Source organism: Alcaligenes sp. PF14, assembly GCF_037150615.1.
GTDB classification, from domain to species: domain Bacteria; phylum Pseudomonadota; class Gammaproteobacteria; order Burkholderiales; family Burkholderiaceae_B; genus Alcaligenes; species Alcaligenes phenolicus.
In genome coordinates this window covers 57672-170900 of the sequence record NZ_JBAGRS010000008.1, presented here as the reverse complement: position 1 = coordinate 170900, position 113229 = coordinate 57672, and the positions used below count along the sequence as shown (strand labels likewise).

Annotated in this window: 107 protein-coding genes and 3 riboswitches (2 of these 110 running past the window's edge); of the genes, 57 read left to right on the top strand and 50 right to left on the bottom strand. The window is 55.7% G+C overall.

Features of this window, described 5'->3' with window-relative positions:
* The 3 genes in view from WFM49_RS17045 to imuA are tightly spaced (each overlapping or abutting the next) and all read right to left on the bottom strand, a layout consistent with a single transcriptional unit that may run on beyond the window.
* A protein-coding gene (locus tag WFM49_RS17045) for an error-prone DNA polymerase (protein ID WP_336974473.1) crosses the window boundary here: on the bottom strand, nt 1–624 show its beginning. The gene continues 2574 nt to the left of window position 1, outside the view; only the first 624 of its 3198 coding nucleotides appear in the window; the start codon lies at nt 622–624; its stop codon lies beyond the left edge, outside the window.
* Nucleotides 621–1904, bottom strand: coding sequence for a Y-family DNA polymerase (locus WFM49_RS17040; protein ID WP_060185025.1), 1284 nt, complete (start codon nt 1902–1904; stop codon nt 621–623). Before WFM49_RS17040 ends, WFM49_RS17045 begins: the two co-directional genes overlap by 4 nt.
* Complete coding sequence (gene imuA, locus WFM49_RS17035; RefSeq protein WP_021446612.1) at nt 1861–2598, bottom strand: translesion DNA synthesis-associated protein ImuA; 738 nt, start codon at nt 2596–2598, stop codon at nt 1861–1863. The genes WFM49_RS17040 and imuA overlap by 44 nt, the downstream gene beginning before the upstream one ends.
* Before the next feature lie 114 nt (nt 2599–2712).
* Between imuA and WFM49_RS17030 the strand changes: the two genes are divergently transcribed.
* Complete coding sequence (locus tag WFM49_RS17030; protein WP_254499277.1) at nt 2713–3327, top strand: tRNA-uridine aminocarboxypropyltransferase; 615 nt, start codon at nt 2713–2715, stop codon at nt 3325–3327.
* Here WFM49_RS17030 and WFM49_RS17025 read toward each other — a convergent pair.
* The 6 genes from WFM49_RS17025 to pbpG form a co-directional block, all read right to left on the bottom strand.
* Nucleotides 3314–3733 (bottom strand): carboxypeptidase-like regulatory domain-containing protein, encoded by a 420-nt coding sequence (locus tag WFM49_RS17025; RefSeq protein ID WP_009454198.1) that lies wholly within the window; start codon nt 3731–3733, stop codon nt 3314–3316. The genes WFM49_RS17030 and WFM49_RS17025 overlap by 14 nt on opposite strands.
* Entirely contained in the window at nt 3730–4623 is an 894-nt protein-coding gene (locus WFM49_RS17020; protein ID WP_336974467.1) for an NRDE family protein, read from the bottom strand. Before WFM49_RS17020 ends, WFM49_RS17025 begins: the two co-directional genes overlap by 4 nt.
* Nucleotides 4624–4742: 119 nt before the next feature.
* Entirely contained in the window at nt 4743–5702 is a 960-nt protein-coding gene (locus WFM49_RS17015; protein WP_336974466.1) for a succinylglutamate desuccinylase/aspartoacylase domain-containing protein, read from the bottom strand.
* A gap of 44 nt (nt 5703–5746) precedes the next feature.
* Nucleotides 5747–6736, bottom strand: coding sequence for a Bug family tripartite tricarboxylate transporter substrate binding protein (locus WFM49_RS17010; protein ID WP_336974464.1), 990 nt, complete (start codon nt 6734–6736; stop codon nt 5747–5749).
* A gap of 158 nt (nt 6737–6894) precedes the next feature.
* A complete protein-coding gene (locus WFM49_RS17005; protein ID WP_137430440.1) occupies nt 6895–7809 on the bottom strand; it encodes a LysR family transcriptional regulator in 915 nt (304 codons plus the stop codon).
* A 10-nt stretch (nt 7810–7819) separates the two neighbouring features.
* Nucleotides 7820–8824, bottom strand: coding sequence for a D-alanyl-D-alanine endopeptidase (gene pbpG, locus WFM49_RS17000; protein ID WP_336974462.1), 1005 nt, complete (start codon nt 8822–8824; stop codon nt 7820–7822).
* Nucleotides 8825–9071: 247 nt separating this feature from the next.
* On the opposite strand from pbpG, the gene WFM49_RS16995 reads away from it, so the two are divergent.
* From WFM49_RS16995 to WFM49_RS16985, 3 genes are all read left to right on the top strand, one after another.
* Nucleotides 9072–9452 carry a flagellar protein FlhE gene (locus WFM49_RS16995; RefSeq protein WP_336974460.1) on the top strand — a complete coding sequence of 127 codons (381 nt, stop codon included), beginning with the start codon at nt 9072–9074 and terminating at the stop codon, nt 9450–9452.
* Nucleotides 9453–9590: 138 nt separating this feature from the next.
* Nucleotides 9591–10406: a motility protein A gene (locus WFM49_RS16990; RefSeq protein WP_009454185.1), complete on the top strand. Its 816-nt coding sequence runs from the start codon at nt 9591–9593 to the stop codon at nt 10404–10406.
* 4 nt (nt 10407–10410) lie between these two features.
* Nucleotides 10411–11256, top strand: a complete 846-nt coding sequence (locus WFM49_RS16985; protein ID WP_240688304.1) for an OmpA/MotB family protein — start codon at nt 10411–10413, stop codon at nt 11254–11256.
* A gap of 75 nt (nt 11257–11331) precedes the next feature.
* On the opposite strand, the gene WFM49_RS16980 is transcribed toward WFM49_RS16985, so the two are convergent.
* Nucleotides 11332–12771: a sodium:solute symporter family protein gene (locus tag WFM49_RS16980; RefSeq protein ID WP_336974456.1), complete on the bottom strand. Its 1440-nt coding sequence runs from the start codon at nt 12769–12771 to the stop codon at nt 11332–11334.
* A 141-nt stretch (nt 12772–12912) separates the two neighbouring features.
* Nucleotides 12913–13020, bottom strand: a riboswitch (TPP riboswitch).
* Nucleotides 13021–13087: 67 nt separating this feature from the next.
* A riboswitch (TPP riboswitch) is annotated at nt 13088–13185 on the top strand.
* 50 nt (nt 13186–13235) lie between these two features.
* On the opposite strand from WFM49_RS16980, the gene WFM49_RS16975 reads away from it, so the two are divergent.
* From WFM49_RS16975 to WFM49_RS16955, 5 genes are all read left to right on the top strand, one after another.
* Nucleotides 13236–14018, top strand: a complete 783-nt coding sequence (locus WFM49_RS16975) for a 3-oxoacyl-ACP reductase (protein ID WP_336974455.1) — start codon at nt 13236–13238, stop codon at nt 14016–14018.
* On the top strand, nt 14015–15307 hold the full coding sequence (locus WFM49_RS16970) for an LLM class flavin-dependent oxidoreductase (protein ID WP_336974453.1): 1293 nt from the start codon (nt 14015–14017) through the stop codon (nt 15305–15307). Before WFM49_RS16975 ends, WFM49_RS16970 begins: the two co-directional genes overlap by 4 nt.
* Before the next feature lie 152 nt (nt 15308–15459).
* Nucleotides 15460–16209 carry an SDR family NAD(P)-dependent oxidoreductase gene (locus WFM49_RS16965; RefSeq protein WP_009458283.1) on the top strand — a complete coding sequence of 250 codons (750 nt, stop codon included), beginning with the start codon at nt 15460–15462 and terminating at the stop codon, nt 16207–16209.
* Between the two features lie 57 nt (nt 16210–16266).
* A riboswitch (FMN riboswitch) is annotated at nt 16267–16411 on the top strand.
* Nucleotides 16396–16563: a hypothetical protein gene (locus tag WFM49_RS16960; protein WP_161808929.1), complete on the top strand. Its 168-nt coding sequence runs from the start codon at nt 16396–16398 to the stop codon at nt 16561–16563. (Overlaps the previous riboswitch by 16 nt.)
* A complete protein-coding gene (locus WFM49_RS16955; RefSeq protein ID WP_021446609.1) occupies nt 16563–17198 on the top strand; it encodes a riboflavin synthase in 636 nt (211 codons plus the stop codon). Before WFM49_RS16960 ends, WFM49_RS16955 begins: the two co-directional genes overlap by 1 nt.
* A 205-nt stretch (nt 17199–17403) precedes the next feature.
* On the opposite strand, the gene WFM49_RS16950 is transcribed toward WFM49_RS16955, so the two are convergent.
* The 7 genes from WFM49_RS16950 to fmdA all read right to left on the bottom strand — a co-directional run bounded on the left by WFM49_RS16950 (nt 17404) and on the right by fmdA (nt 27734).
* Nucleotides 17404–17937: an AAA family ATPase gene (locus tag WFM49_RS16950; protein WP_336974449.1), complete on the bottom strand. Its 534-nt coding sequence runs from the start codon at nt 17935–17937 to the stop codon at nt 17404–17406.
* A gap of 601 nt (nt 17938–18538) precedes the next feature.
* On the bottom strand, nt 18539–21664 hold the full coding sequence (locus WFM49_RS16945) for a tetrathionate reductase subunit A (RefSeq protein WP_336974447.1): 3126 nt from the start codon (nt 21662–21664) through the stop codon (nt 18539–18541).
* 37 nt (nt 21665–21701) lie between these two features.
* Nucleotides 21702–22733 carry an NrfD/PsrC family molybdoenzyme membrane anchor subunit gene (gene nrfD / locus WFM49_RS16940; RefSeq protein ID WP_336974445.1) on the bottom strand — a complete coding sequence of 344 codons (1032 nt, stop codon included), beginning with the start codon at nt 22731–22733 and terminating at the stop codon, nt 21702–21704.
* A gap of 9 nt (nt 22734–22742) precedes the next feature.
* Nucleotides 22743–23501, bottom strand: coding sequence for a sulfate reduction electron transfer complex DsrMKJOP subunit DsrO (dsrO, locus tag WFM49_RS16935; protein ID WP_009453878.1), 759 nt, complete (start codon nt 23499–23501; stop codon nt 22743–22745).
* A 209-nt stretch (nt 23502–23710) separates the two neighbouring features.
* A complete protein-coding gene (locus WFM49_RS16930) occupies nt 23711–25948 on the bottom strand; it encodes a TonB-dependent siderophore receptor (protein WP_302329846.1) in 2238 nt (745 codons plus the stop codon).
* 241 nt (nt 25949–26189) lie between these two features.
* Nucleotides 26190–26477: an FmdB family zinc ribbon protein gene (locus WFM49_RS16925; RefSeq protein WP_009453884.1), complete on the bottom strand. Its 288-nt coding sequence runs from the start codon at nt 26475–26477 to the stop codon at nt 26190–26192.
* 57 nt (nt 26478–26534) lie between these two features.
* Nucleotides 26535–27734, bottom strand: coding sequence for a formamidase (gene fmdA / locus WFM49_RS16920; protein ID WP_021446607.1), 1200 nt, complete (start codon nt 27732–27734; stop codon nt 26535–26537).
* 453 nt (nt 27735–28187) lie between these two features.
* On the opposite strand from fmdA, the gene WFM49_RS16915 reads away from it, so the two are divergent.
* The 3 genes from WFM49_RS16915 (at nt 28188) to WFM49_RS16905 (ending at nt 31793) form a co-directional block, all read left to right on the top strand.
* Nucleotides 28188–29564: an 8-oxoguanine deaminase gene (locus tag WFM49_RS16915; RefSeq protein ID WP_009453885.1), complete on the top strand. Its 1377-nt coding sequence runs from the start codon at nt 28188–28190 to the stop codon at nt 29562–29564.
* Between the two features lie 55 nt (nt 29565–29619).
* On the top strand, nt 29620–31152 hold the full coding sequence (locus WFM49_RS16910) for a nucleobase:cation symporter-2 family protein (protein ID WP_021446606.1): 1533 nt from the start codon (nt 29620–29622) through the stop codon (nt 31150–31152).
* A gap of 191 nt (nt 31153–31343) precedes the next feature.
* Nucleotides 31344–31793 (top strand): Hsp20/alpha crystallin family protein, encoded by a 450-nt coding sequence (locus tag WFM49_RS16905; RefSeq protein WP_009453888.1) that lies wholly within the window; start codon nt 31344–31346, stop codon nt 31791–31793.
* Nucleotides 31794–31867: 74 nt separating this feature from the next.
* Here the strand turns inward: WFM49_RS16905 and WFM49_RS16900 are convergent, their stop codons facing one another.
* The gene (locus WFM49_RS16900) at nt 31868–33184 is read right to left on the bottom strand and encodes a M20 metallopeptidase family protein (RefSeq protein ID WP_060185048.1); all 1317 of its coding nucleotides are present in this window, start codon (nt 33182–33184) and stop codon (nt 31868–31870) included.
* A gap of 121 nt (nt 33185–33305) precedes the next feature.
* Entirely contained in the window at nt 33306–34079 is a 774-nt protein-coding gene (locus WFM49_RS16895) for an AraC family transcriptional regulator (RefSeq protein ID WP_060185049.1), read from the bottom strand.
* Between the two features lie 98 nt (nt 34080–34177).
* Between WFM49_RS16895 and WFM49_RS16890 the strand changes: the two genes are divergently transcribed.
* From WFM49_RS16890 to WFM49_RS16865, 6 genes are all read left to right on the top strand, one after another.
* Nucleotides 34178–35302 carry an MFS transporter gene (locus WFM49_RS16890; RefSeq protein ID WP_137430429.1) on the top strand — a complete coding sequence of 375 codons (1125 nt, stop codon included), beginning with the start codon at nt 34178–34180 and terminating at the stop codon, nt 35300–35302.
* 170 nt (nt 35303–35472) lie between these two features.
* Nucleotides 35473–36711 carry an MFS transporter gene (locus tag WFM49_RS16885; RefSeq protein ID WP_250755660.1) on the top strand — a complete coding sequence of 413 codons (1239 nt, stop codon included), beginning with the start codon at nt 35473–35475 and terminating at the stop codon, nt 36709–36711.
* Nucleotides 36712–36714: 3 nt separating this feature from the next.
* Nucleotides 36715–37578: an alpha/beta hydrolase gene (locus WFM49_RS16880; RefSeq protein ID WP_336974437.1), complete on the top strand. Its 864-nt coding sequence runs from the start codon at nt 36715–36717 to the stop codon at nt 37576–37578.
* On the top strand, nt 37575–38567 hold the full coding sequence (locus WFM49_RS16875) for a VOC family protein (RefSeq protein ID WP_336974435.1): 993 nt from the start codon (nt 37575–37577) through the stop codon (nt 38565–38567). Before WFM49_RS16880 ends, WFM49_RS16875 begins: the two co-directional genes overlap by 4 nt.
* Nucleotides 38568–38577: 10 nt before the next feature.
* Nucleotides 38578–39735, top strand: a complete 1158-nt coding sequence (locus tag WFM49_RS16870; RefSeq protein WP_009453900.1) for an FAD-dependent oxidoreductase — start codon at nt 38578–38580, stop codon at nt 39733–39735.
* Nucleotides 39736–39806: 71 nt separating this feature from the next.
* On the top strand, nt 39807–40262 hold the full coding sequence (locus WFM49_RS16865; RefSeq protein WP_009453901.1) for a MarR family winged helix-turn-helix transcriptional regulator: 456 nt from the start codon (nt 39807–39809) through the stop codon (nt 40260–40262).
* An 8-nt stretch (nt 40263–40270) separates the two neighbouring features.
* Here WFM49_RS16865 and nudC read toward each other — a convergent pair whose 3' ends face one another.
* Entirely contained in the window at nt 40271–41032 is a 762-nt protein-coding gene (gene nudC, locus WFM49_RS16860) for an NAD(+) diphosphatase (RefSeq protein WP_254499266.1), read from the bottom strand.
* Nucleotides 41033–41640: 608 nt separating this feature from the next.
* Complete coding sequence (locus WFM49_RS16855) at nt 41641–42573, bottom strand: YicC/YloC family endoribonuclease (RefSeq protein ID WP_060185055.1); 933 nt, start codon at nt 42571–42573, stop codon at nt 41641–41643.
* A gap of 147 nt (nt 42574–42720) precedes the next feature.
* Here WFM49_RS16855 and WFM49_RS16850 point away from each other — a divergent pair, with 147 nt between their 5' ends.
* The 7 genes from WFM49_RS16850 (at nt 42721) to WFM49_RS16820 (ending at nt 51423) form a co-directional block, all read left to right on the top strand.
* On the top strand, nt 42721–43839 hold the full coding sequence (locus WFM49_RS16850; RefSeq protein WP_083053531.1) for a metallophosphoesterase family protein: 1119 nt from the start codon (nt 42721–42723) through the stop codon (nt 43837–43839).
* Nucleotides 43829–46450, top strand: a complete 2622-nt coding sequence (locus tag WFM49_RS16845) for an AAA family ATPase (RefSeq protein WP_336974429.1) — start codon at nt 43829–43831, stop codon at nt 46448–46450. Before WFM49_RS16850 ends, WFM49_RS16845 begins: the two co-directional genes overlap by 11 nt.
* Nucleotides 46451–46479: 29 nt before the next feature.
* On the top strand, nt 46480–47217 hold the full coding sequence (rph, locus tag WFM49_RS16840) for a ribonuclease PH (RefSeq protein WP_026482596.1): 738 nt from the start codon (nt 46480–46482) through the stop codon (nt 47215–47217).
* 153 nt (nt 47218–47370) lie between these two features.
* Nucleotides 47371–47982 (top strand): RdgB/HAM1 family non-canonical purine NTP pyrophosphatase, encoded by a 612-nt coding sequence (gene rdgB / locus WFM49_RS16835; protein WP_009453909.1) that lies wholly within the window; start codon nt 47371–47373, stop codon nt 47980–47982.
* Between the two features lie 4 nt (nt 47983–47986).
* A complete protein-coding gene (hemW, locus tag WFM49_RS16830) occupies nt 47987–49201 on the top strand; it encodes a radical SAM family heme chaperone HemW (RefSeq protein ID WP_336974426.1) in 1215 nt (404 codons plus the stop codon).
* 227 nt (nt 49202–49428) lie between these two features.
* On the top strand, nt 49429–50841 hold the full coding sequence (gene glnA / locus WFM49_RS16825; RefSeq protein ID WP_021446603.1) for a type I glutamate--ammonia ligase: 1413 nt from the start codon (nt 49429–49431) through the stop codon (nt 50839–50841).
* Nucleotides 50842–50964: 123 nt separating this feature from the next.
* Nucleotides 50965–51423 (top strand): GNAT family N-acetyltransferase, encoded by a 459-nt coding sequence (locus WFM49_RS16820; RefSeq protein ID WP_021446602.1) that lies wholly within the window; start codon nt 50965–50967, stop codon nt 51421–51423.
* Nucleotides 51424–51479: 56 nt separating this feature from the next.
* Here the strand turns inward: WFM49_RS16820 and WFM49_RS16815 are convergent, their stop codons facing one another.
* Nucleotides 51480–52409 carry a LysR family transcriptional regulator gene (locus WFM49_RS16815; RefSeq protein ID WP_021446601.1) on the bottom strand — a complete coding sequence of 310 codons (930 nt, stop codon included), beginning with the start codon at nt 52407–52409 and terminating at the stop codon, nt 51480–51482.
* A gap of 102 nt (nt 52410–52511) precedes the next feature.
* On the opposite strand from WFM49_RS16815, the gene WFM49_RS16810 reads away from it, so the two are divergent.
* On the top strand, nt 52512–53705 hold the full coding sequence (locus tag WFM49_RS16810; RefSeq protein WP_336974421.1) for an MFS transporter: 1194 nt from the start codon (nt 52512–52514) through the stop codon (nt 53703–53705).
* A 126-nt stretch (nt 53706–53831) separates the two neighbouring features.
* Nucleotides 53832–54593 (top strand): MauE/DoxX family redox-associated membrane protein, encoded by a 762-nt coding sequence (locus tag WFM49_RS16805; RefSeq protein WP_336974418.1) that lies wholly within the window; start codon nt 53832–53834, stop codon nt 54591–54593.
* Between the two features lie 92 nt (nt 54594–54685).
* Here WFM49_RS16805 and WFM49_RS16800 read toward each other — a convergent pair whose 3' ends face one another.
* The 3 genes from WFM49_RS16800 to WFM49_RS16790 form a co-directional block, all read right to left on the bottom strand.
* A complete protein-coding gene (locus WFM49_RS16800) occupies nt 54686–55468 on the bottom strand; it encodes an ABC transporter ATP-binding protein (RefSeq protein ID WP_035271544.1) in 783 nt (260 codons plus the stop codon).
* Nucleotides 55465–57129, bottom strand: coding sequence for an ABC transporter permease (locus tag WFM49_RS16795; protein WP_250755678.1), 1665 nt, complete (start codon nt 57127–57129; stop codon nt 55465–55467). Before WFM49_RS16795 ends, WFM49_RS16800 begins: the two co-directional genes overlap by 4 nt.
* A 94-nt stretch (nt 57130–57223) precedes the next feature.
* On the bottom strand, nt 57224–58267 hold the full coding sequence (locus WFM49_RS16790; protein WP_009453937.1) for a Fe(3+) ABC transporter substrate-binding protein: 1044 nt from the start codon (nt 58265–58267) through the stop codon (nt 57224–57226).
* 308 nt (nt 58268–58575) lie between these two features.
* Between WFM49_RS16790 and WFM49_RS16785 the strand changes: the two genes are divergently transcribed.
* The 6 genes from WFM49_RS16785 to WFM49_RS16760 all read left to right on the top strand — a co-directional run bounded on the left by WFM49_RS16785 (nt 58576) and on the right by WFM49_RS16760 (nt 65050).
* Nucleotides 58576–59352, top strand: coding sequence for a ferredoxin--NADP reductase (locus WFM49_RS16785; protein ID WP_009453939.1), 777 nt, complete (start codon nt 58576–58578; stop codon nt 59350–59352).
* 73 nt (nt 59353–59425) lie between these two features.
* Nucleotides 59426–59812, top strand: a complete 387-nt coding sequence (locus WFM49_RS16780; RefSeq protein WP_009453941.1) for a Rid family detoxifying hydrolase — start codon at nt 59426–59428, stop codon at nt 59810–59812.
* A 12-nt stretch (nt 59813–59824) separates the two neighbouring features.
* Complete coding sequence (gene recG / locus WFM49_RS16775) at nt 59825–61906, top strand: ATP-dependent DNA helicase RecG (protein ID WP_336974415.1); 2082 nt, start codon at nt 59825–59827, stop codon at nt 61904–61906.
* Between the two features lie 37 nt (nt 61907–61943).
* A complete protein-coding gene (locus tag WFM49_RS16770; RefSeq protein ID WP_009453943.1) occupies nt 61944–62909 on the top strand; it encodes a LysR substrate-binding domain-containing protein in 966 nt (321 codons plus the stop codon).
* 392 nt (nt 62910–63301) lie between these two features.
* On the top strand, nt 63302–63769 hold the full coding sequence (locus WFM49_RS16765; protein ID WP_026482584.1) for a Dps family protein: 468 nt from the start codon (nt 63302–63304) through the stop codon (nt 63767–63769).
* 156 nt (nt 63770–63925) lie between these two features.
* The gene (locus WFM49_RS16760; RefSeq protein ID WP_026482583.1) at nt 63926–65050 is read left to right on the top strand and encodes a branched-chain amino acid ABC transporter substrate-binding protein; all 1125 of its coding nucleotides are present in this window, start codon (nt 63926–63928) and stop codon (nt 65048–65050) included.
* 88 nt (nt 65051–65138) lie between these two features.
* On the opposite strand, the gene WFM49_RS16755 is transcribed toward WFM49_RS16760, so the two are convergent.
* The 4 genes from WFM49_RS16755 to ugpB form a co-directional block, all read right to left on the bottom strand.
* Nucleotides 65139–66224 carry a sn-glycerol-3-phosphate import ATP-binding protein UgpC gene (locus WFM49_RS16755; RefSeq protein WP_336974411.1) on the bottom strand — a complete coding sequence of 362 codons (1086 nt, stop codon included), beginning with the start codon at nt 66222–66224 and terminating at the stop codon, nt 65139–65141.
* A 20-nt stretch (nt 66225–66244) separates the two neighbouring features.
* On the bottom strand, nt 66245–67087 hold the full coding sequence (gene ugpE, locus WFM49_RS16750) for a sn-glycerol-3-phosphate ABC transporter permease UgpE (RefSeq protein WP_021446597.1): 843 nt from the start codon (nt 67085–67087) through the stop codon (nt 66245–66247).
* 21 nt (nt 67088–67108) lie between these two features.
* Nucleotides 67109–67993, bottom strand: a complete 885-nt coding sequence (gene ugpA / locus WFM49_RS16745) for a sn-glycerol-3-phosphate ABC transporter permease UgpA (protein ID WP_009453951.1) — start codon at nt 67991–67993, stop codon at nt 67109–67111.
* A 180-nt stretch (nt 67994–68173) separates the two neighbouring features.
* Nucleotides 68174–69481, bottom strand: coding sequence for a sn-glycerol-3-phosphate ABC transporter substrate-binding protein UgpB (gene ugpB, locus WFM49_RS16740; protein ID WP_009453953.1), 1308 nt, complete (start codon nt 69479–69481; stop codon nt 68174–68176).
* Between the two features lie 178 nt (nt 69482–69659).
* Between ugpB and proC the strand changes: the two genes are divergently transcribed.
* The 6 genes from proC to WFM49_RS16710 all read left to right on the top strand — a co-directional run bounded on the left by proC (nt 69660) and on the right by WFM49_RS16710 (nt 75675).
* Nucleotides 69660–70499, top strand: coding sequence for a pyrroline-5-carboxylate reductase (proC, locus tag WFM49_RS16735; protein WP_254499256.1), 840 nt, complete (start codon nt 69660–69662; stop codon nt 70497–70499).
* Nucleotides 70500–70833: 334 nt separating this feature from the next.
* Nucleotides 70834–71955: a high-affinity branched-chain amino acid ABC transporter substrate-binding protein gene (locus WFM49_RS16730; RefSeq protein ID WP_035271556.1), complete on the top strand. Its 1122-nt coding sequence runs from the start codon at nt 70834–70836 to the stop codon at nt 71953–71955.
* 104 nt (nt 71956–72059) lie between these two features.
* The gene (gene livH / locus WFM49_RS16725; protein ID WP_009453959.1) at nt 72060–72989 is read left to right on the top strand and encodes a high-affinity branched-chain amino acid ABC transporter permease LivH; all 930 of its coding nucleotides are present in this window, start codon (nt 72060–72062) and stop codon (nt 72987–72989) included.
* Nucleotides 72989–74212 (top strand): high-affinity branched-chain amino acid ABC transporter permease LivM, encoded by a 1224-nt coding sequence (gene livM / locus WFM49_RS16720; protein WP_115633651.1) that lies wholly within the window; start codon nt 72989–72991, stop codon nt 74210–74212. The genes livH and livM overlap by 1 nt, the downstream gene beginning before the upstream one ends.
* Entirely contained in the window at nt 74209–74973 is a 765-nt protein-coding gene (gene livG, locus WFM49_RS16715; protein WP_009453965.1) for a high-affinity branched-chain amino acid ABC transporter ATP-binding protein LivG, read from the top strand. Before livM ends, livG begins: the two co-directional genes overlap by 4 nt.
* A complete protein-coding gene (locus WFM49_RS16710) occupies nt 74974–75675 on the top strand; it encodes an ABC transporter ATP-binding protein (RefSeq protein ID WP_009453966.1) in 702 nt (233 codons plus the stop codon).
* 245 nt (nt 75676–75920) lie between these two features.
* On the opposite strand, the gene WFM49_RS16705 is transcribed toward WFM49_RS16710, so the two are convergent.
* Entirely contained in the window at nt 75921–76535 is a 615-nt protein-coding gene (locus WFM49_RS16705) for a glutathione S-transferase family protein (protein WP_060185070.1), read from the bottom strand.
* Nucleotides 76536–76595: 60 nt separating this feature from the next.
* Nucleotides 76596–78506 carry a S9 family peptidase gene (locus WFM49_RS16700; protein ID WP_009453968.1) on the bottom strand — a complete coding sequence of 637 codons (1911 nt, stop codon included), beginning with the start codon at nt 78504–78506 and terminating at the stop codon, nt 76596–76598.
* A 154-nt stretch (nt 78507–78660) separates the two neighbouring features.
* Between WFM49_RS16700 and WFM49_RS16695 the strand changes: the two genes are divergently transcribed.
* The 5 genes from WFM49_RS16695 to WFM49_RS16675 all read left to right on the top strand — a co-directional run bounded on the left by WFM49_RS16695 (nt 78661) and on the right by WFM49_RS16675 (nt 84239).
* Nucleotides 78661–79632: a D-2-hydroxyacid dehydrogenase gene (locus WFM49_RS16695; protein WP_336974404.1), complete on the top strand. Its 972-nt coding sequence runs from the start codon at nt 78661–78663 to the stop codon at nt 79630–79632.
* Between the two features lie 3 nt (nt 79633–79635).
* The gene (locus WFM49_RS16690; protein WP_336974403.1) at nt 79636–80424 is read left to right on the top strand and encodes an SDR family oxidoreductase; all 789 of its coding nucleotides are present in this window, start codon (nt 79636–79638) and stop codon (nt 80422–80424) included.
* A gap of 13 nt (nt 80425–80437) precedes the next feature.
* Nucleotides 80438–81481: a type I glyceraldehyde-3-phosphate dehydrogenase gene (locus WFM49_RS16685; RefSeq protein WP_009453973.1), complete on the top strand. Its 1044-nt coding sequence runs from the start codon at nt 80438–80440 to the stop codon at nt 81479–81481.
* 50 nt (nt 81482–81531) lie between these two features.
* Complete coding sequence (gene fumC, locus WFM49_RS16680) at nt 81532–82929, top strand: class II fumarate hydratase (protein ID WP_009453975.1); 1398 nt, start codon at nt 81532–81534, stop codon at nt 82927–82929.
* Nucleotides 82930–83057: 128 nt separating this feature from the next.
* Nucleotides 83058–84239, top strand: a complete 1182-nt coding sequence (locus tag WFM49_RS16675) for a PQQ-dependent sugar dehydrogenase (protein ID WP_425541732.1) — start codon at nt 83058–83060, stop codon at nt 84237–84239.
* Nucleotides 84240–84295: 56 nt separating this feature from the next.
* On the opposite strand, the gene WFM49_RS16670 is transcribed toward WFM49_RS16675, so the two are convergent.
* Nucleotides 84296–84721, bottom strand: coding sequence for a universal stress protein (locus tag WFM49_RS16670; RefSeq protein WP_009453980.1), 426 nt, complete (start codon nt 84719–84721; stop codon nt 84296–84298).
* A 250-nt stretch (nt 84722–84971) separates the two neighbouring features.
* Here WFM49_RS16670 and WFM49_RS16665 point away from each other — a divergent pair, with 250 nt between their 5' ends.
* Nucleotides 84972–85310, top strand: coding sequence for a c-type cytochrome (locus WFM49_RS16665; protein ID WP_336974398.1), 339 nt, complete (start codon nt 84972–84974; stop codon nt 85308–85310).
* Between the two features lie 212 nt (nt 85311–85522).
* Here the strand turns inward: WFM49_RS16665 and WFM49_RS16660 are convergent, their stop codons facing one another.
* The 3 genes from WFM49_RS16660 to WFM49_RS16650 form a co-directional block, all read right to left on the bottom strand.
* Complete coding sequence (locus WFM49_RS16660; RefSeq protein WP_336974396.1) at nt 85523–86740, bottom strand: cyanate transporter; 1218 nt, start codon at nt 86738–86740, stop codon at nt 85523–85525.
* A gap of 54 nt (nt 86741–86794) precedes the next feature.
* Nucleotides 86795–87469, bottom strand: coding sequence for an ankyrin repeat domain-containing protein (locus WFM49_RS16655; RefSeq protein WP_009453986.1), 675 nt, complete (start codon nt 87467–87469; stop codon nt 86795–86797).
* Between the two features lie 106 nt (nt 87470–87575).
* The gene (locus WFM49_RS16650; RefSeq protein WP_026482563.1) at nt 87576–88529 is read right to left on the bottom strand and encodes a LysR family transcriptional regulator; all 954 of its coding nucleotides are present in this window, start codon (nt 88527–88529) and stop codon (nt 87576–87578) included.
* 139 nt (nt 88530–88668) lie between these two features.
* Between WFM49_RS16650 and WFM49_RS16645 the strand changes: the two genes are divergently transcribed.
* A complete protein-coding gene (locus WFM49_RS16645; RefSeq protein ID WP_026482562.1) occupies nt 88669–88986 on the top strand; it encodes a DUF4148 domain-containing protein in 318 nt (105 codons plus the stop codon).
* Between the two features lie 15 nt (nt 88987–89001).
* Here the strand turns inward: WFM49_RS16645 and WFM49_RS16640 are convergent, their stop codons facing one another.
* Complete coding sequence (locus tag WFM49_RS16640; protein WP_021446589.1) at nt 89002–89181, bottom strand: hypothetical protein; 180 nt, start codon at nt 89179–89181, stop codon at nt 89002–89004.
* Here WFM49_RS16640 and WFM49_RS16635 point away from each other — a divergent pair.
* The gene (locus WFM49_RS16635; protein WP_425541733.1) at nt 89180–91588 is read left to right on the top strand and encodes a heavy metal translocating P-type ATPase; all 2409 of its coding nucleotides are present in this window, start codon (nt 89180–89182) and stop codon (nt 91586–91588) included. The genes WFM49_RS16640 and WFM49_RS16635 overlap by 2 nt on opposite strands.
* Nucleotides 91589–91732: 144 nt before the next feature.
* On the opposite strand, the gene WFM49_RS16630 is transcribed toward WFM49_RS16635, so the two are convergent.
* From WFM49_RS16630 to WFM49_RS16610, 5 genes are all read right to left on the bottom strand, one after another.
* Nucleotides 91733–92173 (bottom strand): YtoQ family protein, encoded by a 441-nt coding sequence (locus tag WFM49_RS16630; RefSeq protein WP_009453991.1) that lies wholly within the window; start codon nt 92171–92173, stop codon nt 91733–91735.
* Between the two features lie 174 nt (nt 92174–92347).
* Nucleotides 92348–93316 carry a cyclase family protein gene (locus WFM49_RS16625; protein ID WP_371477525.1) on the bottom strand — a complete coding sequence of 323 codons (969 nt, stop codon included), beginning with the start codon at nt 93314–93316 and terminating at the stop codon, nt 92348–92350.
* A gap of 103 nt (nt 93317–93419) precedes the next feature.
* Nucleotides 93420–94091 (bottom strand): DsbA family oxidoreductase, encoded by a 672-nt coding sequence (locus WFM49_RS16620; protein WP_336974390.1) that lies wholly within the window; start codon nt 94089–94091, stop codon nt 93420–93422.
* Between the two features lie 103 nt (nt 94092–94194).
* Nucleotides 94195–95127 (bottom strand): LysR family transcriptional regulator, encoded by a 933-nt coding sequence (locus WFM49_RS16615; protein WP_250755697.1) that lies wholly within the window; start codon nt 95125–95127, stop codon nt 94195–94197.
* Between the two features lie 147 nt (nt 95128–95274).
* Complete coding sequence (locus WFM49_RS16610; RefSeq protein WP_336974388.1) at nt 95275–96474, bottom strand: tyrosine-type recombinase/integrase; 1200 nt, start codon at nt 96472–96474, stop codon at nt 95275–95277.
* Nucleotides 96475–96663: 189 nt separating this feature from the next.
* On the opposite strand from WFM49_RS16610, the gene WFM49_RS16605 reads away from it, so the two are divergent.
* The 4 genes from WFM49_RS16605 (at nt 96664) to WFM49_RS16590 (ending at nt 101732) form a co-directional block, all read left to right on the top strand.
* Nucleotides 96664–97728 (top strand): DNA-binding protein, encoded by a 1065-nt coding sequence (locus tag WFM49_RS16605; protein ID WP_336974386.1) that lies wholly within the window; start codon nt 96664–96666, stop codon nt 97726–97728.
* A gap of 584 nt (nt 97729–98312) precedes the next feature.
* Complete coding sequence (locus WFM49_RS16600) at nt 98313–99902, top strand: multicopper oxidase family protein (RefSeq protein WP_336974384.1); 1590 nt, start codon at nt 98313–98315, stop codon at nt 99900–99902.
* Nucleotides 99903–100052: 150 nt separating this feature from the next.
* Nucleotides 100053–101255, top strand: a complete 1203-nt coding sequence (purT, locus tag WFM49_RS16595) for a formate-dependent phosphoribosylglycinamide formyltransferase (RefSeq protein ID WP_009454002.1) — start codon at nt 100053–100055, stop codon at nt 101253–101255.
* Between the two features lie 18 nt (nt 101256–101273).
* Complete coding sequence (locus WFM49_RS16590; RefSeq protein WP_035271590.1) at nt 101274–101732, top strand: hypothetical protein; 459 nt, start codon at nt 101274–101276, stop codon at nt 101730–101732.
* Nucleotides 101733–101806: 74 nt separating this feature from the next.
* Here the strand turns inward: WFM49_RS16590 and pap are convergent, their stop codons facing one another.
* The 7 genes from pap to WFM49_RS16555 form a co-directional block, all read right to left on the bottom strand.
* Nucleotides 101807–103336: a polyphosphate:AMP phosphotransferase gene (gene pap / locus WFM49_RS16585; RefSeq protein ID WP_250755704.1), complete on the bottom strand. Its 1530-nt coding sequence runs from the start codon at nt 103334–103336 to the stop codon at nt 101807–101809.
* 239 nt (nt 103337–103575) lie between these two features.
* Nucleotides 103576–104337 carry an SDR family oxidoreductase gene (locus tag WFM49_RS16580; RefSeq protein WP_336974382.1) on the bottom strand — a complete coding sequence of 254 codons (762 nt, stop codon included), beginning with the start codon at nt 104335–104337 and terminating at the stop codon, nt 103576–103578.
* A 112-nt stretch (nt 104338–104449) separates the two neighbouring features.
* The gene (locus tag WFM49_RS16575) at nt 104450–104707 is read right to left on the bottom strand and encodes a hypothetical protein (protein WP_336974379.1); all 258 of its coding nucleotides are present in this window, start codon (nt 104705–104707) and stop codon (nt 104450–104452) included.
* A gap of 71 nt (nt 104708–104778) precedes the next feature.
* Nucleotides 104779–105240: a GNAT family N-acetyltransferase gene (locus WFM49_RS16570; protein WP_336974377.1), complete on the bottom strand. Its 462-nt coding sequence runs from the start codon at nt 105238–105240 to the stop codon at nt 104779–104781.
* 73 nt (nt 105241–105313) lie between these two features.
* Nucleotides 105314–106438: a site-specific integrase gene (locus WFM49_RS16565; RefSeq protein WP_336974376.1), complete on the bottom strand. Its 1125-nt coding sequence runs from the start codon at nt 106436–106438 to the stop codon at nt 105314–105316.
* A 73-nt stretch (nt 106439–106511) separates the two neighbouring features.
* Nucleotides 106512–107024 (bottom strand): ClbS/DfsB family four-helix bundle protein, encoded by a 513-nt coding sequence (locus WFM49_RS16560; protein WP_009454089.1) that lies wholly within the window; start codon nt 107022–107024, stop codon nt 106512–106514.
* Between the two features lie 74 nt (nt 107025–107098).
* Nucleotides 107099–107683, bottom strand: a complete 585-nt coding sequence (locus WFM49_RS16555) for a hypothetical protein (RefSeq protein WP_035271683.1) — start codon at nt 107681–107683, stop codon at nt 107099–107101.
* Between the two features lie 215 nt (nt 107684–107898).
* Between WFM49_RS16555 and WFM49_RS16550 the strand changes: the two genes are divergently transcribed.
* From WFM49_RS16550 to WFM49_RS16540, 3 genes are read left to right on the top strand one after another with little or no spacing between them, the layout of a single operon-like run.
* Complete coding sequence (locus tag WFM49_RS16550; protein WP_336974373.1) at nt 107899–108468, top strand: cytochrome b; 570 nt, start codon at nt 107899–107901, stop codon at nt 108466–108468.
* On the top strand, nt 108465–109028 hold the full coding sequence (locus WFM49_RS16545; protein ID WP_336974371.1) for a YceI family protein: 564 nt from the start codon (nt 108465–108467) through the stop codon (nt 109026–109028). The genes WFM49_RS16550 and WFM49_RS16545 overlap by 4 nt, the downstream gene beginning before the upstream one ends.
* Nucleotides 109029–109081: 53 nt before the next feature.
* Entirely contained in the window at nt 109082–109654 is a 573-nt protein-coding gene (locus WFM49_RS16540; RefSeq protein WP_250755711.1) for a YceI family protein, read from the top strand.
* 31 nt (nt 109655–109685) lie between these two features.
* Here WFM49_RS16540 and arsC read toward each other — a convergent pair whose 3' ends face one another.
* On the bottom strand, nt 109686–110030 hold the full coding sequence (arsC, locus tag WFM49_RS16535; protein ID WP_035271689.1) for an arsenate reductase (glutaredoxin): 345 nt from the start codon (nt 110028–110030) through the stop codon (nt 109686–109688).
* A 122-nt stretch (nt 110031–110152) separates the two neighbouring features.
* On the opposite strand from arsC, the gene WFM49_RS16530 reads away from it, so the two are divergent.
* The 3 genes from WFM49_RS16530 to WFM49_RS16520 all read left to right on the top strand — a co-directional run bounded on the left by WFM49_RS16530 (nt 110153) and on the right by WFM49_RS16520 (nt 112662).
* Nucleotides 110153–110851 (top strand): glutathione S-transferase N-terminal domain-containing protein, encoded by a 699-nt coding sequence (locus WFM49_RS16530; protein ID WP_266107759.1) that lies wholly within the window; start codon nt 110153–110155, stop codon nt 110849–110851.
* Between the two features lie 12 nt (nt 110852–110863).
* Entirely contained in the window at nt 110864–111655 is a 792-nt protein-coding gene (locus tag WFM49_RS16525) for an RsiV family protein (protein WP_035271694.1), read from the top strand.
* 167 nt (nt 111656–111822) lie between these two features.
* A complete protein-coding gene (locus WFM49_RS16520; RefSeq protein WP_336974367.1) occupies nt 111823–112662 on the top strand; it encodes a DUF2789 family protein in 840 nt (279 codons plus the stop codon).
* Between the two features lie 163 nt (nt 112663–112825).
* Here the strand turns inward: WFM49_RS16520 and WFM49_RS16515 are convergent, their stop codons facing one another.
* A protein-coding gene (locus tag WFM49_RS16515) for an ankyrin repeat domain-containing protein (RefSeq protein ID WP_336974365.1) crosses the window boundary here: on the bottom strand, nt 112826–113229 show its end. The gene runs 493 nt beyond the window's last position; only the last 404 of its 897 coding nucleotides appear in the window; its start codon lies off the right edge, out of view; its stop codon occupies nt 112826–112828.

Below are 113229 nucleotides of genomic sequence, written 5' to 3'. Positions count from 1 at the left end.
CGCTGCCAGCCTGACGGCGCGCAAATGCTGCATGTCCTGATCGCGCCTATGCAGACTGATGCCTAAAAACAGTCGGCCTGCAAACAGGTCCAGCAAATGCTGTGTTTGAAGACGGATGTGCTCGCTATCCAAGCCATAGGCCGGCTTGTAGATGACAAGACAGTCTGGCAGAACCTGTTGTTGGGAACCTTGGCGGGCTTGTTGCAAAAAAGACCAGTCAATCGAGGCTTCCTGCTTCAAGTCCAGTGATTGGTGCAGGTGCGAGATGAATTGACAGAGATTGCCGTAGCCTTCCTTGTTGCGCGGCAGAATCAGCAGCTCATGGGTCTGAGTGCCGTTGCAGGTTCTTGTCTCAGCCTTGGCGACTTGTGGACGCTGATTGTCCCAAACCCCCGTAAAGCGGAACCGACTTCCAACCAACAGACGAATTTCCGGATGCAACTTGGCCTGCGCATAAGCGCGCACCACACCGGCCATGGAGGCGTAATCGCATAAGGCCAGCGCCTTGTAGCCCAATTCGGCAGCGCGGCTGATCAGCTCCTCGGGGTGGGACGCGCCATTCAAGAAGCTGTAATTGGACAGGCAGTCCAGTTCGGAATACAGCAGGTCTATATGGGGTTTCATCCAAAGACTCCGTGCAGATACCAGGCATGCTCCTGGCTCAAGTCCCGATAAACCCAATACAAGCGTCCCTGCGGACACAGGGCAATAAAGTAGTCTCGCTGCTGATGCCCGGTGCCGCTCCACCAGCCTGTCTGTACCCGTTCTGGACCCTGGACCAAGCGCAAGCGCTGCTGATCCAGAAGCGGGGATTGCTGATCGTGTTGTAAAGGCTGAGCCGGGTCCAGCATCCAGCATGGACGTTGCAAAGCCGGACGGTCCGCATCGGGGGGCTGGCTGCGGGACAAGGGGAGCCATTGATTCGCCTGTTCAGGCAAATAGCTGGCTTGGGCGGCAGGTGTCAAAATCTGTTCAGCCCCCAGCCTGGCCTGCAAGCGCTCCAACAGTTGTTGATCCTGCTCTTGCCAATGACGCGCATCGGGAAACAGGCTGCTGGCATGAGTTTGGCGCGGGTGTAGTTGCTGTGCCTGCAGCACCATGCTCTGTACGGCCGCCTGTAATTGCAGTTGCTGGAACTGTTCTTGCCATACGGGCAAAAAGTCCTGGCTACGCCAGCAGGACCGGGCCATTTGCAACTCCAGGCGGGTGGTCGTGGGGTAGTCCTTGTATCTTTCCGTGCGTAGTACTAGTTCCAGACGTCCACAAGCCAACTGGTACTGATTCAACCAGGCCTCCAGCTTGATCAATAGGCGATTTACGGCCCGCAAGACGGTGGGTTTGTTATTGGATGGCGTATCCATCTCCAGCTTGTCTGTAAATTGCGGGGCGGCATGCACCCATTCCAGCGCCCAGCTTTGTGTGCCGTAGGCTTGGTCCAACTGCAACAGCAGGGCACGCAGCCCGCGCTGGGATAGACCATCGCGGGGGAGTTGGTGCAACTGGCCCAGGGTATGGCAGCCCAGACTATGCAACCATTGCAGCTGGTCGGCAGGCGGAGCCAATAAGTGGATGGGAAGCGGGTTCAGACAGGCCTGCAAACGTCGTGCACAACGACGCTGCTTGCGTCCGGACAAAGCCAGCAAGCAGGCCGCACGGGCAGTGGGTGCCAGGGCCAGGCAGGGCTCGGGAATAAGGGCTTGCAAGTCAGCCCGGACCTGTTGGTACAGACGACGCAAACCACCAAACAGCCGGATGCTGGCACTGATATTCAGTACCCATAAATCGGCTTGAACCTGTGCCAGCTGGGGGCTGTAGCGCAGCAGAACGGCTTGAATACCGTTCTGCTGTTTTGGGCTGGCCTCAGGCGTAAGCAGGCTCTGGGGCAGTCGCAGGCACAGGTACATGAGACGGAATGGCCGCTGGCGGCATCAGGGTGTGGTGAGGGGCCAACGCAATGCTGTCCTTGCACGGAGGCCCCCGTCGTTTGCGGATATGAACATCCAGCCAGGGCTGCCCCTGCTGGTCTTGGCGAGTCTGAAGTTCAAGACGCAAAAGGGCGGGGCTGTTGGTCTGACTGTGCGCCGGACGTAAACAAAAAAACAGGCTGTCGCTATGGCTGGCTAATAGCTGTAGTTGACGCAAGGCCGCTAAAGGCACATGGGCAGGCAGCCAGCTCAGCACAGCCGCACAGTGGCCGTGACGCAAGGCCTGGGCACTGGCCCACAAAGTATCGTTCAGGTGCTGGCTGCGTATCCAGAGCATGCGGGCGGGCAAGGCGTTTTCTGATGAGCTGTTTTGCTTGTTCGTAACAGGAGTACCACGCCACAGTTGTTGCATGGGTTGATAGGGCGGGGCGACTAAAACACGCAAGCGCTCTGCCTGCAGCGTGTTCAAGGCTGGCAACAACAAGGACAAGGCACTGCTGTCTTGCTGTGCATGCAGTTCGATCAGACTGCCCACAGGCCAGCCGCCTCCTGGCAGTTCGTCATCCAGGGCGGCAAACCCGCTGGGCAGGCAAGTGCCTGCGGCATGTGCATAATGCTTGCCTGTCCAAAGGGAAGGGTGAAGATCTAAAAGGGAACGAAGTGCGCTTGCCATAGGTATGCTCCTGATTGCTGTATAAATATACAGTAAATCTGTTTGCCAGCAAACCAGGCATCTGTTTCAAAGCAGAACTTTTATATACTGTGGCCTTCTGTTTGGCGCTCTCGCATGAATTCTTCCCCTTCTACCCGACCAGGCCGCTGTGCACAGTGTCAGCGGCCCTTGGCTCGTTGCTTGTGTCCCTTGATCCCTTCGATAGAAGCAGCGTGTCCTGTGCTGATTTTGCAGCACCATTCCGAAGCCCGGCATGCGCTTAATACTGCGCGCTTGGCGTATTTGGGTTTGAAGGGGGCAGAGCTATGGGTGGGAGAGCAGTTTGCTGAGCTGGAGGCCCGGCTGGCACAGGCGCATCGTCCTGTTTTGCTGTTTCCGGGACCAGAAGCCAAGGTGGCGGGCTCAACAGGCCCAGGGGAGAAGCCGGATCTGATCGTGGTGCCAGATGGCACCTGGCGCAAGGCACGCCTGATCTTGCACAGCAATCCGGTTTTGCAAGCCCTGCCGTATTGGGTATTGCCTGAAGGACAGGCGTCGCGCTACAGACTGCGTAAAGCGCCCGACCCGCAGGCTGTGTCGACCCTGGAAGCAATTGTCCGGCTGATGCAGATTATGGAGCCGGAGCGGGATTTCAGCCCTTTGCTCCGGCCCTTCGAGCAGTTGATTGAAGAACAAATCCAGGCTATGGGCCTGGATACGTATCAGCGTAACTATCCTACTTCCAGGTGAAGTTCAGTTCGCGGGGCTGGCCTTCAACAATAGTGGCCTGGCGCTCCTGGGTTTGGCCCTGGTAAGTGGCAAATACCTTGTAATTGCCGGGGCCAAGACGGATCAGGCAGTAGGGGCCGTCGATCAGGCTGTTCAGCACGGTTTGGTCGTTGCTGTTACGGATAACCAGCTGCACATCGGAAATATAGCCGACGCGCTCACCCTGGTTGGCTGAAAAGTTCACGGACAAGGGAAAGGTGTTGCGCACCATGCGAAACAGTTGGGCTTCATCACTACCTATGCCGCCGCTGATGTATTCGGTTGAACCGTAATACTGGCTGGGGGGCAGTTCCTGGGCGTGCACGATGGGGCTGCTCAATAAGGCCAGCGACATGGCAATGCCGATCAATGAAAGACGAGGACTCATGAGGTTTCCTTGCTTGAAGTAAGGTGGCTAAGCGGGCCCTCAGGGGCCCTGTTGCTGTTATGAGAGGGGTGGGGCTGGCTGTCAGGATGAAAGCTGGGCCACAACAACGGCCAGTCATGCTGACGGGTCGGTTCTGCCTGCGGATTGAAACTGCGTTCACGCAGCATTCCATGTCCGCGCTGATTAATAGTGATGACGGTGGTGCAGCGGGTGCCGTAATTGGGGCTGACAATAAACGGGCTGCTTAACAAGCGTTCGTGCTCAAGACTCAAGCCGGTTTGGGGCAAGTCGGCATCGGCTGCGACTTCCTGATTGCGTAAACCCTGAAACAAGCCTTCTACCGCTGGTGGCGAGCCATCAAAATGTTGTGCCTGCAGGGTTTCTTTCAGGAACAGGCTTTTGGGCCAAGGTGTATTAAGCCAGGCATTGCTCAGAACATGTACGCCTGGTCCCAGCATGTGCGGGCTGCCACTGGGATGACGGTTGCTGTAATAGCCCATGCGTAAAGGCTGTTGCTTGTCCGGCCATTCCAGCACAAAAAGATTGAAGCCTGCGTAATCGGCTCCTTCCTGGGCGAGTTGTTCCAGATAGTCGGCGGGACTGCGCTTGTCTCTTAGAAACTGTGGGATCAGCTCGCCGCGTGAGCGTTGCTTGCTGTGTTTGTTACTGGGGGCTTCGCGGTAATTGGTCAGCAAGGCTAGCCGTCCACGGCTTTGTGTCAGGCCCAGCCAGGTACCTCCGGCTTGCAGATCCCGACCCGCCAGAATATCGGGCTCGTCCCGCCAAGGTTGGGCCGCTTGGCTGGGGCGAGCATGATATTCGTCGCGATTGGCGGCAATAATCAGCGGCCAATCTGCATTAACTCCGACGGCGATATAAGCGATGCACATGTGCCGATTGTAGGATGGCTATGCAGGCTTTGGTAGCCAAAGTACCGCCAAGTTCCGCTTTTTTTCTCGGTATTGAGAATGCCTCTTTAGGCTTGGCATTCAGGGCTTGAACGTCAGATTTAAGCGATCTCTGAAAGGGCGTCGTAGTTTTGTGCCAGACGCACGACGGTGACACCCGGACGTAGCTGGCGCAGCGAAGGCATGACCAAGGTGCAGTTATCGTAGGGCGTCAGCCAGGCTTGGCCATCAGCTTGTCCAATCGCTGTGCCGGCATCGGCCAAGGTTTCCAGGCCTTGCCAGTTCTGATCGAAACTGACTTGCATGGAAGGGGCGACAATCGCATGGGTGACTTGCAGAACGCGTTGCGTATCGGGAGACGCTCGACGCCAGTCCGAGGGCAAATCCTCTTTTTCCACAATCTCGGAGGCGAGCAGAAAACGGGCAATCAGGTCCAGTGCGATTGCCGGTGTATCAGGATCGCCATGAAAGCCGCATTCCAATAATAAGGAGCGCGCTTCATGTGCTTCAGGGTCCGAGAATCGACCGTAATCGCGCATGCGTACGCCGTCTTGATGGCCGCTATCCACAATCACATGCTCGGGAGCGCCCAGAGTACGAGCCAGCTCGATATTGCGTGCCAAGGTGCCAGTCAATAACAAGGGGGCGCTGGGTTCATGCATGGAGTGCAGATCCAGCAACCAGTCGGCTTGTTCCAGCCAAGGCAAAATGGCTCGTGCGCGACGCTGTTCTTGTGTCTGTGTTTGAGCCAGCTTCTGATCGCTCCAGACGCGGTTCATGTCTTCGTCCACGTAGCGGCTGGCATCGTGCTGCTCAGGATCAAAGCGATCAAAGGCGTCCAGATTGCAAAAGGCCAGAATCAGCTTGCCACGACGGGGCTTCAGGCCACTGGCCAACACGGCTTTCAAGGCCCAGGCCCCACAAAGTTCGTTACCATGAATCAGGGCGCTGATCATTACGGTACGGCCCGCTTCGCCCGAGTCCAGGCACCAGAGTCCAGGGACACCGGTATTGCCCTGACGCTCTTCTTGAATGTCAGGCAAGGAAAGAGAAAATTGCATGGAAAGACTCCAGCGCCCCAGCAGCTAGCCGGGGCGCATGTGTTTTATTCGGCTTGCAGCTTGGCCAGTTCGACCAGACGAGCATATTTGTCGACCTCTTTGGCCTGGAACTCTGCCGCGTTCATGCCGGGTGCGTAAAGCGTGGCTCCATTGGATTGCATTTTCTCTTGCAAGTTGGCCGATTGCAGGCTGCTGTCCAGAGCCTGACGCAAGGTGCTGGTGACGGATTCAGGCAAATCCTTGGGGCCATACAAACCAAACCAGACGTTGATGTCGACCTTTTCAAAGCCGGGTGTATCGGCCAGCGGCGGGATCTCCGGGGCAGCAGGAGAGGCATGGGTTTCGGTAATGCCCAAAGGCACGATGGCGCCTGCGCGAGCTTGCGACAGGCCCGAGGACAGCACAAGGTAAGCCGTATCCAGTTGACCACTCATCAAATCCGAAACCAGGGGTGGGACGCCACGGTAGGGCACGTGCATGGCGGTGGTACCGGTCGAGGCGTTCACCATTTCACCGGCTAGGTGCAAGGTAGTACCTACGCCGGAGGAACCAAAGCTGAAGGCTTCCGGTTTGGCCGCCCGCAGCTTTTGCGCATAGTCTGCCGCGGAGCGAATACCGGACCCTTTGGAGGCTGCCAGCAACAAGGGCTGGGAGGCAATCATGCCAATAGGCGTGAAGTCTTTTTGCCCGTCGTAGCGCACGGCTTTGTTGATCATGCCGGCGATGATCATCTCGTTGGTAGAACCCAGCAGCAGGGTATAGCCGTCGGCGGCTGCACGTTGTACGCGTTGAGCACCAATGGTGCCACCGGCACCGCCTGCGTTTTCCACGACGACGCTTTGGCCCAAACGGCTGCTCAGCTCTTCAGCTAACAGGCGGGCAGTCAGATCCACGCTGCCTCCGGCGGGATAACCCACGACCAGAGTCAGGCTGCGTGAGGGGTAGGTGTCGGCGTGGCTGATTGAGGCTTGCAAGAGGCTACAGGCGCCCAGAATGCCAAGGACCAAGCTGCGCTTGGGAAAAGAAAAAGACATGATGTGCTCCCCGTTCAATGGATAGGTTTCCAAGCAGCGGCCGGTGTGCGCGCTGCGGGCCTGTTTATCCTTAGTTATGAAAGGGTATTGTGTCTGTTGCGGCTACTTGCGATGTGCTGTTGCGGCACATGGACGTGCTTTTTCGGTTGCTTGTGCGTTTATCGCCCCTGCTGGGTGAAGGCCCAGACGGACTCTGCCAGATCCGAGAGCGGGGCTCGGGAGCGATACAGACGAACTTCAAAGGCAATCTCGTCGCCTTTGCCGCCCAATTGCACCAGCGTGCCGCGACGACATTCATTGGCAATCATGGACAGGGGTAACCAGGCTACGCCCATGCCTTTCAATACCGAGCCCATTGCCGTATCCAGAGAATCGCAACGCACCGTGCTGACCAGGGGATAGGGAAAGTGGTGCAGCTTGTCACCCAGAATGCGGGCCATGGCCAAGCCGCCTGAATATGAAATCAAAGGAATGCTGCGTCCGCTATCGGCATTGAGTTCATATAAAGGTGTGCCGTTCTTGCGGCGCTGACAGGTAGGCACCAATTTGTCAGTGGCGATGGTCATATACGTCACCTGCTCGGCCAGCAGTTCAATTGACAAGGCCGGGTGTTCATAACAGCACAGAAAGTCGGTTTTGCCTTGGGCCAACAGCTTGGCCATATCGGCCATCATGCCGGTGCTGATGTCGATAGGTATATGGGCCGACAAAGGGGCGTGGCTGCCTTTTTGCAGACGGCTGACCCAGTCCGTGACCAAGGTGCGTGCCAGGCTACGGCCGGTAGCAATGCGCAAGCTGCCTTGTCCGGCTTGATCCGAGGCCTGCAATTGCCGGCGAACGCGGTTCAGTTGTTCCAGCACTTGATTGGCCGTGTTGTAAAACACCTGTCCTTCCGGCGTTAGCGTGATGGGCAGGCTGCTGCGCTCCACCAAGGGTGTGCCTACCCATGTTTCCAAGGCCCGAATGCGGCGTCCAAATGCTGGGTGTGTGACGTGACGTTGCTCTGCTGCCCGAACAAAACTGCCCGCACGAGCCAGGGTTACGAAGTCTTCAAGCAGTTTGAGCTGGGGCACGAAGGGCGTCTTACAGCATGGCCAGGCCGTTGGATTTTTCAACCAGATCGCGGATACGTACGGCGTCACCGATACGCGAGTAACGTCCCGAGGAGTTCAGCAGCACAATAGCCACTTCACGATCTTCGATCTTGGTCAGCATTACCAGGCATTCGCCCGCTTCGTTGATGAATCCGGTTTTGGAGACCTGAATATCCCAATTGGCGCTTTTCACCAAACGATTGGTATTGTTGAACACCAGTTGGCGACCACGTATAGGCTGCACGGAGTATTGATCATTCGTGGTGTATTGCTGGATACGGGCATGCTGGCTGGTGGCCGTCAGCAACTTGACTAGATCACGCGGGCTGGATACGTTGTCGCTGGACAAGCCGGTAGGCTCTACAAAACGCGTATTGCGCATACCCAAGGCACGTGCCTTGTCATTCATGGCGCGCACAAAAGCAGACAAGCCACCGGGATAGCTGCGCCCCAACGCGTGGGCAGCCCGGTTTTCCGACGACATCAGCGCCAGGTGCATCATGTCGGCACGGCTCAGTTTGGAGCCAACGCTAAGACGCGAGCTGGAGTATTTGACGCGGTCCACATCTTCGTCGATGATCTCCAGCATTTCATCCATGGGCAGGCCGGATTCAGCCACGACCAGGGCTGTCATCAGCTTGGAGATGGAGGCAATGGGGCGAACGGCGTCGCTGTTTTTCTGGTACAGCACAGTAGACGATTCCAGATCCTGCACAAAGGCAATTTCTGACCGCAGGGCTGCGTGCTGAATCAGGGCGTCGTGTTTAAGGGCATTAAGCGCGCGGCGGCTATCGTTCTCGCTATAGCTGATAGGCTGCAGGTTTTTCTCGAAAACCAGATGCGGCACGTTGTAGCTGATGGCGGCTGTGGCTTCATCCAGTGTGGATGGCTCGGCCAGCGCCAGTGTCTGCGCAAAGGACGAAATCGAAAAAGGCGCTAAAAATAAAACACATAGCGCACGTCGAATGAATTTATTTGTTCTGGTCTGAGGCATTTTTCAGTTCCCGGTAGGCGAGAAACAGAAGGGCGGAGAGAATTTATGCGCTTATGCTACCAGAAAAAATCCTCTTTATATTAGTATCTTACGGCTCAAAGTTAAAAAAAAATTAAGATGTCTGCGCGGTATCATTAAGAAACTTATTTTTATCTGTATAAAAACACAGCTTATGCTTTTTCTGAAAGTCCAAAATAATAAAAAAACTGTTTATAAAAACAGCTTTTTAAATCGATTCCTGCTTTCTATGGTTCTGGTTTCATTACCGCTGGCCAGTCATGCTGCCTCCTTGGCCTGGGACGGGGAACAGCTTAGCAATGCCATCACCACCAGCTCGCCCAGCACCCAGCAAAGCTTCCTGCCTGCAGAGGCGGTGCGAGCACAGGTTTCAAGCATAGGCAAGGTGGAAGTCAGTTATCACCACAATGGGCGCGCCATTCTGAAAAGCCGTTTGTGCTTGCAAGGCGGCTCCTGTGTGGACATGAATGGTTCGGTATTAAGTACCAGGGCCTTTGCCGGTCAGGATGCGCGTCTTGGCTTTGTGCTGGTGCATGAGGTGTGGAGCTGGGCGGGCAGCACAGAGCCTGTGCGTGTGCAGGCCTCGATACGGGTGAATTACCAGCGCTAGCCTGAAATAAGGCGGTTTCCTAATAAACGATTTAATTGCTCTTGTACTTGATCCACCTCAAAGTCCAGACCTAAAGAAACCTGCCGTACTGCCGATATGTAGTCCTGATGCCCATCGGGCCATAACCAGGACTTGTGCATGAACCCCTCTACTCTGATCGGCATCGTAGCCAGCGTGCTGCTGTTTGCCGTGATCTTGTTTTTTACGGCAGAAAACCCCGCCTTGTTTGTGGACCTGCCCAGTCTGGCCGTGGTGCTGGTAGGTACCTTGGCCGCGACGTTCATCAGTTATCCCTTAAGCGAAGTTGTCCGTATTTTTGGTCTGATCGGCACCGTGCTGCGCAATGAACGCCTGTATACCCAGCAGGATATGGACGAGCTGATCAATATCTCCCGCCTGTGGATGATGGGGGATATTCGCGCGGTGGAAGAGGCGCTGGAAAAAGTGGCCAACCCTTTTCTGAAAACCGGCGTTCAGCTGGTGATTGATCGGGCACCCCAGGAAGATATTGAAGACCTTTTGCAATGGCGTATCAGCCGTTTGCGTGCTCGTGAACATGCAGAAGCGCAATTGTTCCGTTTGATGGCCAGCTTTGCACCGGCCTTCGGTATGGTCGGCACGCTGATTGGCTTGGTCAACCTGATGTTTTTGCTGGGCGATGGTGACATTACGTCTATTGGTCAGCAAATGGCTCTGGCCTTGATGACGACGTTCTACGGCGTGCTGCTGTCCAATCTGGTCTTCAAGCCCGTGGCGGTGAAGCTGGAGCGTCGTACCGAACAGCGTGTGGTTCTGATGAACATGATCATGCAAGGTGTGTCCATGATGAGCCAGCGCCGTGGCCCGGCCTTGATGCGTGAGACGCTGAACTCCTTCATGGCTCAGTATCAGGACGAGATCAATGACCGGGGCGGCCGCGATGATGATGCGGACCCGGCTCCGGAACGGGGCTGATCCCATGGGAAACATGGAGCAGGACCTGACTTTGGGTGAACTTGCTGACCGCCAGAAAGCCTTGCAAAAGGAACTGGAGCAAGCTCGCGGCGCCAAAATCGAACAACAACTGGCCAGCAATCTGGGCAGTCGTCGTCGTAGCCGCCCCTGGAATGATCCAGGGCTGGCGGTGCCCGAGGAAGAAGAAGCCTGGTTGACCACGTATCTGGACATGATGACCTTGTTGCTGGTCTTGATGATTGTGATGCTGTCCTTTGCGGGTAAGCGGGCGCAAACGGCGGCGCAGGGACAAGGGCAGGGAGGGGCTACAGTCGTGGCCCAAGCAGGCAAGGACGGAGCCGGTTTGTTGCCTGCTGGGGCGGGCCTTTTCCCGGACGCTGGTCAGGGTGAGGGACAAGGCAAAGGCAATCACGGTCTGGATCTGGACGGCTTGGGCGACAATATCGATGTGGTCATGAACGACCAATCCGTGAGCTTTCGTATCAATAGCGAAATTCTGTTTAACTCGGGCGGTGCGGATCTGGGGCTGGAAGGTTTGACGGTATTACGCCAACTGGCTGCCGTACTGCAGAAATCCACCCATCCTATTGTGATTGAAGGTCATACGGACTCGGTGCCGATTCGTAGTTATCGCTACCCATCCAACTGGGAACTATCAGGTGCGCGTGCCGGTAGCGTAGTGCGTTATATGGAAGCCAACGGTATTGGCAGCCAGCGACTGAGCGCTGTCGGTTATGCCGATACCCGGCCTTTGGGGGATAACGGCACCTCGCAAGGCCGTGCGACGAATCGACGGGTTGAAATTATTGTGCAGACTCCCCAAGCACAGCCTGAAAGCCCCGTCCCATAAGCCTTTGAAAAAAAACCCGGTTTGCAACATACAAACCGGGGTTTTTGTTTTGAGCCGAAATTCAACGCGTCTGACTTAGTCCAGTACGCGCGTGGAGGAAGCCAGAGAGCCTAGATCGAACTTGGGCAGGTGACGACGCAAGGGCATGACCAGAACACTGATCACTACCGGCACAATCGCGGCCAGCAGGAAGGACTCCAGCAAGTAATCCATAGGACCATTGGGGCGCGGGAATACGGCCAGACCGGCGACCAGACCACCGATGGTGCTGATGGTGGCCGTAAAGCCATCGTAGCGGCGGCTGTACAGGCCAAAGAAAACCGGGAAGGCCGCTGCCGAGCACAGCAAGTCTGCCAACAGGAACAAGTACAGTACGCTAAAGCCTTGTGAGGAGGCGTAGAGCACAGGGATGGAGCAAATCCAGATCAGGGAACGCGCCAGACTCATCATTTGGGCGGTGTTGCGATGCGGCATGATGCGGCTCAAGTCCACGGCAATCAGGCTGGAGACAGCGCTGATTGCGGTATCGGCACTGCTCATGACCAGGGACAGGCCTAACGGAATCAGCAGCACCAGGAACCAGACAGGTACGTGCGGCAAAATTACATTGAACAGGGCCACGGAGCTGTCACCGGGCGAGCCCAGACCAACAAAGGCCAGGCCAAACAAGCCCATCAGGAAAATGAAGGGCGCTACAAACAAACCACCCAACAAAAAGCCGCGACGCATGGACTTGGTGTCTTTGGCGGCATAGATACGTTGCCAGTTACCTTGGTGAAACAGGCCGGTCAGCAAGATGGCGACAAAGAACGTCAGGCCAGCCTTCACGCCTACGGGATCGCTAAGCTCGATCAGTCGAGGAGCTTCCAGTTTCACGTTGTCAAACAACTGTACCGGGCCGCCCACCGCTTGCCAGCCGAACATCACGATCAGGAACAGCATGGGCAGAATCACAAACATCTGCACCTTGTCGGTGAAGATGGAAGCACGCAAACCGCCGTAAGAGGTGTAGATCAGCGTGGCCAGCAACACAATGCTGGCAGTGACCCATAAAGGAATCGGGGCAATCAGGGTGATCATCTTGGACATGGCAGTGATTTCTGCCGTCATGGAGATGAACATGTAAAACAGCATGATGATCAGGGTCAGCGCATACATGGGACGACCGTAGCGGGCGATGACAAACTCGCTCAGGCTATGGCCGCGAGGCAGCAATTCGCGCATGCGCTTGCCGAGTGGAATCATGGCCAGACGGGGCGACATGGAGCCAATGGCATAACCGATGACAGCGCTTAAACCGCCCCAACTGGCTGCCTGTGCGGGCGAGAACAGAATCCAGGCACCCAGCGAGGAGGCCAATAAAGTCAGAATGGTAGCGACCGAGCTTTGGCTGTTGCGAGCCACCACAAAGTCTTCCAGGGAGCTGTTGTAGTGGCGGGCGTACAGCACCCCGGCCAAGGCAAAAGCAGCGGAAAAAACGATGAGCCACAGGAGGGTGGCACTTTGGTCCAGCATGAGATCTCCCCAAAAGCCTGCTTGAACAGGCACAAACCGGCCAGGCTGGCAGGATGCCAGAACAGGGCGCAGAAAAATGGAGGGATTGAAATGGGGCGTGTGAGCTTGTGAATGCGCCGCATAGACAAGAGCGGGCAGGCTGCCAGGCCGCGTTTCCTTTCCCTTCGCCGGCATGATCCGGATCAGGTTCTAAGGGTTACCGCTTGAATGCGGAGTCTCAGCCCGTTAAGGACTCCCCCAGGAACAGGCTAGAAGAGTAGGAGAGCTTCTTTCAAATGTCAATAATCCGGTTGAGCTTGATTTATGCTATGGTCTGCCCTGCGGCACGGGGTGTCCTTCTTGGAAAGGGCTGAGATAAAACCCGTCGAACCTGATCCAGCTCATACTGGCGAAGGGATGTCCGAATCCATGGCCCTGCGTCTCAAGCAGGTCGACATCCTCGCCGAATTTTTGCAAGGAATGTCATGTCTGTGGAACACGTCTCGGAACTCTCTCAACAACTTGTCCTGGTCACCGGCGGCGCACGCGGCCTGGGGGCTTGCCTGGTACGCGCCTTTGCAGGCCAGGGCGCAAAAGTTGTGATCAATTACCTGAAAAGTGAGGCAGCCGCTCAGGCGCTGGCGGACGAATTTCCGCAGCAATGTCTGGCCGTGCAAGCGGACGTGACGGATGCGGCTTCGGTACAAGCCTTGTTTGCCAAGGCGCAGGCGCACTTTGGCCAGCCCGTCACTACCGTCGTCAATAATGCCTTGCCCGAGTTCTCCTTCAATGGCGATGCTCGCCCTCACGCCGATACCTTGACGTGGGCTCAGATGAACCAGCAACTGGAAGGCATTGTGGGCGGGGCCTTGAACACCACACAGGCCGCCTTGCCCGGCATGAAACAAGCCGGTTTTGGTCGCATTATCAATATCGGCACGAACCTGTTTCAGAACCCCGTGGTGCCTTACCACGATTACACCGCGGCCAAGGCGGCCTTGTTGTCCATGACACGCACCTTGTCGCACGATCTGGGGCCCGATCAGATTACCGTGAACATGATTTCCGGTGGTTTGCTGCGCACAACCGACGCGTCCGCGGCCACGCCCGAAGCGGTGTTTGACTTGATTGCGGCCAGCACACCCTTGCGCCGCGTGACCACGCCCGAGGAGTTTGCCGATGCGGCCTTGTTCTTCGCCGGTCCGTGGGCGCGTGCCGTAACAGGACAGAATCTGGTTGTGGACGGTGGATTGGTGAAAAACGGATGAGACAGCTGCATTTCAATTTGTTCATTATGGGCTGCGGGCACCACAAAGCAGCCTGGCGCCATCCTGATTCGCAGGTCGAACGTTTGGGCGATGTCCGGTTTTACGAAGAGCTGACCCAAATTGCCGAGCGCGGCAAGCTGGACGCTATTTTCTTTGCCGATGGTCAGTCCAGCGATAAAGTGTCCGATGGTCCGCGCTGGTTTCTGGAACCCTTGACCATGATGGCTGCGCTGGCGCGAGCCACCGAACGTATCGGTTTGATCAGTACCGTTTCCAGTACCTTCTACACGCCGTTTGTGGCGGCACGCATGTTGTGCTCTTTGGATCATGTATCCAATGGGCGGATGGGCTGGAACGTGGTGACATCCATGTTTGATTCGGAAGCGCGTAACCACGGCTACGAAGCCATGCCCGATCATGCCTGGCGCTATGCGCGTGCTGAAGAGTTTGTCGATACCGCATTGCAACTGTTCGACTCCTGGAGCGACAGTGCTTTGGTCATGGACAGAAAGGGCGATTACGCCAAAGTGGATCAGGTTCGCCAGATCCTGCATAAGGGCGATCACTTCCTGGTGGATGGGCCCTTGACCTTGCCACGTTCGCCGCAAGGCCAGCCGGTGCTGTTTCAGGCAGGTGCTTCTGAGCAAGGCCGTGATTTGGCCGCGCGCAAAGCGGAGGCTATTTACGCTGTGGCTTATGATTTGCCCTCGGCCCAATCCTATTACCGCGATATCAAACGACGCGTGCGTGAAGCGGGCCGCGGCGTGGATGTGCCCGTGATGCCGGGTTTGGTGACCTATGTGGGCTCCACCATGGAAGAGGCGCGCCGCAAGCAGCAAGAGCTGGACGAATTGCTACCCGCCGAGACATCCTTGCGTCAGCTGGGCATGTTTGTCGGCCAGGACTGCATGAATTGGGAGCTGGATGCGCCAGTGCCACCGCTGCCGCCATTGGAAAGCTTCAAAGGCCCCAAAGGGCGCTATGCCACCATGCTGCGTATTGTGGAAATGGAAAAACCGACAGTGCGCCAGTTGCTGGGCCGAATCGCTGCTGGCGGCGGTCACTGCACCATGGTCGGTACGCCGGAGTCCATTGCGGATCAGATTGAGCAATGGTGGCGCAACGAAGGCGCGGATGGTTTTAACCTGATGCCGCCTTCCTTGCCCAATGGCATTCGTGACTTTGTTGAGCAGGTGATTCCGGTTCTGCAAAAACGCGGGCTGTTCCGTCAGGAATACGAGCATGCGACCCTGCGCGGCCACCTGGGCTTGGAGCGGCCTGCCGCCTGATGCCAGGGCAAGAAAAAAGCGGGCATTTCCATAGACGGATTTGTCCGCTTTTTCCCTAGGGTGAAGAGGCTACGACGTGCCTGAAGTTTGCTATCCTTAATGCTTTAATTGTCGCCTGCTTAACGAGCAGCGAGCTGTATAGGGATCGCACTATGAAAACCGCCGTTGTCACCGGGGCCTCCTCAGGGTTTGGGGCTGCGCTTGCCCGTAAATTGGTATCTGAAGGACACACCGTGCTGGGTCTGGCGCGTCGCCAGGACAAGCTCGATGCCCTGGCCGCCGAGCTGGGCGAGCGTTTTGTACCGGTCAGCGTGGATTTGACCGATCGTGCGCGAGCAGAAGCGGTGCTGGCTGATCTGACAGCTCGTTTTCCCAATATTGATGTGCTGATCAATAATGCCGGTCTGGCACTGGGCGTGGACAAGGCGCAAGACGCCAAGATGGATCAGTGGGACACCATGGTGGCCACCAATATCAGCGCGCTGCTGCACATTACGCACGCTTTGCTGCCGGGTATGGTCAAGCGCAATCAGGGCCACATCATCAACCTGGGGTCGACTGCGGGCGAATACGCTTATGCAGGCGGCAATGTGTACGGTGCTACCAAGGCTTTTGTGCATCAACTGGGCCTGAACCTGCGCGCCGACCTGTCGGGTACCGCAGTTCGTGTTTCTACCGTGGCTCCTGGCCTGTGTTCCGGTACGGACTTCTCGACTGTGCGTCTGGGCGATAAAGACAAAGCCGCAGCGCTGTACCAGAACGTGGATGCGCTCACGCCTGACGATATCGCCAATACCATTGCCTGGATCATGAACGCGCCTGCCCATATGAACGTCAACTACATCGAGTTGATGCCAGTGGCGCAAAGCTTTGCCGGCTTGAGCGTGCATCGCAAGGCTTAAGCGTGGCGACCGGCGCGGGTCTGGCTTGATTAGACTTGGGCTCCGGTCTTACACTGCAAACGTCTTCAGGGCGGGGTGAAATTCCCCACCGGCGGTAAGGGAGCCATTCCCCAGCCCGCGAGCGCTTTCCGCCAGGGAAAGGTCAGCAGATCAGGTGAGAAACCTGGGCCGACGGTCAGAGTCCGGATGAAAGAAGATGAAGCATCGCTGCCTTGTGATCAAGGCAGCGGCGTGTTTTATTGCTGCCCGGAGGACGCATTGTTTAATCAAGGATGCGTTCAAATGAAAAATCTGAAAATCTCCCCTGCATTAGCCGTTGGTCTTTTGCAAGAATTCTGCGAAGGAGCGTGCTGATGTATACCGGAATTGTTAAAGCGGTTCGTCCTCTTACAGCGGTCAAGGCCGAGCTGGGCCGTACCGAGTTTGAAATCGACTTCACCGACGAGCTGCTGGTGGATCTGCAACTGGGTGCCAGTGTCAGCGTGGAAGGCACGTGCCTGAGCGTGACCAGCATCTCTGGCCCTAAAGTCACCTTTGATGCGATTCCCGTCACGCTGGAGCGCACAAATCTGGGCACACTCAAAACGGGTGATCTGGTCAATATCGAACGATCGGCCAAGTTGAACGAGGAAATTGGCGGCCATGTGATGGCTGGCCATATCGCAACGACGGCTGAAGTGCTGGAACTGAGCATTACCGAGGCCGGTAACCGCCTACGTTTTCAGATGCCGGAAGATTGGGCGAAATACGTGTTTCCACGTGGTTTTCTGGGCGTGAATGGCTGCAGCTTGACTGTGGCTGATGTGGAAGACGGTGTTGTGACCATCAACCTGATTCCCGAAACCTTGCGCCAGACGACGTTCTCACGCTACAAGGTGGGCGATAAGCTCAATATCGAAGTGGATCAGCAGACGGTTGTGCTGGTCGATGTGCTGGAGCGTACGGTTGCAGGCACGTTGACACGTGTGATGCCTGGTTTGAAAGGCTGATTGACGCCCAAATGAAGTAAAAAGAGCTGTCAGTTTCAAGACTGGCGGCTCTTTTTTATGAGGGGCTTTTACTGTCTATGTTGCGGTACTGATGCTTTGGGGCTTGTGGGCAAAGTCTGGAGTGAACCGCAGCCCGAAAGCAGAGTGTGGAGCCGTGTGAGCCTGCCCCTTCTAGCGATCGGCACCTTCCATAATAAAGCTGCACTCACACTTGAGTTAGCGCCTTCAAGACAAAATCAGCACGCTTTTCTACGCTTGTTTTGGGCAGCAGGCTCACTTGGTATCCCAAGAGGGGATAAACACGCTCCAGGCGCTCATACTCACGCAAAGCAGCGTTCATATCGTGACGACGTTCTGGATCAGCCTCGTATATTTCAGGCCAGGGCGGCGTTAAAAATACCTGTGAATGATAAGGGCAGGTCTTGTTGAGTTCATCCAGCAGTGGCGTTCCCTTTAATTCCTGCAAAGCCGCGGCCGCATCAACCAAGCCTCGATCAAAAAACACCCAGCCACCATCTTTCGGAGCGCTGCAATAGTCATCTTGCGCGGTCTTTATCGCTTCATTCAGGAAGGCCTCCATATCCAGCCAGGGAAGGGCAGAGCCACCGCTGGCCAGTTGTTCCTGCACGATACGTCGCCCAGGTTCCTGGATAACCGTATAGCCACGATTCTGCAGCTCGGATAACAAAGTAGATTTGCCGCCACCAGAGCAGCCGGAGAGAAGGACAAAAGGGTTCATAAGCGTAGGTCAGTAGAAGGTGAAGACTTGTACAGGCGTGTTCAAGCCCCGAAACTGAAGCCGGATGTAGGGATGTAGGGATGTAGGGATGTAGGGATGTAGGGATGTAGGGATGTAGGGATGTAGGGATGTAGGGATGTAGGGATGTAGGGATGTAGGGATGTAGGGATGTAGGGATGTAGGGTGGGGAAGCCTGGAGCAGATACCCGCGAAGATTGTGCAAGTTTAGCGTATTTCTGCATTTCCCATACTCCATACCCAGCCAGCTAGTGACCAGATCGACTTGAAAATAATAAAATGCAATTAACGGAAAAGAGTTTTTATCATTGAAAAGAAGGTCTTCAACAAGAAGAGAGCGAATTTACTTACCATCGGCTCGCTTATTGATGCGACATCAGAGGGAAGTACTGCGATAGGGAGCATTTCTGTTCTCATACTCTTGTACCCACGCATTCACACCAAGGGCTTGCTTCAAAACCAAATCGGAGCTTTGAACAAACAAGCCTCCATACATCCATAAGCAAGCAAAGAAAAACGCCGATCATCCAAAGGACAATCGGCGTTCTTATCTTTCAAAAACCTCTTGAAAGAGGGGGCGCTTTTAAGCCGACAACTTTTCTACCTTGGCTGGCAGGCCTTGGCGCACGGCCGCGCCAGAAACCCAGTCAATCCAGACGTTGTCCTGACCATCGCCACGGGTTGGATCAGCAAAACCCAATTCGTTCAGGTTCACACCTGCAGCCAGATCGTTCAGGTGAGGCATGGCCTCACCATCAATCTGGTGCGAACGTGCACCCAGTTCGGTATGCCCAAAACCGTGTTCGATTGCAATGGCTCCGCGCATAATACCGCCACGAACCAAAGCAACACCTTCAACCGCACCACCTGGTGTGCTGACACGAATACGATCGCCATTCCGAATACCCAGGTTCTTCGCATCATCCAGATTCAAGGAAATCGGATTGTGCGGGTGGACCTGGCGCAGGCGGGACATCCCGATGGACATGGAACTCATCAGATTGGATTTGTAGGAGCTCATCAGCAATGGCCATTCCTGCTCAGAGAAATGCTCGCGCATTGGGCTGCCGTCAGCCAAACGAGTGGGGTACCAAGTAGGGCAACCGCTAAGACGTTCACCCGTCATGGTGTGACGCATCTTGGCCAGGTCTTCATTCCAGATCTGCAAAGCATTGCTGTAGCGATTTTTCAGCTGATTTCCTTTCCAGGCGTTTTCGATTCGGTCGAATCGGCCACCGCGTGTCAACAACATCGCTACTTTGCGCTGCTCTTCAGGATGCAAACGCGCTTGAAGATCAGGGAAGAGACGATCCACACCGGTGATGCGCATATCGTCGTCGGATGCGTCGCCAACCGGGCGGCCAGCACCAAAGGCAATATTGGCCATGCCCCGCAGATAGAAGTCCTCGGCGCGCAGCAAGTCGTGGGCATTGCCTGCCTTGTCTTTCAGAACGCCTTTACCAAAACCTGGCAATCCCAAACGCAAAGCTACTGCAAAGAGGAAACTTTCCAGGTTGATAGGTTGACCGTCAGCCGTGCGATCCACTCGTGGCTCGACCACAGGCCAGCGCAGGGTCGAGGACTTTGCGATCACGTCAGCCCAAGGTGCCGAAACACCCCAGCTTTCGTAAGTCACCGTATCTGGCACGATGTAGTCTGCGTAAGCATTGGTTTCGTTGATAAAGGGATTAACCGAAATCGACAAGGGCAGAACTGCAGGGTCTTTCAGTTTGTGCAGCAAGGCATTTTTAAAGCCAGCAATCGCATAGACCGGGTTGCTCATGTGGTTGATCCACACTTTGCTGGTGTATGGATAGCCATTCAGGCCCGATGCAATCATTTCACTGCTCAAGGCACCTACAGCGGGGTACCAAGGAGCAGGAGCGGGGTACAACGCTTCACCATTTGCTTGGCGGCGCTTGAATTCGCTGGATTTTTCGTAAGCGAAGCGATGGCGCGACAAAGACACGCCTTTGGCCGTCACTTTTCCGGGGAATTGAGCAAAGTTGTAGCGTGGGCCGGGGCCAAAAGGACCAAATGGGCCCGCATCCAGCACCAAACCGCCTTTCAGGTTCAGGTTACCCACCAAGGTATTCAACATGGCAATCGCGTAAGCCGTGTAGAAACCGGAACCGTTCATGGTGCCGCCGTGTGCGTCAGCCACGGCTTGGCGACCGTAGCTGGTAAATTCACGGGCCAGTTCGATCAGGGTTTCTTCGTCCATGCCGCAGCCTTTGGCGTATTCGGCAATGGATTTTTCCTGACTGCGCTCGCGCAGCATGTTCAGCGCAGTACAGACGCGTACATCCTTGCCTTCCAGCTCAATGGTACGGTCAACAAACAGCGTCGCACGATCCAGATCGGTATGGGCGCGCAACTCACCTTGTTCGTCCTGAACGATAAAGGGCGATTCTGTACCTTCGGGCACTTCCCAACCCAGGTCTGTACCGCGCAAATAGCGGCCGAAACCAGGATGCTCGGGATCCGCAATCAGCAAATGGCTAGCGTTAGTCCAGGAAGCGGTATTTTCGTCCTGCTCGGCAGGCGCGTGAGGCAGGGACAAGTGTTCTGCATCAAAACGCTCTTGTTCCAGAATCCAGCGCAACATGCCCATGACCAGGGACAAGTCAGTGCCGGGCAGAACAGGCTGCCAGCGGTTGCCACTGCCCGAAGCCAGGCTGGAGGACGTGGGCAAGATCGGGGAAACAACCACGTACTTGAAGGTGTTTTCAGGACGCGAACGGGCTTCTGCCAGCTCACGGCCTTGACGCTGGAAGGGATTACCGGATTGAGCCGGTGCTGCACCAATAAACAGGCCAAAACGGGCGTTTTTCCAGTCAGGTTTGCCATGAGGCATACCTTTGATGTCGCCCATGGCAGCGCCTGTACCGACACGGAAGCTTTGACCACAGTACGAGCCGTGGTTGCTGACGTTGATCGTGCCAAAAGCCTGCTCGGCAAAGCGTTTGACCAGCGGTGTACGACCTTCGTTCGCGGCATCCGTGAACAACAATTGGTTGGCCAGTGGACCAAACTCGGGGTTTTGCGGGTCAATCAGGGTTTCATGATCCCAAATTGCACGCAAACCGTCGACATGGCCTTCTTTGAACAGATCGCCGCCCTCACAGACCTCTTCAATCAACTGCTCAAAGCTGATGCGCTCCCATTGGCCTGAACCACGCGGACCGACGCGCTTCAAAGGCGACAGAACCCGGTAAGGGCTGCTGTGCTGCTCCAGCATGGAAGCGCCGCGGGCACAGGCGCTGGCACGGCCTTCCAAGCCATTCTCACCACCCAGCATGGCGTAAACCTCACGTACGGGCTGCTCCATGGGAGCAGACTGCGTGGTTGCCAAAGGATGGTAAGGATTACCGGCGATACGCAGAATCTTGTTGTTCTCCGTATCAATACGTACGCGCACACCACACTGCGTCCAGCAGCCCAGGCAACTGGAAGGGCTCACAATCTGACCGGGCTGCGTATCCAGCAGACCCGTGATCGGATCAATACGGAATTCAGCCTGCAAGGAGTTGCCACGGGTTGCGTGTGCGGTGGGTACACCGGCTGTACCTTGGCCCAGACCTTGGACCGCCTTGACTACCGTGTCGCTATAACCAGCCGCAAAGGCAGCCAGACCACCCACAGCAGCACCGCCGCGGGTCAATACCTGTCGACGCGACAGGTTAGGGGTTTCTTTTTTCTTGCTCATGACGATAAGTACCTGAAAGCTAGTGAGTCTGTAGGGCCTAGGCCGTCAAAGACGAACGGCGGGCCGGGAACAGAGAGAGCAGGGTGGTGCTGGCGGCGAGCAAGGCAATACACAAGCCCAGCACACCCAGCATCCCCAGCAGACCATCGCTGCCTAAGGGCATGGTGTAGAGGTACAAACCGGCACCGTATTTAGGCACTCCTTGTACCGCCATGAAAATAATCCAGCGAAACATCCAGGCAGAGCCGAGCATGAAAGCAGCACAGAACAAGCTATAAAGATTGCCTTGCAAGGTATGGACAGGACGGCTGAGCATGTACAGAAGCAGCAGACCGAACGCCGAGGAACCCAGGAAGCCCAAACGCCATACGGGATAGGTCTGAAACAGTTCCCAGGCCGAACCAAAGGAGTGGCTGTAACCCATCAGACCGGAGCCGACCCAGAACAGGGCCACGACGATCAAGGTCAACACCACGCCCAAAGACCAACGGCGTACGTACTCCAGCGGCAGATTGGCCACGCCACCGGGCAAGAAGCGAGCAACCAGCAAAATAGCGCCCAGACTGGCCAAAGCAGCTGTCAACGCGAAGTTGATGGGCAAGAACGCGGTATTCCACAAGGGGCGTGAACGCAGCACCATGACTTCAAAACCGCTGTAAACCAGAATCGACAAGGCCGAAACCAGCAGAGCCAGGCTCAACCAGCGCCACAGAGCACGTTTGTTCAACCACCAGGCCAGCACGTTGGCCATGGATAGGCCCACGAACAGGGGCAGCAGTACAGCACCCAGCGACATCCAGGACCAAGGAGTGAAGTGGGCATAAAAATGCCAGAAACGGCCAGGTTGGTGCAAGTCAGCCAGCAAGGACACAGGAGCGGCAATGCTGCTGCACAGAAGCACAATCATCAGCGCAGGCTCCAGACGACGCAAAGCGCTGTCGCTGGACCAGGCGCAACGCCATACCCAGACGGTGCTGGTGGCAGCCATACCGACCAGGAAAAAGTATTGAACCGCCCAAGGTAACCAGGCAACTTCGTAGGCGGGGGTCAGAATTTCGATAATAGACATAACGGCCCCTTAGAACTGATTGGTCAGACGCACACTGGCCTGCCCATCCACACCATCAACGAACTCATCGGGCAAACCGATGTAGAACACATGCGGGTTGGTATTCATGCCGGGCTTGAGTACACGGATTTCCTCTTTGTGCTCTTTAAGCAGCTGGGAAATCGTGCTGGTTTCATCGTTCATATCGCCAATGACGCGTGCGCCACCCACGCAGCTTTCCACGCAGGCGGGCAGCAGACCCACTTCCAGGCGGTGCTCGCAGAAGGTGCATTTATCGGCGGTCTGGGTTTCATGGTTAATGAAACGGGCATCGTAAGGACAGGCTTGAACACAGTAGGCACAGCCGACACAGCGCTCGTTGTCGACCAGTACCACACCATCTTCGCGCTGGAACGTCGCCTGTACAGGACAGACCGGCACACAGGGCGGGTTGTCGCAGTGGTTACAGAGGCGTGGCAGGCTCAGCATGGCCGCCTGCTGCTGTTCATCGAGCACCTCATATTGCAGAACCGTGGTGCGGAACTGCCCGATAGGGGGTGCATTTTCGATAGAACAGCTGACCGTACAGGCCTGGCAACCGATACATTTTCTTAGATCAACCACCATGCCGTAGCGGGCCCCATCTTTCCCACCGCTACGTCGTGGAGGCTGGCTGTTCATGGCAGCATGAACAGGCTGAATAGGAATAATCGTGGCCCCGGCACTAAGGCCCAGCAATTCCTTAAGAAAACGTCGCTTGCCCTTTTTGGGCTCGGCGCTTGGAATCATGTGTTTTCCTTTCCTATGCTTGGGTTGAACCCATTGACATTATTTGTAGTTATAAGCATATGAAGAATACAAAGTTCCGGTCTTGATGAAGGTCAAACAGAACATTTAAAGGTTGAAATGTTGACGCTCGGCTGTATTTTTCAGGCACAAAAAAAAGCCCCTCCAGGAAAGGGAGGGGCGCTATATACCTGAGTTGTGGATAAAACCGCTTAGAACGTTCCGCTTAAGCCCAGGAAGAAAGTGCGGCCGGGTTGGTTGAATGTGTAGGCCCCAGCACCGTAGATGTAATTGGGGGTACCCAGGTTCACGCCGATGGCATTGCCGCGACGGAACAGACGCTTATCAAAGAGGTTATCAACCCCTGCATTGATGCGGAAGTGCTTGTTGATCTTGTACTGCGTGCTCAGACCAAACAAGGCGTAAGGGGACACCTTGTCGGTTGCAGAACCCGTCAAAGGCTGACCGTAGTAGTCGTACTTCGGTGGCTTTTGCTCGCCGTAAAAGGTTGCCTTGGCGCGCAAGGACCAATCGGCATTTACATCCCAGTCCAGAGTCGTATTGATCGTGTATTTAGGGATAGTGGACAGCGCTTCACCCGTAGTCTTGTTCTTGGATTCGATCATGTAGGTGAAGTTGGTGGACCACAGCCAGTTTTCGGCCAAAGGCAGCGTCAAGTTACCTTCCAAACCCGAAACTACGGCTTTGGGAATGTTTTCCCATTGCAGAATCAATTGTTGATTGTTCAAGGCCGTGAAGCTATCGATTGCAAAACGGCCCGCTTCTACTTTGTTGCGGTAATCATTATGGAAGTAGGTCAGGCTGGCACCCAGGCCGTTGTCACCCACGTACTCGACACCCAATTCTTTATTGATGCTGGTTTCGGCCTTCAAGTCCGAATTACCTTGCAGGAAGCAACCCGTGCTACTGCCCGTGGTATTGCCCCAGCAGCCGTTACCCAGGCTGTACAAGGTATAGCCGTCATTGCTTTGATACAGGTTAGGCGCCTTGTAAGCACGGGCGATACCGGCTTTCAAGAGCCAGTTATCCGTCACGGCATGAGTCAGGTTAAGCGATGGGCTCCAGTTGCTGCCATGCTTGTCGTGATAGTCAAAACGCAAACCTGGGGTAACCGTGGTCTTGTCGGTGGCATAAATATTGTTTTCAGCGAAAACCGAGTAAATATTCGCCCGCGACTTGGGTTTGTATTTGTTTGGGACACCAGGAATACGGGTCGGGTTACGTTGTGCCAAGTCCGAGGACTTGTCGTTCAGCTCCTGCCCAACCCACTCCATACCGATAGTGGCGTATTGCTCGACGCTACCGGTCTTGAATTGATGGCTGGCCTCAGCGTGGGCCGTCATGGTGGTCAGGTCCGCTGTGCCAAAACCTCCATCCTTGACTCGGGATGGATCATTAAAAGCACCCTCAGTCCCTCCGGCCAAGCCTTCCAGCAAACGATAGTTACGCGTCTTTTCGTACTGGAAGTAGGCCAGGGAGTTCGTCTTATCGTTCCAGTCCCCACGATGCGTCAGCGAATAGCTTTGGCGATACATCTTGTTGGTCTCGTCGCCCAGCTGACGTTTCACCTCGTCATTGGTATTCGTGTTCTGGGTATCACCCGTATAAATATTGCCTTGGCGGCTATAGGAGGCCTCCAGATCCACCGTTTGACGGCTATCAGGACGCCAGGACAGCAAACCATTGATGTCCTTGTTACGTACGCCTTCACGTCCAGCAGGCAAGCTGTTCGCATTGGCACCACCACGCTCGGTCTGGTGTCCTTTATTGATCTCCGGATCGTCCGAATCCGTCTTGTTCAGGTTCCCATACAAACGGAAGGACAAAGATTCGCTGATCGGGCCACTCAAGCCAAAGCTCATGCGTCGCGTGGCGCCTTCATCGCTATGTTCGGGCAAGTTACCATACAAGGAGTAGGTGCCCTGGAATTTGTCTGTTGTGGGTTTGGTGATGATGTTGACCACACCACCCGCAGCCCCGTTGCCGTAACGTGCTGCTGCCGGGCCGCGCAGCACTTCCACGCGTTCGATCTGCTCGGCAGGTACCCAGTTGGTATCCCCACGCGAATCGCGCTCGCCACGCCAGCCGAAACGCACAGCAGAACGCGAACTGACGGGTTTGCCGTCAATCAGAATCATGGTGTTTTCCGGGCCCATGCCGCGAATGTCGATCTGGCGATTATTACCGCGCTGGCCGCTAGCCGAGTTACCTGTCAGGTTCACGCCCGGCATGGTGCGCAGAACTTCGGAGATATCGTTGGCGGGAGGGGACTTCTGGATGTCTTCGGCGGTAATGATGGACGAGCCCAAGGTCTGCTTGAGCTCCTGCTCGGCCTTGACCACGATGCGGTCCAGCTCCTCGACCTCTTGCGCTTGCGTCTGATAGGGAAAGGCCAACAATAAAGCCACTGCCAGACTGCTTAAAGGCATAAAAGATACGCCGCTAGGCACCTGGCGCTTAGCGGCGAGAGACGAGGACACCGACATAATGAACACCCAGTAATAATGAGATTGATTCTTGATTATAAACAGAATGTTTCATGTTACCGAGCGTGAATCTCGTAAAACCAACACATCCGTCTGGGCAAATTCAGCCAGAACTACGTCCGCCGACGTTAAAGCTGCGGCCTGTCAAGGCTGACAGCTTGCGCTGCAAAGGGGCTGATTGTATTTAGGCGCAAACGCTGCAGCCAGGGCCCATACAGGTATGGATGACAGAATTCCGGGTGCTGGAACGAGTGCCGGGCCCGGTCACATTATTGCCGGCCAAAGCTTGTTGAGGCGTCAGACCGCGCGTGGGGCTGGCTTTGCTGAACAGGCGTCGTGGCGCGCTCAGTTGCAGCAAGAGGCTGCCTTTTTCACAAGCAGGGCAGGTCTGGGGATCGTTGCGGGTGGCAATGCTGCGCAAATGGCTGCTGCGTTGCAGGCAATGATTACAAAGATAGTCGTACAAAGGCATGGCAAATCCGAGTAAAGCAAGCCCTGACTCCAAGACGAAGCCAGGGCCGGAGACCGATCAGGTCAAGTTACAGCGTGTGCCTGGACGGCCAAAACGGGCCGCGTCATTCAAGGCACCTTTAGGCAAGATATCGGTATCAAAAATACCGGTAGGCAAGGCCAGAGAAGCGGAGCTGTTAGGCAGATCCACCACGCCGCCGTAACGGCCCTCAACGGGAGCAGCAGTCAGCAACATATAGGCTTGCGCACGCGACAGGTCTGTCGTGCGGCTGATGTAATCGATCGCAGCCAAACAGGCCTGACGGTATGCAACCGTAGAATCCAGGTAGTAGTTGACGCCTTCTTCCACGCTGATGCCCGTGAAGTGCATCCACTGATCGTACTTGGGATCATGACGGCCTGGAACATAGATAGGCGCGGTCAGATTGTATTTGGCCATGCCACCTTTGATCAGATCAAAGCCAAGGTGGGCTGCGCCGTCCATTTCAATGGCACCACAGAAGGAGATTTCGCCATCGCCCTGGGAGAAGTGCAAGTCGCCCATGGACAGGCCAGCACCCTTCACATAGACGGGGAAGTAAATCCGCGAGCCAATGGTCAGGTTCTTGATATCCAGATTGCCGCCGTGCTCACGTGGAGGCACGGTACGAGCAGCTTCAGCCGCCATGCGGTCAAACTCGGCCCCTTTAACGCCGCGCAATACAGCGGTTTTGGCATCAGGCGGATTGGCGTGGCCCTTGGGCACCAGCAGGGCTTCACGGCGGTTCCACTCGCGCAGCAGTTCGTGCGAGGGCAGGGTGCCGATCAAGCCAGGGTGCATCATGGCCGCAATGCGTACGCCAGGGATGTGACGCGAGGTGGCGTAAACACCATGCAGGTCCCAGATGGCCTTGTCGGCTTCGGGGAAATGCTCGGCCAAAAAGCCACCGCCATTTTCCTTGGCAAAAATGCCCGAGAAACCGACAGGCGTAATGGCGCGAATATCCAGCAGATCCACCACCAGAATATCGCCTGGCTCAGCGCCCTCTACGTGGATGGGGCCCGTCAATGGGTGGGCGCGGGTCAGGTCAACGTCGCGTACGTCGTTGGCGCTGTCCGTGTTTTTGATCTGGGCGTCCAGAAAGTCCATGCATTCCAGAATCATTTCCTCGCCAGGCTTCACGCTGGTCAGGTCTGGAATATCAGGGTGCCATCGGTTGTGCCCGATTTCAGCTTGTTCGGCCAGGGGTGCGCCGGGTTTGATTTTTATATGCTGCATGTGTTCTCCGAATAATGTGTGCGAGGTCAGCACAACGGCGCTTTTAGTGCGCTTGGCGACACAATTAACACGACTGGACTGGCACGGTCAAAATGTGTGGATAAGCGGTTTTATATGTTTTTTTATGCCAATAAATAAATTCTTAAGCGAGTCAATGATTTAGGCTTTAAGTGATTAAAGGACAATAGTCCCAGGTTTTTGTCCAGAGGATAAATCCTGATTTTGAGCAAATTTTTTATGTCCCGGAATACCGTAAAAAAACGGGCTGCTCTCTATACGACAAACCTTATAGAAGGCATAAGAGTTCCTGAATGGCCTAGCAGGACTCAAGGCTTGGAGCGAAAAAGGGCACGGCTAAGGCCTGGCTCTAAATAACCCTTATCACAGCAGGTATATAAGTCGGCTAGTCGAACTGACAACAATAAAAAGCAATAAAACGCAGGAGACACAATAATGACTAGCCGTTCCCCGATCCTGTGGATTCGCAATCCACTGGCCTGTTCAGATGCACAAGCTGCCGGTGGCGTACTGGTGCAAGATAGCCGCATTATCGAAAAAGTGGCCGCCGGTCAGCAGCCCAAGCAGGCTTACGACCAAAGCTGGGATGCCTCCCGGCACGTTTTGCTGCCCGGTTTGGTGAATACGCATCATCACTTTTACCAAACCCTGACACGGGCCTATACCCCAGCGCTGAACAAACCCTTGTTCCCCTGGCTGACCACCTTGTATGACGTGTGGGCCGGGTTGGACGACGAGCAAATGCAGGTGGCCAGCGAGCTGGCCATGGTGGAACTGTTGCAGTCGGGCTGTACGACGGTGGCTGACCACCACTATGTGTTTTCGGGCGCCTTGCAACATGCCATTGATTGCCAGGCTGAAACCGCTCAACGCCTGGGTGTACGCGCCGCATTGACCCGTGGTTCCATGAGTGTGGGCCGGGATCAGGGAGGCTTGCCCCCGCAAAACGTCGTACAGGACGAACAAACCATTCTGGACGACAGCCTGCGCCTGATTCGCCAATATCACCAACGCGAGGATGGGGCGATGATCACGCTGGCCCTGGCTCCGTGTTCGCCTTTCTCTGTCAGCCGCGAGTTGATGAGCGAAAGCGCCAAGCTGGCCGAACGCGAGGACGTACGCCTGCATACGCATCTGGCTGAAACAGACGACGAAACTGCCTACTGCGAGCGCCTCTTTGGTATGCGTCCACTGGACTATCTGGATCAGCAGGGCTGGTTAAGCAATCGCACCTGGCTGGCACACGGCATTCACTTCAACGACGAAGAAATCCAGCGTCTGGGCCGGGCAGGCACAGGTATTGCCCATTGTCCCTCGTCCAATATGGTCTTGGGCAGCGGCCTGTGCCGCACCATCGAGCTGGAAGCCGCTGGTGCACCCGTGGGGCTGGCCGTAGATGGCTCGGCCTCCAATGATCACTCCAATCTGGCTCAAGAGATGCGACAGGCACTCTTGCTGGGCCGGCTGCGCTACGAGCCGGGCCAGGTTACCCATCAAGCCGTTATCCGTTGGGCGACTCAAGGCTCGGCCCGTTGTTTGGGTCGCGAGGACATTGGTGGCCTGAACGTCGGGCAGCAGGCCGATCTGGCCTTGTTCACCCTGGATGAATTGCGCTTTTCCGGCGCTGAGAACCCCTTGGCGGCCTTGCTGCTCTGCGGCGCAGACCGGGCCGACCGCGTGATGGTCGCCGGCCAGTGGCGCGTGATTGACGGCCAAGCCTGCGGCATTGATTTGCAAGACCTGATGCAACGCCATCAAGCCGCTGCGCGTCGTTTGCGCGACAAGGTACTGGATACCGTAGCGACAGCTTGAGTTCGGTAGTGACAGGGCCCCTAGAGCCCTGCCTATCTATTTTCGGAGACAAACAATGACAACACCTACAAGGGCGACGGGTGCAGCGACTGCGCAGCGCCCCGAAGACGAGAATCTGGGCCTGGGCGCGAATCTTGCCTACGGTTTTCAACACGTATTGACCATGTATGGCGGCATTATTGCCGTACCCCTGATCATTGGCGAGGCCGCTGGCCTGCCTGCCAATGAAACCGGCTTGCTGATTACCGCCTGCTTGTTCATGGGCGGCCTGGCGACCTTGCTGCAAACGCTGGGCGTGCCGTTTTTCGGCTGCCGTCTGCCGCTGGTTCAAGGGGTATCGTTTTCTGGCGTAGCCACCATGATCGCCATTTTGGGTACGGGCGGCGGTTTGCCAGCCGTATTTGGCGCAGTCATTGTCGCGTCCCTGCTAGGGCTGCTGATTACGCCGGTCTTTTCACGGGTGATCCGGTTCTTCCCGCCTTTAGTCACGGGCTGCGTGATTACGACTATTGGTCTGACCTTGATGCCAGTGGCCGCATTCTGGGCCATGGGCGGTAATCCTTCCGCACCGGATTTTGGTAGCGTAGGTAATATTTCCCTGGCCGCCATGACCTTGCTGATCGTGCTCTTGCTCAGCAAGCTGGGCAGCGCCACGATCTCCCGCCTGTCTATCTTGCTGGCCATTATTATCGGCACCATCATTGCCGTCGCCATGGGCCATGCAGATTTCTCTGCCGTCAGCGAAGGCGAGGTCTTTGCCTTGCCCAGCCTGTTCCACTTTGGCATGCCCACTTTCCAGACTGCCGCGATTATCTCCATGTTCATTGTGATCATCGTGACGCTGGTGGAAACTTCGGCCGACATTCTGGCCGTGGGCGACATTATTGAAACCAAAGTGGATGCTCGTCGTCTGGGTGATGGCCTGCGTGCCGATATGCTCTCCAGCCTGATCGCCCCTGTATTTGGCTCTTTCACACAAAGTGCCTTTGCCCAGAACGTCGGTCTGGTGGCGGTCACCGGCGTGAAAAGCCGTTACGTCGTAGCCTTTGGTGGCCTGATTCTGATCGCACTGGGCTTGCTGCCCATCATGGGCCGTCTGGTTGCCGCTGTCCCACCCGCGGTACTGGGTGGCGCGGGTATGGTCCTGTTTGGCACCGTCGCGGCCAGCGGTATCCGTACGCTGGCCAAGGTGAACTACGAAAACAATATGAACCTGATCATCGTCGCCACCGCTATCGGCGCCGGCATGATTCCTATCGTGGCTCCCAAGTTCTACGAGCACTTCCCAACCTGGTTTGCGACGATTTTCCACTCCGGCATCAGCTCGGCTGCCCTGGTGGCGATTGTGCTGAACCTGTTGTTCAACCACTTCACCTTGGGCAATCCGGATCAGCCCTCTGTGTTTGCTGCGGGTGGAGGCCGCTATCTGCGGGTCTCGGACGTGGCCAATCTGAACGAAGGGGACTATGTTGAAAACGGCAAGGTCATGGACAAGGACGGCAAGGAGATCCCGATTATTGCTGATGAGCACTCCGCACCGGAACAGGCCCCTGTGCTGCACACGAAACCGAGTTTAAGCAGTACCTGAACAAGTAGAAACATTGCTAAAAGAACATAAGATCGTACCTTTGGCCGCCTTGTCTCTTTAGGGAGCAAGGCGGTTTTTTTTAGCTAAGCACTTGAAATATCGGGAACTAGCCTCATCTCTTTTTATGTAGGCGATCGAGCCCACGCCTTCCATTGCAGCAGGGCTCAGCAAAGGAAAAATGGAGATCAAGCATGGCAAATAATTTGACACGTTTTAATCCGTTTGGTGATCTGGCGGGCCTGGACACGTGGCGAGATATTGAAGACATCTTCCGACGCGTTCCTGTTGTCGGCTCCCTGGCCGGAAATACACCGCCCGCCATTCGTCTGGATGTCAGCGAGAGCGAAGAGGCCTATCAAGTCAGCGCGGAAGTGCCAGGTATCAACAAGGAAGACGTGCATGTCAGCGTCGAAGGCAATGTGGTTTCTATCCGCGTGGAAAGCCGTCGGACTCAGGAAGAAAAGGACGGCGATACGGTCTTGCGTAGTGAGCGCTATTACGGGGTGCAGACACGTCGCTTCAGCCTGGCGCAGGATATTGACGAGTCCCGGGCCAGCGCCAAATGCGAAAACGGCGTACTGGAGCTGATTCTGCCCAAGAAAAAGAGTGGAACAGGGGCCAAGAAGCTGGAAATCCGCTAAATAAGCTTGTTAAATTGAAAACCGCGCCATTTACGGCGCGGTTTTTTTGTTCTCCATCTGAAACCATCAAGAGGCTACGGTTTTTTGTGATCCATCATATAAGTCAAAGAGCTGGCCACTAAAGCACGAGTACCGATGCGCAAAGCCTTTTCATCAATCATGAATTCAGGCGAATGGTTAGGTGCTCCCATCTTGTCGGAATATGTCGAGGCATTCAGACGCCAGAAAACCACGGGCACGTTCTTGCCAAAGGCGCCGAAGTCCTCGGAGCCCATACCAGGGGCAACTTCCTTGGCCCCAATCCCGTCCGTTGCCAGCTCCAGAGCAGGAATCACAGTTTGGGTAGCCTTAGGATCGCTGACCAAAACTTCGTAGCCAGTATCGATACGCACAGTGGCCTTCAAATCGTGGTTCGCAGCAATGTTTTGCGCGTAGCGCTGAATCAGCTCATGTGCGGTTGCCTGGTTTTGCTTGGACAGGGAGCGCACCGTACCACTGATATCGGCACTTTCCGGCAGAACATTGGGGCGATTACCGCTTTGCAACGAACCTACCGTCACGACAGTAGTGCCGTCCTGGGGATTGGTACGCTGGGCGATAATGTTGTTCAAGGCCACAACGGTTTCAGCTGCAGCGACAACCGGAGAGGCAGCACTCCAGGGAGAGGAGCCATGGCCACCTTTACCTGCCAAAGAGATGGAGAACACATCGCCACTGGCCATCAAGCTGCCTTGACGGTAGCCAATACTGCCGGCAGGGTAGGAAGGACCAATGTGCTGGCCCATCACTACATCCACTTTAGGTTGATCCAGCACGCCTTCAGCCATCATCGCGTTAGCACCACTTAACGGTTTGCCAGGGCCTTGCTCTTCAGCTGGTTGGAACAGCAACACAATCGTACCAGGCAGTTCGTCGCGCATATCCGAAAAGACCTTGGCCGCACCTAACAACATGGCAACGTGGGTGTCGTGGCCGCAAGCATGCGATACCGACACTTCCTTGCCTTGCCAAGTGCCTTTGGCGACAGACTTGAAGGGCAAATCATTACGTTCCTGCACGGGCAGGGCATCCATATCGGCTCGCAAGGCCACAACTGGCCCAGGCTTGCCACCTTTCAATACTGCCTTGACGCCGGTTTGAGCAATGCCGGTCTGGATCTGATAACCGGGCATGGTTTCCAGAGCGGCTTTGATATACGCCGCCGTATCGTGCTCTTGATAAGACAGCTCAGGATTCTGGTGAATATGACGACGCCACTCAATAACCTGCTGCTCCAAGGCGTCGGCCTTGCTTAATGCAGTATCCATGATGGGATTGCTGGCTTGCGCCAACGCGGTACCGGCCATTAAACATGTCGCTGCCAACAAACTCAGGCGCAATGAATGCTTCATACAGTCTCCTCTCTTTTTAGTAGTAATAGCGACTGATCATAGCACCGGTATATACAGTGAACGGAGTAATTATTGACACTTCCACTAACTAGAACCCCCGGGTGCACTCGCCCATTACTGTCTAATCAAAATAGCGCTTCTGGCGACCATATTGGCCGGGAGTCAGGCCCGTCTGTTCCTTGAAAAAGGCAATAAAAGCGCTGTCGCTGGCAAAGCCCAAGTCTGAAGCTAACCGGGTGACACGGCCCCCGATAGAAAGCTGCTCGATCGCCTTAAGCAAACGCCACTGTTGTCTCCACTGCTGGTAATTCAGACCAGTATCTCGCTTGAAAAGGCGGCTGATGGTTTTTTCACTGGCGCCCAGATAGCTGGCTAATTCATTCAGAGCGGGAGGCAGGCTGTCCAAGGGAATTTGTCTTAAGCGGCTATCAAGCGGCAAGGGCAGAAACAAAGCCTGATCGGGCGCCCGTTGCAGCTCATCAAGCAAGACCAGCATCACATGATGGCCCGGCGGCTGATCCCAGTCCTCGTCCAAATCAGCTTGGGCAATACGGTCCAGCGCGGCAGTCAGCAAATCGTTCGCCGCCAGTAGTTGAACCTGAGAGGGCAAGTCAGGGTAATGAGTCGGGTCCAGATACACCGATCGGTAATCCACCTGCTCGCTCATCTGTGCCTGATGGAGCAGCAAGGGAGGGATCCAGATCAAGCGTCCCGGTGGCAACAAGCACAATTGCTGATCCAGGGTGACAGTAATGCAACCGCTGTGCGTGTACAGGATCTGGCCCCAGGGGTGCTGATGCAGGCCGGAATCATGTTGCGCCAAACGGGCAGCAATACCCAATACATGGTGATCTGTCAGGTCGGGAAAGGGGTCACTAGCATCTAACCAAGGCATGATTGTCCGATTTCATTGGTTTTTTATCAGAATACTTGTAATAGAAAAATCCAGCCAGACTTACGCTGATTCTTTTTTCCCAATTCAGTGTGGTTTGCATGTCTCGTTTCCTATTCTTGATGATCGCCTTGATCATGTTTCCACAGGTGGTGGAAACCGCCTATAGCCCGGCTTTACCCCTGATCGCCGACAGTTACTCCGTGTCGGCCAGCCGCGCCGGGCAGACCTTATCGGTCTACTTCATAGCCTTTGCCGCAGGCGTGCTGTTCTGGGGCTGGCTATGCGACAAGGCCGGGCGTCGGCCCGCTGTTCTGGCCGGTTTGACGGTTTATGGCCTGGGCTGCCTGCTGGCTGTGTTCAGCCCCAGCTTCGGTGTTTTGCTGGCTGCCCGCATGATCAGTGCATTTGGAGCGGCGGTCGGCTCGATCGGTGTACAAACCATGTTGCGCGATCGCTACCAGGCAGAAGATCTGGCCAGGATCTTTGGCACCATAGGTGCCGCTCTGGCATTAAGCCCCTTGTTAGGTCTGGCAATGGGCGTCGCTCTGACAACAAGCGCAAATCTCATGCCCGTCTTTCTGGGACTGTTCGTGTTGGCCTTGATCTTGTTTGCCGCTTGCCTGTTTCAGCTTCCTGAAACCCGCCCGCTTCAACACAGCCAGGCCAGCATGGTGAATGTGCTGTTCCGCTTGCTGCGTGACCCGGCAATTTGGCAGTCCGCCATGCTGGTGGCTCTGTTCAACGTCACGATTTTTTCCTTTTACCAATGGGCACCTTTCCTGCTGGAAGGCCTGGGCTCCGATAACCGTCCCATGATGGTGGCCGGCCTTTTACTGGCTGCCGGAACCTTTATGGGCGCTTTTCTGAATCGCCGCTGGCTGGCGGCAGGACACCGTGCCCGGCATTTGGTGTGGCGGGGGATTTTGATTTTGGCCGTGGCGGCTACCGGCCTGGAGTTGGCGGGAACACATCTGATTTTCCTGCTGCCGGCCATGTTGCTGGCATTGGCCTACGCCATCGCCATCCCCAATCTTTTGTCGGCTGCCTTGCAGGACTATCGCTCGGTGGCAGGGAAGGCAGGTGCTGTCTTTGGCCTGATGTACAGCCTGTTGCTAGGCATCGGTTTGGCCTTGTCGGCCTGGTGGGGGAGTCTGGCTGACGTGAGTGTTGTTTGTGCTGTGCTGGCCGCTATTTGCCTGGCCTTGCCCCTGAAAAAGGCTTGAGAAAAACCCTGATACGCCATTCGTAAGCCGCCTCATCATAGGGTATATACTAATACATATGTATTGACATAGATTAAGCCAAATCACCATAATCCTTCATGTTTAAAGCAATTGAAGAGTGTGCCTGACAAACACTCAGCTTGAACATTTATCCAAAAGGAGAGGATGACATGGTGGAACAGGGGGTTATGGGCAATCCGCTCGACAAGGTCAAGCCACGCGGCACAGTGGCCTTGCTCATGCTGTTGATGGCCGTGATGGGCGAAATGTGCCTGGCGGCCGACTTTTACGGCTTTGCAGCTGTTATCAAAATTGTCTCGGCAGACCTGTCACTGAGCCCCGCGCAAGCCGGGCTGGTGCAGGGTGCTTTCGGTGTCTCGTTTGCACTGGGCATGTTGTTCTGGGCACCACGTGGTCGCTCCATGAGCTCGGCCCGTTTGTACCTGATTGGCTTGGGTGGCAGCGGCTTGCTGATGCTGCTGCAGACTCAGGCACAGGATTTCACGCAGCTATTTTTACTGCGTCTGGTTGTGGGCTTTTTTGACTCTGCAGTCTGGGTCGGGTCCATGAAAATCGTCATGCAGTGGTTTGCGCCACGCCGCCAGGGTCTGGTGCTGGGCATTATTCTGGCCGCCTATTCGCTGGCCATTACCCTGGACTTTGCCTTGGGTTTGCCTTACGCCATGGCCCATGGCTGGCGTGCTTTCTTCCTGGTCCTGGGCGGGCTGACCTTAAGTGCCTGTTTGATCACGCAGCTGGTGGTACGCGCCGGTCCTTATCAAGATCCACACGACAAGATCAAAACCGATGCCGGTGTGTTGCGCTCCATCGCCGCACGCCCCTGGATCTGGGTAGGCATTCTGGCCATTTTTGGGGCTTTGTTCTCGGTTGCGGCAACCGCGACCTGGCTGATTCCAGCGCTGATTGATGTGCAGAAAATGGCCCCCGAACAGGCTCCCTTGTTCGGCACCATCATGGGCTTGTCCCAAGTCTTCTTCCTGATTCTGGGCGGTTATGTCAGCGATCGCTTCACCCGTGTTGGGGTAATGCGTGTGGGCATGTGGTTGACCATTCTGGCGGCCAGCGCCTGTGTTCTGGTTGCCTGGCAGGCATTGCCCTACAACGGCCTGCTGATCGTGGCCATTCTTTGTGGCGTAGGGGTCTTTCATGGTGGCGCCATTTTCAGCTACGTGGGGGAGCGCTATGGCGTGAACCTGGGCCCTAGCGCTGCTGGCTATGCCGAAATGGGCGGTGTGTTCGCCACCTTTGTCGCGCCGTCCCTGCTGGGCCTCTTGCTGAGCCTGACTGGTTCCTACATCTGGGCCTTTGGCAGCTTCCTGGCGTTGGAAGTGCTGGTTTTCATCGGTTTCCTCCTCTTGAATCGCTTGCCTTCGGCGCAGGCGGAATAAGCAATGAACAAACTTGTTTTCGATCCAGCAGACCTGGAGCAATACCGGCTCCAGGCCTCGGTGGCTGATTTTGACGCTGAGATGGCCGCCTACAAGCAGGCCAGTGAACGGGCCCGTGCAGCTCTGGAAGCCTGTTTCAGCACCCACGCCTATGGCGATGACCCGACAGAAAAACTGGATATCTATGCGGCCAGCCAAGCTGGCGCCCCGGTTTACCTGTTCATTCATGGGGGCTACTGGCGCATGTTGTCCAAGGATGACTCGGCCATGATGGCGCAAAGCCTGCATGCCGCCGGTGCCACGGTGATTTGCCTGGACTATGGCTTGGCTCCGGCTTACCGCCTGCCGCAGATCGTGGCGCAATGCGAACGCGCCTTGCAATGGGTCCACGCGCACGCGACGCAATTTAATGGCGACCCGCAGCGTATTCATATTAGTGGCAGCTCGGCAGGGGGCCATTTAAGCGGCATGTTGCTGGCGGCCGATACCCGACGTGAACAACGTCTGATCCACAGCGCCAGCATTATCAGCGGCGTCATGGATTTGCATCCCCTCTTGCAGACCGCCGTGAATGACTGGCTGCAGCTTAACGAAGAACAAGCCCAACGCTATAGCCCGGCCTTGCACCCACCAGCAAGGGGAACGTCCGTGCTGGTGGCCTGGGGGGCACTGGAGCCTGCCGTCATGCAAGAACAAAGCCGTCACTACGCCCGGCAATGCGAGCTGGCGGGCTGCCTGGTGCAAAGCATGGCCGTGCCAAACCGTAATCATTTCAACGTCTTGATGGATCTGGAGCAGAGCGACAGCGCATTGACGCTAGCCGTGTTGCAGGCCATGAATCGTCATACCCAGGAGAAGAGACTATGACACAAGCAACTTCCCACTCCATCCAAACCGCGTGCTTTGAGCCCCGCCGTCTGGGCCACGTCAACCTGTGGGTTGACGAACTGCAACGCGGTGAAGATTTTTACAGCCAGGTCTGCGGCCTGAAAGTGGAATTTACCGAACCGGATCTGGTGGCGACCTTTTTGGGCACCGGCCACACGCCCCATGATCTGGGCATGATGGAAACGACCAAAGGCGTGAACCGGTATGGCCGTGACGGTCTGCTGCAACTGCCCGGCACAATTGGGCTGAAGCCCGGTCTGAATCACCTGGCCTGGGAGCTGGAAAACGAAGCTGAACTGGTTGCCGGCTGGAAGCGCGCAAAAGAGCAAGGGCGCGACATTGACATGACAGTGGACCATCAGGTTGCCCATAGCGTCTATATGTTTGACCCCGATGGCAACTACAACGAGTTCTACTGCGACACCATTAAAGACTGGCGCAGCGTGCTGGGCGGCCCCATGGAATTGCTGACCAGTCGCTGGGATCCTGAAGGCCAGGAGCCTTTTACCGAAGGCCGCTACGACTCCAACCCCATTCTGGAAACAGTCGCCGACGCCCCGGTACAACCACGTCGAGTCACCCATGCCGTGCTGCGTACCGCTCAGTTGAATGCCATGCGCCGCTTCTATACCGAGGTCGGTGGTCTGGAAGTGGTTTATGAAAACGAGCAGGTTGTCTACTTGCGTGCCGGTCTGGCCAATTATGATTACAGCCTGATCCTGGTACGTGATGAAGAAGCCTCCTTCTCGCATGGCAGTTTCGAGCTGGCCGGCGTCCAGGATCTGGAACAAACACTGGAGCGCCTGAAAGCCCGGAACATCACTCCCGTTCACGATGTGAACCTGCCCTGGAAGCGCGCTTTCTTCTTGCGTGACCCGGATGGTCTGCTCAGCGAGTGGTACGTGACTCTGGCTGGCGAACGTGTTCTGGATAGCAATCACTCTTTGCCTTTGTGGGCGCAAGTTTAAGGAAACCAGCATGTCCGATAAAAAACTAAGTGCCTTGATCGCAGGCGGTGGCCTGGGTGGTTTGGCAACCGCCGCCGCTTTGGCTCAACGCGGCTGGGATGTCACTGTGCTGGAGCGCCAGTCTGAATTGCGCGCCAATGGCTCCGGTATTTATATCTGGGAAAACGGCCTGCGCGTTCTCAAAGCCCTGGGAGCGTACGAGCAAGCGATTGAAGGCGCTTTCTACGGTAGTCACTTTGAGCAGCGCGATCTGAATAACGAGGTCATTGATTGCGGCCCCACACCGCCCGATCGCCGTCTGATTACCGTGATGCGCTCGCAACTGCTGAAATCCCTGGAGCAAGCGGGCAAACGCGCTGGCGTAAAGGTACGCACGAATGTGGAAGTCATCGCCGCCAGCGCACGCGGGGAAGTTCAATTGGCCTCGGGCGAGCGTCTGCGTGCTGATCTGGTCGTAGGTGCCGATGGTATCTGGTCGCGCATCCGCCAATCTCTGGGTCTGGAACTGGTGCACGAGCAAACCCGTGAAGGGGCCTTGCGTACCATGATCACCCGCAAGCCAGACGACACTCCGGAGCAAGACGCTCAAAAATACATCGAGAACTGGAACGGTCTGCATCGCTTGCTGATTACGCCCGTCAGCGAAACCCAAACCTATCTGGCCTTAACGTGCCCGTACGACGATGTGCGTGCCAGCAATGTCCAGATCGACAAGGAATACTGGTCTGCCTTGTTCCCACACTGGGCACACTTGATTGAACGCGCAGATGGCCCGGTCAGTTGGGGTCGTTACAGTGTGACGCGCTGCAAAACCTGGTCCAGTGGCCGTACCGCGATTTTGGGCGACGCCGCCCACGCTCAACCGCCGAACCTGGGGCAGGGTGGGGGCATGGCCATGCAAAATGGCCTGGCTTTGGCCACGTTCCTGGAAAAGGTGCAGGATGCCCGCGATATCCCCGAAGCCCTGGAAGCCTGGGAAAACAACGAGCGCGAGATTGTAGAGCACTGCCAGAAGTGGTCCTGTCTATATGGTGAGATCAGCGCCTTGCCCGATGCCGTGCGTACTCAGGTCGTGCGTTCTGCCATGGCCAATCCCTGGAGCTACGCGCAGATTTTCCGCGCTGCCAGTCACACGCCTACGGGAACCGTCCAGGCAGAGCTCTGCTAGTATACTGACGGTCCGCTTGTCGCTCCGATTTCATGGAGCGACAAGCGCAGGATTGACTCTCCCAAGGCATTATGAGCAAAACTCCCGTCTCCATCCCTGACAGCAGCGTAGAAACCAATCTGGCCTTCCAGATGGCCAACATTATCTACAAGTTGGACCAAACGCTAAGATCGACCACCCTGCGTGAACACAATATGACCTATGTGCACTTTCGGGTCTTGCAGTACCTGTGGGATAAGGACGGGCGCAGCATCGGGGAAATTGCCAAGGCCATCGTGGTGCATCAGCCGGTCTTGAGCCGGGTGATTGACCAAATGGAAGAACGCGAATTGGTGCAGCGCCGCACGGACGAAAACGACAGCCGCTATATGCGTGTGTATCTGAGCGAAACGGGCCGTGAGCGCTATGCGCAAGTCTGGCCCGCCGCCAAAGAAATGATTGATGATGCTCTGTCAGTGCTCAATCCGAATGAGCGCGAGGATTTGGGCCGTATGCTGCGCAATGTCGCCGCCCATCTAGCGACCTGAGTCACGCTTTAAGTCTTGGCCAGGCCCGGTAAATTGGCCCGAATCAAACGGCCCGCAATGGAGTCTGTATGGGGCAGATCGGGCAGGGCGTCACCCGGGCCAAACCAGCGCGCGTCATTGATTTCGTCAGCTTGAATGCGCAGATCACCCCCGGCGTACTCGGCGGTATAAGCCACCATTAAAGAATGTGGGAAAGGCCAGGACTGACTGCCGAAGTACTGAATATTGTCCACGCGCAGCCCCACTTCCTCCATAACCTCACGGTGAATGGCTTCTTCCAGGTTTTCACCGGCTTCCACAAACCCGGCCAGAGCCGTGTAGCGCGCCGTCGCGTAAGTGGAATGACTGGCCAACAAGATACGGTCCTTGTCGCGGATCAGTACCATCATGGCCGGGGAGATGCGGGGATAGGCCGAGAAACCACAAGAGGTGCAGCGAAAGCACAGTTCATGCTTCACACGCTCCATGGCCGAACCGCACACACCACAGTAACGATGGCTGCGCGCCCATTCCGAGACTTGAAAAGCCCGATTCACCATACTGGCTTGATCTCCCAACTGCGACAGCACGCCGCGCAAGTGACGGAAGGTAAAGCCATCCGGAGCCGGGGCCTCGGCCGCTACGTGGCAGGCAAAATCCTGACAATCGTCACCTGGAAAAAGAGCATGCCATTGCGCTGGCGCTAAATCCAGTGCGGGTTTGGCAGGAATCAAGGCTTGTCCTTCCTGGCTGCTGACCAATATTTCATTTCCACGAAAAATGAAATTCATGTGTTTTCTGTCCTTTAATAAGCCGCCTAAGAGCAGCACAGCGCTGGCTATTGTACGGGAAGGACGGAGGCAGAAAAAAGCGGAGAAAAACCCAAGGGGCCGAGCAGGGCGTTCAGACAGCGGCCAGAAAAATCCGCCGTTTTAAAACCAGAAACACAACTGTCAAAAAGGTGACGTGTTATCTGGCCTTGTCGAGAAAATCCCAGGACAAAACCGGCAAGCTACCTAATTAGCAGACAGATAATTAAGCATGAATTTATTTAAAACCAGTGATTCGTTTTTAAGCTTTTAAAACCGGATTAATTATTTATAAAAACCATTTCTTATTTTTGTTTTATTTTTTTATTTTAAAAATCGCTATTTTATTTTTATATATTAAGGCAGCTTATAAAGCGTCTGTATTTATTCCTGGCTTCACTAGACCACTTTCAGAAAAAATAGCCCTAGGGAGTTTGAGGATGATCAGAAAAGTCCACAAAAAAACCGCCTGGCCTGAGCAAGACGGTTTTCTTGAAAAAACCGCATAAAACCTGAGGTTTCACGCGGTTTAAGCAGACAGCACCTGCTGAAAAAAATACTGGCAGGCAGAAAATAAGGAACTGGCTGGTTTACTCGATGTTTTGGGTCTGTTCGCGCAGTTGCTCAATACATAGCTTCAAGTCGATAGAGGCGCGCGTCATGTCCATGCTGCCTGCCTTGGAACCCAAGGTATTGGCCTCACGGTTCATCTCTTGGAACAGGAAGTCCAAACGCTTGCCAGTGCTGCCTTGGCGCGTGCTTTTCTTGTTGGACGACACGCTGGTATCACCGTTAAGAATCAGTTCCAGCTCGGTCAAATGCGAACGCAAGCGGGCAATTTCCTCGGCCACATCGATACGCAGAGAGAAAACAGCCGCTTCCTGGGCGACGCGGGCAGACAGCTCTTCGCCCGAAATCAGGGCAAAACCGTCCGGGCTGGCTTGCAACAAGGCGTCATGCAAGCGAGTAGCAATCTTGTTCTTCTGCTCCGTCAGGATCGAGGGCAGGTGCTGCTCGACCTCGTCCACAATGACGCTCATGTCCTGGCGAATATCCAGCATGGCTTGTGCCAGCCGCTGGCCTTCGCGCTCTCGGGTCGCCTGAAAATCCTGCAAGGCCGCCTCGAAAGCCTGGCTGATCATGGGCAGCCAGATTTCGGGATCCATGCCCGAATTATTGCCGCTTTGATTGCTCAGCAAGGTATGAAGCTCGGGTGCAGGCAGATCGGGAATGGCCACGCGTGCCACTTGCAGCATCTGTGCTGTGCGTTCCACCGCCTCCATATCCAGGCTGCGTTGCTGATCCGTGCCGCTACGGGCAAAGTTGACCCGCAATTCCAGCTTGCCACGCTGTACGCCTTGGGCGGCCAGCTCGCGCAGCAGATTCTCCGCAAAACGCAGTTCCTCGGGCAAACGCAGATTCAGGTCCAGAAAGCGGTTGTTGACGCTGCGCATCTCGATATTGATGGTGCCTGCTTCGGACTCGGCCTTGGCGCTGCCAAACGCGGTCATGCTACGGATCATGGGTGGGTCACTTTAAGAATGGAATAAAGCCGCCAATTGTACTCTCAGGTCCCGACTTTGGCCGCTCCTCTCGCCGCGACAAAGCTCTATACTTTAGGCATTCAAGGCCTGTAAGAGCCGATTTTTTTACCAAATCTAAGGGCAGTCATGCTACGAATCCTGCATACAGCCGATTGGCAAATAGGTCGCCAGTACTCGCGTTTCGAGCTGGAGGACGCGGCCGCCCTGGCTGAGGCACGTTTCAAGGCCATTGAGAAGCTGGCAACGCTAGCTACCGAACATCGCGCCGATCTGCTTGTGGTAGCGGGCGATGTCTTTGATTCGCAAACCCTGAGCGATCGCAATCTGCGCCGCAGTTTCAATGCCATGGCGGGTTTCACCGGCCCCTGGCTGCTCCTGCCCGGCAACCATGACGCGGCCTTGAGCGAAAGTGTCTGGACACGCGCGCGCCGCTTGAACTGCATTCCAGATTATGTGCATGTGCTTGATACACCGGAGCTTTTTCTGCTGGACGAGCTCAAGCTTGCGGTCCTGCCAGCGCCGTTGACACAACGCCAGACTTATCAGGACTTGAGCGACTGGTTCGATCAGGCCGAAAGTCCGGCGGGTTACTGGCGTCTGGGCTTGGCGCATGGCAGCGTCAGTGGGGTGCTGGAGCATTTGGACAGCCATAACCTGATCGATCAAAACCGCGTACAACGCGCCAAACTGGACTATCTGGCACTGGGGGACTGGCACGGCACCGTCAAAATTAACGAGCGCTGCTACTACAGCGGCACGCCCGAGCCGGACCGCTTTCGGGATAACGACTCTGGCCAGGCTCTGCTGGTGGAAATCAGCGAGCCGGGCGCAACACCTGTGGTTCAAGCCTTGCCGGTTGCCCAACACCCTTGGCGCAGCATTCAGCACCATTTGAATGACGACACGGATCTGGACCTGCTGGAGCGGGAACTGAATGCCTTGGCCGATCAAAGCGTGGTCGAGCTGGAGCTATCAGGTCAGTTAAGCCTGAGCGGTTTTGAGCGTCTGGAAAGTATTTTGGGGCAGTCCCAAGCCCGTTGCCGCGCCTGGGACTGCCAGCGCGAGGCCTTGCGTCTGGCACCTTCTGAAGAGGATCTGGACGCCTTGCAAGCCGATGGCTACTTGCAAGCCGCGTTGAAACAGTTGCAGGAACTGCGTCACGGCAGCCAGCAGCAAGCCGCTGAAGATGCCTTGTTGATTCTGGCCGGTTTGCTGCGCGATAAGGAAGGTGGTCATGCACATTAAGTCCCTGCGCGTCGAGCAGTTCAAGCGCTTTCGTCAGCCCGTCTCACTGGACCAGCTGGAACCGGGCCTGAACATCATCAGCGCCCCGAACGAGGCCGGTAAAAGCACCTTGGCCGAAGCTTTGCGCACGGTGTTTTTCGAACGTTATGGTACAGGTAGTCTGGCAAAAATCCTGCCTTGGGGTGATTCTTCAGCCGCACCGGAAATCGAGCTGGATTTCAGCCTGAACGGCCAGGACATGCGACTGAGCAAACGTTTCCTGAAGCGCAAACGCTGCGATTTATACATTGGCAATCAGCATCTGGACAATGACGAGGCCGAACAATTCCTGGCCCAGCAAATGGGCTTTGAGTACGCCGCCAAAGGCAGCAGCCAGGCCCGTAACTGGGGCGTGCCGGGCCTTTTGTGGATTGAACAAGGGCAGGGCCAGGACTTGCGCAGCTCGGTCGAGCACGCCAGCGGCACCTTGCAGCAGGCTTTGGGTAGCGAAATCGCTGATTTGACCAGTGCAGACGGGGATTATCTGATCGAACAGGCCCAGCAACAGCTGGACCAATATGTGACCCAGGCTCAAGGACAGCCACGCGGCGTCTGGCTGGCAGCGCAGAAAGAAGCCAAGGAGCTGGAAGAGCAGTTACAGAGCCAGCAAGCCGCCTTGCAGCAGTACCAGCAATGGGTGGACGAACTGGCGCAGGCCCGTAGGCAAATTGCCCATGCCGAGGCTAAGCGCCCGTGGGAGCAGCTACGTGAGCAAGCCAAACAAGTGCAGGTTCAGTTACTTCAAGCCCGCCAATTGCAGGAACGGGCTAAGGAACTGCAACAGGCGCTGAAGATGTTGGCCGAGCGAGAAAAGCTCTACCAACAAGCTGGGGAACGCGACCTGGAGTGGGCTCGCCAACGCAGCCAGCGCGCCGAGCAGGTCAAATCCTTGAGTGCCAAGCTGGAGCAAGAGCAGGGCACGCTCAACAGTTTGAACCAGCGTCTGGAGCAGGCGCGCAGCCATAAAGACGCCAGCCTGCAGGAGCAGGAACGCGCCCGTACCTGGCAGCAATGGTTTCAAGATCAAGCCAGCTTTGAAGGCACGCAGCAGCAATTGCAGCAGGTGCAAGGGCAACTGGAAGAACTGGGCAAGTTGGAAACCCAACTGGCGCAATGCGGGGCCGCCTTGGTGCAGCTGAAAATCAGCGACGAGGCCCTGGACCAATTACGCCAGCAGCACCAGCTTATTCAGCGTTTACAACACCAGCTTGAGACGATTTCCACCGAATTGCAGATCGAACTGCAAGACGGCGCCAGCCTGTTGCTGGATGGGGCATCCATTCAGGGCCAGCACCGCGCCCACCTTAGCGCCAGCACCCTGATTGAGCTTCCCGGCATGGGCCAGTTGCGCATCATTCCCGGCGGCCGCGATCTGGGCAAGGTGCAGCAGCAATTGGCGCAAACCCAGCAGGAATACGCACAGGCGCTTGGCCAACTGGGCGGAAAAAGCCTGGAAGAGCTGGAACGCCGCCGCGAGCAATATCGGGAACAAGAGCAGCAGGACCGGCTGTTACGCAGCTCCATGAAAGCGCTGGCCCCGCAAGGCAAAGCACATTTGCAAGGTCTGGTTCAGGCGGCTCAACAACGCATCGCCCCGCAACGCCCGCAAGGCGAGGCCATCGAGACCTCGGAACTGGGCCGTATCGCCCAAGCCGCCTCCATGGCCGAGCAGCAGTACCGCGCACTGGAAAGCGACTGGCATGATGCCCGGGAAGCCCTTGCCCGCACCCAGGCTCGTCTGGAGCAGGCCCAGGCTGAAGCTCACAGCCTGGAACAGCAATGGGCTGACCCGCAACGCCAGCAAGCGCAGCAGGAGCGCGAGCAGCAATGGGGACAACTGCGCTTGCAACGCGAGCAGCAACTGGCCGATCAAAAAGCTCTGGAAGCCGAGCTGGCCGCCTTGCCCGTCTCGGTTCTGGAGCAGGACCTGCAACGTCTGGAGCGCAGCGCTCAACAACAGGAGCAAAGCTATAACGAGGCCCGACTGGCCGCGCAACTGGTTCAAACCAAGCTGGAGACCCACGGTGCTAAAGGCCTGGAAGAGCAAATCGACCAGACCTCGCTACGTCTGCACGACTGCCAGCGCCGTTGCGCCACCTACGAGCGCCGTGTCGCGGCCTTGCGCCTGTTGCTGTCTGTGCTAAGAGAGCAGCGCAACGCCTTGACCCAGCAATTGCACGAGCCTTTGCAAAAGCACATCAACCACTATCTGCGTCTGCTTTTAGGCAAGGCACGGGTGGAGCTGGACGAATACCTGGCCCCACGCTGGCTGCAACGCGATAGCGGACAAGGGCTGGCCGACGACATTGACGGCTTGAGCTTTGGTGCACGCGAGCAAATCGGCCTGATCGCCCGTCTTGCCTATGCAGATTTGCTGCAACAGGCAGGCCGTCCCACCTTGCTGATTCTGGATGACGTGCTGGTCCACAGCGACAACGATCGCCTGGGGGCCATGAAGCGCATTATTCACGACGCCGCCCAACGCCATCAGATCCTGCTTTTCACCTGCCAGGCCGATAAGTGGATGGACATGGGTGTTGCGCTACGGCCCGTCCCGCAAGGCGTACAATAGGCGTTTTGAATTTTGTCCGGAGCCTAGCCTTGTCTGAAAACGCTACGATTGCACGTCCCTCGGGTCGATCTGCTGCACAATGCCGTCCTATCGAACTGGTGACCGGCTTTACCCGTCACGCCGAAGGCTCGGTACTGATCCGTCTGGGTGAAACCCATGTTCTGTGCAATGCCAGCGTGCTCGACAAAGTCCCTCCCTTTCTGAAAGGCAAGGAGCAAGGCTGGGTAACGGCGGAATACGGCATGCTGCCTCGCTCCACGCACACGCGCTCGGACCGTGAAGCGGCCCGTGGCAAACAAAATGGCCGCACCCAGGAAATCCAGCGTCTGATCGGCCGCAGCCTGCGCGCCGTCTTTGATCTGAAAGCCCTGGGCGAGCGCACCATTCACATTGACTGTGATGTTCTGCAAGCCGACGGCGGCACCCGCTGCGCCAGCATCACTGGGGCCTGGGTCGCAGCCAGCCTGGCCGTACGCAGCCTGCAAGAGCAGGGCAAGCTGCAAGCCTCGCCCATTCTGGATCAACTGGCGGCCGTCTCGGTCGGCGTGTTCGAATCCAACCCCGTCCTGGACCTGGACTACCTGGAAGACTCCGCCTGCGGCGTGGACATGAATATCGTCATGACAGGCAGCGGTAATCTGGTGGAAGTGCAGGGCACCGCCGAAGGCCAGACTTTTGCACGCCCCACCTTGAATCGCTTGCTGGATCTGGCCGAGCAGGGCATTGCCGAGCTGATGCAAGCCCAGAAACAAGCCTTGCAGGGCTGATCGCGATGAAACGGGTCTGTCCTGCTCCCTGCGCGACACTGCCAGGTAGCGGGACAAACCGCTATTGGGACGCCGTCCCATGCAGCACACACTGCCTGGCACGGCGCCTTGCCATTTTTACTGAACAGGGCGCTTTGCCGCCTGCTGCGACTTATGAACACTGAATCCAAGCGTGTCGTCCTGGCCTCCAACAATGCCGGCAAGCTCAAGGAGTTTTCCGCCATCCTGGCTCAGGCCGGTATCAGCATGGTTCCTCAAGGCCAATTGAACATTCCCGAGGCCGAGGAACCCTTTGCCACTTTTATCGAGAATGCGCTGGCCAAGGCCCGTCATGCCAGCCAATTAAGCGGCTTGCCCGCCTTGGCCGATGACTCCGGCCTCTGTGTGCGCGCCCTGGACGAAGCCCCCGGCGTATATTCCGCCCGTTTTGCCGCTCGCGAACTGGGCGGTGAAAAGTCCGATGCAGCCAATAACGCCTTGCTGGTCCAGCGTCTGCAAGGACAAAGCGACCGTCGCGCCTGTTATGTGGCTGTTCTGGTGTATGTGCGCCATGCCCAGGACCCACGGCCTATCGTGATTGAAGGCGTCTGGGAAGGGGAGATTCAGGATCAACCCGCTGGCGAGCACGGCTTTGGCTATGATCCTCACTTTTATCTGCCAGAGCTCAAGCAAACTGCGGCGCAGCTCTCTCCTGAAGTGAAGAACAAATACAGCCACCGGGCACAAGCCATGCAAGCCTTGTTGGCCCGTCTGGCCGCCGAGTAACACCATGACTGTTTTCTCTCCCGAGGTACGCATCCGGCCTGGCTCCGGCCCGGCCACCTTGCTGCCCAGCCTGCCGCCCTTGTCCGTCTACGTGCACGTGCCCTGGTGCGTGCGCAAATGTCCATATTGTGACTTCAACTCACACGAAGCACCCGCTGAACTGCCCGAAAACGAGTATCTGGAGGCCTTGCAGGCCGATCTGGAGCAAACCCTGCCGCTGGTCTGGGGCAGGCAGGTAATTTCCGTATTTATCGGTGGTGGCACGCCCAGTCTGATGTCAGCCCAGGCGCTGGACCGCCTGCTGGCCTTGCTGCGCTCCCACCTGAACTTGCTGCCCGACGCAGAAATTACGCTGGAAGCCAATCCCGGTGCCTCGGAAGCCTCGCGCTTCATGGATTTTGCACACAGTGGCGTGAACCGGATTTCTTTGGGCATTCAGAGCTTTAACGATGAGGCCCTGAAAGCGCTAGGCCGCATTCACGACAGCCAGCAAGCGCAACAGGCTATTGAAGCTGCCATGAAAGCCGTGGACCGCGTGAATCTGGATGTCATGTACGCCTTGCCGGGCCAGACCCCAGCGCAATCCGAGCAGGACATTTTACAGGCCATGTCTTATGAGACCGAGCACTTGTCGCTCTACCATTTGACCTTGGAACCCAATACCGTCTTCGCGAAATACCCGCCGGTCTTGCCCAATGACGACGACAGCGCCGCCATGCAGGACCGCCTGATCGAGCTGACCGCCAGCCGCGGCTGGAACCAGTACGAGATCTCGGCCTACAGCAAGCGCGGTGGCCATAGCCGCCACAATCTGAATTACTGGGAATTTGGCGACTATATCGGCATAGGCCCGGGAGCCCACGGCAAGCTGTCCTTTCACGACCGCATTATCCGTACTGCTACCACCCGCAGCCCGGCGCAATGGATGCAGAACGCCATCAAGCGCGACGGCAGCCACTATGCGCACAATGCCCGTGTCACACCCAAAGACTTGCCCTTTGAGTTCATGCTGAACGTGTTGCGCCTGAAAGAGGGCGTACCAGCCCAGTACTTCCAGGAACGCACGGGTGTGCCCCTTGCGCACATCCTGCCCGTGATCAAGCGCAATATCGAGAAAGGTTTGCTGGCTTCCGATCCGGTTCGTATTCGAACCACCGATTTAGGCTGGCGATTCTTAAATGATTTACAGGAAGCATTCCTTCCTGATGAAGGTTCCTGACATTTAATTGTTTATTTAAGACATTTTTTATTGTGCATCTGCACAATTGCTCTACAATTAATTTCTGGTAAGTCCTATGCCATAACTACTTTATCGGTATTGCGCTGTTTGGATCAGATTCAGCGGCAATCCCGATACACGTAATTAAGACCTGCCGTAGTGGGTTACACAATGATCCGCGCCACTCCTCCTCACTTTTTGTTAACGTCATTGACGCTGGAGTAACCATGTCCTCCCCCGAAGATGTTCTGAAGATCATCGCCGAACGCGAAATCACGTTTGTCGATTTCCGCTTTACCGATACCCTGGGCCGTGAGCACCACTTGACCACCCCCGCACACGCGGTGGACGAGGATCGCTTTGAGTCTGGTGTCGCCTTTGACGGCTCTTCCTTGCCTGGCTGGAAAGGAATCGAAGCCTCGGACATGTTGCTCATCCCGGACGCCAAAACCGCCCGTATGGACCCGTTCCGTGAAGAGCCCACCCTGATTCTGACCTGCGATGTGGTCGAGCCTTCCGATCTGAAAGGTTACGACCGCGACCCACGTTCGCTGGCCAAGCGTGCTGAAGCCTACCTGCGCTCCAGCGGTTTGGGCGATACCGCATACTTTGGTCCCGAGCCGGAATTCTTCGTGTTCGACGGTATTACCTGGAACGACGATATGTCGGGCAGCTTCGTGAAGATTCGCTCTGAAGAAGCTCCCTGGTCGCGTGGTCTGGAACTCAATGGCAATAACCTGGGTCACCGTCCTGGCGTCAAAGGCGGCTACGTTCCTGTTTCGCCTACAGACTCTTTTGCCGATCTGCGCGCTGAAATGTGTTTGCTGCTGGAACAGCAGGGCGTTCCTGTTGAAATCCACCACCACGAAGTGGCCGCTCCCGGCCAGCTGGAAATCGGTACGCGCTTCTCGACTCTGGTCGAGCGTGCGGACTGGAACCAGATCATGAAGTACACCATCCATAACGTGGCTCACGTTTATGGCAAAACGGCGACTTTCATGCCCAAGCCCGTGGTCGGCGACAACGGTTCCGGCATGCACGTGCACCAGTCCATCTGGAAAGACGGCCAGAACCTGTTTGCCGGTAACGAGTACGCCGGTCTGTCCGAGTTCGCGCTGTTCTACATTGGCGGTATCATCAAGCACGCCCGTGCCCTGAACGCCATCACCAACCCCACGACCAACTCCTACAAGCGTCTGGTTCCGCACTTTGAAGCCCCAGTGAAGCTGGCGTACTCCGCCCGTAACCGCTCGGCTTCGATCCGCATTCCTTACGTCAGCAACCCCAAGGCACGTCGTGTGGAAGCCCGCTTTCCCGATCCAATGGCCAACCCATACCTGGCCTTCTCGGCCCTGATGATGGCCGGTCTGGACGGTGTGCAGAACAAGATTCACCCCGGCGATGCAGCCGACAAGAACTTGTACGATCTGCCACCCGAAGAAGATGCAAAAATCCCAACCGTTTGCGTGTCGCTGGAACAGGCGATCGAGTCCCTGGACAAAGATCGCGAATTCCTGACCCGTGGCGGTGTGTTCAGCAATGAAATGCTGGACGCCTTCATCGAGCTGAAACAAGCCGAAATCACCCGTCTGCGTATGGTTCCGCACCCGGTCGAATTCGACATGTACTACAGCCTGTAAGATCGAAGGCACTGGTTTTGGCCAGTACGATCAAAAAGAGCGGCTTTCGGGCCGCTCTTTTTATTCTGCCCTTGGACGATTACCATACGCAGTCACCCAAACCTTATCGTCATGGAAGTAAAGATGGACCTGGTTTTTCAATGGAAACGGTTGGACGATCTGTCCACGCGGGAAATGTACTCAATCATCCAGGCTCGCGAGGCGGTGTTTGTGGTGGAGCAGGAGTGTGCCTACCAGGACGTGGACGGCCTGGACCTGGATTCCTGGCATTTGTCCGTGCTCAAGGACGGCGAGCTGGCTGCTTATGCTCGCGTTGTCGAACCGGGCCTGAAATATGACGAGCCTTCCATTGGCCGTGTACTGACCCTGACCAAGTTCCGTAGCCTGAAAATCGGCTACGCGCTAGTGGCTGAAGCGATCCGCTTTACGGAAGCCCACTATCCTGGCGCAGGCATACGCATTGGCGCACAGGCGCATTTGCAGAAGTTCTACGGCTCTTTAGGTTTTGAACCTGTGGGCGAGATCTACGACGAGGACGGCATTCCTCATATTGAGATGGTCAAAGCAGCCGTCATTGCTTGATAGAGCGTCGGTTGCTGCAACGACGACCCAAGCTCAAACCCTACAAGGCCCCCAAGTTAATGGGTGTTTAATCCAGGCAAGGTGCCGATATCTGCTTGGGCCTTCAGATACTCAATCAAGGCACGTGCCGAGTTCGACAAGTGTCGTCGATGCGTATACGCCAGTACCAGACGCAAAGGGGCAGGCGGCAAGGGCAGGGGAACGGCAATCAGACGCCCTTGGGCGATCTCTTTCTCACATCCCTGCCGCACCAGAATCGCAAAACCCAGCCCTTTGACGGCGCCAGCTCCCGCCAGCAAACCGCTATTCACACGAAAGCGGCTGGGGACGTTCAAAATTTGAAAGCGACCATCGGGCAAGACAAACTGCCAGGCCTGGCCATCCAAAGCCGTATCGGTCGTAATGCAGGGCAACTGTTCCAACTCTTCCAGGCTGCTGGGCATACCGCATTGCTCGATCAAGGCAGGTGCCGCCACGACCTGGCAATCAAAAGAATACAATTCCTGCACCACCAGGCTGCTGTCTGGCAAAGCACCCCGACACATCAATAAGGCCAGGTCAAAATCCTGCGCCAGCACACCAGGGCCTTCCAGGTTGGTTTGACAATGCAGTTCCAGATCCGGATGCTGGGCCGCAAAATCCGCCAGGACACCCGCCAATAGAAACGGCCCCACCTCGGATGGAATACAAATCCGCAAGCGTCCCGACAAACGGGTGCGTTGATCCAGCAAATCCTGTTCAGCCTGCTTTAAGGCTCCCCACCAGGGCTGAACGGTATCAAACAAGCCCTGGCCCACACTGGTCAAACGCAGCTGCCGGGAACTGCGCTCCAGCAAGCGCTGACCAATCTGCCGCTCCAGTTGCGCCACATAACGGCTGACATTGGAGGTCGGCAAATCCAGCACCTGAGCTGCAGCCGTAAAACTGCCACTTTCGGCTACCTGGATAAAAACCCGCAAGGCATTCAAATTCAGCTGAGGAGTCATGGAATTATCCCGGTTTTGATAATTTAATATTCGAATTATAGAGACTACATATCAAAACCGCGAAGAATTAGGCTAGAGGACTCTTTCTTTATGCGTATCATCATGTCTGATTCTGAAGTGTTTCGTCCCCGGCTGCGTGCCCGTGCCGTGTCTTTTATCCAGTTTGTTCATGCTCTGGAATTCATGGCCTTGACGCCTTTGTTTGTCTGGATGGCAGTGGACTTTGATGTTCCTGCCACCTACGCCGGCTATGCCGCTTCCGCCTATATGGGCGGTGCCGCTTTATCGGGCGTCCTGGCTGCACGCTGGATGCACTGCGCGGCGCTAAAGCCTTTACTGCTCCTGGCACTGATTCTCTTGGCCGTATTAACCGCTTTGGGGGCCATCAGCTCCGAATTCGGGCTATTTATCCTGCTGCGTCTGGGAGCTGGTTTGCTAGGTGGTTTTTTGATGAGCGCCGCAACGACTTTACTGCTGCATGGCATGAATGCCGAGCAGCGTACCGACGCGATTGCCATTGTGGTCAGCGCCTTTGCCTTGGTCAGTATCGCCGGAATGCCCGTCACCTTGTTCATCGCCGTAGAACTGGGCTGGCGTATCGCCTTGATGACTCTGGCCGTGCTCTGCCTGCTTGCCGTCGCAATTGCTCATCGCTATCTGCCTTCCAACCCTTTCGTTGCAGCACAACCCTCACCACTGGCCCTAGGTAAAGAGGCCTGGCGCTGGCTAAGCCTGCCGGCTATTGCGCAGGCAGGCTCACTATTACTGATCCCGGTCCTGATCCCCGTTGTGGCGCTACGCTACGACACTCAAGCACAGCAAATGCCTGTGATCTTCATGTTGGGCGGTGTCGCCGCCTTGATCGCCTCCCGCCTGTCCGCTACGGGCATCAAAAAATGGGGCGAGACCCGTATCTCTGATCTGGGCACGTTGATTTTGCTCTTCTCCTTGATCATGCTGGCCCTGGGGCGGGGAACAGCTCACATATTCATGATTCTGTTCATGACGGGCAGCTACACTCGTCTAGTCTGCGCCAGCGCCCGCAGTACCAGCTACCCCACTCAAGCTCAGCGGGGCCGCTTCATGGCTTTGCAAACCACAGGCAACCACATCGGCAGCTTTATTGCTCTGGCTATTCCCTCCCTACTGCTCCGCACCCTGGATGTATCCGTGCCAGACCTTCATGTCTTGCTGCTCCTGACAGCGTTTGTCGCCCTTGTTCTGCCCATTTTCATGCGATGTGCTGCCACCCAGCCCCTGAGACCTTACGATCAGGCAAAAACAATCGATCACTAACACTACTAAATCACTACACCTGCTTACTCACACTTCCTGACACCTGGTTTAGGGTGTCAGATAAACGCTTGCATGAGCGTCAGGGGAGGGCTTCCGACAAACAGCATCACGTCAAAGGAGTCGCATATGGCTACACACACCGCCAAACGCGCCGAGCTTTACCGCATGGTGACGGCAGAACATATCTGCCCCTTCGGACTTAAGGCACGCGCACTGCTCAAACGTAAGGGCTACGAGCTGGACGATCACTGGCTCAGGAATCGCGAAGAGATTGACGCTTTCAAGGCCAAGCATCAAGTCAGCACAACCCCCCAGACCTTTATCAATGGAAAACGGATAGGGGGCTATGACGAACTGGTCGAGTATTTCGGTGGGAAGGTCAAGGACAAGGATGCCGTCAGCTACACGCCCGTGATCGCCTTGTTTGTGATGGCTGGCTTGATGGCGCTAGCTGTTTCCTGGGCGGCATTCGGACAGATTGTCCTGCCCCAGGCGCTGGAATGGTTTATTGCCATTGCCATGTGTTTGCTGGCCGTGCAGAAGCTCAAAGATGTGGACGGCTTTGCCACCATGTTCCTGAACTACGACTTGCTGGCCCAACGATGGGTGCGCTACGCCTATCTGTACCCCTTTGGAGAAGCAGTGGCAGGCGTGTTGATGCTGGCCGGTGCCCTGATGTGGCTGTCTGTGCCCATCGCCTTATTTATTGGCAGCATCGGTGCCTGGTCAGTGTTCAAGGCGGTCTATATCGACAAGCGCGAACTGAAATGCGCCTGCGTAGGTGGTGACAGCAAGGTGCCCTTGGGCTTTGTCTCTCTGACTGAAAACCTGATGATGGTAGCGATGGCGGTCTGGATGCTGATCAAGCCATCCATCATCAGCGCTTAGAGGACACTCAGTTCACCGTCCACCCGGAAAGCGAGAGCTATCAGTCCAATATGGCGGCATGGGGCACACTAGAGCTGCCGTACTTGCAACTACTACGCAGGCTCGCCACGCAAAAAGGCCTGGGCCCGTTGCGCCATGATGGCTTCGCGGCGGATGAAGTCCGCTACAAAATCATTCACAGGACGATGGTGCAGGCTGTAAGGCGTATCCCACTGGATGATCTTGCCAGCCTGCATTACACCAATACGATCGGCAATCGCAAAGGCTTCAGCCTGATTGTGGGTGACCAGAATCGCGGTAATGCCTGCGCTTTTCAGAATGTCGCGCACCTCAAACGCCAAGCGCTCGCGGGTATCCACATCCAGATTGGAAAACGGTTCATCCAGCAACAGCAGAGAGGGTTTGGGAGCCAAGGCGCGTGCCAAAGCCACGCGCTGCTGCTGGCCACCCGACAATTCATGCGGATAGCGCTGCGCCAAACGGGCCAGATCGACCAGTTCCAGCATTTCCAGTACTCGAGCCTGACGCTGGGCTTTATCCCATTTGCGCAGACCAAAGGCCACGTTTTTTTCTACTGTCAGGTGAGGAAAGAGGGCGTAATCCTGGAACATCATGCCCACATGGCGGTCTTCCGGCGGCACTTGCTGAGACACAGCCGACAAGACACGGCCATTCAACAGAATATGTCCGGCACGCAAAGGCTCGAAACCGGCAATGGCCCGCAAGACCGTGGTCTTGCCACAGCCCGAGGCCCCCAGCAGACAGCCGATTTCCCCTTGGGGCAAATGCAGGCTGAGCTGGTCAACAACCGGCCGAAAACCTTCAGACGTTTCGTAGGACAGGGTAATCGCCTGCAAATCCAGAAAATCGTTCATGATGCGCGTGGGCCAGAGGCCATCAATTGAGTACGTGCCAATAAAATAACGGGGATCAAACCGGCCAGCACAATGGCCAAGGCGGCAACCGCGCCTTCCTCATAAGTCCCACGAGCCGCTTCCGCATACAGCCAGGTTGCCAAGGTCTCGAAATTCATCGGACGCAGCAACAAGGTCGCAGGCAGCTCCTTCATGGCATCAACAAAAATCAGCAAAGCAGCCGCGCCCATGGCGGGGCGCAGCAAGGGCAAGTGCACACGTTTCAGCGTCCCCGCCGGGGTTTCACCCAATAAACGGGAAGCCTGCTCCAGCGATGCCGGGATTCGAGCCAGCCCGGCTTCAATACCGCCAACCGAAATCGCCAGAAAGCGCAGGGTATAGGCCAAAACCAGAGCCAGCGTTGAACCCATCAACAACAAACCCGTCGCCGAAACACCAAACCAGGACATGACTTGATTGTAAAAAGAGTCAAACATGACGAGGGGCGTCAACAGCCCAATCGCCAGTACGGTTCCCGGAATGGCGTATCCCAGACTGCTGACACCTGCCAGAAAACGGGCCAGACGCGGTTTGCGTCCCGAACGTACTGCCCGAGCAGCCCAGGCGACGACCAAGCCACAAGATAGGGTCGCGATAGTGGCCAGCGCTGCGATATACAAGGTGTTCCAGGCGCTGCTCAGCAATTGCGCCGACACACCGCCCGCCAAGCTCACATGCTTGATGGTCTCATTCAACAAATACAGGGATGGGGCCACAAAGCCCACCAGCACGGGCGCTACACCCAAAGCAATGGCGATACAGGCAGCGGAGCCTTTCAACCGGGTAGGTCGAATGGGTTCGGAACGCTGATTACTGGAATAGGCTTGGCGGCGGCGACCATAACGCTCGATGCTGATCAGCGCCGCCACCAGACAGAGCATGGAAACAGCAATTTGCGCGGCACCCGCCAAATCCGAGCGCGTCACCCAGGTGGTGTAAATAGACACCGTCAGGGTCTGCACGCCCAGAAACTCGGAAGCACCAATATCGTTCAGCGTTTCCAGCAAAGCCAGGCTGACACCCACTGCAATCGCGGGGCGGGCCATGGGCAACACGACCCGAAAAAATACGCTGCGGCCCGATTCACCCATAATGCGGGCAGCCTCCAGCAAGCTGGCCGATTGTGTAGCAAACATGGCGCGCGTGCTTAGGTATACATAGGGGTAGAGCACCGAACCCAGCAGAAAAATTGCGCCACCCAAGGAGCGCAGATCTGGCAAACGGAATTCACGCGGGTTGCTATAGCCCAAGACGTAGCGAATGGCAGACTGAATCGGGCCAATCGGATGCAGCAAATCCAGATACGCAAAGGCCACGATATAGGTCGGCACTGCCAGCGGCAGCAACAAAGCCCATTGCAAGACCCGTCGTCCGGGAAACTCGTAGGCGGTAATCAGCCAGGCTGACCCCACTCCCAGACAGCTCACCACCACGCCGACCCCCAGGAGCAGCAGCAAGGTATTGCTCATGGCTTGAGGCAGAACGAACTGGAACAAATGCGACCAGTGCTCAGTCGAGCCGCCTAAGGCGTGGGTCAGCAGGGTAATCACAGGCGCTGCCACGATCAGGGCAATCACAGCGGCAGCCAGGGACCAAAAGGGCAGACGACGAAAAAAGGGCATTATGAAAGGCTAGGTATTACAGGCGCTTAAATGCGCGACGACCGCCGCTCTGATTTCTCAAAGCTGGCGGTCGTAGAAAAAGAGTAGGGCGATTTTAGTTGTCGAAGCCAACTTTATCTACCAGCTCGCTGGCTTGTTTGCGATGTTTGGCGATTTCAGTCAATGGCAAAGGATCAATCGTCATGGGGCCGAAGCTGGCCACCACGGGGTCCAGCTCAACACCGGCGCGCACGGGGTATTCGTAGTTGGCCTTGGCATACAGGCTCTGGGCTTTCTCGGAAACCAGGTACTCCAGCAGTTTGACAGCGTTGTCCTTATTAGGAGCGTGCTTGGCCACAGCGGCACCGGAAATATTCACGTGTGTGCCACCGCCCTTGGTATCAGCAAAGGTTGGACGCACCACATTGATGGCTTCGCCCCATTTGTAGGCATCGCTACCAGGCTCGGCGTTTTTCATGCGGCCCACGTAGTAGGCGTTGGCAATACCCACATCACAAATGCCGCCCAGAATGTCGCGCGCTACGTCACGGTCACCACCGGCAGCCTTGCGGCCCAGGTTGTCTTTCACGCCACGCAGCCATTGTTCCGTCGCTTCTGCACCATTATGCGCAATCATGGCAGCCACCAAGGCTGTGTTATAGGGGTGCTGGCCGGAGCGAATACACACCTTGCCTTTCCATTTAGGATCGGCGAAATCTTCGTAGTGAATGCTCTTTACATCCACGTCTTTAGCCACATAGGCCACGCGATCGCGCAAGGACAGGGAGTACCACTGTTTGTCGGCACCGCGCAAATTGGCGGGAATGGCGCCGTCCAGAGTGGCGGACTCAACGGGCTGAGTAATTCCGGCTTCCACCAGATCCAGCAGATTACCGATGTCCACCGTCATCAGAATGTCGGCAGGGGACTTGTCGCCTTCGGTTTTCACGCGCTCGATCAGGCCATCTTTCACAAACACGGTATTGACCTTCACGCCTGTGTCTTTGCTGAAGGTTTCCAGCAGGGGAGTAATCAGGCCAGGTTCGCGAGTGGTGTAGAGGTTGACTTCGCCAGAAGCAAAAGCCGCCATCGACATAGTGCCCATAGCGGACAGAAGCAAAGCTTGGGTCAGGGCACGGCTACGAAGAGTAAAGCGCATTATCAACACTCCAAAACAGGCGTAAATAGCGTAAAAATCGGCTGTAAGCCAGAAAATGTGAATGATTATCAAACGTATGCAGGAACTAGGCAAGAGCTATTTGAATGTGGGCCCGTTTCCAGGCTGGAAATCGTCGTACTATCTGTGCCAAAGCAGGAGAATGGCGACTCATGGAACTTAATGGTAAGTCCTGATTGCGATCAAATCGTATTGGTGAATCAGCATGGATTTACCTGGGGAACTCGGTACAATGGACAAATATTTGCTTACTGATCCGGGCAATGTTGCCCCTCTATACGACAACTAACATGGCAGCTTTCAATACCGAACAAGTGCTCAGCGTCCACCACTGGAACGACACCCTGTTCTCATTTACCACCACCCGCGACGCCGCCCTGCGTTTTCATAATGGGCACTTTGTAATGATCGGTCTGGAAGTCGATGGCAAGCCGCTGATGCGCGCTTACAGTATCGCCAGCGCCAACTACGAAGAAAATCTGGAATTTCTCAGCATCAAGGTACAGGACGGTCCATTGACCTCGCGCCTGCAACACCTGAAAGAAGGCGACACCATTCTGGTCAGCCGCAAACCCGTTGGTACGCTGGTAATTGACGACCTGCGCGCAGGCCGCAATCTGTTCCTGTTTGGCACCGGCACCGGTCTGGCTCCTTTCATGAGCATCATCAAGGACCCCGACACCTACGAGCGTTTTGAAAAGGTGGTACTGGTTCACGGCGTGCGTTTTGTCAGCGAACTGGCGTACTCGGATTTCATCCAGAATGAATTGCCGCAGAACGAATACTTTGGTGAAGTGGTACGCGAAAAACTGCTGTATTACCCCACTGTCACCCGCGAAGAGTTCCGCAATACCGGCCGCATTACCGACCTGATCGAGACCGGCAAGCTGTGCGAAGACCTGGGCATTCCTCAACTGGATCCCGCTCAGGATCGCGCCATGTTGTGCGGCAGCCCCGCCATGCTGACCGATATCAGCGCCATGCTCGATAAACGCGGTTTTGAAGTGTCGCCCGGTGTAGGTCAACCCGGTGACTACGTGATTGAACGCGCCTTCGTGGAAAAATAATCACGCCAAGATCTGTTAATTTTAGCTATAGGCGCTTAAACTCTGATAGTACAACACTCATCAGAGGTTTCTTATGACTAAGCAAGTTGTCTTCACCGATGCCGCTCCGGCTGCCGTAGGCCCATACTCTCAGGCCATTATTGCTTCGGGTGGCAAGACAGTATTTCTGTCTGGCCAAATCGGTCTGGAGCCTGCCACAGGCGAACTGGTATCTGAAAATTTTGAAGGTCAGGTACGTCAGGCATTTGCCAACCTGGAAGCTGTGGTCAAAGAAGCTGGCGCTAGCCTGAGCGACATCGTCAAACTGACGTTGTTTTTGACAGATCTGTCCCGATTTGCCAGCGCCAACGCCATCATGGCCGAACTGATTCCCCAGCCTTTCCCCGCACGCTCCACCATCGGTGTGGCCAGCTTGCCCAAAGGCGCTCAGTTCGAGGTCGAGGCTATCCTCAATTTCTAAAGACGTATTGCCATGACCGCAGGTCGGCCTGCGCCTCAGGCCAAACGGGCTGCGCCACGCAAGGCGCTCAGTCTGGACCAGAAGTTTGAAAAGCTCGGCCTACGAGAGCCTGCCGACTTCGTGGTCCATCTTCCTTTGCGCTACGAGGACGAGACTCAGGTCGAGCCCATCGCCCATCTCTACCCTGGCAAGATGGCGCAAATTGAAGGGCGTATTCTTAGTACGGATGTTCAGGCTCGTCCCCGTGCGCAGCTCCATGCTCGTATTGCCGACGAAAGTGGCGAGCTGGCCTTGCGCTGGCTGCACTTTTATCCCAGCCAGCTCAAGCAGCTGCAAGGGGATTTGCCCCTGCGAGTACGCGGCGAAGTGCGCCAGGGCTTTCATGGCCTGGAAATGGTGCACCCCAAAGTCACCAAAGCCGGCCAACCCCTGGCCCGCGCCTTGACCCCTGTTTACCCCACGACTGATGGCTTGAGCCAGGTACAGCTGCGCAAAGCCATTGCCGATGCGCTCAATAATGCGGACCTGCGCGACACCCTGCCTGAAGAAGTTCGTAGCGAATATGGCCTGATGCCCTTTAACGAGGCTATCCGGCTTTTGCATTACCCACCGCCCGAGCTCAGCTACGACGATTTGTTCGAACACGGCCATCCGGCCTGGAGCCGCATCAAGTTTGATGAATTGCTGGCGCAGCAATTATCCCTGGCGCAGGCTCGTGCTGCGCGTCAGGCTCAACGTGCCAAGCCTATGCGTGAAGGCAATAGTGATCTGGCTAAAGCCTTGCTGGCTTCGTTGCCCTTCAAGTTAACGGCCGCTCAGAAACGCTGCATCAAGGAAATCAGCGCGGACATGAAGCGCTCGTATCCCATGCACCGGCTGTTGCAGGGAGATGTAGGCAGCGGCAAAACCATTGTATCGGCCATTGCCGCCGTGCAAGCCATTGCCAGCGGTTTTCAGGTGGCTCTGATGGCACCCACCGAAATTCTGGCCGAGCAGCACTATCTGAAGATGCGCGCCTGGCTGGAGCCGTTGGGCGTCGAGCTGGCCTGGTTAAGCGGCAGTTTGGGCGTCAAGGCCAAACGTTTGGCTTATGAAGCCATCAGCTCCGGACAGGCCAGACTGGCCATCGGCACCCAGGCCCTGATTCAGGACAATGTGCAATTTCAGCAATTAGGATTGGTGATTCTGGATGAGCAACACCGCTTTGGTGTTGGCCAGCGTCTGGAGCTGAACCGTAAAGGGGATGCGCAAGGCAAGAAAGGTCAGGCTTATTTGCCGCATCAGCTCAATATGAGTGCCACACCTATCCCTCGTACCTTGGCCATGGCTTTTTTCGCGGATCTGGATGTCTCCGCGATTGACGAGTTGCCCCCAGGTCGCAGTCCCATCATTACAAAGCTGGCCGCCGATAATCGCCGTGATGAAATCATGGCGCGCGTCCGGGCTGAAGTTGCCCAAGGTAGACAAGCCTATTGGGTCTGCCCCTTGGTCGAGGAAAGTGAAGCCCTGCAATTGCAAACCGCCGTGGATACCCATGCTGCTCTGGAGCAAGCCTTGGCCCCCTTGCGGGTAGGGCTGATTCATGGCCGCTTGTCTTCCTCGGAGAAAGCCGAGGTCATGGAAGCGTTCCGTAGCGGCAATCTGGACGTGCTGGTGGCGACCACTGTCATTGAAGTCGGTGTAGACGTGCCCAACGCTTCTTTAATGATTATTGAACACGCCGAGCGCTTCGGCCTGGCCCAGCTGCACCAGTTGCGCGGCCGGGTAGGGCGGGGGCAGATTCAGTCCGTCTGCGTCTTGCTGTATCAGGCACCGCTGTCGGCCATTGCCCGCCTGCGCTTGCGCGCCATGTATGAAACCACCGATGGCTTTGAAATTGCCCGCCGCGACCTGGAACAACGCGGCCCGGGCGAGTTCATGGGCATGCGCCAATCCGGGCAGGCAGGCTTGCGTTTTGCCAGCCTGGAGTCCGATGAAGATTTGATCGAGCAGGCCCAAACATTGGCCAGCACCTTTCGCCGTGATTATCCAGACCACGCTCACCACCATTTACAGCGCTGGATGAAGGGCCGGGAAGAATTACTCCGTAGTTAACCCAAGGTCTTAATGCTGTTTTGCACAAGGAATTGTCATGACATTGACCGAGCTGAAATACATCGTTGCCGTAGCACGCGAGCGTCATTTTGGACGTGCTGCCGAAGCCTGCTTTGTGAGCCAACCGACGCTGTCGGTGGCCATCAAGAAGTTGGAAGACGAATTAGGCGTGGTCATCTTCGAGCGTGGCGGGCCCGAAGTGGCTATTACTCCCATCGGGCTGCGCATTGTCACCCAGGCACAGAAAGTCCTGGAAGAGGGTGCCAACCTGCGCGAGATTGCCCGCCAGGGCCACGATCCTTTGGCAGGCCCTTTGCGCGTTGGCATTATTTACACCGTGGCACCGTACCTGCTGCCCAAGCTCGTTCCCAAGCAAATCGAGCTGACCCCGCAAATGCCACTTTTATTGCAAGAAAACTTTACCGTGCGTCTGCTGGAATTGCTGCGCCAAGGTGAGATTGATTGCGCCATTGTGGCCCTGCCTTTGCCTGAAACAGGCTTGGTTATCCGCGAGCTGTACGACGAGCCTTTTGTGGTGGCCATGCCCCATGAACACGCCTGGGCCAAGCGCAAGGAAATTGATCCCGAACAGCTGAAAGATCAGACCATGCTGCTGCTGGGTGCCGGCCATTGTTTCCGCGACCAGGTGCTGGATGTTTGCCCGGAGCTATCGCGCTTTTCAGCGTCCAGTGAAGGCATACAGCGCACCTTTGAAGGCTCTTCGCTGGAAACCATCCGTCATATGGTGGCCACTGGCATCGGTCTGACTGTCCTGCCAGCCAGCTCTTTGACAGCCCCCGGCCAGGCCAACGAACTGCTGGCCTATGTCCCCTTCAAAAAACCCATTCCAGATCGTCGCATTGCCTTGGTCTGGCGCAAAAGTTTTCCACGCACGTCGGCCATTGACGCCTTGACCCGTGGGATCATGGAAAGTGGCTTGGCTGGGGTCAACTACTTAAAAGTCGAATACAACAGCAATTTCCCGTATCCTGAACTAGCGTAAATCGCACACCTACTGCGTGTTATTCTGCTTCAGTACCTATTTAGCCCTCTGTTCAACAGGAGTCCACTATGGCAAAAGCCGTGAAAGCAGTCAGTAAAACCGCCAAGGTCAGCAAGGCCGAAGAAGCCCCGAACACTGATACCAAGGTCGCAGTTGCAGCCGATGTAAAGGCTGAACCAAAACCGGCAGCCGCCAAGGCCCCCGCCAAAAAAGTGACCGCTAAAAAGGCCGTCGCCAAAAAGCCTGCCACCGCAGCCAAAGCTCCCGCCAAGGCGGCCGCTAAACCTGCTGCCAAGCCAGCTGCCAAACCAGCCGCTGCTCGCAAGCCTGCCGCAACCAAGCCGGTTGCCGCCGCCAAACCCGCTGCTCCTGCCAGCGCCGCCAGCAGCGCTCTGAAAATTGATATCGGTATTTCGACGGCAGACCGTGCTGCTGTAGTTAAAGAGTTGTCCAAGGTACTGGCCGACTCCTACACCGTGTACCTGATGACGCACAACTTCCACTGGAACGTCACCGGCCCTATGTTCAAGACTCTGCATGAGCTGTTCATGACGCAGTACACCGAACTGTGGCAAGCCCTGGATGACATCGCCGAGCGTATCCGCGCCCTGGGTCACTACGCCCCTGGTACCTATGCCGAATTCCAGAAGCTGTCCTCCATCACCCAGCCCGCTTCCGTGCCGGATGCTACCACCATGATCGAACTGCTGGTCAAAGGTAACGAAGCGCTGGCTCGTACTGCACGCACCGCTTTTGACCGTGCCGACTCGGCCGACGACCAGCCTACCGCTGACTTGTTGACCCAGCGTCTGGACGTGCACGAGAAAAATGCATGGATGCTGCGTAGCCTGCTGCAGTAATTTCCATCTTATCGCCCTCAAATAGCGATAAAAAAAGGCCACCAAACGGTGGCCTTTCCTATTCCCCCTATAGAAAACCCTGAATTCAGGCGTCAGGCAGGCATAAAGCCCTGTTATCGGTGTATGCTTTCCTGCATATTCACGGAGGTGTTTTCTATGAAAATTCGTTTCACTCCTGTTGCAGCGGCCATGAGCCTGGCAACGGGTCTGCTCTTGTCCGGTGCTGCTCACGCTGACAACATCCGTATTGCACTGGCCGGTCCTTTTACAGGCTCGGTTACCCAATACGGTGACATGGTCAAACAAGGCGTCGATACGGCCATCGAACAGATCAATGCTGCCGGTGGCGTTCTGGGCAAACAGCTCGAACTGGTCACTGTTGACGATGCCTGCGAACCCAAGCAAGGTCCCGTCGCAGCCAACCGTATCGTGAATGACAAGATCCACTATGTTGTCGGTCACGTTTGTTCGGGCGCTACCATCGCGGCCACCGATATCTACAACAACGAAGGCGTGTTGATGGTGACTCCATCGGCAACAGCACCTGCTGTTACCGACGGCAAAGGCTACGAAATGATCCTGCGCACCATTGGTCGCGACGATCAGCAAGGTCCAGCCGCTGCCAAGTTCATCCTGGAACAGATCAAGCCCACTAAAGTTGCCGTCCTGCACGACAAACAGTCCTACGGCCAAGGTATTGCCGCTTCGGTTCGTTCCGAACTGCAAAAAGCCGGTACCGAAGTTGCCCTGTTTGAAGGCATTAACGCGGGGGACAGCGATTACTCCGCCGTCATCACCAAGCTGAAATCCACCGGCGTGGACTTCGTGTACTTTGGTGGCTACCACCCTGAAATGGGCCTGCTGCTGCGTCAAGCCGCTGAGCAAGGCGTGAAAGTCCACTTCATGGGACCGGAAGGCGTGGGTAACCCCGACATTAACGCCATTGCCGGCAAAGCCGTTGAAGGCATGCTGCTGACCTTGCCTGCGGACTTCTCGCAAGATCCGGACAACCAGGCCATCGTCCAGGCTTTCAAGGACAAGAAGCGCGATCCTAGCGGTGCGTTCCAGCTGTCCGCTTACGCCGCAACTATTGCGATTGCCGAAGGCATCAAGGGCGCTGGCGAGGACGATCCAGTCAAAGTGGCCGACTACCTGCACGCCAACAGCGTGAAAACGCCTATCGGTCAAATCAGCTGGAACAAGCAGGGCGACCTGAACGACTTCAAATTTGACGTCTTCAGCTGGCACGCTGACGGTTCCAAGACCGTCTACGGCAAGTAATCCCTGATTCTTGCTCGTAAAAAAACCGGCCTTCGGGCCGGTTTTTTATTATGTATCGCCTTGGAGCACCTTGCTTCAGGCAGGCTGCTCAGGCCTCGATACGCAAACCCGTATCGCGGTCGAACCAATGCAAAGGGTGGGGTGGCATGTAGCCAATCTGGATAGCCTCGCCAATTTGAATTGGATATTCGCGAGTCTGCTCAATCGGGCAGCGCACGATGATGCGATAGTCGCCACAACCCAGATGCAGCAACTGCTCGGAACCCAGAATTTCCACCATTTCCACCTGCGTAGTCACACCGGGCACATGCAGCTGGATGTGTTCTGGTCGTATGCCCAGGAACACCTTGCGGCCACGCACCGCAGCGGGCACCATTTCCGGGCCAAACTGCACAGGCTGACCATTGTCTTGCGTGATCTGACCTTGTGCATCCACCTCTACTGGCAACAAGTTCATGGGCGGTGAACCAATGAAAGTGGCCACAAAAACGGAAGCAGGCTTTTCGAATACCTCGGCGGGTGTCCCGATTTGCTCAGGCATGCCCTGATTCATCACAATCATGCGCTCGGCCAAGGTCATGGCTTCAATTTGATCGTGAGTCACATACAGGCTGGTGGTTTTCAGGCGACGATGCAGTTTCTGAATTTCCAGACGCATCTGCACTCGCAGCTTGGCATCCAGATTGGACAGGGGCTCGTCAAACAGAAACACCTTGGGTTCACGCACAATCGCACGGCCCATCGCAACACGCTGACGCTGGCCCCCCGACAGTTGCCCTGGACGACGTTCCAGCAGGGCACCCAATTCCAAGATCGCAGCGGCGGCATTGACCCTTTGCTTGATTTCATCCTTGGAAAACTTACGGATTTTCAAGCCATACGCCATATTGTCAAAGACTGACATATGGGGGTAGAGCGCGTAGTTCTGGAACACCATGGCAATGTCACGTTCAGCCGGTTCCAGATCATTGACGACCTTGCCGTCGATCAGCACCTGACCTGCCGTGACAGATTCCAGCCCCGCCACCATACGCATCAAGGTCGATTTACCGCATCCAGAAGGGCCCACAATCACCACGAACTCGCCATCCTTCACGTCCACATCAATGCCGTGAATAACGACCGTCCCGTTCGGGTAGGTTTTCTTGATGCCTTCAAATCGTAAGCTAGCCATTCAATAAAGCCTGTAGAGAATTACTTTTCAGAGTCGATGAGACCTTTGACGAACCACTTTTGCATCAGCATCACCACCAGGGCAGGCGGGATCATGGCCAAAAGGGCCGTGGCCATCACCACGTTCCACTCGGTCACGCTGTCACCACCGGAAATCATGCGCCGGATACCGACCACGATCGGGTACATATCCTCTTTGGTGGTAATGATCAGCGGCCACAAATACTGGTTCCAGCCGTAGATAAACTGAATCACAAACAAAGCGGCAATGCTGGTCTTGGACAAGGGCAGCAGAACATCTTTAAAAAACCGCATCGGGCCGGCACCATCAATACGGGCGGCCTCGATCAATTCATCGGGCACCGTCAGAAAGAACTGACGAAACAGGAAGGTCGCGGTTGCTGAAGCGATCAAGGGCAGGATCAGGCCCCCATAGCTGTCCAGCAACTGCAGGTCCGCCACGACCTTGTACGTGGGCATAATGCGCACTTCCACCGGCAGCATCAGGGTGACGAAAATCATCCAGAAAAACAGCATGCGGAACGGGAAGCGGAAATACACCACGGCAAAGGCCGAGAGCATGGAAATAATGATCTTGCCAACCGCGATGCCCAGCGCCATCACCATGCTGACCAGCAACATGCGTCCCACTGGTGGGGAGTTGGTGGCCGTCCCCTGCAAAGCGGTGATGTAGTTCTCTACCATGTGCGAGCCCGGCCAGAGCGACATGGGCGCACGGGCCACTTCCGCGCTGGTCTGGGTGGAAGCCACAAACGTGATGTACAGGGGCAGAGCAATCACGATCACACCCAGGATCAGGGTCAGATGCGTGAAAAAATCAAGAATAGGGCGTCGTTCAACCATGACTATGTTCCTTGCTGCGCATCAGCTGTACGTCACTTTGCGATCAATATAGCGGAACTGAATCACCGTCAGCGCCACAACCACCGCCATCAGCACCACAGACTGGGCTGCCGAAGAACCAATATCCAGGCCACGGAACCCCGTGTTGTAGACCCGGTAAACCAGAATCGAGGTGGCTTCACCCGGCCCGCCCTGACTGACCACGTCAATAATGGCGAAGGTGTCAAAGAAGGCATAAATAATGTTCACGACCAGCAGGAAGAAAGTCGTCGGGGCCAGCAAAGGAAACACAATGCCCCAGAAACGGCGCATGGGACCGGCACCATCCATGGCGGCCGCTTCAATCAGGGAGCGCGGGATGGCTTGCAGGCCAGCCAGGAAAAACAGAAAGTTGTAGGAGATCTGCTTCCAGACCGAAGCAATTACCACCAGCAACATGGCGTCATTGCCATTCAAGCGTGGATTCCACTGAATGCCATGCTCCAGCAGGAACACGGCCACAATCCCTACAGAGGGGGAGAACAGGAACAACCACAACACCCCGGCCACCGCCGTTGCCACGGCATAAGGCCAGATCAGCAAGCTGCGATACAGCAGCGCGCCCCGTATCACTCTATTCGCCATCACGGCCAGCACCAAAGCTACGACCAGCCCCAACACCGACACGGCAAGCGAAAATACCGCCGTCGTCTTGAACGAGGCCATATATTCTGCACTATTGAACAGCTCGGCAAAGTTATCCAGGCCTACAAACTGCGAAGACAGGCCAAAGGGGTCTTCCAAATGAAAAGCCTGCCACAGCGCTTGACCGGCAGGCAGAAAAAAGAAGATCAGAGTAATGGCTAGCTGCGGAGCAAGTAGCAAATAGGGCAGTGTCTTATGACGAAAGACGACACGTTTTTCCATAGGTTTGCGCGCAATGGGAAGGGAGCGCCACCATCAGGGTGGACAGACTTCTAATGAAACGAAAAGCGTATGAGCGGCTTGGACAAGATGGTGACAGTTTGCCGGCCTGAGGCCAAGACAAGACGCCGTCCGCACACTCATACGCTCGATTGTAAACCACCCGCGCAAGGCGGGCAGGGCTTACTTCACGCTCTTTTCAAAGCGCTCCAGCAGTTCGTTGCCACGACTTTGCATGGCTTTCAAACCTTCTTCAGGGGTGACTTTGCCAGCAAAAATCTGTTCCATCACACCGTCTTCGATGTCACGAATCTGCGGCAAGGAACCCAGGCGAATACCACGCGAGTTCTCGGTGGTGCTGGCGTCCAGCTGTTTGACGGCAACGTCTGCGCCCACGTTCTTGGCGTAGAAATCGGAGTCCTTGGTCTTTTCAAAGCCTGCTTTGGTCACAGGCACATAGCCGGTGTCCTGGTGCCAGGCGGCGGCTTGCTCAGGGCTGGAGATGAAGTGGAAGAATTCAGTCACGCCCTTGTAGACATCATCGGACTTCTTGGCAAAGACCCACAGGGAAGCACCACCAATAATGGAGTTCTGAGGCGCGCCCTGTACATCGCTGTAATAGGGCAGGCTGCTGGTGCCAAATTCAAATTCGCCGGTTTTGATGATGTTGGCGCGGTTACCGCTGGAGCCGGTAAACATGCCGCACTTGCCGCTGGTAAACAGGGCGTTGGCCGTATCACCACGACCGCCGTAGGAGAAGGAACCATCCTTGGACATATTTGCCAGGAAAGTCATGTGCTTCAGGAACAGTGGGTTATCCAGCTGCAGCCGAGCGCTGGGGCCGCCAAAACCGTTGTTCTCGCTGGCAAAGGGGATGTTGTGCCAGGCGGCAAAGTTCTCCAGCAGAATCCAGGAGGGCCAGGAAGAGGTATAGCCACACTCTTGGCCGGACTCACGCAGTTTCTTGGCGGCTTCGTGCAGCTCCTGCCAGGTCTTGGGTGGCTTCTCGGCATCCAGGCCAGCTTTCTTGAAGGCGTCCTTGTTGTAGTACAGCACCGGGGTGGAGCTGTTAAAAGGCATGGAAATCAGCTTGCCTTCGTTGGAGGAGTAGTAACCGGCAACCGCACCCAGAAAGTCATCCGGGTTGATAGGTTTGCCCGCTTTCTCCGACATTTCCTGAACTGGCTGAATGGCGCCCTTGGCGGCCATCATGGTGGCAGTACCCACCTCGAATACTTGCAAAATATCAGGGGCATTACCGGCACGGAAAGCGGCGACACCGGCGTTCATGGACTCGCCATAGTTGCCTTTATACGAGGCTTTAACCTGGTAGTCCGACTGAGATGCGTTAAAGTCTTTGACTAATGCATTAACCCGTTCGCCCAAGGCTCCTTCCATTGAATGCCAGAACTGAATTTCTGTGGCCGCTTGCGCAGTGCCGATAGAAGCAATCAGACCGGCTAGAGACAGAGCAAATAGTTTTGTTCGCATCAGGCTTTCTCCTGTATAAAAGGTGCCGCTAAGGTGTAGCAGGTTTTAAAACTCAAGCTTATGACTTGTTTATGACGCTCTCGTGAATGTATCCATGACAGCGTTATATAAGCAATGACTAATTACCCTCAAACGCTAAGAAAACGTGTCAGAGGACAGATTTTTAATGGGAGCGATGATGAATCCACACGATACCTCTTTTAAGCTGGCGTTTATCGGCGCGGGCAATATGGCCAGTGCCTTGGCGGCTGGTTTAATTGGGAAACGCTGCGGCGGCTCGGACGTTTTGGCGATTGATATTTACCCGCCCGCCCTGGAGTCGTGGGCCCAGCAAGGTGTACAAACCGCGTATGAACCCGGCCCGGCCTTGTCCAAGCAGCGTATCTGGGTTTTTGCCGTCAAGCCCCAGGTCATGAAAGAAACCGTACTGGCCTGCAAACCCTATCTGCAAGAGGACACCCTGGTGATCAGCGTGGCCGCTGGCATTCCGGCAACCGCTCTGGCCCAATGGCTGGGCGAACCCGGCCAGCCGTACCAGCGTGTAATCCGCTGTATGCCCAATACCCCGGCCTTTATTGGTTGTGGCATTACCGGCCTGATGGCCCTGGAACAGGTAGATGAAAGCGATAAAGCCATTGCGCAGCAATTGTTGAAATCCGTGGGGGAAGTGGTCTGGGTTGAAAATGATGCGGCCATTGATGCCGTCACAGCGGTTTCAGGCAGTGGTCCAGCTTACGTGTTTTTGTTTATCGAAGCTTTGATCAAAGCCGGTATCGAGCAAGGTTTGTCGCCAGAACAGGCCCGCCAGCTGTCCCTGGCAACGCTGCACGGCGCCACCCAGTTGGCCACCTTGTCGCCAGAAGAACCTTCGGTCTTGCGCGAGCGCGTCACCTCCAAAGGGGGGACTACGGCAGCCGCCCTGAATGTCTTTAACGAAGGCGGCTTTACACCCCTGGTCCAAAAAGCAGTCAATGCTGCCAAAGTGCGTGCCGGAGAGCTGGCCCAAGAGTTTTCCTGACCCCCGGATTACTCCCTATAGCATCGTCAAAAATTGATATAGCGCAATAAAAAAGCAGTAAAACAAAAAGCAGGGGAGTTCTCAAGGGAGCTCCTCTTTTCTTTTATAAACAAGGCTTTTAGTATGCGAGCGGGTTTTGGAAATACCCTGTTAACAATGCCTCGTTATTTTCAAAATAAATAAGCAGGGCGCTAGGGCTTATACGAAGTGACAAGTTTTAGGCAGCTACCCCAAAATGGGTTCCCCTGGAGCATAACAATGCCTATCCAGACCCCAGAATAAGCACTTTCTAAAAAGCAATGCCGGGAACCCCCGGCCTCGGGAGACAGCTGCTATGACCCTTACTCGACGCTTTACCCCCGCTCTGACCGCCTTGGCCACCGTACTGGCCATGGGCACCGCCTATGCGGCGGACACCATCAAAATTGGTATCCCTCAACCCATGACTGGTCCCTCCACCCAATATGGTGACCAAATCCAGGCCGGTGCATTGACCGCAATTGACGCGATTAACGCAGCAGGGGGTGTCAAAGGCAAAAAGCTGGAAGCCGTCCTGATTGACGATGCGTGCGAACCCAAACAGGCGGTGCCTGCAGCCAACCGCGTGGTCAACTCCGGCGCGAAATTCGCCGTGGCCCACGCGTGCTCGGGAACCACGGTGCCTGCCGTGAACATTTACGAGCAGGAAGGCATTGTGGCGATTACTCCCGGTGCGACCTCGCCTCTGGTCACCGACACTATCAAGCCCCATTACTTTTTCCGCACCATTGGTCGTGACGACCAGCAAGGCCCCTTTGCGGCCGACTACATTGCTGACGTCCTCAAGCCCAAGAGCATTGCCGTCCTGCACGACAAGCAGACTTACGGCTCCGGTGTTGCCACGCAAGTGCGTGACGCGCTCAAGAAAAAGAACATGAACATTGTCATGTACGAGGGCATTAACGTCGGTGACAGCGATTACTCGGCCGTAATCACCAAGCTCAAGGGCGTGAACCCCGATCTGATTTATTTCGGTGGTTACCATGCCGAGCTGGGCCTGCTGCTGCGTCAGGCGCGTGAACAAGGCATGACCAACACCTTCATGGGTCCGGAAGGCGTTGCCAACCGCGACCTGGTCGCCATTGCCGGTCCGGCAGTGGAAGGTTTGCTGGTGACCTTGCCAACCGACTTCACCAAGATGCCGGCCAACAAGGACGTGATGGAGAACTTCAGCAAATACAAGCGCAATCCTAACGGGGCCTTTACCTTCCCGGCCTACGCGGCGGTACAAATTATTGCTGACACGATCAATGCGGTAGGCGAAGATTCGGCCAAGGGAGCCGACTACATGCACGCTAATGCGTTCAATACCGCCATTGGCAAGGTAGAATACGACGCCAAGGGTGATTTGAAGCATTTCGAATTTGCCGTTTTCAAGTGGGATAAAGAAGGTAACTTTGATCTAGTTGAGAAATAAGACTGGATTATGTGCCCCCGCTCTTTACGAAGAACGGGGGCATTGCTTTTGGATGCCCACAAAGCCTTAGAACAAAACGACGGACTCAACGGAAAAAAACAAGCATGTCTGATTTACTCCCTCAGATCGTGCAGCAGCTGTTCAATGGATTATCCTTGGGCGCTATTTATGCACTGATCGCCATCGGCTACACAATGGTCTATGGCATTATCGGAATGATTAACTTTGCCCACGGCGAGATCTACATGATCGGTGCCTATGTCGGGCTGGTAACCCTGACTGCGATTGGCGTAGGCTCGGGTCTGCCTATCTGGCTGATCATTCTTATCATGTTGCTGGTTGCCATCCTGGTAACCGCGGTTTACGGCTATGCGATTGAAAAAGTTGCCTATGCGCCGCTGCGTGGCAGCCCTCGGCTGGTCCCGCTGATCTCGGCCATTGGTATGTCCATTTTCTTGCAGAACTGGGTTGCCCTGGGCCAGGGCGCACGCGATATGGCAGTGCCCACATTGCTGTCCGGCTCCTTTCAGTTCAGCCTGGGCGCAGACGGCTTTACCGTCACGGCGCCTTACTCACGCGTCATGATCATTGTCGTGACCGTGGTGCTGATGATCATGCTCAGCCTCTACATCAAGTACTCGCGTCTGGGTCGCGCCTCGCGTGCATGTTCACAAGACTTGCGCATGGCCAACCTGCTGGGTATCGACACCAATAAAATCATCTCCTTTACCTTTGTCATCGGCGCCATGCTGGCTGCCGTGGGCGGCGTGCTGATTGCCACCGCCATTGGCAAGCTGAACCCCTTCATCGGCTTTATTGCCGGTATCAAGGCCTTTACGGCAGCCGTGCTGGGCGGTATTGGCAGCATCCCGGGCGCCATGCTGGGCGGTGTCCTGCTGGGTCTGGCAGAAACCTTTGCCGCTGCCTTTATTTCGTCGCAGTACAAGGACATCGTGGCCTTTTTACTGTTGGTCTTTATCCTGCTGTTCCGCCCAACGGGCCTGCTGGGTAAACCCGAGGTGGAGAAAGTCTGATGATGAACCGCTTTAGCAATGCATTTATCGCCGCTGTCTTGGCAGGCATTATTGTGGCTCCCGTCTTTGGCCTGCAAATTGTGCGCGCCGGGATGAACACCCATCTGGAAAGCGATTGGCAGATCATTCTGATCGGTATGGCACTGGTCTTTGTGGTCCAGCTGATCCGTCCTAACGTCAATCGCACCAAGATACGTGAAAGCCGCTGGACGCTGCCCAAACTGAGCATGCAGCACAAGAAGATCCTGCTGTACATCGTGATCGCTTGTGCCGTGGTCTGGCCCTTTTTTGGTGGTCGTGCTCAGGTGGATATTGCCACCTTGGTGCTGATCTACATCATGCTGGGCCTGGGGCTGAATATCGTGGTGGGCTTTGCCGGCCTGCTGGACCTGGGTTTCGTGGGCTTTTATGCCGTGGGTGCCTACACCTACGCCTTGCTCTATCACTATGCGGGCTGGGGCTTCTGGGAAGCACTGCCATTAGCGGGTGGTATGGCAGCCCTGTTCGGCTTCCTGCTAGGTTTCCCCGTGCTGCGCTTACGCGGCGACTATCTGGCTATCGTCACCCTGGGTTTTGGTGAAATCATTCGCCTCTTGCTCATCAATATGTATGACCTGACCGGCGGCCCGGATGGCATCTCCGGTATCCCCAAGCCAACCGTATTCGGTTTCCCCATGGCACGCCGTGCACCGGAAGGGCAGACCACCTTCCACGACCTGATGGGCTGGACCTTCAGCAACCAGGACGTGGTGGTGTATCTGTACTTGATGGCCCTGGCGCTGGCCCTGATCACCTTGCTGGTTTCCAGCCGTGTGGTGCGCATGCCTATTGGCCGTGCCTGGGAAGCCCTGCGCGAAGACGAGATTGCTTGCCGTTCGCTGGGCCTGAACCCCACTTCCATTAAACTGTCCGCCTTTACCATGGGCGCCATGTTTGCCGGTTTTGGTGGTGCTTTCTTTGCCGCCCGTCAGGGTCTGGTCAACCCGGAGTCCTTCACCTTTATTGAATCCGCCTTGATCCTGGCCATCGTGGTGCTGGGTGGTATGGGTTCACAAATCGGCGTCATTCTGGCTGCTATTGTGCTGACAGTGGTCCCTGAATTGGCCCGAGAGTTCGCGGAGTATCGGATGTTGATTTTTGGTCTGGTCATGGTGGCCATGATGGTTTGGCGTCCACAGGGCCTGCTGCCTGTGCAACGTCCTCATGTGGAGTTGCGTGCATGAGCCCATTACTCCGAGTATCCGATCTGTCGATGCGTTTTGGTGGCTTGCTGGCGGTGGACTCCGTCAGCTTCGATGTGGCTAAAGACGAAGTGTTTGCCATCATCGGCCCCAACGGCGCCGGGAAAACGACGGTATTTAACTGCGTAGGCGGCTTTTACAAGCCCACTTCCGGTTCTGTCACCCTGGAAGACCAACCCATCCACGGCCTGTCCAGCCACAAAGTGGCACAAAAAGGCCTGGTACGTACCTTCCAGAACGTACGTCTGTTCAAGAAGCTGACGGTGCTGGAGAACCTGCTGGTTGCCCAGCACAGCCAGCTCAAGGCCGGCTTTTTGTCCGGTCTGCTGAACCTGTCACGCTACAAGCAGTCCGAAAAGGAAGCTAAAGAGCGTGCGGTGACATGGCTGGACTTCATGGGCCTGACCGATCTGGCCAACCGTGAAGCGGGCAATCTGGCCTACGGCCACCAGCGCCGCCTGGAAATTGCACGTTGCATGATCACCCAGCCGCGCTTGCTGATGCTGGACGAACCTGCGGCGGGCCTGAATCCCCAAGAGAAACGTGATCTGCAAGCCTTGATCGACCAACTGCGCCGCGAATTTGGCGTGGCCGTCCTGCTGATCGAGCACGATATGAGCCTGGTTATGGGCGTATCAGACCGGATCCTGGTTATGGAATATGGCAAACCCATTGCCACCGGCCTGCCTGAAGAAGTGCGCAATGATCCGCGCGTCATCAAAGCCTATCTGGGGGAAGAATAAGTGCTTAAGCTGGACTCCGTATCTACCCATTACGGCGCTATTCAGGCGCTGGATCAAGTTAGCGTGGACGTGAATCAGGGCGAGATCGTCACCCTGATTGGCGCGAACGGCGCTGGCAAAACCACCTTGCTCATGACCGTTTGCGGCTCGCCCCGAGCCAGCTCGGGAAGCATCAGCTTCATGGGCGAAGACATCACCCACGCCGACACGCACCGCATCATGCGCAAAGGCATCGCCATCTCTCCCGAAGGCCGTCGCGTCTTTCCAGACCTGACCGTGTCGGAAAACCTGAAGATGGGCGGTTTCTTTCTGAACCGCAGCGAGATCGACGAAGGAGAGGAGCACGTCTACAAACTGTTCCCCCGCCTGAAAGAACGCGCTGCGCAACGAGCAGGAACCATGTCAGGTGGTGAGCAGCAAATGCTGGCTATCGGTCGCGCACTGATGAGCAAACCGTCCTTGCTGCTGCTGGACGAACCTACGCTGGGCCTAGCCCCGCTGATCATTGCGCAGATCTTTGACATCATCCGTACCATTCGCGATGAAGGCGTGACGGTGTTTCTGGTAGAACAAAACGCCAATAAGGCCCTGCAAGTTGCAGACCGTGGCTATGTGCTGGAAACCGGCAAGGTAGTGATGCAGGATACCGGCGCCAATCTGCTGGCGAATCCGGATATTCGGAAGGCTTATCTGGGGGCTTAGACAGCCAGCGAATGCAGCCTCAAAGCGGTAGAGCGTCATCGATTTAAAGCACCGCTTTAATTTACGTGCTTGAAAAAAAACCTGAATCGCAGCTTTTGCTGGATTCAGGTTTTTTTTCGGGTGACAAGTCAACACAAGGCCATCCGCACCAGAACTAAAAGCTATCGATATGCTTGCCGTACGCTTCAGGGGAACAGAACACGACAGCATCCCCTGAAACCTGATATCGCTAGCTGCGAAACGACTTAATCCTTCAACAAGCCTTCGCCGCGCAGTGCCGCCTTCACACCTTCGTTCTGCTCCATGCGAGCAAAGAAGGCGTTCAGGTTCTTCATGCCCGACAGGTCCAGCTTCATCAGAGCAGCCCAGCGCAGTACCACGTACAGGTAAGCATCAGCCACGGACAAGGAGCCCGACAAGGTTTCTTTGCCTTCCAGGTGCTTGTCGATCACGCCCAGTTGCTTGGTCAGCAAGGCAGCGGTCTTGGCCTTGACCTCGGCCTGAGTTGCTTCCTGATCCGCGTAGCGATGCGTACCGAACACCACACCCACGTTGCGGTGGATTTCGGCGTTCAGGAAGGCCAGCCAACGGCGGGCTTCAAAGCGTTGTTCGATGGTGCTGCCAATCAAATTGGCTTGCGGGTTCTTCTCGTTCAGGTATTCCAGAATGGCGATGCTTTGTGTCAGAACCAGATCACCATCGACCAGAACAGGCACAGCGCCGTTGGGGTTCAGTTTCAGGAATTCTTCTTGCTGCAGTTCGTCACGGCTGACGCGCTGGGATTCAAACGGCTTGCCTATCCACTCCAATGCAATGCGGGTCACCAAAGGACAAGCACCAGTCATGTAATACAGTTTCATAAGCTCTCTTTCCAAAAGTGCGATAAACAAATGGCGCGAGCTTGTCGCGCCACTCCAAAATCATCGAGGCTGCAGGTGGCGAGCCAGGAAGCGCTCCATACGCTCGTAAAACTCGAACTTGTTCTCGTCGTTATGGAAGCCGTGGCCTTCGTTATCCTTGACCATGTACTCCACATCCACACCACGCGCTTTCAAAGCGGCAACCATCTGGTCACTTTCTGCCTTGTTCACCCGTGGGTCGTGTGCGCCCTGGGCGATAAATAAGGGAGTGCGGATCTTGTCGGCATGTAAAACGGGGGAGTTGGCTTCCAGCAGCTCTTTATCCTTTTCCGGATCACCTACCATGGCGTGCATTTTCACCAGCAAAGGCTTCCAGTACGGCGGGATGGTATTCATGAAGGTCAGCAAGTTGGACACGCCCACATAGTCCACCGCTGCAGCGTACAAGTCCGGGGTTTTGACGATACCGGCCAAGGTCGCGTATCCACCGTAACTGGCGCCGTAAATGGCAATGCGCTTGGGGTCAGCAATCTTTTGATCGATCAGCCACTGAACGCCATCGGTAATGTCGTCCTGCATGCTCAGGCCCCATTGCTTGAAACCCGCTTCCCAGAACTTGCGTCCATAACCGGTCGAACTGCGGAAGTTGATTTGCAAGACGGCGTAGCCACGGTTGGCCAGGAACTGCACCTCGGGGTTAAAGCCCCAGTAATCGCGCGCCCACGGGCCGCCGTGCGGGTTGATGACCACCGGCAGATTACGGCTGGGGACACCCAAAGGCAGGCTCAGGTAGCCGTGAATCTTCATGCCGTCACGTGCCGTAAATTCGATAGGGTGCATGACCGCCATATCGCTTTCCGGCAAGGCACTGTTGATTACAGCCAGTTTGTGCAAGCTATTGCTGTCCACATCGTAAAGGTAGCGTGAGCCTGGATTGCGATCGCTGTAGCTGGCCACAATCATTTTCTTTTCATCGCGTGTGATGGACTGAATGCTGATCTCGTAGCCCGGCAATTGGCGGGCGATGGCGGCGTGAATTTTCTCGCTGTGCTCGTCAAAGAAATGCTGACCGGGTTTGTCGGTGTAATAATCCACCGAAGTCAACACCTGACGCAGGCGAGAATAGCCAGCTCCCATCAGATCGTGATCGGGTAATTCGTAAATTTTTTCTTCTTCATCCGGCTTGGCAGGGTCAATCAATACCAGGGCCAAGGTGTCGCGACCACGGTTGCTCAAGGCGTAGAAGCGCTGATTATCGGCATGAAAAAAGAGGGGGCTGACTTCCGTGCGGAAGTCCGTTTGCAAAATGCTGCGGAACGGCTCGGAATCGCTGTCGCGATAACGCAGTTCGGAATCCACACCCGAGATCGAAATCGCCATGCGCACCCGACCTTGATGGTCTGTGCTCCAACCCAGTACATCACCGGGGTTCTCGGCCGCCAATGTGCTTTCACCGGTCAGGACATTGACCTTGTAGACGTCGAACACTTCCGGATTACGGCCGTTGTGCGACACCAGAATATGCTCCGGGTCGTCCGGCAAATCGTCCTGCACCCCGGCACGTACCCCTTCCAGCGGCGTCAGGTCCGTGACTTTGCCAGTCAGCACGTTCACCGCCAGAACGTGATAGTTCTCATCGCCATTGACGTCCTTGGCATAAATAACGGTTTCATCGCCTTTCCAGAAGTACTCGGCAATATCGCGCTGATGTTCGGCGGTGACGCGGCGAGCCTCGCCCACAGGCTCACTGCCTTTTAACTCTTGCACAAAGATATTCTGACGGGCGGGGTGACCGTCGATCTTGACGGGCTCCATAAAGCCGATCATGCGCCCCTGATCCGAAATCCGGAAACCGCTACGCTTGGGATTCTGAAAGAAGTCCCGAATGTCGTACAGTGGGGGAGTGGTGCTCGCGACGTTATCCGGTATCAGGGCGTGGGCGCCCAAAGAGAGCAAGAGGGACAAGAGCATAAGCAATAACCTATAAAACAGGGTTATGAGGGTGAGACCAGGGACAAGCCTGTATCAATCCCATTACTATATCGGATGATGGTCCCAAGCAAAGGCAAGAACCCTCTGAAAATAGGGCCAGAATGCCAGGGGCAGCTCAAGGACAAGGACAGGCATGACTTCTTTGACTCGTATCGTTTTTCTGGATAGGGAAACACTGTCAGACAGCGTAGAGCTGCCGCAGGTTCCCTTTAAGCATGAACTGCAAGTTTACGGACGTACCGCTCCCGATCAAGTGGCCGAACGTATTGCCGATGCCGACATTGTCATCAGCAATAAAGTGGCACTCCGCCGCGAGCATTTGCAGGCCGCGCCCAACTTGAAAATGATCGCATTGGCCGCCACAGGTAGCGACAATATTGATCTGGATGCCGCCCGTGAACGCGGCATTGTGGTCAGCAATATCCGCGACTACGCCGTGCGCAGTGTTCCGGAGCACGTTTTTGCGCTGATCTTTGCCTTGCGCCGCAATATCTGCGCCTACCGCCAATCCGTCAAGGAAGGCCGCTGGCAAGAAGCCCAGCAGTTCTGTTATTTCGACTATCCCATCCGTGATCTGGCAGGCTCCACCTTAGGTCTGATTGGCTCTGGATCTCTGGGGCAGGCCGTCGCCACCATGGGTCGAGCCCTGGGCATGAAAGTCATCTTTGCTCAACGCCGTGGCCAGACCATCGTCAGCAATGCGGATGACCGCTTGCCCTTTGAGCAAGTGCTGGAGCAAGCCGACGTCCTCTCCCTGCATTGCCCCCTGACTGCTGAAACACAAAACATGCTGGGCATGGCCGAGTTCGAGCGTATGGCCCCACGCCGCCCCTTGCTGATCAATACCGCCCGTGGCGGGCTGATCGACAATCAGGCACTGGAGCACGCCTTGCGACAGGGCTGGCTGGGTGGTGCAGGCATTGATGTTTGCACGCCCGAGCCGCCACCCGCTGACCATATCCTGATGCGCTTGTTAGACTCACCCAATTACATTTTGACGCCGCATATAGGCTGGGCCAGTCAGGAGGCCATGCAGGCCCTGGCAAACCAGTTGATCGAAAACATTGTTGCTTTCCACCGCGGCCAAGCACGCCATACGCTGTAAATAATGACTGATTTAAGCTCCTACCAAGCCAATTTCTCCCTCGCTGGTCGCTGTGCTCTGGTGACCGGCTCGTCCGCCGGTCTGGGCCTGGAAATCGCCCGTGCCTACGCCGCCCATGGCGCCCATGTGATTTTGCATGGTCGTAAGGCCAGTAAACTCCTGCCTCTTGCCAACGAGCTTGCAACTGGCGGTGCCCAGGTTGATACCTGGGAACATGATCTGGCCGATCTGGACTCCTTGCCAGACTCCTATCAAGCCCTGTGCCAGCGCGTCGGCACTCCCGATATTCTGGTGAACAATGTGGGCGTGCGACTACGCAGCCGCTTGCAGGATGCCGATTGGGACGATGTGGAACATTTGCTGAATGTAAACCTGCTGGCCACGCTGAAACTGTCCAAGTACGCGGCCCAAGCCATGCTCAAGGCTCAGACCCGGCACGGCCGTATTGTGACCTTGACCTCCATTGCAGGCCCGCTGGCTCGCCCAGGCGACGCTATTTACCCGGTTGCCAAGCAGGGTCTGGCCGGCATGGTACGAGCACTGGCCGTAGAATTTGGCGGGCAGGGCATTACCAGCAATGGCATCGCCCCCGGTACCTTTGCCACGGAAACCAATGCCGCTCTGGCTCAAGACCCCGTCAAAGGTCCTTTAGTGGTTGGCCGCAACCCCTTGGGACGCTGGGCCAAGCCGGACGAAATCCGCGCTGCCGCTGTGTTCCTGGCCTCTCCGGCTGCTTCCTATGTCAATGGCCATATCGTGGTTGTAGACGGCGGTTTCTCCATTACTTTCTGATTGTTCCCTGACCATGCCGCTACCTCGTCCCATCCGCATCGCGATCAATGGCTATGGCCGCATAGGCCGTTGCCTGCTGCGCGCCATTTACGAATCCCCACGACGCCAGGAATTTGATGTCGTGGTCATTAACGAGCCCGCCACCATAGCCACCATGGCGTATCTGACGCGCTTTGATTCGACCCATGGCGTATTTCCGGCCCAGGTAGAGCACAACGAACACGAGCTGATTGTGGGGGATAAGGCCATCCGGGTGCTGCATGAAACCGACCCCAAATCCATAGACTGGGCGGCGCTGGATCTGGACATGCTGATCGAATGCAGTGGCGCCTTTGGCAGTCGAGCCCAGCTGCAGCAATTTCTGGACGCCGGTTGCCCGCGTGTGCTGCTATCCAATCCCGGCAATAGTGCCCAGGACGTGGATTTCACCGCTGTGCTGGGTATTAACCATGAACAGTTGCAAGGCGACGAACGGATTGTCTCCAACGCCTCCTGCACCACCAATGCCATCATCCCGGTTCTGGCGGAACTGGATAAGACTTTCGGCATACGTCACGCCTTTTTAAGCACGCTGCACTCGGTGATGAACGACCAGCCCATGATCGATGGCTACCACAGCAGCGATCTGGCCCGCACCCGTTCCGCCTTGCAATCCATGATTCCAGTCTCTACTGGGCTGGCAACTGGCGTAGAGCGGCTGTTACCGCAATTAAAAGGCAAAGTTCAGGCCAAATCCATACGCGTCCCTATCTTGAACGTGTCGGCCATTGATCTGATGGTCAACCTGGAACGCGACACCAGCCGGGATGAAATCAACCAGTTGTTCCAGAAAGCGGCGCAGCAATGGCCTGGTATTCTGGACTATTCCGATCAGGCCCATGCCTCGATCGACTTCAATCACAATCCACACTCTGCAGTCGTGGACGGCTCGCAAACCCGAACCAATGGGGATGGGCTGGTCAATATGCTGGTCTGGTTTGACAACGAATGGGGGTTTTCCAACCGCATGCTTGATATTGCCTGTGTGTGGGCTGCGCGCTTTATGCGCCAGCCGTGAACACCCCATTTTCAAACTGAACTGTCTTCCGAATTCTTACAGGAGCCATGATGAGTACGACACGTATTGAACAGGATTCCATGGGAACCATTGAGGTTCCCGCTGACCACTATTGGGGCGCACAGACACAGCGCTCGATCCAGAACTTCCCGATTGGCCGAGACCGCTTCCAGTGGGGCCGCAGCATGATCGAGTCGCTGGGCATCCTGAAAAAATCCACAGCCTTGGCCAACCAGGAACTGGGCGAATTGCCCGACGAGCTGGCCCAGCTGATTGTCAAAGCGGCTGATGAAGTGATTGCAGGCCAGTGGGATACCGAGTTCCCGCTGGTGGTGTTCCAGACCGGCTCTGGCACCCAAAGCAATATGAACGTGAACGAGGTAATCTCCAACCGCGCCATTGAGCTGGCTGGTGGCGAGAAGGGCAGCAAAAAGCCCGTCCACCCGAATGACCACGTGAACCGCGGCCAATCCTCCAACGATACTTTCCCCACCGCCATGTACATCGCTGTGGGTCTGGAATGTCATCGCCGCCTGCGCAAAGACGTAGGCCAGTTGCGCGACACTCTGGCCGCCAAAGCCAAGCAATTCAACAGCATTGTGAAAACCGGCCGTACCCACTTGCAAGATGCCACGCCCATCACGCTGGGCCAGGAAATTGGTGCCTGGGTGGCGCAGATTGATTTCGGCCTGCAAACCGTGGACAAGGCTCTGGACGGTATCTACCAACTGGCGATTGGCGGCACCGCCGTGGGTACGGGTCTGAACGCCCACCCTCAGTTTGGCGAACGCACAGCAGCCCATATTGCCAAGATCACAGGCTTGCCATTCCAGGCGGCTGAAAACAAGTTCTTCGCACTGTCGGCTCACGACGCGCTGGTGAACCTGTCTGCTTCCTTGCGCACCTTGGCCGGTGCCTTGATGAAAATGGCCAACGACGTGCGCTGGCTGGCCAGCGGCCCCCGCTGCGGGATTGGCGAGCTACAAATTCCCGAGAACGAGCCCGGCTCCTCCATCATGCCCGGCAAGGTCAACCCCACTCAGTGCGAAGCGCTGACCATGGTGGCCGTGCAGGTGTACGGTAACGACGCGGCGGTGGGCTTTGCCGGCAGCCAGGGCAATTTTCAGTTGAACGTCTACAAACCAGTGATGGTGCACAATGTGCTGGAAAGCATTGCCCTGATCAGCGACGCATGCCTGGCCTTTGACGAGCATTGTGCTCAAGGTCTGGAGCCTGTCATGGAAAAGATCCAGCACAATCTGGACCAGAACCTGATGCTGGTCACCGCCCTGAACCGTCACATCGGCTACGACAAGGCCGCCTACATTGCCAAGACAGCCCACAAGGAAGGCCTGACCCTGCGTGAGTCCGCCCTGAAATCCGGCTATCTGACTAACGAGCAGTACGATCAGTGGATTGTGCCACTGGATATGACCCACCCAGGCTAAATTCAGCCTCGCTTGTGCTTGAGCGTATTCGCCCCTTCAACGGGGCGAATACGTAAACAGCGTAGCCATTTGTCCCTATGAAAGAGTAGGGGAGTGTTCCATCCCACCTATCTGCCTTTCACTGCCTTATGCGTATAAAGAAAACCTTCAGTTTGTCCTCTGCATTTGCAGCCACCGTGCTGGGTCTGGCCGTAGCCACGGCCACAGTATCGGCCCAGGCACAATCTGAACCTGTTCCTGCCATCAGCGGACCGGCTGTCTCGGTTGAGACCCTGGTCAGTGGGCTGGAACACCCTTGGGCCATGGCTTTTTTGCCAAATAATGCCGGCATTCTGATTACCGAGCGCCCAGGCCGCCTGCGTGTTTGGACTCAGGAAAACGGCTTGTCCGAACCGATTGCCGGTGTACCTAAAGTCCATGCGCAGTCCCAGGGGGGCTTGCTGGATGTCGCTCTGGCCCCGGATTTTTTCCGTAGCCGTCGTATTTATCTGGCTTATGCCGAGCGCCGCGACAAACAGAACTCGGCCACCACCGTCGGTTATGGCGTGCTGTCGTCGGACTTGAAACGCATCGACGCCTTCCGCCCGATTTTCCGTCAGGAACCGGCCTTGTCCACCGGACAGCACTATGGTGTGCGTATGGCTTTTGATCCCGGGGGACGAGACCTGTATATCGCCCTGGGCGAGAACAATCAGCCGGCCACGGCTCAGCAGCTGGATCACCTGCAAGGTAAAGTCGTGCGTATTCGCCCGGATGGCATTGTGCCGCGCGACAATCCTTTCCGCAGTCAACGTGGTGCCAGAGCAGAAATCTGGAGCTATGGCCACCGCAACCCGCAAGGCATGGCCTGGAACCCTTGGACAAACGAGTTGTGGGTGGCTGAACATGGCCCGCAAGGCGGCGATGAACTGAACCGGATTCAAGCCGGCGCCAACTATGGCTGGCCCTTGCGTACCGAAGGGCAAGGCTATGACGGCAAACCCATTCCCAACGCCAGCCCCACACCGCTTGAGGGGCTGACCGAGCCTTTCCACTACTGGTCAGTCTCGCCCGCCATCAGCGGCATGGCTTTCTATAACAACGAACGCGTCCCGGACTGGCAGCACAGCCTGTTTGTAGGTGCCTTGAAAGAACAAGCTTTGATTCGTCTGGAATTTGATGAAGAGGACGGCCACATCGTCGGTGAAGAGCGCTTGCTGCAAGACTTGAAGCAGCGTATCCGGGATGTGCGTGTCGGGCCGGATGGCGATGTCTATGTGCTGACCGACGAAAGCGACGGCCAGCTACTGCGCATTCAGCCCAAGCCTTGAGCCCTTAAAAAAGGCCGTCACAAGGACGGCCTGTACAGACTGAGCAGTCAGCTCAATTACTTGATCAAGGTTACTGGCACATTCACCAGGCTCAGCACCTTGGTCGTGACCGAACCCAGAACCAGGCCGGGCAGGGCGCTCAAGCCGCGCGTACCCATCACAATGTGATCGATCTGGTTTTTCTCTACATATTCTTTAATCGTTTGGGCGGCATTACCGGCAATAATGCTTTCCTTGATTTTCAGGGGAGAACCGGCGAGTACGGAACGAGCGGGCAGGAGCGCATTGCTGCCTTCGTCCTGGTAGTAAGCCTGCAGCACATCTTCCGAGAAAAAGCGTTTGACGTTACCCGACACGATCGGAGTAGGAACAGCCAGCACGTGCAAAGTGGCTTCTGGTTTGCCCGTTAGGATGTCCACGGCGGTTTTCAAAGCACGAGTGGAAGCATCAGACCCATCGACAGGAACGAGAACATTAAGCATGAAGACCTCTTGTAGTGTGTGAACTGTTTAAGTATGAAGCAATAACTTCTACTAGGACATTACAGAATAAGCGCGCAGACCAGCTTGATCAGTATCAAGACCCACCGCTATTTGCTAAAGACTGTTCTATCATAACCGTATGATCTCGGTATGGATGCCACATCACCCCGTTTATGTGTGGAAAAAAACAAGCGCCACATCCTGTCGTCCCACCATTCCTTGAGCCCGTTTTTCTTAGGAGATATCCCTCATGAGCTTGAAGCAGCTACTGGTCTGTACGGCCTTGTTCAGTGCCGGTTTCAGCGCCCAGGCGGCCGAGGCCAGCTTTGACTCGGTCAAGGATGTGCTGACCAGAAATGCTTGTTTGTCCTGTCATACCGTAGACAGAAAAGTGGTCGGCCCCGCCTATAAGGACATAGCCAACATGCGCAAGGACGATCCAGCCAACGCTGAAGTCATCGCCCAACATATCCGTCAAGGCAGCAAGGGCGTCTATGGACCGCTGCCCATGCCTGCGAATGCAGCCATTTCTGATGCCGACATCAAGGCGGTGGTGGCTTGGATCATGGCGGGTGCGCCAAAAGAGTAAGCAGGGTGTTTACACGGTGGGAAACGGTCATCCAGGGATGGCCGTTTTTATTGGCTGAACAGGATTGCGGTTGTCCACGCAATCCTGCGATCATCGTTTTGATGGAAAAAGACAAGCGCAGCAGCTGCGGTCAATGGCCAGACTTCAAAATCTCAAAACAATAAAAAACTGGGTGCATCCATAACCAGGCTTTTCGCCATTATCGGATTGACTTAAAGGCTGGCGTCCCCACTCATCTTTTGGGCGTATCGCGCAGGCTGAAAGCTCCAGGCCATGATGGCCACCAATACCGCCATTGCCGCATGCAACATCCAGCCTGCCTGAAAGCCATTACTCATTTCACGCAACTGCACGCTGATCATGGGAAAGAGGGCGGCAATCGGAAAGCCACCGCCTTGCATCAAGGCACTCAAGGTCCCGGCACGGGCTGCATCCGGAAAGTGATCCAGAGCCACTAACAGCAGCAAGGAAAAGCAGCCGCCCAAGCCGATGCCGATAATAATCGCCCACAGATAGGGGGCCATATCGGGAATATAGGCAAAGGCCAGGAAGCCCACGAACTGACACGCCAGCGCCAGCCATACCCACATGCGGCGATCTTTATTCTTGGCCGCCAAGGTAGGCAAGCCAAAGGCGGCAATGGCTTGTGCCACCGAGAGGACCGCCACCAGGCTACCGCTGGCTTCAGCCGTCCAGCCCCGGTCTTGATAGAACGTCGCCAGCCAGGTCACCAAAGAGGCATAGCCGCCATTGATCAGGCCAAAACACACAATCAAGGTCCAGGTGCGAGGGCGAGCCAGCAAGGACAAGGACGGGGGAGACAAATTCGCGCCCGAAGCTTCACGCGGCACCACTTTCCAGGCAATCCACAAGGCCACGCTGATCGGCAAGGCCCAGAAAGCCAGCGCGATACGCCAGCTGTCCGTCAAGGAGCTGACCCACGGCGTAATCTGCGCACCCAAAGCACCCCCACCCATCAAGGTCGCGGAGTACACCCCGGTGACCTGAGCGATATGGCGCGGAAACTGTTCCTTGATCAAACCGGGCATCCCCGCTTGCAGCAAGGACACGCCCAAACCACAGATCAGCGCTGTTGCAATCAGGCTGGCCCCATTAGGCACAAACCAGCGCAGCACACAGCCCAGGCACAGCAAGAGCAAGGATGTAATCAAGACATGGCGCAGTGCCAGGACGCGCCGCAAGGAGGGCATGCAGAAAGCGCCCAGTCCCATCACCATCATGGGCAGCAAAGTCAGCCAGGCCAGGCTGCTCAAGGGCATATTCAACCCTTGGGCCACCTGTCGTGCCAAGGTGCCGCTGGAGGTCAGAAAAGGGCGCAGGTTCAAGCCGACCAGAATGACGAAAGCCAGCCACAAAGCTGGGCTGGCTCGAACACCCGTCGACGACGGGGCAGTCTGAGTAGAAGACATAAAATCGTTATTGTTGTGATTGGAAGAAAAATGCAGCCGCCGAGTCGGCGACGTTTAAGGATTCGCGCCAGCCTGTTCCAGAATCTCGGCCATCTCTGTCTGGCTGCGCTGGCGAGCCAGGCTCAAGGGACGCACTCCCTGACGATCCGGCAGGTTCACATCCGCTCCGGCCTTGATCAGCAAACGCAGCACTTCCTGGTGGTCCGGCCCGCCATCAGAGAGCACAATCGCCTCATGCAAGGCAGTCCAGCCCAAGTAATTCACATGGTTAGGGTCGACCCCCGCCGCCAGTAAAAGGCGCACAACATCGACATAACCGTGCTCAGCCGCTGGAATCAGCGCCGTACCACCATAACGGTTCACGCTACGCAGATCGGCTCCGTTCTCCAGAGTCATGCGCAGGATTTCCAGACGACCTTGTGCACCCGCGACCAAGTAAGGGCTGTCGTGAATGGAGTCGGCCTGATTTACATCCGCACCGGCACGTATCAACTGCCGGGCAATATCAATATGGTTTAACCAGGTTGCACGTAACAAGGGGCTTTGCCCTTGATCGTCGCTGACACTGACGCTGGCGCGAGCCCGCTTTTCTGAAAGAATCTCGCGCACTTTGGCGCTATCGCCTTGCTCTACCGCTTCCAGCAATACTGTTTGTGACCACACGCTGCCACTCCCCAAGGCCAAACTCATCACCATTCCAGCCAGCAAGCTTTGCAGTGCTGCTTTCATGCGCTTCCCCCCCCCGTCATGGCATTGGCTCCACAGGACCAAACGTTTATAAATAGCATAGATAGGCTTTGGGCAACACCGATTCATAAGCATACTGCTTATTTTCTTACGGATAAGCTTGACCGGCTGCGGCCACATCCAGTTCGGGCTGAGACATCAATCTATCCAGCTCGCTACGCAGATAATTAAGGAACACGCGCGTCTTTTGCGGCATCAGACGCGAGGGGAGCAAAGCCAGAATAGGGAAAGGCGCAAACTCCCAATCCGGCAAGACACGCTCCAGGTGCGCGCAATCCGGATCCAATTTTCGCTCCAGCAAGGAAGAGGCGGTAATACCCAGGTCATGCACGGCCAGTTTGCGCATCATGATGGCGTTATTGACGGTAATGGAACCTTCCACAATCGCGTCATAGCGCTCCTGATTCGGCCCACGCAAGGACCAGACTCGATCCGAGCTGGCGGGGCGGGCACAAATACAAGTATGGCCTGCCAGTTCAGAAGGATGCTTGGGTCGCCCTTTGCGGTCCAGATAGTTGCGGGTGGCATACAGCCCCAGACGAATCTGTCCTAACATGGTGGCCACCGCGCTGGAGTCAGGCTGAGCACCCACACGGATGACGCAATCGTAGTTGTCGGCCTGCAAATCAATAGGCCGTATGGTCAGGTCAAACTCCAGCTCAATATCCGGGTACTGTTGATTAAAGCCCCGGATAATGGCGGGCATCAGCACAATGCTGAAACTGGCAGGCATGGAAACCCGTAAACGTCCTTTGGGGGTCTGAGCCACATCCAGCAATTGTTCATGAGCCAGACGAGCCTGTTCGACGACAGCCAGGCAGCGCTCGAAATACACTTGTCCCGCGTCGGTCACATCTACATTGCGCGTGCTGCGTTTGAGCAAGGCCACACCCACTTCTTTTTCCAATTCGCGGATACGGCGTGACACGGTGGAAACCGGCATTCCCAGGGCTTGGGCAGCACGGCTAAAGTGGCGGGCACGAGCCACTTCCACGAAGATCGCGATGTCGTTGAGCAGGGGACCGGCGATAATGGTACTCATTTGAATTGTTCCATGAATGGAAATACGTTTGCAATATTAAGGGTTTTTACTAGGTTTAGAAAGGCTCATACTCCATCTAACGATTCGCTAAACACAACAGCGAACCACCGAAAAACACACCGTAGATTTGGAGTAAATAATGAAAAACATCGCACGCGCAACTATCGCCAGCCTGATTCTTGGTGCCACCGCTTTGAGCGGCACTGCCATGGCAGCTACCAACAATGTCGCTACCGGCGAAAACCTGAACTACCCAGCAATTGAATCGACCGACGCTCCTTTGAGCCGTCAGCAAGTCGTTCAAGAACTGGCCGCTGCTCAAGAGCAAGGCTACATTAGCACGGGTTCCATGGGCGACTACCCACGTATCGATACCCGCTCCGAACTGAGCCGTGATCAGGTTGCCGCAGAAGCCAAAGACTGGAATAACAACAACGGCACCTTTGTTGCTTACTAAGCTGCTGATTGATCCCTAATTAGTCGTAGTTCCCCCTTGAAACGCCTCTTCGGAGGCGTTTTTTTTATCAGCTGTTGACCTTCCCATCGGGTCAAGCCCTAAAGTGGCTTCATTGACGATCCATTGAAGGGTGATTTCGATGACAAGCAGCGCTTCAAACAAGGGCTCACGCCTGACTTTAGATGTGGAAGGCATGACATGTGCTTCCTGCGTCAGTCGGGTTGAAAAGATTATTGGCAAAGTCCCCGGTGTGCAATCGGCCCAGGTAAATCTAGCCACCAACAAGGCCACCGTGGAATTTGAGGGGGCCGCCCCGGTCGACGCCATTATGCAGGCAGTGGAAAAGGGTGGTTACAAAATTTCCCAGCAAGACATTGTGCTGGACGTGCAGGACATGACCTGCGCCTCCTGCGTGGGCCGCGTTGAAAAGGCCTTGCTGAAGGTACCGGGCGTACAAAAAGCCTCGGTCAATCTGGCAACCGCCAAAGCGCATGTGCAAGTGGCGCAGGGTGTGAAAGCTCCTGAGCTGATTCAGGCGGTGAGCAAAGCCGGCTATCCTGCCAGCCTTGCCGAAGCGGCTGTCACAAATGACCAGTTCGAGCGTGCCGAACAAACCTACGAAACGCTGCGCAAGCGTTTCTGGCTGGCGACGGTGCTGGCCTTGCCCGTTTTCATTCTGGAAATGGGCGGCCATATGGTGCCTGCTTTCCATCATTGGGTAGCCAGCACCATAGGTACACAAAACAGCTGGCTGATCCAGTTCGTGCTGACCACGCTGGTTTTGCTGTTCCCAGGCCGCGAGTTCTACACCAAAGGGATTCCTGTTCTCTTGCGTGGTGGCCCGGACATGAACTCGCTGGTCGCTGTGGGGACCCTGGCGGCCTACAGCTTCTCGCTGGTGGCTACCTTTGCGCCACAGTGGCTGCCTTCCGAATCCGTCTACGTGTACTTTGAAGCTGCCGCTGTCATCGTCGCCCTGATTTTGCTGGGCCGTGTCATGGAAGCGCGCGCCAAAGGTCGTACGTCTGAAGCCATTCAACGCCTGCTCAGCCTGCAGCCGCCTACCGCTCGTGTACGTCGCGACGGTCAGGAAATTGAGCTGCCCCTGGCAGATCTGCATACGGGCGATGTCGTGCTGGTTCGTCCCGGCGAGCGTATCCCCGTTGATGGAGATGTTCTTGCCGGTCAGAGCTATGTGGATGAATCCATGGTGACAGGCGAATCCATTGCCGTGTCCAAATCCCAGGGCGATAAAGTCATTGGTGGCACAGTGAACCAAAAAGGTTCGCTGGAATTTGAGGCTACCGCCGTGGGGCAGGACACCGTACTGGCCAATATTGTGTCCATGGTTGAGCAGGCCCAAGGCTCCAAGCTGCCTATTCAAGCCGTGGTCGACAAAATCACGCTTTGGTTTGTGCCCGCCGTCATGACACTGGCCGTCTTGACCGCCATTGTCTGGCTGATTTTCGGACCATCGCCCGCATTGAGCTTTGCACTGGTCAATGCCGTCGCTGTGCTGATTATTGCTTGCCCATGTGCCATGGGTCTGGCCACGCCAACCTCCATCATGGTGGGGACGGGCCGAGCCGCACAGGCTGGCGTGCTGTTCCGTAAAGGGGACTCTTTGCAAGCACTGCGCGATGTAAAAGTCGTGGCCGTGGATAAAACAGGCACCCTGACCAAGGGCGCGCCCGAACTGACCGATTTTGTCTGCGCACCCGGAGAGAACCAGGATCAGGCTTTGGCAGCGATTGCCGCTCTGGAAAACTACTCCGAGCATCCGATTGCCCAAGCCATTGTCAGCGCCGCCAAGGAAAAGCAAATCACCTTGCCCAAGGCTGAGCAGTTTGAGTCCCTGACAGGCCTGGGTGTCACCGCCCAAATCGGAGCTGACCAATGGCATGTGGGTGCAGATCGCCTGATGACGCAATTAGGGGCGGACCTGTCAGCCTTTACCGAGCAAGCCCAGACGCTGGCGCAGGACGGCAAAACCCCCATGTACGCCGCCCGCAACAAGCAGGTCATTGCCTTGCTGGCCGTGGCTGACCCCATCAAGGAAACCACGCCGCGCGCCATCGAGCAGTTGCATGCCCGTGGCATCAAGGTCGTCATGATTACCGGCGATAATCGCCACACAGCCAATGCCATTGCCCGCCGTCTCAATATTGACGAAGTGGTGGCGGAAGTCATGCCTGAAGGCAAGGTGCAAGCGGTTCAGGCCTTGCGCGATACCCATCAACATCTGGCCTATGTCGGCGATGGCATCAACGATGCACCCGCTCTGGCTGTAGCAGACGTGGGGATTGCAATTGGCACCGGAACGGACATTGCCATTGAAGCGGCTGATGTAGTCTTGATGTCGGGCGATATGCAAGGCGTGGTCACCGCGATTGCCTTGTCCCACGCCACCATGCGCAATATCCGTCAAAACCTGTTCTGGGCCTTTGCCTATAACGTGGCACTGATTCCGGTAGCAGCGGGCGTGCTCTATCCCTTTAACGGCACTTTGCTCTCGCCCATGTTTGCCGCTGGCGCCATGGCCTTGTCTAGTGTCTTTGTGGTCAGCAATGCCTTGCGTTTGCGGCGGGTGAAGCTGAACTAAGGTACTCGCACAACACGTTTCACTGCCGCGCAGTAGAACCCGGTGTAAACCAAGAGGTTCTTTCAAGCAGAGAAACAAATGCCGCCCCGGTTGGGCGGCATTTTTCAGCAAGGCGATATTGCCAAACTCATCAGACTTCACCGATCAGGCTTTCAGCGTATAGCGCAAAATCTCCACGATTTGCTCGGGGCTAGTTGCCCAGGCCTGCGCACTGGCATCCACTTCTTTCAAGGGATGGATGATGTCTTCGGCGTGCAACGTCACGTACGGTTTGCCCAGGGCGGCACAGAAACCGGCATCAAAGGCAGCATTCCACTGTTTGTACTTGTCCCCAAAACGCACCACGACCAGATCCGCCTGCTCAATTAAGGTTCTGGTACGGATGGCATTGATTTTGGAGGATTTGTGATCACGCCAGAAACCTTCGCTGGCCGGTCCCAGGTGATCGCCGGCGGCATCGCTGGCATCGTGATCGGTAACAGGGCTGGTAAAGGTAATATCCAATCCAGCGGCCTTTGAACCTTGAGCAATCTGCTCGCGCCAATCCGTGTGAATTTCGCCGGACAGATAAACGGTGTAAGTCATTACATACTCCATAAAGAAAAGCCGGACGCCTCTTTAACAGGCGCCCGGCGCATTCAAACCCACCCAACAGTAGCATATTGAGCGGCACCTAACAGCAGGCAAACGCAATAAACCTTATTCGCAAACGCATCAGGGGGGGGGTAAAGAAACGGGTTTCTTTATGAAGCCTGTGGATCAGCGAATCGGAATGGCAACCGGACGCAGCGGAGCCGCATCACCGCCCCGGATCTTGAGCGGACCACCAATAAAGGCAAACTCATAGACCTTGTCCTTGGACAATTCATCCAGGGCAATCAATTCAATGATCGGTGCACCTTGTTGAGCCAATAGATAGGTATGCAAGGGGACGTAGTCATCAGGAACCTCGGAAGGGAAGGTTTCAAAGCTCAAGTTGTCCGCACCCACAATCATCGCACCGCCTTCCTCCACCAGATAACGAGCAGCATCCAGGCCCATGCCAGGTGGCGCGTTCATATAGGCTTTGGGATCATTAAAGAGCTTCATGCGGCCCGTGCGGATCAGGACAATATCGCCTTCTTTCAGCACCGTTTTCTGACGGGCCAGTGCATCCTTCAAGTCCTGGCGTGTGATGCGGTATTGATCGGGCAGCATGTCTACGCCTTTGGCGGCGGCCACATCAATCAAGACGCCACGGGCGATCAAGGGCGGGAATTTCTCGATGCCAGTACGGTTCCAGCCACGGTCACCCAGATGCTCATCAGCCTTGAAACCATTCCAGATCTTTCCATGAATGCCGAAGTGATTCAGGGCATCGATATGGGTGCCCGTATGGCTGTACATGGAAAAAGCCGTGCCTGTGTAGCTACGAACCGCGTTCATCTCATCGCCAACTCCCATCGGGTCATCCACTGCGGTACCACGGGGGGTATGGGTCATCCAGAACTGATAGTGCGGGTCTCCCGCGTCCTGCCAGCTGGGCATGCCCAGGTAGTAGTCGGTTGCCAGGTCATAGACTTTGCTGCCATCCAGACGGGACAAGATGGCAGCCCGGGAAGCAGGAGTGATCAGGTTCAAGCGACCAATTTCATCGTCCGGCCCCCAGGGGCTGATGCCCACTTCCTGAGCACTAAGGGGCAAAGGGTTGCTCGCTGGGTGAGTGGAATGAGCCAGAGAGACGCTCATGCTGCTTGCACCAACCAGCAGTAAACCGAGAAGACGGTGAGAAAAACGGATCGACATGGGATGTCCTTTTATGAAGCGTAGATAAGAAAGAAAGGGGCGGCGCTTACAGCAAAGCGCGCAAACGGCTTTTGAGCATTTCGGCGGATTGGGTCTGCAAACGGGCCAACACTTGGCCGGTCTCGCGTGAGGAGACTAATAAAGTGGGGATGGACTTGATCCCTAGCCGTACCGCTTCGGCGCGATCGGCTTGAACTCGCTGCTGCGCGATATCGCTATCCATAGCATTCAGAAAGGCCTCACCATCAAAGCCTTGCACAATGGCGACCTCCAGTAGCGTGTCCATATCGCCGATATTGCGACTTTCTGCCAGATGCGCACGCTGCACCGCATCGAAGTAATCCCAATGGGCGTTGTCGCCAGAAAGTAGCTGCGCCGCCTGACACGCCCGAGCGGACAACATTCCATGGGGATAGTCGAAGTTCTGTGCTCGCATGCCCTCGATATTGATGGACTGCGTATCATCGTGTTGGGCGCAGGCGGTCCAGTGGCCCAGGATTTCACGTTTGGCGCGCTCCATGGAGCCGAAGGCTTGCAGCATCTGCTCGCGGCTGTCTTGCAGAACAAAGGTATGGTGGCGGACCTGGATGCCCAGTTCGGCGGCAACTTGCCGCAAGCGTGGCGACATGACATAACACCATCCGCAGACGGCATCATGGAAGAAATCAATAATCAGGGGGGAGACAAGCGGCTGGGTCGGGTGTGTTTGATCGTGCATTGTGATGTCCTTGTAAGATGGTCATCACAATAGCGTTCCCCGGAGCGGAGAATAAGCACGTGGCGGTGCAGACAGTTTTTACTCCGAGTTCATAAAGGTCTGTTTACAGGGCGTTGGACATGGCATGGGGCAGTTGGTCGGCCAGATAATCCACGAAGGCTTTGACCTTGGGTTGCAGGTGTCGGTTGGTTGGATACACGGCGTAGATATGGCGGGGCTCATTCACCAATTCGGGCAAAACGCGTTGCAACTGCCCGCAAGCAATTGCTGGATCTGCCAGAAAGGAAGGCAGGGCGCCAATACCCAAACCGGCAATCAGAAAGTCGCGCAGCATCAGGCTGTTATTCACTTGACTATGCTCGCCTGAAAACAGCAAAGCCGTACCACTGGGGGGGTGCTGTTGAGGATTGCTGTCGAAATCACTATCAAAAGCAAGGCCCTGGGTATGTGCCAGGCTATAGCTGATCATTTTGTGATTGCGCAGATCCTGCAAGGTCTGAGGCAGGCCATGCTGCTTCAAATAGGTGGGGGCGGCGCATAATTTTTGCTCGATGGTGGCGAGGCGACGAGCAATCAGGGTGGAATCATCTAGGCTGCTACGCAAACGCACCGAGACATCAAAACCGTGAGCCACGGCATCCACGATCCGGTCTTCCATCACCAGCTCCAGCTTCAGTTCCGGATACTTGTGTAGAAAATCCGTCATCAATGGCGACAGGACGCTAAGTGCAAACGACAAGGGGGCATTCACGCGCAAGGTCCCCGTCACGCGCTGGGACTGCTGTTTGACCGAGCGCTCCAAAGCGTCCAGCTCATCCAGTATCCGACAGCATTCGGCATAGTAGCTGCGGCCAGTCTCCGTCAGACTCATGCTGCGCGTAGTGCGCTGGATCAGCACCGTATCCAGATGCGCTTCCAGGGTACGCAGTTGCTTGCTCAAACCCGCTGCGGATATCCCCAGATCCTCCGCGGCTTTGGCAAGTCCGCCCAGCTCCACAATGCGCCGGAAGGTGCGCATGACATTAAATGTGTCCATAAGGGATAGGTACTCCAACAATCAGCTATAGCAAGGCTTGGGCGGGGAGCATGTCTGAAAACAGGAACGCAGCCCCCACAGGAATCGTATCCTACCGCATTGCCGGGGGCTGTCTGCGTCTGATTTTCTTGTCTCAAAGCGGGTGCTTTATTTCCAACCCAGGCTATGGGATTGCTCCAGAGCCTGGTGACGCTGATCATCATCCGCATGCAGATAGATATTGGTCGTAGCGATAGACTCATGGCCCAAAGTGTCACGGATGATACGTAGATCCACCCCTTGATCAGCCAGGTGAGAACCCGCCGAGTGACGCAGCCAGTGAGCCGAGGCCTGCTCCAGAATACGGGCCTGGGACTCCTGATCGGGATGCAGACTCCGTAAACGATCCGCACTACCTTGAAAAACCTGTTTGACCAAAACATGCGCCATGGCCCGCGTCAAATGCTTGTCGCTGGCACCGGCGGACATTAATAAAGGATAGGGCTCCAAAGCCTGGGGCGGTCCTTCCAGCCCATGCGCTTGTCGGTAGCGCATCAATTCGCCGTACAGCTCTTGCGTTAAAGGCACATGACGCCATTTGTCGCCCTTGCCGTGGATATGCAGCCACCACTGAGCCGTCGTTCCCGCATCAACACGTTCCTGAACATCGGCCATACGCGCCTGAACCAGTTCGGAAATGCGCAGGGCGCCGCCATAAAGAATAGAAAAGAGCCAACGTACGCGGGCTTTATAGCGCAACTCGCTCTGCGTATCTTCAGGAAGGGCCTGGATGTACTCCTGTACCCAGCGCCATTGCAGCCGGGTCAAGTACCGTTGCTGGGGGGCGGTGGTTTTCTTTTGACGTCGGCCCTGATGAGACAAGGCCAAAGGATTGCCCGCCAAATACCCCGCCTGTACCAGCCAGCTAAATAAAGAGTTCAGAATCAATAACGCCTGATTCCGGCTGCTTTCAGACAAGGGCCCCGCAAATGGCCGCCATGCCGCATGGTGACGGGCAGGGCGGGAGCGCCCTTGAACCACCCAGCGATGAGCGGGTTGAGGGTCCGCCAGAAACAAACGATAGGCCAGAATGTCTTCCAGGCTAAGCGAGGACAAGTCCTTGCGACGCTCCAATACCGCCCATAACAAGAGGCGCTCCGCCTCCTTGCGGTAGTTCGCATAGGTGCGTGGACTATCTATATAGCGCGCCAACCAGGCCCTCAACGCCTCTATATCTGTTTGCGCCTCAATCTGTGCACGTCCGCCGAGAGAGCGGTTGGCCCCTTGCCGCCCGTCAAAACGAGCCAGCAATTGAGCAATATCGTCCGATCCCAGATCGGTTGAGGGCGAAGTGTTGGCTATTTCCATGAATAAGCAGAAAAACGAAGGCGATAAGAGAGCAGGGAAGGGCTTTCAAACCCGTGCCTGTGCCAATCAGCCTGTTTAGGGTCAGATATTTGACATTATAGAGATAATGTCAAATTATAAAATCCTATTTGTTGATAATTTTATATATTACGTTGTATTATTAATTAAATTATCAACAAAGGTGGAAAAATGGAGCAAAACCAGCCAAACGAGGGGCAAATCCTGGCCGATGTTGCCCAATTACGTGATCGCTTCAGCCATACGCAGACTTTGTACAAAGAAGTGGCCGCACTCCTGTTTTTCCGCTATGGCGTTACACCTACGGCCAACAAGCTGTACCAATTGGTGCGCAAAGGCAGCATGAGCGCTCCGGCTCAGGCACTACAGACGTTCTGGGAAGATTTGCGGGATAAAAGTCGAGTTCGGCTGGATGTGGCCGACATGCCTGAAGAGCTACAAGCCCTGACGGGGGATCTGCTGGGTCGTATCTGGCAAGAAGCGATGGGGCACTCGAAGCAGCAAATGCTGCATTACCAGACTCAGGCTGATGAACGCGTCGCACAGGCCCAAGCCCAAACCCTGGAGGCCCAACAAGCGCTGGAAGTAGAGCAGGACGCCTTGAAAAATGCCCAAGCCCATATAGGAAAGCTGAAAGAAGAACTACAGGCAGCCAGTCAGGTACAAGCAGCTCTGAAACAAGACTTGCTGCACGCCAAACAACGTCAAAACGAGCTGGAAACCGAAAAACAATTGGTTCAACAAGAACTGCGCCGTCAAGGTGAGCAATTCACCCAGGACTTGGAGCGGCTGCAAAAGGCTATTGAGCTGACCGAAGAACGCGCCCAGGCCAACGAGCGCCGTGCTTTACTGGAAATCGACAAGGAACGCTCCATTCAAACGCGATTGCGTCAGCAAATAGAAGAGGCCGAGCAAGCAAACAAGACCCAGCGTCAAGCTCACGAACAGGAGCTGAACAAACAGCAGGATCAAATGCAGAAACTGCGCCAGGAGTTGGGGCAAGAGCAGGGCGAGCGCCGCGCGATGCAAGCGGCTATGGATATCAGCCATAACTTGGCCAAAGAGATGCAGGGGCAATTGCAAATGTTGCGTACTCGCGCTGCTTTGCTGGAGCGGGAGAATGAAGAGGCGCGCAAAACAGCCCAACGACTCAGCCAGGAACTGGAACAAGCCCAAAGCCAGCCTGTACGCCCCCTGCGGTTGAAGCGACGCCTGATCAAGAACGATCCTGAATAATAAAATCTATTTAGCAGCTTATGCCAGCCATCCGTAAGGCTGATTTGCTACGCTTGCAATCGCCTGAATAGACCACTGCGTGTAACGGTCTGTTTTAGCGCAAACGATGCACAGAAGGCTTATGCTAAGCTTTTGCCATGCTGCGCGCACCCATTTCATCTCGCAAAACAATAGGCTGGCTTTTATTAGTCGGCCTGCTTGTTTTTTTTGCCAGCATGGGTTTGAGTAGCAGCTTTGCCGCACACGCCACGATTCAAAATACGGATCGCAGCACTGTTCAAGCGCAACATGCCTCGTCGGGGCAATCTCACCATAGCGCTCCCAACCATTGCAGCACTCCAATGAAAAGTGGTTGCTGCGCTTGTCTGGCGACGCAGGCTCCACCACCTGAAGCGGTGGCATTACAGCCCGTTTTCCCTCCCGTCCCCCTGCATCAAAACTACGTCTCCCGGCTGATTGGCCCCGCCCAGCCACCTCCGCGCTCGTCCTGATCATCTCGTTTTAATTGCCGCCCAAGCGCTAAAAGCCTGTGCTGATCCAGCCTGGGTGGTACGTGTGTATTGATGATTGATAGGGATAAACCCATGAAACGACGCGATTTTTTTAAACTGACTTTGGGTGCCAGCCTCTTGAGTAGCCTGCCTATGCGAAGCTGGGGGCAGGGCATGATGGGGCACCACGGCTCCATGTCTGAAGGTATGCCCGGTCACGGCATGAGCACCCGCCCAGGCCTGATGCCCATAGAAAAAATGCCGGCTGGCCAGGCTCTGCAAGCTCTACCTGTACTTAAAAACAGTAGTCAGAAAAAAGGGCTTTTCCAGGCCAAAATTACTGCTGCTGCCCATCAACGCGTTCTGGCAGATGGAAAAAGCACCGAACTCTGGCTTTACAACGGCCAAGCTCCCGGCCCGCTGATCGAACTGTATGAGGGCGACCAAGTAGAAATCGAGTTTGAAAACCAGCTGGACCAGGCCACTACCATCCACTGGCACGGTTTGCCGGTTCCCTCTGATCAGGACGGCAACCCACAAGACGCGGTGATGCCAGGACAAAGCCGCTACTACCGCTTTACCTTGCCCGAAGGCTGCGCCGGTACGTACTGGTATCACCCACACCCTCATGGCAAAAGCGGTGAGCAAGTCGCCCACGGATTGGGCGGGACAATTATTGTCCGCTCTCCCAAAGACCCATTGAAAGACTACACGGAGCAACACTGGGCCATTAGCGATCTGCGGCTGGACATTAATGGCCATATTCCGGCCAACACAGGTCCTGACTGGATGAACGGCAGGGAAGGGCAGTTCGTGCTGCTGAATGGTCAACGCCAACCCCTTATCCAGGCCAGCACAGCAGAACGCATCCGTGTCTGGAACTCGTGTTCTGCCCGTTATTTGAAGCTGCACATCCCCGGCGCTCGGCTGGTTCAAGTCGGTACAGATGGCGGACTGTTAGAGCAAGCCTTGGCAGCGGCCGAGTCGATTTTGATGGCCCCGGCCGAACGGGTGGAGTTCTTTATCCAGACGGATAAAGATCTGGATAGCAGCTTGCAAGCACTGTATTACGATCGGCAAAAAATGATGGTGCAGGAAAGTCCCGAAACCCTGACGCTGGCAACACTGAAAATCCACCATCAGGAAATCGAACTGCCCAAGCAATTACGCACAATCCCTGCCATTCCAGCAGCCGCCAGTACCGCAAAAGTCGTATTCAGCGAAGTCATGCCCATGAACCATGACATGCAGTCTGGGCACGGCGCTGGTATGACAGCCTCATCCGGGATGAACCACCAGGGTATGGCAGGCATGGACAACGATATGATGCCCGGTATGGCTGCCATGCGTTCCATGTTCCGTATCAACAATCAGGTCTACGACATGGACCGCATCGACCTGCGTTGCCCAACAGGGCAGTGGCAGTACTGGGATGTGATTAACGATTCCCATATGGACCATCCTTTCCATCTGCACGGCACACAGTTTCAGGTATTGGCGCGCCAAACCGGGATGCAGTCCGTACCGGAGGCGTTCCGGGCCTGGCGCGATACGGTCAATCTGCGCCCCAATGAAACAATCCGCTTGGCGTTCCGCCAGGAATTGCCGGGCCTGCGCATGTTCCACTGCCACATTCTGGAGCACGAGGACCTGGGCATGATGGCGCAGCTAATGGTGGAGTAGCCTGACCGCTGATGTAGAGCCTTGAAAACATCCGCCCTGCAAGCCTGTGTGCCAGCAGGGCGGACAAAGCAGTCCTGCCTGAAAAAAACCCGGCGTCGCCTGCATTACAATACCGCTTTTGAATTTCTCATTTTCAGCGGAGCACGCGCCATGAGCCTGTTGGGCACCCCTTTATCGTCGTCGTCGGACAAAATCATGCTCTTGGGCTCGGGAGAGCTGGGCAAAGAAGTACTGATTGCGCTGCAACGCCTGGGGGTAGAAACCATAGCGGTGGACCGCTACGAGAACGCACCTGGTCAGCAGGTCGCCCATCACTCGCGCACCATCACCATGAGTGATGCCGAACAATTGCGCGCCCTGATCGAAGAAGAAAAGCCCACCCTGGTTGTGCCCGAGATTGAAGCCATTGCCACCGGCGTGCTGGAAGAACTGGAAGCCCAAGGCAAGGTACGCGTCATTCCGACGGCCCGTGCCGCTCGCCTGACCATGGACCGCGAAGGCATCCGCCGCCTGGCCGCTGAAACCCTGGGTGTTCCCACCAGCCCCTACCAGTTCTGCGAATCGCTGGAAGAGCTGCAAGCCGCTATCGACGACAAGATTGGCTACCCTTGCGTCGTCAAACCCTTGATGAGCAGCTCGGGCAAGGGTCAAAGCAAGATCAGCGGCCCGGACGATGTTGCCAAAGCCTGGGACTACGCCATGGCGGGTGGCCGCGTCAGCCAATGCCGCATCATTGTTGAAGGCTTTATCGACTTCGACTACGAAATCACCTTATTGACTGTCCGTGCCGTAGGCGCAGACGGCCAGATCGAAACCCAGTTCTGCGATCCCATCGGCCACAAGCAGGTAGATGGCGACTACGTTGAAAGCTGGCAGCCCCAGCCCATGAGTCCCGCGGCTCTGCAAAGCGCACGCGATATTGCCCAAGCCGTTACCCAGAACCTGGGCGGCCAGGGCTTGTTTGGCGTTGAGCTGTTCGTGAAGGGCGATCAGGTCTGGTTCAGTGAAGTCAGCCCCCGTCCACACGACACCGGCATGGTCACCATGGCCACCCAATGGCAGTCAGAATTTGAACTGCATGCACGCGCCATTCTGGGCCTGCCTGTGAATACCGCCTTGCGTATGCCAGGCGCCAGCGCCGTGATCTACGGCGGTGTAGATGCAAAAGACGTGAATTTCCTGAATGTGGCTGAAGCCTTGCGCATCCCGCAAACCGATATCCGTCTGTTCGGCAAACCCGAGAGCTTTGAAAAGCGCCGCATGGGTGTCGCATTGGCCGCAGACGCTGATCTGGAAACGGCCCGTGCAAACGCCCGCCAGGCCGCGGCCACCGTAAAAGTCCAAGCCCGCTAAAACAAGGAGTTTTCCACCATGCCCATCATCGTCGTCCTGCTGTTCCTGGGGATTATTGCGGCGCTTGTGTATGGTGGAATGCAGCTCTTTAGCCTGGTCAGTGCCAGTGCCGGAGTTATTGCCGCGATCTTGAGCCTGCTGATCGCAGCGGCCATTCTGGTGGCCCCCTTCATCGTATGGCGACGCCGTTATCTGGCCATTCACGGCAAAAAGCAGCAAGGCCAGCGCATTCTGGAGCTGGCCTTACCCGACGGTTCAATACGCCTGGATGCCCTGCAAAAACGCGGTCAGATTCAAACGGGGCAGGGAACACGAGCGTTTATTTTTGCGGATATAGACTCAGTCGAGCTGCAGGGCAGGGGATTGACGCTGACTTTGCGTAACCCAACGCAAAGTTGGGAAATCCAGCCTGCCCATACCGCAGAAGCCAAACGTTGGCGCAAAATCCTTAGCCTGGCAGCACGGCAGGATTTATAAGGCTCATCGTCAAAGCAAATCGACAATACGCCTAACCGAAGTAAAGCCTTGTCGGTAAAAAAGCACGTGCATCCTTATACCTGCTCACTCACCTGGTCAGACAAGGCCGGCTCATTCAGGCTGATCATGTGCTCATCCAAAGACTCCAGCGTCTCGACGACCGTACGCAGAACCTGAATACGGGCGGCTTTTTTGTCCTTGCTGGGCACAATATGCCAAGGTGCCATGTGAGTATCGGTCTGGGCGAACATTTCCTCCGCAGCGCGTTGATACGCCGTCCATTTCTCCCGATTACGCCAATCGTCTTCCGTAATCTTGTAATTCTTGAAGGGCGTTTCCTCGCGGGCCTTGAATCGTTTGAGCTGTTCGTCCTTATCAATATCCAGCCAGAACTTGATCACAGCCGTACCGTTGGCCAGCAACTGTGCCTCAAATTCGTTGATTTCCTCGTAAGAACGATGCCAGGCGGCACGGGAAATCAATTTTTCCACCCGCTCCACCAGCACACGACCATACCAGGATCGATCAAAAATCGAAATTTCCCCCAGACGCGGCAGTTTGCGCCAGAAACGCCATAGATAAGGGCGTGCCAGCTCCACAGCATTAGGAGCAGAAATAGGGTGGATATCGTAAGTACGGACGTCCAGGGCTTCGGTCAAACGGCGGATAGTGCCGCCTTTACCCGCTGCATCCCGCCCCTCAAACACCAGTACCAAAGAGTGCTTGCGGAAAGCTTTACTACGCACCGCGCAAGACAAACGGCCCTGCCAATGCAAAAGCTCGGCGTCGTAATCCTGCACAGATTCTTCAGGAGGAGGGGACTGAAGCGAAGCAGTCGGGACGTTCAAGCGAAACGGGAAGGCATGCGGCTCTTTCACCTGACGCGGGACAATAGGCTTGTCCATGGCCTGCAACACCACCTTGGCCAAAGACACATCACGCAGGTTCTTATCTGCGCTAGGGATAACAACCCAAGGGGCGTAATTTCGATGGGTCAGATTGATAGTTTGCGTCGCGGCATTGCGCAAGCGATTGAATTGCTTATGAACTTTCAGGTCAGCCTTGCTGACACGCCAGGCAGTACTAGGATCAGCCATCAAGGTAGCGCATCGATCCAGTTGAGCCTGCGCAGAAAGATGGAACCACAGCTTCAAAACCTGCACGCCTTGATAGGCCAACTGCGCTTCAAAACGATTGATCAGATGGGTATACAAAGCAATCTTGGCCGGATCCGGTGCTTTACGGCCCAGCTCTTTCATTAAAGGCGCATACCAGGACCCAAATACCAAACCCGTCTGACCACGAGCGGGCAAGCTATTCCAATAACGCCACATCAAAGGGCGCATGGCTTCTTCTTCACTTAACTTGCCAAACGCCAGAGTGTGCACATGGCGCGGATCCAGCCACGTGTTCAAGGTATTGATAGCAGAGCCTTTACCCACACCGTCCATACCTGCCACCACGATCAGCAGGGTTTGATCTGCCTTATCCAGACGTTCGTACTGCTTTGACAGCAAGGCTTCACGCAGGATTTCAATCTGCGCCTTGGCCAAGTCATCACTCAAGCTGGGATCGCGTTCGGCAAACTGTAGTACATGGCCCATGGTGCTTTGCTCCAATTTACATAGCTGCTCACTATAACCATGCAAGGGAACACTTAACTACCTTCAGAGCAAAAATAATCCGGAAGAAGAGAGAGGAGTGACAAGCGATAAGAACAGGTGCTTAAGGGAATGGGGCTAATATCTATCGATGACTGACTTTACATAATATACATTATGCGATGCCTATAATCATCCAGAACATCGTATTTCAAGGCCCCAAACCTCGTTACCCACAATGGCTACTTGCCACCGCTCGCATCCAGGAATGTTCCCGTGATAAAGGACGCCTCAGAGCTGGCTAGCCATAAAATTGCACGCGCCACTTCCTCTGCTTGGCCACCACGGCCCATCGGGATGCTGTCCTTTAATCGGTCTACACGGTCTGGCTCGCCGCCACTGGCATGCATCTCGGTATAAATATGCCCAGGCCGAACACAATTAACACGAATCCCTTCTCGGGACACCTCTTTAGCAAAACCTGTTGTGAAAGTCTCCAAAGCTCCTTTTGAAGCGGCGTAATCCACATATTCGTTCGGACTGCCAAGCTTGGCCGCTATAGAGGAAACATTGATGACAGAACCGCCTTTCCCACCATAGCGATAAGCCATGCGTTTGGCCGCCTGTTGCGCACAAAGCATGGGACCAATCGTGTTGACCGCAAAGGTGTGCTGTATACGCTCGAAGCTGAGATCCTCCAGGCGAGACTGCTGAAACAACACGCCTGCGTTATTCACCAGGACGTCTATCCGCCCAAACCTTTGGTCGATCTGCTCAAAGAGCTGAGTAATCTGCTCCGGGTCCGCGCAATCAGCCTTGAACGCAAAAGCTTGGCGACCTGTCGCCTCTACTTCAGCGACCACCGACAAGGCATCAGATTCGCTGGCGACATAGCTAAGAACAACGTTATAGCCCTGCTTCGCCGCCAGGCGCGCCGTCGCAGCACCTATCCCTCGACTCCCGCCGGTAATCAATATGACTGGATAATCTGACGCTACACCCATCTGCCTGTCTCCACCATACAGTTTGAGAAAGCATCATAAGGCTAAAAACCAAGCTCAGGGCTAGCTGTCCATTTTTCCAGACTGCATAAAGGTCGGGGCAATCCCGACCTGTCTATCTCAAGGTGCCAGGACTAAAGCCGGTGTCGTTCTCAGGGATTTGAATCCCTATATCACTCAATGCATTTCTGACCAGCCTGACTTTTTCTTTTTGGGGCACATCGGGGGCCCCTATGTCGCCACCTGTAATATCAACAAACTGGGTTTTCTTGCCTTTGTCGTCAAAGTTGGTAACGGTAGACGCTTCAAAGTAGATCAGGTTGATATGGGCACAACCTTCGCCCTTTGGAAAAGCGGCACCTAAGCACTGCATTCAGCCTATGCGGTTTTTTTATAGTAATTGTTTACACCGCGCTTAATGGCTGATTTTCCAACGAAAACGGTTTACAGCGTCATCTTGAACCCCTTGTGGCTAGCCGTGAAACCCAGTTGCTCATAAAACCGATGTGCATCGATACGAGCCATATCCGAAGTAAGCTGCACAAGGTGACAATTGCGTGCACGGCATTGTTCGATGGCCCACTGAATCATCAAACGCCCCAAACCCGTACCACGGGCTGCGCTGGCAATACGTACAGACTCAATCTCCCCACGCCACGCGCCCTGGTGCGACAGGCCTGGCATATACGTGATCTGCAAAGTGCCCACAACCGCGTCATCCAGCTCTACAACGGCCAGATACTGATTGGGGTCCGCTTCTATCGCAGCAAAAGCGTCCAGATAGGACTGAGCCAACGGCAGGCTGATGTTTTCCCGTTTCTGGCCCAAAATATCGTCGGCCAACATGGCTACGATGGCCTCCAGATCCGCTGCCACAGCACGACGAAAAACAGGTGTCGACGTCACTTCAAACTCCTCAATAAAGCGAAATGAATCTGAGATTATGCCTCCCGGAACTGACGAAACCGTGACTAGCCCTTCATTCTGATTGCGTATTCTCGGTAATAGCGGGATCGGCCGGAGTCTTTTGCGCTTCCAGCCATGCTAGCCAGGACGCCTGCAGGCGCCAGGCACTGGCTGCACCGGGGGCATAACCCATAATTTCTTCGATCTCAGGCAAGGAAAAGCCTCGTTCGATCAAACCCGCCCCAAAGGTATTACGCAAACGCTGTGGCGTCATCAACAGATCCATCTGCTTGATTCCCCATTTGCTGACGATACGAGCCAGCGTGGCAGGATTCATCTGTGCCTGGGGACGCGCAGCGCTGATCTGACGGCTACCAGGAAAGACCCGGCTATCTTTTACCCAAGCGGAAGCATCTTCGGCTCCGCTAAAGATCAACCAGCTACGCAAAATGCCTTCACACCAGACAGGCACAACAACGTCGCGTTTTGCCGCGCCAGCAAGCCTGAGCAGAAGAGTGCCATCCCGCCAAAGAGCTGTCTCCTCGTGATCTGAGTCGTCTGTTTCTGAAGACTCTGCAGTGCGTTTGGCTACGCCTACCGCGCAAGGGTGCAACTGCCCCAACTCCACCGGGCGCAAGCCTGTGCCCAGCATCACAGCCACAATCGTCATATCCCGATATTCACGCCAACGGGCAGCAATGGTCATATCACTGGTCAACTCCAGGACACGCAGGCGGGTATTCAAGGCTTTGATGGTGGCAGAGCATTGATCGACAGAAAGAAACTGGGTGGCCTGGTTGTCAGGCGCCTGACGCCAGCTTTCCTTGAAAGGATCATTGATGGCGGGGGCCAGTGCGGGGTTTTCCGAGCGGCCATCCTGGCGGCAGAGCTCTTCATAAGCACGGGCAATGACTTGTTGATAGCGCTCACGCTGCGGACGGCGCACTTCGTCCAGATTGCTCAAAAAGTCCCGTATATCCACAGGCTTGATCTGGGTGTACTGCTTTTTGTGATCTTGCAGCGCCTGCAAGAAGCGTCGCCACAAGGTGCGATAAACCCGCTGCGTGCTGGGCGCCATGGGCGGGCGTTGATGCTGCAACCACGTGTCAAACAAGGCCTCCGCCGAGATATCGGCGGCCTGCGAGCCCAAAATGGGCAGGTCAAACTGCCCTTCTTCTCTTGTAGACCGTTTTTTCATTGCCTATTTATCTTTTCCGTTAATTGCATTTTTATAATAAAACCTTACGGTGGATTGATGCAACTTCGTCTTATCAGACAATGGAATGTATTTTCTTCCATTTCCGCAGTCGGATCCGAGCATTCGCATAAGGTGAGGCCGTATTGAACTGAATCATGCGCCCTAGAGAATACTTCTTGTACCAAGGCGCTCCATACAGATCACCATCTGTACTTTGCTCGACCAAGGCAACAATACGAGCTTGCGCCTCCTCCAGGCGATTTAATAAGTCCGAGTACGACACATTGGCAAAGTCGGCATAGAACTTCTGTGCCAGACGCCCGAGCTCGTTCCATTTAAAACCGGTTTCAGGGAAATCTACCGGCAAACCTTTGGCCTTGGCCTGGCTCCACTTCAAAACCAGTTCGTTCCATCCGATCAAATAAGCGACCAGATCAGCCACACTCATTTGCGTCCCCTTGGTATGACCTTCCAGGTCTTTTTCACGAGCCCGCGTAATGGGAACAGTAGCCAGATCTGCAGCCAACTTTTGATAATTGCTGCAAATGGCCACTAATAAATCGTGTTTGTTTTGAGGCACAGCCATATGATTGCTCCTCTTGCTCAAGACCGAACCACACCGTACTGCCCCACCTTTTTCATGCAGCCGTGTGGCATCACTTAACGATAAAGGTTCTGATGAACCCAGCCCTTATTGGTCAGAATCATTCGTGCTTGCCCCTCGACTTCCTGGGCCGTCAACGCGCGCAGATCCTCGTAGGTATCCTGAACCGCGCTATCTTTGATCCAGCCCGCCGCATCGGCCAGATGATAGACATAACTCACCTGACTGACGGTAAACCCGCCTGCGCTGGCCGGTTCGGTAAAATAGTTGATACGGTCCAGAACCAGGCGGCCTGTACAAAATGCATCATGCTCGCCCTGCGACTGTTCGGAGCTGGAACGACGCAAATAGGTGTCTGCATTGGCATCCAGCTCGTAGCGCGGTGCCTCTTCCTTTCCTACCTGACGCAACAAACCTACCTTGGCCAAGGCAGCCAGACGAGCTCGATCTTCCACAATCAAGGGGGAATCGTGCTCGGCCTGATAGGGATACACACGTCCAGGCACTCCTACACACAAGCCGTCTCGCGTATCCAGATAGCTCTGGATTGCCGTGCTGAAATTTTCCTCATTGGCCTTTTTCGAGTCCTGGCATCCTGCCAACAAACCGGCTACCACGACGACCAACGCTGTTTTCCACATAGAGACTTCCTTGCTTGCGAGCTGAAAAAAGGAGTTTAGCCCGCCCCCACCCCACCCTGAAAGCCTTGTCACACGCTGCAAGAAAATAGTCATCTTGCAAGAGATGCACGACCAATACCCCCCAATATTGCATTACTGCATTGCAAAATCTGGTCTTTTACGATGCTTACAAACAGGTTAAAGTTTCTTGGCTTCGTAAATGAAAGGCATTATCAATGAGCATCACCCCTGTTCCAGTGAATCGCCAACGCTACACCCGAGTCGCACGCATCTTGCATTGGCTGATGGCACTGGCCCTGACCGCCCTGGTGACCGTGGGCTACACCATGAAAACCTTGCCCCTGTCCCCTTTGAAACTGCAAGTCTATTCCTGGCACAAATGGGCCGGTATTTCCTTGCTGGTACTGGTGATCCTGCGCCTGCTCTGGCGTTTGTTCAACCGCCCCCCTGCTCTGCCCCCTGGTATGTCTGTTTTCAGCCGGACTCTGGCCCACTGTGGTCATGCAGCGTTGTACCTGTTGATGATTGGTATTCCCCTGACAGGCTGGCTGATGAGTTCTGCCAAAGGCTTTCAGACGGTGTGGTTTGGCGTGATCCCCCTGCCCGATCTGGTTTCCAAAGATAAACCTTTGGGCGAGCTGCTGGTCCAAGTCCACATCTTTTTGAATTACGCCCTGATTGCCATGGTCAGCCTGCATGTTCTGGCGGCCTTGAAGCATCAGTTCATAGACCGTGACGGCTTGCTTGGCCGCATCACCTTTACTTTAGGCAAAGCCAAATCATGAAAAAATCTGTCTTCGTGTCCCTGCTGATCAGCTCTCTGGGCCTGGGCACCAGTCTGGCCGTCAACGCCAAGAACTACCAGGCTCTGGACACCCAAAATAGCGAAATCGGCTTTCAGTATTCCCAGATGGGTGTGAAGCTGGATGGTCAGTTCCGTAAATTTGAAGGCGAACTGAACTTCAACCCCGACGCCCTGGATCAGTCCAAGGTGGTCTTGAAGGTCGCCCTGGATAGCGTTGATACCGGCTCAGAAGAAGCCGATGATGAATTGCAAGACGTGCGCTGGTTCGATATTGACGCGCATCCCCAGGCCGTTTTCAGCTCCAAGAGTTTCCGTGCTGTCAGCGACCAGCAATATGAAGTGCAAGGCACGTTGCAGATCAAAGGCCGTGAGCAACCCGTCACTGTCATGGCGACCATGGCTCCCGAAGGCGACAAAGCCACTTTTAGCGGTGCCTTTGAAATCAAGCGTGGCGATTTTTCTATCGGTGAAGGCTCCTGGTCCAGCTACGACATCGTGGCCAACGAGATCACCGTCAACTTCAAGATTGATGCCAAGTAAGCAGACGCATCAGCGCCCCCTTCCTCTCCCTGCATAACAAGGATTACACCCTCATGATCAAGCCAGTGATTGCCCTGTCCGCCAGTTTCATGTTTGCTTTTGCTGCCCAGGCGGCTCCAGTCACCTATCAGGTTGAACCCAGCCACACCTTTGTGCACTTCAGCTACAAGCACCTGGGCCTGAGCACGCAAAGCCAGCGTTTTGACAAGGCACAAGGCACCGTTACCCTGGACCAGGAAGCCAAGACCGGCAGCATCGACATGAAAGTCGACACCCGTTCGGTCAGCACCGGCTTTCCCCTGTTCAACGAACACATCCAGGGCAAGGATCACTTCGACACCGAGCAGTTCCCCGAAGCAACTTTTGTGTCCAAGGACATTCAGTTCGACGGTGACAAGCCTGTGTCCGCCAAGGGCGATCTGACCATCAAGGGCATTACCAAGCCCGTGACCATGACCATTGAGTCCTTCCTGACCATGCCCAAGCACCCCATGATGAACAAACCCGCCCTGGGCGCGGACGGCAAGATCGAGATCAAGCGTAGCGAGTTTGGCATGGCTGCCAACGTGCCTTACGTCGGTGATGAAGTCACTATCCGTATTGCGCTGGAAGCCATTGCCCAGTAATAGCGAAGCACTCGCTACTCAGGAAGTCTGATTACAGAATTTCCTGAACGACTTCCAGGGGACGCGCCAGACGCGTCCCTTTTTCTGTCACCACGATAGGACGGTTCAACAAAACAGGATTAGCTTCAATCGCTGCCAGCAAGTCCTCGTCGCTCAGATCGGGATTGCCCAGGTTCAGCTCGCTGTAAACAGCCTCTTTGCTGCGCATGGCCTCGCGTACCGTCAAGCCCGTTGCCGCAATCAGAGTTTTGAGTTCGCTGCGCGACAAGGGTGTTTTCAGGTACTCGATGATCTCGGGTTCCAGACCTTTTTCACGCATCATGGCCAGGGCATTACGCGAAGTGCTGCAGCGCGGATTATGATAGATTTTGCTCATGACAGTCTTTGACTTCCTATAAACCGTATTCAGGCGAACAATAGTAGCCCAGCGCCGCCGGATACGTCATCTGGGTAGCTTGCTGCAGACAGGCCAGCGTCTTCACTTAGCCAGGAGAACACATGATCGACCTGTATTACTGGACCACTCCCAACGGACATAAAGTCACGATGTTTCTGGAAGAGTCCGGTCTGCCTTACACCATCCACCCCATCAATATTGGCCAAGGCGATCAATTCAAACCTGAATTCCTGCGTATCGCCCCCAATAATCGCATTCCCGCCATTGTGGACCAGGCTCCGCAAGACGGTGGCGAACCTATCTCCCTGTTCGAGTCCGGCGCCATTCTGCAATATCTGGCAGAAAAAACCGGCCAGTTCCTGTCGACCGATTTGCGAGTGCGTACCGAAACCTTACAGTGGCTGTACTGGCAAATGGGTGGCCTGGGCCCCATGGCAGGCCAGAATCACCACTTCAATGTCTATGCACCCGTCAAAATCGAGTACGCCATCGACCGCTATGTGCGTGAGACTGGCCGTCTCTACGGCGTGCTGAACAAACATCTGGAGCAGCGCGACTTTATTGCTGGGGACTACTCCATTGCCGATATGGCCAGCTACCCCTGGATTGTCTCCCACCAGCGCCAAAGCCAGAACCTGGACGACTTCCCGCATCTGAAGCGTTGGTTTGAGCGTATTGGCGCGCGTCCCGCAACTGAGCGTGCCTATGCCTTGGTCGAACAGATCAACCCCGGCTCGCCCGTCCATGACGACAAGGCCCGTCAAATCCTCTTTGGCCAAGATTCCAAAACCATCCGATAGGACTACGATCCCATGACCTTACAGCGCCCCTATCAGCTGCTGCTTATTGGCCTGACAGCCATGGCTCTGTCTGCGTGTTCCAGCACGCCCAGCAATATCTCCCTGATTCCAACGCAAACCCAGGATCAGACTGAAAAAGATGGCGTTTTTACCCAGCCCTTGGACTACAAACACGTCAAGCCAGGCTGTACCGGTGAATGCCCGCGCCTGGAAGTGAAATCTCTGATTTTCCCCGGCAATGCCGAGCTGACCAAGCTGGTCGATGAAAGCCTGGCTCATATGACGGTTATCTCTGAGCGCCATCCTGGTTATCGCGGTTTGAAGGAATTCGAAAACTACTACTGGGCCACCGCCAATAATCGTGACGAAGTGCATTTATCCGCCCGTACGCGCTACCGGAACCGGGATCTGACGGTCGTAGAGCTAAGCTCGGGCATCTACATGACAGGTGCGGCTCACGGCATTACAGCAACCCAGTTCATCAACTGGGACAATCGCCTGAAGACCGCTTTGCCTCTGGACCGCATTATTGCCCCCGGCAAGATCAAGCCTTTCCAGGAACTGGTACGCCAGGCGCACAACAACTGGGTTTCCAGCCTGAGTGAGGCACGTGAAGACCGAGCCGGTTGGGACAGAATGTGGCCCTTCCAGCCCGCCCAGAACATTGCTCTGACCGATCAGGGCTTGCTGGTGAAGTACAACCCGTACGAGGTCGCCCCGTATTCCTTCGGTCAGCCAGAGCTACTGCTGCCCTACTCGGAACTGCGTGGCATTCTGCGTCCTGACTACCTGCCCGCCAATTAGGCGTTTGGGTCACCGTAAATAGACAGGCAGCCTATATCAGGCTGCCTGTTAATAAAAACAGTATTTTTTTGTACGCTACTCAAAGCCCGGAACCTTTAGCCATACATACTGGAGCCGCGCCCGCCCTTAGCGTCCGATCATCCCCTCTTCCAAGCTCCCCTACCACCATGTCTGATAACTTGTTCCGCTTTCACGACCTATTTGCTCAACTGGGTCTGCCCAACACCCCCGAGGCGATTGCCAGCTTTCTGGAAAAACACCGCCCTTTGCCTAATGACGTGCTGCTGGCTGACGCTCCCTTCTGGAACGAGTCTCAAGCCGAGTTCATTCGGGAAAAACGACTCCAGGATTCCCCGGAATGGATCCAGATCATTGACCAGTTAAGCGAGGCCCTGCGTCAAACGACCGGCGTGGTGAATCTGTCCGGCCCTTGCCGCGTTCTGGCTTTATCAGGCAGCCTGCGCCAAAGCTCCTTCAACACCGCTTTGGCACACGCCGCTCAAGCCCTGGCCCCCCAAGGCATGGCGATTGAAGTCGCCACCCTACACGGCATCCCCCTGTATGACGGCGATCTCGAAAGCAAGGACGGCATTCCAGAAGCCGTACTGGCCTTGAAAGAAAAGATCCTGAACGCCGATGCTCTCTTGCTGGTTACCCCGGAATACAACAATGGCGTACCCGGTGTGTTCAAGAACGGGATCGACTGGCTCTCTCGCACAGACATGAAAGCCATCTTCTCGGGCCGTATCACCGGGCTGATTGGCGCTTCCATGGGGGGCTTTGGCACGATCTCCTCCCAGGCAGCCTGGTTACCTACGCTGAAAATGCTGGGTGTGTCCCTGTACAGCGGCGGCTCGTTGCTGGTGTCTCGTGCGCAGAATTCCTTTGATGCGGAAGGCAAACTGCAAGATGAGAATATCCAGAGAATGCTCAGCAACTACCTGCAAGGTTTCCAGACCTTTGTGCATGCCTCCCATATGGCCAAGGCGCAAGAAAAGGGCAATTAAGCGGCAATAGATAAAAAGGGTTTTGGTTTCCTGCCTGTAGAAATACTGAGTCACCACAGCTGCGAACGCAGTGCAGGACGTCAGTATCACTACAACCATTCCCGATTATTGCCGTAACAAAAAAGGAGCCCTCAAGGCTCCTTTTTACATCCTGCCCCCAGACTTAAGGCTGTACAGGCTTGTCGAAACGATCCAGGTCAAAATAGCGACTGGTACTGCTGGACGAAGCAGGTTTCGAACTGGAGCTGTCTGCTGCAGGAGCTGGCTCGGGCTCTACCGTCACCGTGTGCACCCGATTCAGATCAAGCTGCTCTACCCGCTCTGGCACTCCATAAGTCTGTACCGCTCCACCGGAGTAAGTCCCCGCTGCGGCTGGTGCAGCGGCCGCTTTACGAGCGACAGCTTGATCAAGATAACTGGCCAATTGTTCATGATTGGCTGAACGCGCCCAGTCTGCCGGACTCAAACCTTGGGCATTTTGCATACTCGGATCCGCTCCGGCAGCCAATAGCACATCCACCACCGCCCGTTTGCCCGACAAAGCCGCCATCATCAAGGGGCTGGTTC

What these genes read in the sequence shown, in the direction of transcription:
- WFM49_RS16550 (WP_336974373.1), top strand. Translation starts at nt 107,899, where the DNA reads ATGAGCATCACCCCTGTTCCAGTGAATCGCCAACGCTACACCCGAGTC.
- WFM49_RS16525 (WP_035271694.1), top strand. Translation starts at nt 110,864, where the DNA reads ATGACCTTACAGCGCCCCTATCAGCTGCTGCTTATTGGCCTGACAGCC.
- WFM49_RS16925 (WP_009453884.1), bottom strand. Translation starts at nt 26,477, where the DNA reads ATGCCTTTGTACGACTATCTTTGTAATCATTGCCTGCAACGCAGCAGC.
- imuA (WP_021446612.1), bottom strand. Translation starts at nt 2,598, where the DNA reads ATGGCAAGCGCACTTCGTTCCCTTTTAGATCTTCACCCTTCCCTTTGG.
- WFM49_RS16890 (WP_137430429.1), top strand. Translation starts at nt 34,178, where the DNA reads ATGTCTCGTTTCCTATTCTTGATGATCGCCTTGATCATGTTTCCACAG.
- WFM49_RS16625 (WP_371477525.1), bottom strand. Translation starts at nt 93,316, where the DNA reads ATGAGCGTCTCTCTGGCTCATTCCACTCACCCAGCGAGCAACCCTTTG.
- WFM49_RS16660 (WP_336974396.1), bottom strand. Translation starts at nt 86,740, where the DNA reads ATGTCTTCTACTCAGACTGCCCCGTCGTCGACGGGTGTTCGAGCCAGC.
- rdgB (WP_009453909.1), top strand. Translation starts at nt 47,371, where the DNA reads ATGAACACTGAATCCAAGCGTGTCGTCCTGGCCTCCAACAATGCCGGC.
- WFM49_RS16630 (WP_009453991.1), bottom strand. Translation starts at nt 92,173, where the DNA reads ATGACTTACACCGTTTATCTGTCCGGCGAAATTCACACGGATTGGCGC.
- WFM49_RS16795 (WP_250755678.1), bottom strand. Translation starts at nt 57,129, where the DNA reads ATGCCCTTTTTTCGTCGTCTGCCCTTTTGGTCCCTGGCTGCCGCTGTG.
- WFM49_RS16905 (WP_009453888.1), top strand. Translation starts at nt 31,344, where the DNA reads ATGGCAAATAATTTGACACGTTTTAATCCGTTTGGTGATCTGGCGGGC.
- WFM49_RS16575 (WP_336974379.1), bottom strand. Translation starts at nt 104,707, where the DNA reads ATGCAGTGCTTAGGTGCCGCTTTTCCAAAGGGCGAAGGTTGTGCCCAT.
- proC (WP_254499256.1), top strand. Translation starts at nt 69,660, where the DNA reads ATGAATCCACACGATACCTCTTTTAAGCTGGCGTTTATCGGCGCGGGC.
- WFM49_RS16530 (WP_266107759.1), top strand. Translation starts at nt 110,153, where the DNA reads ATGATCGACCTGTATTACTGGACCACTCCCAACGGACATAAAGTCACG.
- WFM49_RS16910 (WP_021446606.1), top strand. Translation starts at nt 29,620, where the DNA reads ATGACAACACCTACAAGGGCGACGGGTGCAGCGACTGCGCAGCGCCCC.
- WFM49_RS16805 (WP_336974418.1), top strand. Translation starts at nt 53,832, where the DNA reads ATGGCTACACACACCGCCAAACGCGCCGAGCTTTACCGCATGGTGACG.
- arsC (WP_035271689.1), bottom strand. Translation starts at nt 110,030, where the DNA reads ATGAGCAAAATCTATCATAATCCGCGCTGCAGCACTTCGCGTAATGCC.
- WFM49_RS16545 (WP_336974371.1), top strand. Translation starts at nt 108,465, where the DNA reads ATGAAAAAATCTGTCTTCGTGTCCCTGCTGATCAGCTCTCTGGGCCTG.
- WFM49_RS16945 (WP_336974447.1), bottom strand. Translation starts at nt 21,664, where the DNA reads ATGAGCAAGAAAAAAGAAACCCCTAACCTGTCGCGTCGACAGGTATTG.
- nudC (WP_254499266.1), bottom strand. Translation starts at nt 41,032, where the DNA reads ATGAATTTCATTTTTCGTGGAAATGAAATATTGGTCAGCAGCCAGGAA.
- purT (WP_009454002.1), top strand. Translation starts at nt 100,053, where the DNA reads ATGAGCCTGTTGGGCACCCCTTTATCGTCGTCGTCGGACAAAATCATG.
- WFM49_RS16645 (WP_026482562.1), top strand. Translation starts at nt 88,669, where the DNA reads ATGAAAAACATCGCACGCGCAACTATCGCCAGCCTGATTCTTGGTGCC.
- WFM49_RS16520 (WP_336974367.1), top strand. Translation starts at nt 111,823, where the DNA reads ATGTCTGATAACTTGTTCCGCTTTCACGACCTATTTGCTCAACTGGGT.
- WFM49_RS16555 (WP_035271683.1), bottom strand. Translation starts at nt 107,683, where the DNA reads ATGTGGAAAACAGCGTTGGTCGTCGTGGTAGCCGGTTTGTTGGCAGGA.
- WFM49_RS16695 (WP_336974404.1), top strand. Translation starts at nt 78,661, where the DNA reads ATGACTTCTTTGACTCGTATCGTTTTTCTGGATAGGGAAACACTGTCA.
- WFM49_RS16850 (WP_083053531.1), top strand. Translation starts at nt 42,721, where the DNA reads ATGCTACGAATCCTGCATACAGCCGATTGGCAAATAGGTCGCCAGTAC.
- WFM49_RS16900 (WP_060185048.1), bottom strand. Translation starts at nt 33,184, where the DNA reads ATGAAGCATTCATTGCGCCTGAGTTTGTTGGCAGCGACATGTTTAATG.
- WFM49_RS16975 (WP_336974455.1), top strand. Translation starts at nt 13,236, where the DNA reads ATGTCTGTGGAACACGTCTCGGAACTCTCTCAACAACTTGTCCTGGTC.
- WFM49_RS16760 (WP_026482583.1), top strand. Translation starts at nt 63,926, where the DNA reads ATGAAAATTCGTTTCACTCCTGTTGCAGCGGCCATGAGCCTGGCAACG.
- WFM49_RS16995 (WP_336974460.1), top strand. Translation starts at nt 9,072, where the DNA reads ATGGTTCTGGTTTCATTACCGCTGGCCAGTCATGCTGCCTCCTTGGCC.
- ugpA (WP_009453951.1), bottom strand. Translation starts at nt 67,993, where the DNA reads ATGGAAAAACGTGTCGTCTTTCGTCATAAGACACTGCCCTATTTGCTA.
- WFM49_RS16560 (WP_009454089.1), bottom strand. Translation starts at nt 107,024, where the DNA reads ATGGCTGTGCCTCAAAACAAACACGATTTATTAGTGGCCATTTGCAGC.
- WFM49_RS16855 (WP_060185055.1), bottom strand. Translation starts at nt 42,573, where the DNA reads ATGATCCGTAGCATGACCGCGTTTGGCAGCGCCAAGGCCGAGTCCGAA.
- WFM49_RS16965 (WP_009458283.1), top strand. Translation starts at nt 15,460, where the DNA reads ATGAAAACCGCCGTTGTCACCGGGGCCTCCTCAGGGTTTGGGGCTGCG.
- WFM49_RS16800 (WP_035271544.1), bottom strand. Translation starts at nt 55,468, where the DNA reads ATGAACGATTTTCTGGATTTGCAGGCGATTACCCTGTCCTACGAAACG.
- WFM49_RS16650 (WP_026482563.1), bottom strand. Translation starts at nt 88,529, where the DNA reads ATGAGTACCATTATCGCCGGTCCCCTGCTCAACGACATCGCGATCTTC.
- WFM49_RS17025 (WP_009454198.1), bottom strand. Translation starts at nt 3,733, where the DNA reads ATGAGTCCTCGTCTTTCATTGATCGGCATTGCCATGTCGCTGGCCTTA.
- WFM49_RS16955 (WP_021446609.1), top strand. Translation starts at nt 16,563, where the DNA reads ATGTATACCGGAATTGTTAAAGCGGTTCGTCCTCTTACAGCGGTCAAG.
- WFM49_RS17015 (WP_336974466.1), bottom strand. Translation starts at nt 5,702, where the DNA reads ATGCAATTTTCTCTTTCCTTGCCTGACATTCAAGAAGAGCGTCAGGGC.
- WFM49_RS16875 (WP_336974435.1), top strand. Translation starts at nt 37,575, where the DNA reads ATGACACAAGCAACTTCCCACTCCATCCAAACCGCGTGCTTTGAGCCC.
- WFM49_RS16770 (WP_009453943.1), top strand. Translation starts at nt 61,944, where the DNA reads ATGACATTGACCGAGCTGAAATACATCGTTGCCGTAGCACGCGAGCGT.
- WFM49_RS16665 (WP_336974398.1), top strand. Translation starts at nt 84,972, where the DNA reads ATGAGCTTGAAGCAGCTACTGGTCTGTACGGCCTTGTTCAGTGCCGGT.
- WFM49_RS16605 (WP_336974386.1), top strand. Translation starts at nt 96,664, where the DNA reads ATGGAGCAAAACCAGCCAAACGAGGGGCAAATCCTGGCCGATGTTGCC.
- WFM49_RS16885 (WP_250755660.1), top strand. Translation starts at nt 35,473, where the DNA reads ATGGTGGAACAGGGGGTTATGGGCAATCCGCTCGACAAGGTCAAGCCA.
- WFM49_RS16615 (WP_250755697.1), bottom strand. Translation starts at nt 95,127, where the DNA reads ATGGACACATTTAATGTCATGCGCACCTTCCGGCGCATTGTGGAGCTG.
- WFM49_RS16930 (WP_302329846.1), bottom strand. Translation starts at nt 25,948, where the DNA reads ATGCCTTTAAGCAGTCTGGCAGTGGCTTTATTGTTGGCCTTTCCCTAT.
- livM (WP_115633651.1), top strand. Translation starts at nt 72,989, where the DNA reads ATGATGAACCGCTTTAGCAATGCATTTATCGCCGCTGTCTTGGCAGGC.
- WFM49_RS16785 (WP_009453939.1), top strand. Translation starts at nt 58,576, where the DNA reads ATGGCAGCTTTCAATACCGAACAAGTGCTCAGCGTCCACCACTGGAAC.
- WFM49_RS17020 (WP_336974467.1), bottom strand. Translation starts at nt 4,623, where the DNA reads ATGTGCATCGCTTATATCGCCGTCGGAGTTAATGCAGATTGGCCGCTG.
- WFM49_RS16580 (WP_336974382.1), bottom strand. Translation starts at nt 104,337, where the DNA reads ATGGGTGTAGCGTCAGATTATCCAGTCATATTGATTACCGGCGGGAGT.
- dsrO (WP_009453878.1), bottom strand. Translation starts at nt 23,501, where the DNA reads ATGATTCCAAGCGCCGAGCCCAAAAAGGGCAAGCGACGTTTTCTTAAG.
- WFM49_RS16780 (WP_009453941.1), top strand. Translation starts at nt 59,426, where the DNA reads ATGACTAAGCAAGTTGTCTTCACCGATGCCGCTCCGGCTGCCGTAGGC.
- WFM49_RS16565 (WP_336974376.1), bottom strand. Translation starts at nt 106,438, where the DNA reads ATGAAAAAACGGTCTACAAGAGAAGAAGGGCAGTTTGACCTGCCCATT.
- WFM49_RS16685 (WP_009453973.1), top strand. Translation starts at nt 80,438, where the DNA reads ATGCCGCTACCTCGTCCCATCCGCATCGCGATCAATGGCTATGGCCGC.
- glnA (WP_021446603.1), top strand. Translation starts at nt 49,429, where the DNA reads ATGTCCTCCCCCGAAGATGTTCTGAAGATCATCGCCGAACGCGAAATC.
- WFM49_RS16590 (WP_035271590.1), top strand. Translation starts at nt 101,274, where the DNA reads ATGCCCATCATCGTCGTCCTGCTGTTCCTGGGGATTATTGCGGCGCTT.
- WFM49_RS16950 (WP_336974449.1), bottom strand. Translation starts at nt 17,937, where the DNA reads ATGAACCCTTTTGTCCTTCTCTCCGGCTGCTCTGGTGGCGGCAAATCT.
- WFM49_RS16670 (WP_009453980.1), bottom strand. Translation starts at nt 84,721, where the DNA reads ATGCTTAATGTTCTCGTTCCTGTCGATGGGTCTGATGCTTCCACTCGT.
- WFM49_RS16845 (WP_336974429.1), top strand. Translation starts at nt 43,829, where the DNA reads ATGCACATTAAGTCCCTGCGCGTCGAGCAGTTCAAGCGCTTTCGTCAG.
- pap (WP_250755704.1), bottom strand. Translation starts at nt 103,336, where the DNA reads ATGGGCCATGTACTACAGTTTGCCGAACGCGATCCCAGCTTGAGTGAT.
- ugpE (WP_021446597.1), bottom strand. Translation starts at nt 67,087, where the DNA reads ATGGTTGAACGACGCCCTATTCTTGATTTTTTCACGCATCTGACCCTG.
- nrfD (WP_336974445.1), bottom strand. Translation starts at nt 22,733, where the DNA reads ATGTCTATTATCGAAATTCTGACCCCCGCCTACGAAGTTGCCTGGTTA.
- WFM49_RS16985 (WP_240688304.1), top strand. Translation starts at nt 10,411, where the DNA reads ATGGGAAACATGGAGCAGGACCTGACTTTGGGTGAACTTGCTGACCGC.
- WFM49_RS16815 (WP_021446601.1), bottom strand. Translation starts at nt 52,409, where the DNA reads ATGACTCCTCAGCTGAATTTGAATGCCTTGCGGGTTTTTATCCAGGTA.
- WFM49_RS17030 (WP_254499277.1), top strand. Translation starts at nt 2,713, where the DNA reads ATGAATTCTTCCCCTTCTACCCGACCAGGCCGCTGTGCACAGTGTCAG.
- WFM49_RS16915 (WP_009453885.1), top strand. Translation starts at nt 28,188, where the DNA reads ATGACTAGCCGTTCCCCGATCCTGTGGATTCGCAATCCACTGGCCTGT.
- WFM49_RS16600 (WP_336974384.1), top strand. Translation starts at nt 98,313, where the DNA reads ATGAAACGACGCGATTTTTTTAAACTGACTTTGGGTGCCAGCCTCTTG.
- WFM49_RS16865 (WP_009453901.1), top strand. Translation starts at nt 39,807, where the DNA reads ATGAGCAAAACTCCCGTCTCCATCCCTGACAGCAGCGTAGAAACCAAT.
- WFM49_RS16730 (WP_035271556.1), top strand. Translation starts at nt 70,834, where the DNA reads ATGACCCTTACTCGACGCTTTACCCCCGCTCTGACCGCCTTGGCCACC.
- WFM49_RS16690 (WP_336974403.1), top strand. Translation starts at nt 79,636, where the DNA reads ATGACTGATTTAAGCTCCTACCAAGCCAATTTCTCCCTCGCTGGTCGC.
- WFM49_RS16620 (WP_336974390.1), bottom strand. Translation starts at nt 94,091, where the DNA reads ATGCACGATCAAACACACCCGACCCAGCCGCTTGTCTCCCCCCTGATT.
- WFM49_RS16705 (WP_060185070.1), bottom strand. Translation starts at nt 76,535, where the DNA reads ATGAAACTGTATTACATGACTGGTGCTTGTCCTTTGGTGACCCGCATT.
- WFM49_RS16895 (WP_060185049.1), bottom strand. Translation starts at nt 34,079, where the DNA reads ATGCCTTGGTTAGATGCTAGTGACCCCTTTCCCGACCTGACAGATCAC.
- WFM49_RS16880 (WP_336974437.1), top strand. Translation starts at nt 36,715, where the DNA reads ATGAACAAACTTGTTTTCGATCCAGCAGACCTGGAGCAATACCGGCTC.
- WFM49_RS16610 (WP_336974388.1), bottom strand. Translation starts at nt 96,474, where the DNA reads ATGGAAATAGCCAACACTTCGCCCTCAACCGATCTGGGATCGGACGAT.
- WFM49_RS16960 (WP_161808929.1), top strand. Translation starts at nt 16,396, where the DNA reads ATGAAAGAAGATGAAGCATCGCTGCCTTGTGATCAAGGCAGCGGCGTG.
- livG (WP_009453965.1), top strand. Translation starts at nt 74,209, where the DNA reads ATGAGCCCATTACTCCGAGTATCCGATCTGTCGATGCGTTTTGGTGGC.
- WFM49_RS16635 (WP_425541733.1), top strand. Translation starts at nt 89,180, where the DNA reads ATGACATGTGCTTCCTGCGTCAGTCGGGTTGAAAAGATTATTGGCAAA.
- fumC (WP_009453975.1), top strand. Translation starts at nt 81,532, where the DNA reads ATGAGTACGACACGTATTGAACAGGATTCCATGGGAACCATTGAGGTT.
- WFM49_RS16540 (WP_250755711.1), top strand. Translation starts at nt 109,082, where the DNA reads ATGATCAAGCCAGTGATTGCCCTGTCCGCCAGTTTCATGTTTGCTTTT.
- WFM49_RS16970 (WP_336974453.1), top strand. Translation starts at nt 14,015, where the DNA reads ATGAGACAGCTGCATTTCAATTTGTTCATTATGGGCTGCGGGCACCAC.
- recG (WP_336974415.1), top strand. Translation starts at nt 59,825, where the DNA reads ATGACCGCAGGTCGGCCTGCGCCTCAGGCCAAACGGGCTGCGCCACGC.
- WFM49_RS16980 (WP_336974456.1), bottom strand. Translation starts at nt 12,771, where the DNA reads ATGCTGGACCAAAGTGCCACCCTCCTGTGGCTCATCGTTTTTTCCGCT.
- WFM49_RS16810 (WP_336974421.1), top strand. Translation starts at nt 52,512, where the DNA reads ATGTCTGATTCTGAAGTGTTTCGTCCCCGGCTGCGTGCCCGTGCCGTG.
- ugpB (WP_009453953.1), bottom strand. Translation starts at nt 69,481, where the DNA reads ATGCGAACAAAACTATTTGCTCTGTCTCTAGCCGGTCTGATTGCTTCT.
- WFM49_RS16640 (WP_021446589.1), bottom strand. Translation starts at nt 89,181, where the DNA reads ATGCCTTCCACATCTAAAGTCAGGCGTGAGCCCTTGTTTGAAGCGCTG.
- WFM49_RS16990 (WP_009454185.1), top strand. Translation starts at nt 9,591, where the DNA reads ATGAACCCCTCTACTCTGATCGGCATCGTAGCCAGCGTGCTGCTGTTT.
- WFM49_RS16675 (WP_425541732.1), top strand. Translation starts at nt 83,058, where the DNA reads ATGCGTATAAAGAAAACCTTCAGTTTGTCCTCTGCATTTGCAGCCACC.
- hemW (WP_336974426.1), top strand. Translation starts at nt 47,987, where the DNA reads ATGACTGTTTTCTCTCCCGAGGTACGCATCCGGCCTGGCTCCGGCCCG.
- WFM49_RS16870 (WP_009453900.1), top strand. Translation starts at nt 38,578, where the DNA reads ATGTCCGATAAAAAACTAAGTGCCTTGATCGCAGGCGGTGGCCTGGGT.
- WFM49_RS16755 (WP_336974411.1), bottom strand. Translation starts at nt 66,224, where the DNA reads ATGGCTAGCTTACGATTTGAAGGCATCAAGAAAACCTACCCGAACGGG.
- livH (WP_009453959.1), top strand. Translation starts at nt 72,060, where the DNA reads ATGTCTGATTTACTCCCTCAGATCGTGCAGCAGCTGTTCAATGGATTA.
- WFM49_RS16820 (WP_021446602.1), top strand. Translation starts at nt 50,965, where the DNA reads ATGGACCTGGTTTTTCAATGGAAACGGTTGGACGATCTGTCCACGCGG.
- WFM49_RS16655 (WP_009453986.1), bottom strand. Translation starts at nt 87,469, where the DNA reads ATGAAAGCAGCACTGCAAAGCTTGCTGGCTGGAATGGTGATGAGTTTG.
- WFM49_RS16700 (WP_009453968.1), bottom strand. Translation starts at nt 78,506, where the DNA reads ATGCTCTTGTCCCTCTTGCTCTCTTTGGGCGCCCACGCCCTGATACCG.
- WFM49_RS17040 (WP_060185025.1), bottom strand. Translation starts at nt 1,904, where the DNA reads ATGTACCTGTGCCTGCGACTGCCCCAGAGCCTGCTTACGCCTGAGGCC.
- WFM49_RS17010 (WP_336974464.1), bottom strand. Translation starts at nt 6,736, where the DNA reads ATGTCTTTTTCTTTTCCCAAGCGCAGCTTGGTCCTTGGCATTCTGGGC.
- fmdA (WP_021446607.1), bottom strand. Translation starts at nt 27,734, where the DNA reads ATGCAGCATATAAAAATCAAACCCGGCGCACCCCTGGCCGAACAAGCT.
- WFM49_RS16790 (WP_009453937.1), bottom strand. Translation starts at nt 58,267, where the DNA reads ATGCGCTTTACTCTTCGTAGCCGTGCCCTGACCCAAGCTTTGCTTCTG.
- pbpG (WP_336974462.1), bottom strand. Translation starts at nt 8,824, where the DNA reads ATGCCTCAGACCAGAACAAATAAATTCATTCGACGTGCGCTATGTGTT.